The organism is Streptomyces sp. NPDC059355 (genome assembly GCF_042752335.1).
Taxonomy (GTDB): Bacteria; Actinomycetota; Actinomycetes; order Streptomycetales; family Streptomycetaceae; genus Streptomyces.
Map to the genome: position 1 here is coordinate 1 of NZ_JBHYXN010000034.1, position 91,678 is coordinate 91,678.

81 protein-coding genes and 10 pseudogenes are annotated in these 91,678 nt (G+C 70.5%); 29 read left to right on the plus strand and 62 right to left on the minus strand.

Features of this window, described 5'->3' with window-relative positions; translation table 11 throughout:
* Nucleotides 1–352: pseudogene (locus ACFXGI_RS27390) on the minus strand (hypothetical protein); the annotation flags it as partial.
* 559 nt (nt 353–911) lie between these two features.
* Here ACFXGI_RS27390 and ACFXGI_RS27395 point away from each other — a divergent pair.
* Nucleotides 912–1,304 (plus strand): hypothetical protein, encoded by a 393-nt coding sequence (locus ACFXGI_RS27395; protein WP_384711911.1) that lies wholly within the window; start codon nt 912–914, stop codon nt 1,302–1,304.
* A 75-nt stretch (nt 1,305–1,379) separates the two neighbouring features.
* On the opposite strand, the gene ACFXGI_RS27400 is transcribed toward ACFXGI_RS27395, so the two are convergent.
* The 4 genes from ACFXGI_RS27400 to ACFXGI_RS27415 form a co-directional block, all read right to left on the minus strand.
* On the minus strand, nt 1,380–1,538 hold the full coding sequence (locus ACFXGI_RS27400; protein WP_187743631.1) for a DUF6760 family protein: 159 nt from the start codon (nt 1,536–1,538) through the stop codon (nt 1,380–1,382).
* Nucleotides 1,535–2,047, minus strand: coding sequence for a hypothetical protein (locus ACFXGI_RS27405; protein WP_384711919.1), 513 nt, complete (start codon nt 2,045–2,047; stop codon nt 1,535–1,537). The genes ACFXGI_RS27400 and ACFXGI_RS27405 overlap by 4 nt, the downstream gene beginning before the upstream one ends.
* Nucleotides 2,047–2,490, minus strand: coding sequence for a phage tail protein (locus tag ACFXGI_RS27410; RefSeq protein ID WP_030862950.1), 444 nt, complete (start codon nt 2,488–2,490; stop codon nt 2,047–2,049). The genes ACFXGI_RS27405 and ACFXGI_RS27410 overlap by 1 nt, the downstream gene beginning before the upstream one ends.
* A 72-nt stretch (nt 2,491–2,562) precedes the next feature.
* On the minus strand, nt 2,563–4,167 hold the full coding sequence (locus ACFXGI_RS27415) for a phage tail sheath family protein (RefSeq protein ID WP_384711922.1): 1,605 nt from the start codon (nt 4,165–4,167) through the stop codon (nt 2,563–2,565).
* Between the two features lie 553 nt (nt 4,168–4,720).
* On the opposite strand from ACFXGI_RS27415, the gene ACFXGI_RS27420 reads away from it, so the two are divergent.
* The gene (locus tag ACFXGI_RS27420; protein ID WP_384711924.1) at nt 4,721–6,121 is read left to right on the plus strand and encodes an RICIN domain-containing protein; all 1,401 of its coding nucleotides are present in this window, start codon (nt 4,721–4,723) and stop codon (nt 6,119–6,121) included.
* Nucleotides 6,122–6,142: 21 nt separating this feature from the next.
* Here the strand turns inward: ACFXGI_RS27420 and ACFXGI_RS27425 are convergent, their stop codons facing one another.
* The 3 genes from ACFXGI_RS27425 to ACFXGI_RS27435 all read right to left on the minus strand — a co-directional run bounded on the left by ACFXGI_RS27425 (nt 6,143) and on the right by ACFXGI_RS27435 (nt 9,836).
* A complete protein-coding gene (locus ACFXGI_RS27425; protein ID WP_384711928.1) occupies nt 6,143–8,227 on the minus strand; it encodes an ATP-binding protein in 2,085 nt (694 codons plus the stop codon).
* A complete protein-coding gene (locus ACFXGI_RS27430; protein WP_384711931.1) occupies nt 8,224–8,943 on the minus strand; it encodes a DUF4255 domain-containing protein in 720 nt (239 codons plus the stop codon). Before ACFXGI_RS27430 ends, ACFXGI_RS27425 begins: the two co-directional genes overlap by 4 nt.
* A gap of 164 nt (nt 8,944–9,107) precedes the next feature.
* Nucleotides 9,108–9,836 carry a response regulator transcription factor gene (locus ACFXGI_RS27435; protein ID WP_384711934.1) on the minus strand — a complete coding sequence of 243 codons (729 nt, stop codon included), beginning with the start codon at nt 9,834–9,836 and terminating at the stop codon, nt 9,108–9,110.
* A gap of 301 nt (nt 9,837–10,137) precedes the next feature.
* Here ACFXGI_RS27435 and ACFXGI_RS27440 point away from each other — a divergent pair, with 301 nt between their 5' ends.
* Complete coding sequence (locus ACFXGI_RS27440; protein ID WP_384711937.1) at nt 10,138–13,011, plus strand: AAA family ATPase; 2,874 nt, start codon at nt 10,138–10,140, stop codon at nt 13,009–13,011.
* 158 nt (nt 13,012–13,169) lie between these two features.
* On the opposite strand, the gene ACFXGI_RS27445 is transcribed toward ACFXGI_RS27440, so the two are convergent.
* From ACFXGI_RS27445 to ACFXGI_RS27465, 5 genes and pseudogenes are all read right to left on the minus strand, one after another.
* Nucleotides 13,170–15,092: a TcdA/TcdB catalytic glycosyltransferase domain-containing protein gene (locus ACFXGI_RS27445; RefSeq protein WP_384711940.1), complete on the minus strand. Its 1,923-nt coding sequence runs from the start codon at nt 15,090–15,092 to the stop codon at nt 13,170–13,172.
* A 1,476-nt stretch (nt 15,093–16,568) separates the two neighbouring features.
* On the minus strand, nt 16,569–17,384 hold the full coding sequence (locus ACFXGI_RS27450; RefSeq protein ID WP_384711943.1) for an SAM-dependent methyltransferase: 816 nt from the start codon (nt 17,382–17,384) through the stop codon (nt 16,569–16,571).
* 146 nt (nt 17,385–17,530) lie between these two features.
* Nucleotides 17,531–17,743: a hypothetical protein gene (locus ACFXGI_RS27455; RefSeq protein ID WP_384711946.1), complete on the minus strand. Its 213-nt coding sequence runs from the start codon at nt 17,741–17,743 to the stop codon at nt 17,531–17,533.
* A gap of 413 nt (nt 17,744–18,156) precedes the next feature.
* A pseudogene (locus ACFXGI_RS27460) lies at nt 18,157–18,535 on the minus strand (transposase); the annotation flags it as partial.
* A gap of 142 nt (nt 18,536–18,677) precedes the next feature.
* On the minus strand, nt 18,678–18,962 hold the full coding sequence (locus tag ACFXGI_RS27465) for a hypothetical protein (RefSeq protein WP_384711949.1): 285 nt from the start codon (nt 18,960–18,962) through the stop codon (nt 18,678–18,680).
* A gap of 351 nt (nt 18,963–19,313) precedes the next feature.
* On the opposite strand from ACFXGI_RS27465, the gene ACFXGI_RS27470 reads away from it, so the two are divergent.
* Both ACFXGI_RS27470 and ACFXGI_RS27475 read left to right on the plus strand, forming a co-directional pair.
* On the plus strand, nt 19,314–20,114 hold the full coding sequence (locus ACFXGI_RS27470) for a DUF6585 family protein (RefSeq protein WP_384711952.1): 801 nt from the start codon (nt 19,314–19,316) through the stop codon (nt 20,112–20,114).
* Nucleotides 20,115–20,432: 318 nt separating this feature from the next.
* Nucleotides 20,433–20,585, plus strand: a complete 153-nt coding sequence (locus ACFXGI_RS27475) for a hypothetical protein (protein WP_384711955.1) — start codon at nt 20,433–20,435, stop codon at nt 20,583–20,585.
* A gap of 215 nt (nt 20,586–20,800) precedes the next feature.
* Here ACFXGI_RS27475 and ACFXGI_RS27480 read toward each other — a convergent pair whose 3' ends face one another.
* A complete protein-coding gene (locus tag ACFXGI_RS27480) occupies nt 20,801–21,040 on the minus strand; it encodes a hypothetical protein (protein WP_384711958.1) in 240 nt (79 codons plus the stop codon).
* A 494-nt stretch (nt 21,041–21,534) separates the two neighbouring features.
* On the opposite strand from ACFXGI_RS27480, the gene ACFXGI_RS27485 reads away from it, so the two are divergent.
* Nucleotides 21,535–22,545, plus strand: a complete 1,011-nt coding sequence (locus ACFXGI_RS27485) for an endonuclease/exonuclease/phosphatase family protein (protein ID WP_384712128.1) — start codon at nt 21,535–21,537, stop codon at nt 22,543–22,545.
* A 366-nt stretch (nt 22,546–22,911) separates the two neighbouring features.
* On the opposite strand, the gene ACFXGI_RS27490 is transcribed toward ACFXGI_RS27485, so the two are convergent.
* The 18 genes from ACFXGI_RS27490 to ACFXGI_RS27575 form a co-directional block, all read right to left on the minus strand.
* Nucleotides 22,912–23,652: a nucleotidyltransferase domain-containing protein gene (locus ACFXGI_RS27490; protein ID WP_384711961.1), complete on the minus strand. Its 741-nt coding sequence runs from the start codon at nt 23,650–23,652 to the stop codon at nt 22,912–22,914.
* A 450-nt stretch (nt 23,653–24,102) separates the two neighbouring features.
* A complete protein-coding gene (locus ACFXGI_RS27495) occupies nt 24,103–25,047 on the minus strand; it encodes a prenyltransferase/squalene oxidase repeat-containing protein (RefSeq protein ID WP_384711963.1) in 945 nt (314 codons plus the stop codon).
* Between the two features lie 116 nt (nt 25,048–25,163).
* Nucleotides 25,164–26,999 carry an ATP-binding cassette domain-containing protein gene (locus tag ACFXGI_RS27500; protein ID WP_384711966.1) on the minus strand — a complete coding sequence of 612 codons (1,836 nt, stop codon included), beginning with the start codon at nt 26,997–26,999 and terminating at the stop codon, nt 25,164–25,166.
* 2 nt (nt 27,000–27,001) lie between these two features.
* On the minus strand, nt 27,002–28,801 hold the full coding sequence (locus ACFXGI_RS27505) for an ABC transporter ATP-binding protein (protein WP_384711969.1): 1,800 nt from the start codon (nt 28,799–28,801) through the stop codon (nt 27,002–27,004).
* Entirely contained in the window at nt 28,794–28,913 is a 120-nt protein-coding gene (locus ACFXGI_RS27510) for an ALQxL family class IV lanthipeptide (RefSeq protein WP_384711972.1), read from the minus strand. Before ACFXGI_RS27510 ends, ACFXGI_RS27505 begins: the two co-directional genes overlap by 8 nt.
* 176 nt (nt 28,914–29,089) lie before the next feature.
* Nucleotides 29,090–29,206 carry an ALQxL family class IV lanthipeptide gene (locus tag ACFXGI_RS27515; protein ID WP_384711975.1) on the minus strand — a complete coding sequence of 39 codons (117 nt, stop codon included), beginning with the start codon at nt 29,204–29,206 and terminating at the stop codon, nt 29,090–29,092.
* Nucleotides 29,207–29,271: 65 nt separating this feature from the next.
* The gene (locus ACFXGI_RS27520; RefSeq protein ID WP_384711978.1) at nt 29,272–29,388 is read right to left on the minus strand and encodes an ALQxL family class IV lanthipeptide; all 117 of its coding nucleotides are present in this window, start codon (nt 29,386–29,388) and stop codon (nt 29,272–29,274) included.
* 65 nt (nt 29,389–29,453) lie between these two features.
* Nucleotides 29,454–29,570 carry an ALQxL family class IV lanthipeptide gene (locus tag ACFXGI_RS27525; RefSeq protein ID WP_384711981.1) on the minus strand — a complete coding sequence of 39 codons (117 nt, stop codon included), beginning with the start codon at nt 29,568–29,570 and terminating at the stop codon, nt 29,454–29,456.
* Between the two features lie 70 nt (nt 29,571–29,640).
* The gene (locus tag ACFXGI_RS27530) at nt 29,641–29,754 is read right to left on the minus strand and encodes an ALQxL family class IV lanthipeptide (RefSeq protein ID WP_384711984.1); all 114 of its coding nucleotides are present in this window, start codon (nt 29,752–29,754) and stop codon (nt 29,641–29,643) included.
* Between the two features lie 65 nt (nt 29,755–29,819).
* A complete protein-coding gene (locus ACFXGI_RS27535) occupies nt 29,820–29,936 on the minus strand; it encodes an ALQxL family class IV lanthipeptide (protein ID WP_384711987.1) in 117 nt (38 codons plus the stop codon).
* Between the two features lie 99 nt (nt 29,937–30,035).
* Nucleotides 30,036–30,158: an ALQxL family class IV lanthipeptide gene (locus tag ACFXGI_RS27540; protein WP_384711990.1), complete on the minus strand. Its 123-nt coding sequence runs from the start codon at nt 30,156–30,158 to the stop codon at nt 30,036–30,038.
* Nucleotides 30,158–32,002 carry an alpha/beta hydrolase family protein gene (locus tag ACFXGI_RS27545; RefSeq protein ID WP_384711993.1) on the minus strand — a complete coding sequence of 615 codons (1,845 nt, stop codon included), beginning with the start codon at nt 32,000–32,002 and terminating at the stop codon, nt 30,158–30,160. Before ACFXGI_RS27545 ends, ACFXGI_RS27540 begins: the two co-directional genes overlap by 1 nt.
* Nucleotides 31,999–34,899, minus strand: a complete 2,901-nt coding sequence (gene lanL, locus ACFXGI_RS27550) for a class IV lanthionine synthetase LanL (RefSeq protein WP_384711995.1) — start codon at nt 34,897–34,899, stop codon at nt 31,999–32,001. The genes ACFXGI_RS27545 and lanL overlap by 4 nt, the downstream gene beginning before the upstream one ends.
* Nucleotides 34,900–35,250: 351 nt before the next feature.
* Nucleotides 35,251–38,280: an AAA family ATPase gene (locus ACFXGI_RS27555; protein WP_384711998.1), complete on the minus strand. Its 3,030-nt coding sequence runs from the start codon at nt 38,278–38,280 to the stop codon at nt 35,251–35,253.
* A gap of 59 nt (nt 38,281–38,339) precedes the next feature.
* The gene (locus tag ACFXGI_RS27560; RefSeq protein WP_384712001.1) at nt 38,340–39,020 is read right to left on the minus strand and encodes an IS5 family transposase; all 681 of its coding nucleotides are present in this window, start codon (nt 39,018–39,020) and stop codon (nt 38,340–38,342) included.
* A 262-nt stretch (nt 39,021–39,282) separates the two neighbouring features.
* Entirely contained in the window at nt 39,283–39,633 is a 351-nt protein-coding gene (locus ACFXGI_RS27565) for a VOC family protein (RefSeq protein WP_384712004.1), read from the minus strand.
* Between the two features lie 196 nt (nt 39,634–39,829).
* Nucleotides 39,830–40,282, minus strand: coding sequence for a hypothetical protein (locus ACFXGI_RS27570; protein ID WP_384712007.1), 453 nt, complete (start codon nt 40,280–40,282; stop codon nt 39,830–39,832).
* A gap of 152 nt (nt 40,283–40,434) precedes the next feature.
* The gene (locus tag ACFXGI_RS27575) at nt 40,435–41,052 is read right to left on the minus strand and encodes a TetR/AcrR family transcriptional regulator (protein WP_384712009.1); all 618 of its coding nucleotides are present in this window, start codon (nt 41,050–41,052) and stop codon (nt 40,435–40,437) included.
* Nucleotides 41,053–41,293: 241 nt separating this feature from the next.
* Between ACFXGI_RS27575 and ACFXGI_RS27580 the strand changes: the two genes are divergently transcribed.
* The 4 genes from ACFXGI_RS27580 (at nt 41,294) to ACFXGI_RS27595 (ending at nt 43,891) form a co-directional block, all read left to right on the plus strand.
* Complete coding sequence (locus tag ACFXGI_RS27580; RefSeq protein WP_384712011.1) at nt 41,294–41,641, plus strand: hypothetical protein; 348 nt, start codon at nt 41,294–41,296, stop codon at nt 41,639–41,641.
* 165 nt (nt 41,642–41,806) lie between these two features.
* Complete coding sequence (htpX, locus tag ACFXGI_RS27585) at nt 41,807–42,721, plus strand: zinc metalloprotease HtpX (protein ID WP_384712013.1); 915 nt, start codon at nt 41,807–41,809, stop codon at nt 42,719–42,721.
* 16 nt (nt 42,722–42,737) lie between these two features.
* On the plus strand, nt 42,738–43,316 hold the full coding sequence (locus tag ACFXGI_RS27590; protein WP_384712015.1) for a hypothetical protein: 579 nt from the start codon (nt 42,738–42,740) through the stop codon (nt 43,314–43,316).
* 308 nt (nt 43,317–43,624) lie between these two features.
* Complete coding sequence (locus tag ACFXGI_RS27595) at nt 43,625–43,891, plus strand: integrase core domain-containing protein (protein ID WP_384712131.1); 267 nt, start codon at nt 43,625–43,627, stop codon at nt 43,889–43,891.
* A 6-nt stretch (nt 43,892–43,897) separates the two neighbouring features.
* On the opposite strand, the gene ACFXGI_RS27600 is transcribed toward ACFXGI_RS27595, so the two are convergent.
* The 3 genes from ACFXGI_RS27600 to ACFXGI_RS27610 all read right to left on the minus strand — a co-directional run bounded on the left by ACFXGI_RS27600 (nt 43,898) and on the right by ACFXGI_RS27610 (nt 45,661).
* Nucleotides 43,898–44,152 (minus strand): recombinase family protein, encoded by a 255-nt coding sequence (locus tag ACFXGI_RS27600; protein WP_384712018.1) that lies wholly within the window; start codon nt 44,150–44,152, stop codon nt 43,898–43,900.
* 214 nt (nt 44,153–44,366) lie between these two features.
* Nucleotides 44,367–45,239 (minus strand): PhzF family phenazine biosynthesis protein, encoded by an 873-nt coding sequence (locus ACFXGI_RS27605; RefSeq protein ID WP_384712021.1) that lies wholly within the window; start codon nt 45,237–45,239, stop codon nt 44,367–44,369.
* 110 nt (nt 45,240–45,349) lie between these two features.
* Nucleotides 45,350–45,661, minus strand: a complete 312-nt coding sequence (locus ACFXGI_RS27610; protein ID WP_384712024.1) for an EthD family reductase — start codon at nt 45,659–45,661, stop codon at nt 45,350–45,352.
* 309 nt (nt 45,662–45,970) lie between these two features.
* Between ACFXGI_RS27610 and ACFXGI_RS27615 the strand changes: the two genes are divergently transcribed.
* Complete coding sequence (locus ACFXGI_RS27615) at nt 45,971–46,267, plus strand: winged helix-turn-helix transcriptional regulator (RefSeq protein ID WP_384712027.1); 297 nt, start codon at nt 45,971–45,973, stop codon at nt 46,265–46,267.
* 96 nt (nt 46,268–46,363) lie between these two features.
* Here the strand turns inward: ACFXGI_RS27615 and ACFXGI_RS27620 are convergent.
* From ACFXGI_RS27620 to ACFXGI_RS27630, 3 genes and pseudogenes are all read right to left on the minus strand, one after another.
* Nucleotides 46,364–46,984: pseudogene (locus ACFXGI_RS27620) on the minus strand (Tn3 family transposase); the annotation flags it as partial.
* Between the two features lie 139 nt (nt 46,985–47,123).
* Nucleotides 47,124–47,771, minus strand: coding sequence for a hypothetical protein (locus ACFXGI_RS27625; RefSeq protein ID WP_384712030.1), 648 nt, complete (start codon nt 47,769–47,771; stop codon nt 47,124–47,126).
* A 36-nt stretch (nt 47,772–47,807) separates the two neighbouring features.
* Entirely contained in the window at nt 47,808–48,500 is a 693-nt protein-coding gene (locus ACFXGI_RS27630; RefSeq protein WP_384712033.1) for a GntR family transcriptional regulator, read from the minus strand.
* 149 nt (nt 48,501–48,649) lie between these two features.
* Here ACFXGI_RS27630 and ACFXGI_RS27635 point away from each other — a divergent pair.
* Nucleotides 48,650–48,823, plus strand: a pseudogene (locus ACFXGI_RS27635) (YbhB/YbcL family Raf kinase inhibitor-like protein); the annotation flags it as partial.
* Nucleotides 48,824–49,054: 231 nt separating this feature from the next.
* Nucleotides 49,055–49,951, plus strand: coding sequence for a hypothetical protein (locus ACFXGI_RS27640; RefSeq protein WP_384712134.1), 897 nt, complete (start codon nt 49,055–49,057; stop codon nt 49,949–49,951).
* A 326-nt stretch (nt 49,952–50,277) separates the two neighbouring features.
* Here the strand turns inward: ACFXGI_RS27640 and ACFXGI_RS27645 are convergent, their stop codons facing one another.
* From ACFXGI_RS27645 to ACFXGI_RS27660, 4 genes and pseudogenes are all read right to left on the minus strand, one after another.
* On the minus strand, nt 50,278–50,967 hold the full coding sequence (locus ACFXGI_RS27645) for a response regulator (RefSeq protein ID WP_384712137.1): 690 nt from the start codon (nt 50,965–50,967) through the stop codon (nt 50,278–50,280).
* Nucleotides 50,968–51,483: 516 nt separating this feature from the next.
* Nucleotides 51,484–52,194, minus strand: a pseudogene (locus ACFXGI_RS27650) (histidine kinase); the annotation flags it as partial.
* Between the two features lie 28 nt (nt 52,195–52,222).
* Complete coding sequence (locus tag ACFXGI_RS27655; protein WP_384712036.1) at nt 52,223–52,990, minus strand: CPBP family intramembrane glutamic endopeptidase; 768 nt, start codon at nt 52,988–52,990, stop codon at nt 52,223–52,225.
* A 636-nt stretch (nt 52,991–53,626) separates the two neighbouring features.
* Nucleotides 53,627–54,283, minus strand: a complete 657-nt coding sequence (locus ACFXGI_RS27660) for an MBL fold metallo-hydrolase (RefSeq protein ID WP_384712039.1) — start codon at nt 54,281–54,283, stop codon at nt 53,627–53,629.
* 206 nt (nt 54,284–54,489) lie between these two features.
* Here ACFXGI_RS27660 and ACFXGI_RS27665 point away from each other — a divergent pair, with 206 nt between their 5' ends.
* The 5 genes and pseudogenes from ACFXGI_RS27665 to ACFXGI_RS27685 all read left to right on the plus strand — a co-directional run bounded on the left by ACFXGI_RS27665 (nt 54,490) and on the right by ACFXGI_RS27685 (nt 57,892).
* Nucleotides 54,490–54,915 carry a MarR family winged helix-turn-helix transcriptional regulator gene (locus ACFXGI_RS27665; protein WP_384712041.1) on the plus strand — a complete coding sequence of 142 codons (426 nt, stop codon included), beginning with the start codon at nt 54,490–54,492 and terminating at the stop codon, nt 54,913–54,915.
* A 549-nt stretch (nt 54,916–55,464) separates the two neighbouring features.
* Nucleotides 55,465–55,576 (plus strand): annotated as a pseudogene (locus ACFXGI_RS27670) (LLM class F420-dependent oxidoreductase); the annotation flags it as partial.
* 124 nt (nt 55,577–55,700) lie between these two features.
* On the plus strand, nt 55,701–56,189 hold the full coding sequence (locus ACFXGI_RS27675; protein WP_384712044.1) for a hypothetical protein: 489 nt from the start codon (nt 55,701–55,703) through the stop codon (nt 56,187–56,189).
* 413 nt (nt 56,190–56,602) lie between these two features.
* Nucleotides 56,603–57,362 (plus strand): annotated as a pseudogene (locus ACFXGI_RS27680) (transposase).
* 26 nt (nt 57,363–57,388) lie between these two features.
* Nucleotides 57,389–57,892: a hypothetical protein gene (locus ACFXGI_RS27685; RefSeq protein ID WP_384712047.1), complete on the plus strand. Its 504-nt coding sequence runs from the start codon at nt 57,389–57,391 to the stop codon at nt 57,890–57,892.
* A 1,526-nt stretch (nt 57,893–59,418) separates the two neighbouring features.
* On the opposite strand, the gene ACFXGI_RS27690 is transcribed toward ACFXGI_RS27685, so the two are convergent.
* Both ACFXGI_RS27690 and ACFXGI_RS27695 read right to left on the minus strand, forming a co-directional pair.
* The gene (locus ACFXGI_RS27690; RefSeq protein WP_384712049.1) at nt 59,419–60,345 is read right to left on the minus strand and encodes a hypothetical protein; all 927 of its coding nucleotides are present in this window, start codon (nt 60,343–60,345) and stop codon (nt 59,419–59,421) included.
* Nucleotides 60,342–61,931, minus strand: a complete 1,590-nt coding sequence (locus ACFXGI_RS27695; RefSeq protein WP_384712052.1) for a hypothetical protein — start codon at nt 61,929–61,931, stop codon at nt 60,342–60,344. Before ACFXGI_RS27695 ends, ACFXGI_RS27690 begins: the two co-directional genes overlap by 4 nt.
* 264 nt (nt 61,932–62,195) lie before the next feature.
* Here ACFXGI_RS27695 and ACFXGI_RS27700 point away from each other — a divergent pair.
* A pseudogene (locus tag ACFXGI_RS27700) lies at nt 62,196–62,470 on the plus strand (transposase); the annotation flags it as partial.
* Between the two features lie 191 nt (nt 62,471–62,661).
* Here ACFXGI_RS27700 and ACFXGI_RS27705 read toward each other — a convergent pair.
* From ACFXGI_RS27705 to ACFXGI_RS27725, 5 genes and pseudogenes are all read right to left on the minus strand, one after another.
* A pseudogene (locus ACFXGI_RS27705) lies at nt 62,662–63,842 on the minus strand (IS3 family transposase); the annotation flags it as partial.
* A gap of 75 nt (nt 63,843–63,917) precedes the next feature.
* Nucleotides 63,918–64,127, minus strand: a complete 210-nt coding sequence (locus ACFXGI_RS27710) for a hypothetical protein (protein ID WP_384712055.1) — start codon at nt 64,125–64,127, stop codon at nt 63,918–63,920.
* 51 nt (nt 64,128–64,178) lie between these two features.
* Nucleotides 64,179–65,066, minus strand: coding sequence for a hypothetical protein (locus ACFXGI_RS27715; RefSeq protein WP_384712058.1), 888 nt, complete (start codon nt 65,064–65,066; stop codon nt 64,179–64,181).
* Nucleotides 65,067–65,138: 72 nt separating this feature from the next.
* Nucleotides 65,139–65,858 carry a transposase gene (locus ACFXGI_RS27720; protein WP_384712140.1) on the minus strand — a complete coding sequence of 240 codons (720 nt, stop codon included), beginning with the start codon at nt 65,856–65,858 and terminating at the stop codon, nt 65,139–65,141.
* A 27-nt stretch (nt 65,859–65,885) separates the two neighbouring features.
* Nucleotides 65,886–66,455, minus strand: coding sequence for a transposase (locus ACFXGI_RS27725; protein WP_384712061.1), 570 nt, complete (start codon nt 66,453–66,455; stop codon nt 65,886–65,888).
* Nucleotides 66,456–67,564: 1,109 nt separating this feature from the next.
* Here ACFXGI_RS27725 and ACFXGI_RS27730 point away from each other — a divergent pair.
* Both ACFXGI_RS27730 and ACFXGI_RS27735 read left to right on the plus strand, forming a co-directional pair.
* On the plus strand, nt 67,565–67,897 hold the full coding sequence (locus tag ACFXGI_RS27730) for a hypothetical protein (protein WP_384712064.1): 333 nt from the start codon (nt 67,565–67,567) through the stop codon (nt 67,895–67,897).
* Nucleotides 67,898–68,186: 289 nt separating this feature from the next.
* A complete protein-coding gene (locus ACFXGI_RS27735; protein ID WP_384712067.1) occupies nt 68,187–68,654 on the plus strand; it encodes a lamin tail domain-containing protein in 468 nt (155 codons plus the stop codon).
* 518 nt (nt 68,655–69,172) lie between these two features.
* On the opposite strand, the gene ACFXGI_RS27740 is transcribed toward ACFXGI_RS27735, so the two are convergent.
* Nucleotides 69,173–69,379: a hypothetical protein gene (locus ACFXGI_RS27740; protein ID WP_384712070.1), complete on the minus strand. Its 207-nt coding sequence runs from the start codon at nt 69,377–69,379 to the stop codon at nt 69,173–69,175.
* Nucleotides 69,380–69,470: 91 nt separating this feature from the next.
* On the opposite strand from ACFXGI_RS27740, the gene ACFXGI_RS27745 reads away from it, so the two are divergent.
* Nucleotides 69,471–72,242, plus strand: coding sequence for a PKD domain-containing protein (locus tag ACFXGI_RS27745; RefSeq protein WP_384712072.1), 2,772 nt, complete (start codon nt 69,471–69,473; stop codon nt 72,240–72,242).
* Between the two features lie 110 nt (nt 72,243–72,352).
* On the opposite strand, the gene ACFXGI_RS27750 is transcribed toward ACFXGI_RS27745, so the two are convergent.
* Entirely contained in the window at nt 72,353–72,583 is a 231-nt protein-coding gene (locus tag ACFXGI_RS27750) for a hypothetical protein (RefSeq protein ID WP_384712075.1), read from the minus strand.
* Between the two features lie 222 nt (nt 72,584–72,805).
* Nucleotides 72,806–73,714 (minus strand): glycoside hydrolase family 25 protein, encoded by a 909-nt coding sequence (locus ACFXGI_RS27755; RefSeq protein WP_384712078.1) that lies wholly within the window; start codon nt 73,712–73,714, stop codon nt 72,806–72,808.
* A gap of 537 nt (nt 73,715–74,251) precedes the next feature.
* Between ACFXGI_RS27755 and ACFXGI_RS27760 the strand changes: the two genes are divergently transcribed.
* Both ACFXGI_RS27760 and ACFXGI_RS27765 read left to right on the plus strand, forming a co-directional pair.
* Nucleotides 74,252–75,727, plus strand: a complete 1,476-nt coding sequence (locus ACFXGI_RS27760; RefSeq protein ID WP_384712081.1) for a hypothetical protein — start codon at nt 74,252–74,254, stop codon at nt 75,725–75,727.
* 99 nt (nt 75,728–75,826) lie between these two features.
* Nucleotides 75,827–76,147 (plus strand): hypothetical protein, encoded by a 321-nt coding sequence (locus ACFXGI_RS27765; RefSeq protein WP_384712084.1) that lies wholly within the window; start codon nt 75,827–75,829, stop codon nt 76,145–76,147.
* Nucleotides 76,148–76,398: 251 nt separating this feature from the next.
* Here ACFXGI_RS27765 and ACFXGI_RS27770 read toward each other — a convergent pair whose 3' ends face one another.
* From ACFXGI_RS27770 to ACFXGI_RS27795, 6 genes are all read right to left on the minus strand, one after another.
* Nucleotides 76,399–76,875 carry a hypothetical protein gene (locus ACFXGI_RS27770; RefSeq protein ID WP_384712087.1) on the minus strand — a complete coding sequence of 159 codons (477 nt, stop codon included), beginning with the start codon at nt 76,873–76,875 and terminating at the stop codon, nt 76,399–76,401.
* Between the two features lie 23 nt (nt 76,876–76,898).
* Nucleotides 76,899–79,478, minus strand: coding sequence for a CHAT domain-containing protein (locus ACFXGI_RS27775; RefSeq protein WP_384712090.1), 2,580 nt, complete (start codon nt 79,476–79,478; stop codon nt 76,899–76,901).
* Between the two features lie 773 nt (nt 79,479–80,251).
* Nucleotides 80,252–80,542, minus strand: a complete 291-nt coding sequence (locus ACFXGI_RS27780) for a DUF6233 domain-containing protein (protein ID WP_384712093.1) — start codon at nt 80,540–80,542, stop codon at nt 80,252–80,254.
* Between the two features lie 765 nt (nt 80,543–81,307).
* Entirely contained in the window at nt 81,308–81,568 is a 261-nt protein-coding gene (locus ACFXGI_RS27785) for a hypothetical protein (RefSeq protein ID WP_384712096.1), read from the minus strand.
* A gap of 379 nt (nt 81,569–81,947) precedes the next feature.
* Nucleotides 81,948–83,066: a fatty acid desaturase family protein gene (locus tag ACFXGI_RS27790; RefSeq protein WP_384712099.1), complete on the minus strand. Its 1,119-nt coding sequence runs from the start codon at nt 83,064–83,066 to the stop codon at nt 81,948–81,950.
* Nucleotides 83,067–83,073: 7 nt separating this feature from the next.
* Nucleotides 83,074–84,129, minus strand: coding sequence for a ferredoxin reductase (locus ACFXGI_RS27795; protein ID WP_384712102.1), 1,056 nt, complete (start codon nt 84,127–84,129; stop codon nt 83,074–83,076).
* 87 nt (nt 84,130–84,216) lie between these two features.
* Between ACFXGI_RS27795 and ACFXGI_RS27800 the strand changes: the two genes are divergently transcribed.
* Together ACFXGI_RS27800 and ACFXGI_RS27805 are read left to right on the plus strand one after the other, a co-directional pair.
* Nucleotides 84,217–85,356, plus strand: a complete 1,140-nt coding sequence (locus tag ACFXGI_RS27800) for a PucR family transcriptional regulator (protein ID WP_384712105.1) — start codon at nt 84,217–84,219, stop codon at nt 85,354–85,356.
* Between the two features lie 288 nt (nt 85,357–85,644).
* On the plus strand, nt 85,645–86,193 hold the full coding sequence (locus tag ACFXGI_RS27805) for a DUF4262 domain-containing protein (protein WP_384712108.1): 549 nt from the start codon (nt 85,645–85,647) through the stop codon (nt 86,191–86,193).
* Nucleotides 86,194–86,237: 44 nt separating this feature from the next.
* Here ACFXGI_RS27805 and ACFXGI_RS27810 read toward each other — a convergent pair whose 3' ends face one another.
* Both ACFXGI_RS27810 and ACFXGI_RS27815 read right to left on the minus strand, forming a co-directional pair.
* The gene (locus ACFXGI_RS27810; RefSeq protein ID WP_384712111.1) at nt 86,238–86,423 is read right to left on the minus strand and encodes a hypothetical protein; all 186 of its coding nucleotides are present in this window, start codon (nt 86,421–86,423) and stop codon (nt 86,238–86,240) included.
* Nucleotides 86,424–86,658: 235 nt separating this feature from the next.
* On the minus strand, nt 86,659–86,880 hold the full coding sequence (locus tag ACFXGI_RS27815; protein WP_384712113.1) for a hypothetical protein: 222 nt from the start codon (nt 86,878–86,880) through the stop codon (nt 86,659–86,661).
* A gap of 559 nt (nt 86,881–87,439) precedes the next feature.
* Here ACFXGI_RS27815 and ACFXGI_RS27820 point away from each other — a divergent pair.
* Nucleotides 87,440–88,570 (plus strand): FAD-dependent oxidoreductase, encoded by a 1,131-nt coding sequence (locus ACFXGI_RS27820; protein ID WP_384712116.1) that lies wholly within the window; start codon nt 87,440–87,442, stop codon nt 88,568–88,570.
* A gap of 55 nt (nt 88,571–88,625) precedes the next feature.
* Here the strand turns inward: ACFXGI_RS27820 and ACFXGI_RS27825 are convergent, their stop codons facing one another.
* A complete protein-coding gene (locus tag ACFXGI_RS27825) occupies nt 88,626–89,543 on the minus strand; it encodes an alpha/beta fold hydrolase (protein WP_384712119.1) in 918 nt (305 codons plus the stop codon).
* A 77-nt stretch (nt 89,544–89,620) separates the two neighbouring features.
* Between ACFXGI_RS27825 and ACFXGI_RS27830 the strand changes: the two genes are divergently transcribed.
* Both ACFXGI_RS27830 and ACFXGI_RS27835 read left to right on the plus strand, forming a co-directional pair.
* Complete coding sequence (locus tag ACFXGI_RS27830) at nt 89,621–90,343, plus strand: TetR/AcrR family transcriptional regulator (RefSeq protein WP_384712122.1); 723 nt, start codon at nt 89,621–89,623, stop codon at nt 90,341–90,343.
* Between the two features lie 193 nt (nt 90,344–90,536).
* On the plus strand, nt 90,537–91,181 hold the full coding sequence (locus ACFXGI_RS27835; protein ID WP_384712125.1) for a LysE family translocator: 645 nt from the start codon (nt 90,537–90,539) through the stop codon (nt 91,179–91,181).
* A gap of 327 nt (nt 91,182–91,508) precedes the next feature.
* Here ACFXGI_RS27835 and ACFXGI_RS27840 read toward each other — a convergent pair.
* Nucleotides 91,509–91,678 (minus strand): annotated as a pseudogene (locus tag ACFXGI_RS27840) (transposase); the annotation flags it as partial.

Consider the following 91,678-nt stretch of genomic DNA (forward strand, 5'->3'; position numbering starts at 1 on the left):
TCCCCTTGGGCTTCGCCAGGTCGCGCTGCGGGGGGCTGCCGGGTGTGTCCGTGCGCGGCGCGCTCGCGGTGGGTACCGCTCGCTGGACGGGCGTACCGATTCCGGAAGCGGCTGCCGTCACCGCCCGTGTGGGGACAGGGGTGTTGGTCGTGGGTGACCCGGCGTCGGACGGGTTCGTGGCGGCCCCCTTCGGCTTCGCGCTTTGGCGCTGCGGGGCGATGCCGGGCGTGTCCGTGCGCGGCGCCTTCGCGGGCGGCAGCGCACCCCTCACCGTGGGCGCCGGCTCGAATGCCGGTGCGCCCGACTCGCCCGGCACGTCGATATGCGGCTCGGAATCCTCGGGACGGCGCACCGCAGCTCGCTGTATCGGTGCGCCAAGCCCCGTACGCCTGGCGGCCGGAGGTCGGGGCGGGGTGTTCCCGCCCCGACCGTCCTGTGTGGACGTGGGAACCGCAGCCCGCTGTTCAGCGGCCGGTGCGGAGTTCGGGGCAGCGGAGGCGGACGGGCCGGGGCCGTCCCGGTCGGCATCCGCATCCGCAGGCAGGGACGCCGGGCGCGGTGCGGCCGGCGTGGCCGCCGGGACGGCAGGAGCGGTCCGGTGCGTCGCCGGCAGGACCCGCGGGGCGGTCGAGGGCGCAGCCGGAGCCTTGGTCAGGGGCTGCCGCGCCCGAGGCGAAGAAGACGGTGGCACGGGCCTCACCTGGACACCGCGATTCGCCGTTCCCGCCAGTGTCGACGTCAAGTCTCGTGTCGACAGGGGTGGTTGACTTCCCGTCCGCGAGGGCCGGTCGGCACGCGCACGCTGCACGGGAGGCACCGCAGGCCCCGGGGTCACGGGCACCGCCGGTACGGACGCGGCGGGCCGGGCCCCCGCGCGCATCGAGGGGATCCCGGTCGCCGCGGGGGACTGCATGCCGGTCTGGATCGCCCGGAGCGGCGCCACCGGCATGCCCGGCACAGCGGGCATGCCGGACGAACGGCCCGACGGCAGGTCCGGAGCGGGCCGTTCGAGTCCCGAGACCGGGCGGGCGAACCCGGTCGGCGTGCCCGACAGCAGGCTGCTGGCCGCCGCGGGGTCCAGGACCGCGGGGGAGGGCGCCCGCGTGAACGACGGGTCCTGCCAGGTCGTCAGTCGCCCGCCGAACCCGGTGTCCGCGACGCCCGCCGGGCCGTTGCCCGCCGTACGCCGCAGCGGCGGAAGGCCGGCCCAGGCGGCGACGGCCACTGAGGCCACGGGTGCCGCGGAGGTTGGGGGAGCCGGGGGAGCCGTGCTCCCGGTGGCCTCCGCAGCCCCCGAGCCCTGAGCCGGGGAGCCGTGGGACGCAGCGGCGCCGGCGTCGCCGCGCCGCCCCCGCAGCCGGTCCAGGAATGCCACCTGCTCAGCCCTCCGTCGCGCCGCGCGTCACGAGGGACGCGATCTGCTCGGTGTACCGGCGCCGGTCCTGGTGCTCCAGGTCCAGGATCGCGTCCAGGCCCCAGTGGAAGTGGTAGGCGACGTACGCGATCTCCTCGTGCAGCCGGTCGGTCGCGTACGTCACGATTCCCCCAGGCGGCTCCCGCCGAGTTCCACCTCGAAGGGCTCCGAGCAGTGCGGGCACTGCACGGCCGCGCGGGTGTGGCCCTCCGCGTTGATCTGGCGGTAGAAGTCCTGGAGGAACGCCAGGTCGGACGCGAACATGTTCTCCACGATCCCGTCGTGCACCATAGGGAGCGCGCCCAGCCGGGTGATGACCCGGCCGAGCAGCACCACCGAGAGGTACGCCGGGTTCTCCTGCACGCGCACGTCCCGCAGCGGGACCAGCTCGTCGCGCGCCGTGGACAGCCGCATGACACCGTCACGGTGCACGGTGCCCGCGTCGTCGACGTAGCCGCGCGGCAGCTCGAAGGGGAACTCGGTGCGCAGCGACTGCCGCGGCGCCGGGTCGGCCGGAGGGCCGGCGGGTGCGTGGTCCGTTGCGGCGGCGGGGGCCGGGTGGGGGAGATCCGCCCCCGCCGCCGCGGTCTGGGGCACCGCGGAACCCGGAGCCCTGGCAGCCGAACGCCGCATTATTCGATGACCAGTTCTTCGAACACGATGGTGACGGACTCGGTCAGCGCCGCCGCCTCGCCGGCCTTCACCGTGCTCGTCTCGATCTTGCTGCACCAGGCGTTGCGCAGGTTGTAGCGCTTCACCGGGTTGTCCTGGTAGTCCATCATGATGATGGAGGCGTTCTTGCGGGCCGTGCTCATCTGGCCGCGGATCGAGTCGTTGATCCACTGGGTGAACGACGTCGATTGGGTCATGCCGCGCACGACCGTGCACTGGCCGTTCTTCTTCACGCCCGGCAGAAGCGCCACCTCTGCACGGCCCTGCGAGCTGTTCTGCTGGTAGGTGATGACGTCCTGTTCGAGGGTGAGACCGCTGACCTCGGCGAGGTACTCGACCATCACTCCGTCGATCTGGAGGCCGAAGTTGTGTGACGTGAGGGCGTCACCCGGCTGGAGACTCATGTGTTCGCTGTCCTTCTGAAGGGAGGAGGGGCAGGGGGAGGCGACGGAGGCGGAGGCGGGCCCCGCGCCCGGTTACTCCTCCAGTTCCCCGTTGCCGCTGGAGAACTGCGCCAGCCGGAAGATCACGAACTCGGCGGGCTTGACCGGCGCGATGCCGATCTCGCAGATGACCCGGCCGAGGTCGACCGACTCCGGCGGGTTCGTCTCCTCGTCACACTTGACGTAGTACGCCTGCTCGGGGCTCTGCCCGAACAGGGCGCCGTTGCGCCACTCGTTGACCAGGAACGCGGAGACGTTGCGGCGGATGCGCGCCCAGAGGTTGTGGTCGTTCGGCTCGAACACCACCCACTGGGTGCCGATCAGGATCGACTCCTCCAGGTAGTTGAAGTACCGGCGGATGTTCAGGTAGCGCCACGCGGGGTCGGAGGAGAGGGTGCGGGCGCCCCAGATGCGGATGCCGCGGCCGGGGAAGGCCCGGATGCAGTTCACGCCGATCGGGTTGAGCAGGTCCTGCTCGCCGCGGGTGATCTGGAGCTCGAGGTCGACGGCGCCGCGGACGACCTCATTGGCAGGGGCCTTGTGCACACCGCGCTCGGAGTCGTTGCGAGCCCAGACGCCGGCGACGTGACCACTCGGCGGCACCAGGCGCGACTGCCCGGTTGCCGGGTCGAAGGACTTGATCCAGGGGTAGTACAACGCGGCGTACTTGGAGTCGTAGTTGGCCGTTTCCTGGCGCCAGACCCGGATGTCGCGGGCGTTCAGGCCGGGCGGCGGGTCGATGATCGCGACCCGGTCGCCCATCAGCTCGCAGTGCGCGATCAGCCCGAGCTGGACCGCCTTCACGGCGTCCAGGTCGATCGCGCCACGCTGGTACGCGGCCATCAGGTCGGGCACGGCGACCATGGAGATCTCGTCGACGGCCTCCAGGCCGCCGAAGCCCGTGCGGTCGGCGGAATCGCCCAGGTACTGCGCCGGGCCGGGGTGAGAGCCCTCGGTACGGCCGGCCGGGGCGCTGGGCGTCGAGGACGCGGGCGGCGGCGCCGGCAGTACCACGGTCTGGTTCTCCGGGCGGGCCGGCTGCGCGGCCGGCGCGGCCTCGGTCACGGCGATGAGCTTGGAACGCTCCTTGACCTGCGTGACGACGTAGGCACGGCTGCCCTTCTTCGCGGTCACGTCGAAGGTCTCGACCGGCTCGTCGCCGTCCTTGACGATCAGCTTGAAGCGTTCGGCGGGCCCCTCGCCCTCGGCGTCGGCGACCTCGACGGACAGCGCGCCGCCGCGGCCCTGCGCGGTGACGGCCACGGCGAAGGCACCGAGCCGGCGGGGCTCGGCGGCGGGCAGCGCGGACGGGGCGGCAGCATCGGTGACCGCGGCGGGCGCGGACGCCTGCCCCTGCCCGGCGGCGTCCTCGGCGGAGCCGCCGACGCGCACGACATACGCCGCCGAACCGCCGTTGTTGAAGAACCCGTAGACGGAGTGGGCGAGGTAGTAGCCGTCGGTGAAGTCGCCGAAGGCCGCGACGTACTGGGTCCAGTTGGTCACCAGCGTCGGCTCGTTCAGCGGGCCGGTCGACGCCAGACCGACGAAGGCGGCCACAGACGTGCCGACTCCCTCGATGGGGCGCGAACCGCTGGCCACCTCCTCGACGTAGACGCCGGGCGACAGATAGGACGGCATGCTCTGCTCTCCTCCGGTACGAGACAGGACACCCACACTGTGGCGCGCGCGTCGCGCCCGCCGGAACGTCCCCCGGTACCCGACCGGGGGCACCGCCGCTGCCCCCGCCGCTGCCCGGAGGGGCAGGCCCCGGGGCACCCGGCGACGGGCCCGGCCGCACGGGCCGGCCCGATTGCCCCGAGGTCTGCCCCCGCGGACCTGCGGGGCGGGCGGGGGCTCGGGTAAGGGCGGACGGTCAGCCGCCGGGACGAGTCGTGAGGGAGCGCCGTGCGCGCGCACGGTGAGCGGACCCGTCGTCAGCCGAATGCCGTACGGCGCGTCCAGGCCGGCCTGGACGCCCGGGGCGTGCAGATCGCCTGGCCGACGGGGGCGCCGACGCCCCGCCTCCGATACGGGCCGGGTCGGTCTCCCCCTGAAGGAAAAGCTCGTGCCGTATGCACACAAGACCGGGGAACCGCCGCCCCGGGGCGGACGCGGGGCGGGTACGTCGGGGCAACCAGGTCTGCCCCCGCGACTCCTGACCGCCGGCGGCGGCGCGGTTAGCGTGCCGGGGGTGAGCCTCTGGACTTCCCTGGAACCCGCCTCAGTCACCGTCGACCCCGGCAGCAGTGCGCGCGTGCGCCTGCGCGTGCGCAACACCGGCGACGTGGTGGACGAATACCATTTCGAGCCCGTCGGCGACGTGGCGCCCTGGACGACGGTGGAACCGGCGACCTTGCGGTTGTACCCGGGCACCACCGGTACGGTCGAGCTGACGTTCGCGCCGCCCCGGACCCCTGATGCCACGGCGGGGCCCAACCCGTACGCGGTCCGGATCACGCCGACCGAGCATCCCGACGCCGTGACCGTGCCGGAGGGGAACCTGACGATCACCCCGTTCACCGAGGTGCGCGCGGAACTCGTACCACCGACCGTCAAGGGCCGCTTCCGCGGGCGCCCGAAACTGGCGGTCGACAACCTCGGCAACACCAAGGTGACGGCATCGGTCACGGGCAGCGACAACGGAGACCACCTCACGTACGAGATCCGCCCCGGGAACGTCCAGATCGAGCCGGGGCGAGCGGCGTTCGTCGACACGACCCTGCGGTCCCGGCAGATCATCTGGTTCGGCTCGAAGGAGGAGCGGCCCTACACGCTCGCCGTGCGCCGCTCCGGCATCGAGCCGTTGGAAGTCGAGGGGACGTACGTCCAGCGCGGCTTCCTCCCCCGCTGGCTGGCCACGTTCTTCGGGCTCTTCCTGGCCATGGCCATCGCCTCAGTGATGATCTGGATCGCATACAAGCCGCAGGTCCGCAGCCAGGCCACCGAGGCGACCGAGCAGGCGGGCGCCGTCCTCCCGGCCACTCCGGCTCTCTCCCCACCGCCCCCGCCGTCGCCGTCGCCCAGCGCCGAACCCGCACCGGCGAAGTCCGACAAGCCCAAGGAGGAGGGCGGCGGGGGAGGACAGTCCCAGAAGCCCGCGGGACCGCCGCCCGTGGTGCCGGCCGAAAGGGTGCTGCTGCGCAATGCCGCCACCAGGAGGTGCGCCGAACTGCCGGGCCGCGACAAGGGCCAGATCAACATGGCGGTCCAGCAGAGCGACTGCGACGGCACCGACGGGGACAACCAGCTCTGGAACCTGGAGGTGAAGTACCCCAAGCTCGGCCCCGGCGGTAAGCCGCTCTTCCAGATCCGCAACGTCAAGGACCAGTTCTGCATGGACCTCGGTGAGTACGGCGCCCGGCCCGTGGGAACCGGCATCGGCGAGTTCCACTGCGACGGCACCACCGCGGACAACCAGCTGTGGTGGATCGACAAGCAGGACAGCGGCGACTACTGGATCCGCAACTACGCCAGCAACAGCAGGTGCCTCAACGTGAACGGCGGGGCCAGCGTCGGGGACCGGCTGAACATCTCCGACTGCACCAACACCGGCAACCAGGAGTGGAAGATCGTCCACCCCAAGAGCGACTGAGGCCTGCGGCGGCCGGCCCGGTCACCCGGGCCCGGGTGACCGGGTCACCAGCCGCCCCGCCTTGCGGTACTCGCGTCGGGCGCCCTCCAGGAGGTCGTCCGACGTCACCTCGCCGCCGCGCCCGGCGGCGCGATAGGCGGCGGTGACCACCGCGCTGCGGATGGACCCGCCCGCCAGCTCGAAGTCCCGGGCCAGCGGGGCCGCGTCGATGCCTTCGGCGGACGGCACGTGCGCCAGCCCGTGCCGCCACAGCGCGAGGCGCTGCCCGGCGTCCGGGAACGGGAAGTCGACCACCAGGTCCAGCCGCCGCGTGAACGCCTCGTCGATGTTCGCGCGCAGGTTCGTGGTCAGCAGCGCGATGCCGCCGAACGACTCCAGCCGCTGGAGCAGGTAGGCGCTCTCCAGATTGGCGTAGCGGTCGTGCGCGCCCCTGACCTCGGAGCGTTTGCCGAAGACGGCGTCGGCCTCGTCGAAGAGCAGTACCGCGTCGGTGCGGTCCGCCTCCGTGAAGATCCCCTCCAGGTTCTTCTCCGTCTCGCCGACGTACTTGTCCACGACCGAGGACAGCTGGACCACGTACAGATCGAGCCCCAGGTCGGCCGCGACGACCTCCGCCGACAGCGTCTTGCCAGTGCCCGACTCCCCGGCGAACAGGCCGACGACGCCCCGGCCGCGCCCGCCGCCCGCGCTGAGCCGCCAGTCGCCCAGCACGCGGTCGCGGTGGCGGGCCCGCAGGGCCAGTTCGCGCAGCTGCCCGAGGGGCCCTTCGGGCAGCACCAGGTCCCCCCAGTCCACGGCTGGCCGGATGCGGCGGGTACGGCTCTCCAGCCCCGAGACCGACTGGCGGCGCGCGGCGCGCCGCACATGGGCGGCGGTGACCGGACCGCCGTCGAAGGCGGCCAGTTCGCGTGCGGCCTGCGCGGCCCGCCGCACGCGGTCCCCGCCGAGGCGGTAGGGGGCCACCGTCGAGGCCAGGTCGAAGCCGGCGCCATCCGCGCCCAGCGCGGCCAGCCAGGCGGCCGTCCCACCGTCCCGGCGGGCCGGCGCGTCCAGGACCAGGGGGTCCTCGGGGCACCAGTGGGGATCGTAGGGACGGGGATCGGCCAGCAGTACGGTCACGTCCGGCGCCGCGGCGAGCGCCCGCACCAGTGGGCCGGGCCGCTCGGGCAGCGCGGGGACGACGACAGCCCGGCCGCTGAGGCGCGCCTCGCGCAGCAACTCGGCCACGTGCTCACCGGGTACGGCGCAGCACAGCGCGTCCAGGCCCGCGGCGCGCAGGGCGGTGGCGTACGCGGCCAGGCCGTCGCCCTCACGCTGTTCCCGCAGGTAGACGGTGGCGGTGCCGGACTCCAGGAGGGTCGCGAGCCTGTGGGTGAACCGCTCGGCGGCCGTGTCGGGGGGCAGCGGCTCCGGCATCGGGCGCAGCAGGCCGAGCAGTGCGGTGTCCGGCGTGTCGTCGCCGAGGAGATGCCCGATGAGTCGGTCGGGCACGCGCAGTGAGCGCGTCAGAAAGGGGCGTTCGGGATCCTCGACCTCCAGCAGACCGAGAGCCGCGAGGGGTGCGCCGGCGTGCAGCCGGGCCCGGGCCGGGGCGGAGTGCGCGGGCACCCCGCACAGGTCGAGGGCGAGGCCGACGGTGGCCCGGCGTCTGCTCACGTCGTCGTTGAGGTAGCCGTAGAGCGGCTCGAAGGTTCGGTCGACGTCGGGTGCGAGGGCGGTGAGCACGACGGCGACGTCGAGTTCGGTGAGGCCCGCCCGCGCGGCCAGCCGGGCCAGCCGGTCGGCATGGCCGGTCGCGCCATCGGTTCCGGTGCCGGCCCCGGTAGTGCTGATGGCGGCGGCGGTGCCGGATCCCGTTCCGTCGTCCGTCACCACCGGCCAGGTGTGCAGGAGGTGGCGCACCGCGCCGTCGGACAGGTACAGGCCACGCAGGGGGTCGTCGGCCGTGGGATCTCCGTCGGCCCGCCGTTCGACGAGCTCGGACACCCGCGCGCGCAGCCCGCCGAGACGGGCGAGCAGCGCGCGGGCGGGGTCGTCGACGGCATCCTGCGGTGCCCCGGTGGCCGTCGTCTCCGGACCCGGCGCCGAGACGTACGGGGCGCTCACGGCGCGTCCGGGCGGCGGGGGACCTCCTGGCGGGAAGCCGCGTTCTCGTTGGAGGCCGCGTCCTTGCGGGCGGCCCGAGCCGCCCGGGCGGCCGCCACCTGGTGGGGACGGTGCGAACGGCCCTCGGACACCGCCGGGTTGCCGTCCACACCGCTCACCCGGACCATCGCGCCCTCGGTGACGGGAGGCCCCGCGTCGTACTCCGGGAAGGCCGGGAAGGGCGCGGTCACCACCAGGTCGAGGGACGGCTTCAGCTCGCCGCCGAGCGCGGACCAGATCTCGGCGAGCGACCGCGATTCCGTCTGGATGCCCGCCACCGTCAGCGGTACGGACAGACTCAGCGCCCGCAGGGAACCCGGCAGTTCGTCCGGCGGCAGCACCTCACGGGGCAGTAGCGTCGCGAGTACGGCGGACAGCAGCCGGTGCTCGTCCTGCGGTGTCTTCGTCCACGCCGTCACCAGGTACGACAGCCGGAACCAGCGCGGCGGCTGACTCCGCCGCACGACCACATCGCGCTCGTCCCGTACCGCCACGTGGCCGCGCTGACGCCGGGCCACGTCCTCCCGGATGTCGTACAGGTAGGTGTTGACCACGGGGGCGTTGCGCCGCGCCGCCCAGTCGCGGGTCGGTGCCTCGAAGGACACCTCGATGCCCGACCCCGTCAACGCCCCGCCGCCGAGCAGGCCCTTGAGTACCTCGTCCACCTCGTGGATCACGCCTGCGCTCCCGCTCTGCCCGCACGGCCGTTCCCTCCCGGTCCGTCGTCCACCGCCGATCGTCACCCGGGCGCCTTGCGGGCCGCAGGGCCATGGGGGACGACCGCCGGGCAGTCCTCCCTGCCCCCGCGGACACGCCCCGCCGCTTTCGACTGCCCGGACGGTCAGATGTAGCCTTCCCGAAGGGCAAAAGCCACGGCGTGCGCCCGATTGCGCAGCTGAAGCCGTGTGGTGAGGCCGTGCACGACGTTCTTGACGGTCCGTTCGGAGTAGGCCAGCTTGCCCGCGATCTCGCCGGTGTCGAAGCCCTCGGAGACCAGGCGCAGTACGTCCACCTCACGGGACGTCAGCCCGAAGGCCGGCATGTCGGTCCGGCCCGCCGTACCCCGGTGCAGCGTGGCCACCTGCTGGATGAGTCGGCCGAGCAGATCGGCGGGCAGGTCACCTTCACCGCGGGACGCGGCCAGTACCGCTTGCACCAGCCGCTCGGCAGTGGCCTCGTGGCGCCAGACGATCGCGCCGACACCGCACTCCACCGCGTCCAGCAGCTCGCTCTCCCGCATCGCGCCCACCACGAGCACGGCACGCGCCCCCTCGCTGCGCACGATCCGGCGCAGCCGGACCAGAGCCGCCTCGTCGAGCGTGTCCACGACGAGCAGGGCCACCGTGCCCGGGCCGGACTCCTCGCGCAGCTCGACCTCCGGGTGTCTGCGCAACTGGCCGGCCGCGCCCTCACGGCTGATGGGGTCGGTGGCGGACACCGTCACGGGGACGCGCCGGTCCACGGAGCCGGCGGTCCGGACCGCGATGTTCCGGCCCGTGGTAGGAGAGGACATGCCGGGAGAGGACGGGCCGGGAGAGGACGTGGTCGTGGTGCGGGGTGAGCTGAGCAACCGATTCCCCTGTTCAGCGGCCCGCCGCGGAGTGCGGGCCGGTGGCGGATGAGCTTCAACCCTTCTGCGGCCGCCGCAGGGACCGCAATCGTGGAGGACCACGAGCCGTACCACGAGGCCGTGCCGGAGACCACCACGAGATCGGCCGCCCCCGCGCACGTCACCGCAGTTCACAGCGGACACCGACAGCATCGGGCAGCTCCGGGTGACCGCAGTGAGGTACGCCACTCCAGACCACGCCGGTGAGGATTCCGCCATCTCACCCGGCGTGAAAGCACACCTTCCACCACAGGAGCCGCTGATGACCGGTCCGCTGCTCGAACGCGACGTGACCCGGGCGCTGCTCGCGGCAGAGGCGGAGCGGGCCCGCTTCGGTTCAGGCCGCCTGGTGCTGCTCCAGGGAGCCTCCGGCACCGGCCGCACCTCCATGCTGGAGACCGCCGTCCGGGACGCCGAGGACCTGGGCCTGCGGGTGCTGTGGGCCCGCTGCTCGCCGGAGGACACCGGGGCGCAGTTCTCCGCGGTGCTGCAACTCCTGGGTCTGGTACGGGACTTCTCCGACCTCGCACCGGACGGCGACGACCGGGGGAGCGCGGCCCGGCTGTGGAGGCTGCTGCGTGCCTATGCGGCCGAGGGCCCGCTCCTGCTCGCGGTCGACGACGTCCATCTTGCCGATGCCGCGTCACGCCGCTGGCTGCGGGAAGCGGCCCGCCGCATCGACCGATTACCGGTGCTGCTCGTGGTGAGCGAACGCAGTCAGTACGACATCGAGGCCCGGCCCCCTGGCCTCGCGCAGTCCCTGCCTGCGTCCCTCGTCCGGACCCACACGATCGAGCCGCTCGGCGACGCGGCCGCCACGGAGCTCGTCCGGGTCGCCTTCCCGGCAGCCGGACCCCACTGGACGGCCGAATGCGTACGGGTGGGCGCCGGCAGCCCGATGCTGCTCCACGCCCTGCTCGACGACCTCGGCGGCCCGCGGGCGCCCGGCCCCGCAGCGGCGGCGGTCCCGCCTCTGCCGGACACCTGCGCCGCGCTCTATCCCGGGAGCTATCCGGCGGCGGTTTCGTGGTGGCTGAACAGTGCGGGTGCGGCGACGGCCGAGGTGGCCCGCTGCCTGGCGGCACTGGAGGAGGCCTGGCCCCGGCAGACACACGAGGCAGACGGGACGGGGGGAGCGGCAGGAAGCCGCACCGGACGCGGCACGGGCGTCCGGGTGGGCACGGACGTGGCCGGGGTACTCGCCGAAGCGGCCGGGGCGGATCCCGCACGGGCCGCCGGCTGGCTCACCGCGATGACCCGCATCGGAATCCTGCGCCCGGACCCGGCCGGCCTGCCCCGCTTCGCCCACCGGCTGCTGCGGGACGCCGTGCTGACCGGCTGGCCGACGTCACGACGCGAGGCGGCGCACCGGGTGGCGGCAGAGACGATGCTGCGACGCGGCGAACGCGCCGAGGCGGTCGCCGCCCATCTGCTGCGCACGCGGGGCGTCGGACTGCCCTGGGCACTGCGCGTGCTGCGCGACGCGGCGACGGCCGCGGTGCACGACGCCCGCCCCGGCGACGCCGCAGGCTATCTGCGCCGCGCCTTGGACGAACCGCTCTCCGACGACCGGCGCCAGCAACTGCTCACCGAGCTGGGTTCGCTGGAGTACGCCTCGGCCGACGGCGCGGTCGCCATCGCACGTCTTGCGGAGGCACAGCACCTGCCGGCCGCCCCTCGTGACCGGGTGCGCGCGGCCGTTGCCCTCGGCACGGCCCTGGTCGGCCGCGGCGAGGTCACCACGGCTCTGGAGGTACTGCGGCGCACGGAGGACAGCCTGGACGGACATCCGGGACTCACCCGGACCGTGCGGACCGCCACCGCGCTACTGGCCGACTCCGACCTCTCGACCCGTCAGGAGACCTACCGCAGGCTCTGTGAGAGCGGCGTACACGCGCCGGAACTCGTCGGCACCGCCAGCCGTGCCCTGCTGGTGCGCTACGAGGCGACGGCCGGTCTGATCTCGGCCGGCGAGGCCATGACCCGCGTACGGGCCCTGCTCGCACAGCCCTCCGACCCGCTGGCCGAGCCGTTCCTGCTGGGCACCGCGGCGGCGGTCGCCGAGTGGGCCGACGAACTCGACGAGGCCGAACGGCTCGTGGACCGCGGTCTGGTCGGCCAGCACCCAGCCCTGCTCCACCCCATGGAGCACGCGCTGCTCAACACTCGCGCCGACATCGCCGCGGCGCGCGGTGACGTCGCCCGGCTGATCGCCGTGCGCGACGACGGCGCGGCCGTCGGCGCACGCGCCCACGGCGGCCCCTCCAACCGGGACGCCCATGTGCTGATGGCACTCGTCCACACGGGGCGCTTCGTGGAGGCCGCACGGCTCGCCGACGCCTTCGACCTGAGCCGGGCCCCGGAATCATGGGAGCTGAACCGGTTCCTCTACGCGCGGGGAGTGCAACGCCTGGCCGCCGGCGATCCGGCGGGCGCGCTCCACGACTTCCTGGAGTGCGGCCGCCGCCAGACCGCCCGCGAGGTGCTCAGCCCGGTCGTCACCCCGTGGCGGACGGCGGTCGCCCAGTGCCGCCTTGCGCTCGGTGGTGGTCCGGAGGCCTTGTCCCTGGCCACCGAGGAGCTGCGGCTGGCCCGGGTGTGGAACACTCCGCGCACCGTGGGTCGCGCTCTGCGCGTCCTCGGCACGGCGACCGGCGGCCGCCGCGGACTGCACCTCGCCGAGGAGGCGGTCGAGATCCTCAGGGATGCTCCCGCCGACGCCGGCATGGAACTGGTGGAGGCCCTGATCGCCCAGGGCCGCCAGCTCCTCGCAGCCGGCGAACGGGGACAGGCCCGCGAACGGCTGCGCGAGGCGGCAGACCTGGCCGAACGCAAGGGCGGCCTGCGGCTGCTCACCCTGGCCGAGCAGGCCCTCCGGGAGGGCGGCGTGCGGGTCCCTGCCGCGGCGCGGACCGGCTCGGGGGCCCTGACCGGCAGCGAGCGCCGCATCGCCGAACTGGCGGCGGCGGGGCGGACGAACACCGAGATCGCGGACCTCCTGCACTTGGCCCGCCGCACTGTGGAGACTCATTTGACGAGCACCTACCGGAAACTGGGCATACGCCGAAGGTCGGAACTGCCCGCCACTCTGTTCCGTACCCACCCCCCGACCGTCGGTGCCCGGGAACCGTCCTGAGGGCGGCCGAGTCTCGCAGGATGCGCCCGGCCCGCAAGGGGTGAGCGCAGAGGCTGTCATCGGCCTTGGACACGGAGGGTGGACGGGAACGGCCTGCCGAGACGCGTCCGCTCACCCCCGCCCGTGGGGCTTCTTCTCGTGGGGGTGGCGACGGCGTCTCACTTCTTACCTCGCAAGGTTCGCAGGAGCGACTGTGTCCTGCTCATGCCGGGGCCGCCGTCGAGTTGGTTCTCACTCTCGGGGGTGACCCAGCCCAGCGCCTTCCAGAACTCGAGGGCCTCCGGGGGGAACAGGTGCTGGAACTCGTCCGCTTTGATGGCCATGTCGGGTGCCTTGGCGGTGCTGTGGTCCTGTTCCATGACTCCTTGATGCTGGCCGGTGTACTGCTTGAGGAACTTCTCCATGTAGCCGGGGCCCGAAATGTCGGAGGCCAGGCCCGCGAGATCCCCTTCGATGTTCTTGGAGCCGTACTTTTCCTTCAGATCGGTGAAATGTTGCGGAAGGTTCCTGAGGATTTCTTCCATGAACTCCGACCCGGGCGCCAGGATGAAGTTGTTGCCCAGAACTCCCTTGCCGTAGCGCGCAGTGGCCGCCTCGCTGAGGTCCTCGGGGGTCGGATCCTGATCCGTCTCCTCACGACCCAACGCGGTGTGCACGCTGTTCTTGTCCCTCAGCCGCGGGGCGAGAAGGGGAACTTCCTCGCTGTGCATCAGCACCTCGGGCGCCGACCTGAGCTGTACGGTGCCCGGTGCGACGTCGACGTCCATGTACACCCCGCCATATTTCTTCATCACGGTGTAGCGCAAGATGTCGGAGGCCAGATTGTGGGCGCTCTTCCTCTTGGCGTCCTTGTAGATCCGGTAATTCTCCTCGCCCGCGTTCTCCTTCACCAGCTTGTCGCTGTCGGCGCGGATCTTCAGACGGTTACCGAAGATCTTTTCGAGAGCCTTTACCCTCGAACTGCTCGCATCGGTCCACAGAGTCAGCGTCCAGTTGCTGTCCTCGGCGTTTTCCTTCCACGCGTTCAGGTTGGCCACGACGGCATCGCCGGGCTTGCCGCCCAGCCAGATGAAGTGCAGGTCCCGCGGCACTGGGACGCGGCGCGCCGATCGCGGCTTGTCAGCCCCGCCCCACACCTGCTGAACGATGTCGGCCTGAGCGGCGAAACCCCGGCCGCTCAGGCGGTTGAGCAGCAGTCGGTAGATGTCCGATCGGTCCGTGGCCGCCAAGTGGCGCACGTATCCCACGAGCCGATCGTGGTCACCCGAGTAGAGTTCGGTGTTTTCATGGTCGCGCAGTTGGAGACTCTCGCCGCGTGCCGACTCCACGGTCTCCTGTTCCCCGGGACGCTCTTCTGTCGCCGTCCCCTCTCCAGGGGCCCGCTGCACCACCGTGGCGACGTGCGGCTCTCGCGCCGGGCTCCGCCCGGTCGCGACTCGTTGCACGGACGTCGGCCCGCTCATGGGCTGCTCGTGGCTGGTGCACCCCGGGCCGTGTCGATGCCGGTCGCCGGGCAGCGGCCTGCTCCCGCGCTGGACGGGAGCAGGCTCGGCCATGGCCCGGTCGGACGCGGTTTCCGCGAAACGTTCGCCCCGGTCACGCGGATGCGAGATGGCAAGTCCGGCACCGTTGTCCGTACCCAAAGCCGGTTCCGGGTCCATGGTGTGGGCCAGCTCGTGAGCCCAGTCCTTCTTGCTCATCGCACCGCCGTCGACGATGTGCCCGCCGGCGGCGAACGCCTTGGCATCGATCAGGACAGCCGCTTTGCGCGCGACGGTCCCGTCGTGGACCTGCACGGCACTGAAGTCCGCCCCGTCGTAGCGTGTTTCCATCTCCTGCTGCAGAGACGGCTCCAGGGGATGCGACGGTGATCGCAGGGCTTCGTCCACGGCCGCCCGCTGCACTTGCGCATGGTCGACGGTCTTGTCCGGAGCGGGCCCGGCCGAAGCTCCACCTCCTGCGGAAGCGAGTCGCTGTAGATGCTTCAGCCAGTGAGAGTTCAGTCCGACAGCCTGGCCGGCGCGGGACGGCCCTGGCGCCCTCCGGCCGACTTGCCCGGCATCCTTCTCGTGCGCACGCACGCGGCACACTCCTTCGCGCAGGGGGATTCTGCCCGCCTGATTGTCCACGCTGCAGTGCAGTGGCATGAAGTCCTCACCGGTGCAGACATGTTGCCCTCGGGAACCGTACGTTCGGGCAACAGGACCACCCTCACACGTCGCGAACGCCTGGTCACCGGCCACGCGACCTCATCAGGGCCCGGCACCGTCCTCTTCGGCACGCAGCCATTTCTCCACGGCTGCGTTTCCCGCAGTGTGCTGGAGGAGTCTCAGGCGCGCCAAGGTGCCGCTCTCGGGGGCAGACCGCGCGAGCTCCCTGACCGCACCCGCCGGTTCCATGGAGATCGTGCGCCTTTGCGTCTCCGCGGCACCCTCCTGCTGGTTGCCCTCCATCCGTCCTCTCTCCGTCGATGACCCGACCGCGTTCCACCATCCACGAATTGCTATCACGAGATGTCGCCGAGCAGGACTGCGAATCGTTCGGTGCAACTCCCGAACTCGTGGCCGGACCAGCTCCGTTGTTGCATGAACCTCAACGGCATCAGGAAAGACTGGTGGCCAGGCCGCGGAAGCGGACCGCTGGCGCCGGCGTCGGGTACCGGCCGGTCTTCATGGACCGGCTCCTGGTCGCGCTGGTGCACACTCGCCACGGCGTGACCCACGATGTGCCATACCCAGTCCGTTGCCGGTGGGTGATCCGCCCGGCCGGTACCGGGGACCATGGGCCGCTACACGGGGCCGAGCCGGTCCTAACCGTCCTACTCACCAAAGGGAGGCGGCGGTCCGTACCCCTGCAGGAGGCTGCGCCACTGGGCGGGCCCGGCGGTCGAGTGCGCCTGCGGAGACGCTCAATGGGCACAGCCCTCCTACCTCGGGCCGCCGCCATCGATCAAAGTGCACAGCGTACTGGCACGTTGAAAGGCCGGCCATCGCCGTAGGCAAGCCAGTACCTGTGTCCGAGTCGCCCACGACAAGTTGGTCCGGCCGCGACGGCACATCGGGTTTGGGCGTGGTATTCCAGCCCGAGGATTACCCAGCGTTCCATGGAACGCGATGCTGAACCCAGTGCTCCAACAGCCCAAGAGGACCTGCCCGCTGACCCGGTGCGGCGCCTGCTCCGGCATCCGGGGGCTCGGCGATCGGTGGCGTTCCCGCGTCGGGACCTGACTGATGAACTGATGGCGGAGATCACTGTCCTGGGCTCCGTACAGACTCTCGCCGCGAGCTCCTCCGTGCCCTCTGGGATCAGGGCCCGCTTTGCGCAGCATCCGGCGCTGGCCGTTCGGCGTGCGCTTGCGGCGAGCGTCAGGCGCGGGCCACCGGGGCTGCTGGCCCGTCTGGCGGGGGAGCCCCGGCTGTGCCAAGGGCTCTGTGACCGCCGCGCCTCAGGAAGGAGACCACCGGCTTGCGCCTCACCGGGGTCGGCGAGCCCCAGCAGGGCGGAGCCGCGCGGATCCGGCTGATGCGGCGCCGATTCCGCGCGGCACGGCGTATGGCCTAAGGCTTGTGGGCGACGCCGCCGGCGATGCACCGCTGGGCTGAGCTCAGAGGCTCCAGCCGCGGGCCGTCAGGCCACCAGTCTGCGCACCGCACCAGGCCCGGGTCGACCATCTCCAGACCGTTGAACAGCTCCTCCAGTTCGGCCCTGGTGGAGAAGGTGCCGCTGCCCATCATGCTGTGCAGGAACATGTCCTCCATCCTCCGGGCGGTCGCGCTGTACTCGTCCTCCGGATCCAGGAAATGACTGATCGCCACGTAGGAGCCGGGCGGAAGGGCCTCGAGGTAGGCGCGCATGATGTCTTTGCGCGTGCGCGTGTCCTCGCCGTTGTAGTGGTGCAGCGTGCCCATGTGCAGCAGCGCGATCGGCTCGTCCCAGTCCAGGTGGGACCGTACGAGTTCGTTCCCGAGGAGCCTCTCCGGTTCGAAGATGTCCTCGGCGGCGATGACGGCGCTCTCGTTGCCGTCCAGTAGCGCGCGGCTGTGGGCCAGCACCAAGGGGTCGTTGTCCACGTAGACCACCCGGGCGCCCGGGTTGACGCGCTGCACCACCTGGTGGGTGTTCTCCGCGGTCGGCAGGCCCGACCCGCAGTCCAGGTACTGGGTGATGCCGGTCTGCCCGGCGAGGAAGCGGCAGACGCGGATCAAGAAGGCGCGATTCTCGACCGCCAGGTCCGCGGCCTCGGGAGCCGCCTTCTGCACGCTCCGGACCACCTCGCGGTCCACTTCGTAGTTGTCGGTGCCGTTGAGGAACGCGTCGTACACCCTGGCGATGCTGGGCTTCGTCGGATCGATATGGGTCGTTGCACTGGACATGGGGCCTCGCGGGCGGTCTCGATGGGATCGGTCGGCCAACGGACACTAGTCAGGCCGGTAGGCCGACTGGGGCATCGATCGCCGAGAACGTCCCGGATTCCACCCGATGGTGTGGCCGAACGAGTGGTAGCGGCGGCCGGTTCGGCTCAGTTCCACGCGTCGAGGGCGCCGGCCGGGGCTGGTGCGCCCCCGCGGAAGCAGTGGGCCTCGTGCCGGGGCGCGCCTACGGATGGGGTGTCAGGCCAGCCGTGTCGGGCGAGCTTGACCGCGGAGACGAGCGGGATCACGGCCAGCAGGGGGACGAGGACGAGGTCCGGGAACGCTCCCAGCAGCAGTCCGCCCAGCACTGCACCGACCATCGAGCCTGCGGCAGCCGGGTGCCCGGACGCCCATCGCCGGGTGGCCAGCTGCTGGACCCATGCGCCCCTTTCGAGGTGTGGCAGGGGGTCTTTGCTGCGCCCGTCCGGCTTCTTGCGTCTTTCGGGCCCTGGGTTTCAGTGCGTTCGTGGCGTGCGGGGGACTGCGGGCCCTCTGCGGTGAGCCGAGCGACGACGGCCGTGCCGTCCGCTGTGGGGCCGGGCTGTGGGGGCTACTTGGATTCGACTTGTCCTATCGGTCCGGGTCCGGCCGTCAGCGCCTCGCAGGCGGTCGAGCGGGTGCTGCGCGCCGGCTGACCGCGCCGGTTCCCCACTGGTCGCCCCGTGCTTCGAGGGCCTGGACGTGGGGCAGACTGGTCCAGTACACGCCGCGGTGGAGGGGTGCCGCGAGAATGTCGGGCAAGGTGACGCACAGCCTGGCCCTTGTCCGCGTGCAGCTTGGCTGGCCGTCGGCGCCGGGTACCGCGGAGGGAGCGGACGGGCGGGATGCCGCGCACAAACGGCTCCAGGCCCTGACTGTCGTGCATGTTCGCGCCGGAGATACCCAGGGCCAGCGGCGACTCGTTCCGTTCGGTGATCAGGTGGATCTTCGATCCCGCTTTGCCACGGTCGGTCGGATTCGGTCTGGTCAGTGGCCCCCCTTCCTTCGGCCCGCAGGCTGACGGAGTCGGTTGCGCACCGCGATCGGTCCAGCCCGCCTCGCGCTCCGAGTTCGTCGAGGATCACACGGTGGAGCCGGGCCCAGACCCGGTCCCGGCTCCACTGAGCGAGACGCGGGGCAGGCCTTGGAGGGGCCGCAGGCCCCCTTGGAGGCCGGTGCGCACCAGCGACCTTGATGCAGATCTCGAAGGAGTTCCGTGAAATGCCTGGTCACCGGGATGGAGGGCGCGCGGATACGGAACGACTCCGAAGGCCGTCACCCGGAAGCCACAACCTGGCCGGACGTGACTTGGGGAGGTTCAGGTAGCAGCGACGCGAGGTTGTCCCGTACGAAGTCAGCGGCCCTCTTGACCGACTCTTCGGCCCCGGTCTGGTCTTCAAAGACGCTGGTGGAGAGCATCACTCCACCGCCCGCGTCAACCCAGTAGTACGCCACGAATCCAGGCACTTGGCGGAGGAGAGGTACGAACCCCTCTTCCACTCGGCGCCCCGCCTCGGCAGGATCAGTGACCCCTTTGTACCGTCGAACCACTGCGTACATGGCTGAACTCCTCATGGATCCCAAGGGCACCTCGTGCGATACGACCTACCCCCACCGTGCGTCGCTGGCTCGCGGGAGATCCGAAAGGCACTCGTATAGGCGCATCGATGATCCAAGATGGCATCCACTGAAAGCCTCGCCGCGGCGGAAGATCACCGGGTGAATGCGGTCGTGCCGCAGGTGCCGGTCTGGCGCCGTCGGCGTGACCGGCCTCGTGACGGCCGGGACGGCCATCCCGCACGGATTGTCAACGATCGACCACGTTGCGCACGCGTATGCCCCGACAATGGCTGGTGACGGTGGCCGCAGAGGCCGACTGGCAGTCAACTGGCATAAGGCGGAGGGGAAAAGATGGCCGATCAGGCAATACCCGAAGAGTTGGGGCAGCGCGAGAGGGTCTTCCTGCCGGGACGGCAGGGCGGACCCTCCTCCGCCCGGCGGCGGAAGTCCGTCAACGTTACGGTGGGCGTGGTGACGGCAGGCTTCGCAGCGGTCACCATGGGCATGCTCCTCGCGGGCAAGCCGCTTCCGCTCGCGCTCCTGCCGCTGGTCCTCGGTGGTGCGGCCTTCGAGTGGATCCGGCGCCACAGCCTGCGGACCATCGACCAGGAGCCCTATGACGAGGTCGAGTTATACGAGAACGGCCTCCTCGGCCGGGCCGGCGGCAGGCAGCGGCACATGCTCTGGGGCGAGGTCACGGAGTACTGGGTTCGCGCCTACGAGCCACCGACGAAGGTCACCGCGGACGGGCCGGAGCCGACCCGGTCCCCCGGGACGAAGGCCGTCTTCCTGCGCGCCTCGAACAGCGACTTCGAGGTGATGCTGAGCGGGCTCGAAGCCGGCGGCGACCTCATGGCGGTGGCGGCCGAGCGGATCACCGCAGAGCTGCTGCCCGGAGCCCTGGCGCAGCTGCGCGCGGGCCGTACCGTCGCATTCGGCCCGCTCTCCCTCGACGCTGCCGGGATTCACCGTGGCGGCCGGAGCGTCGGATGGGGCGAACTGGACGCCGTCGTGGAATCGCCGGGATCGAGGATCGCCGTCCGGGACGCCACGGGGAAGGAGTCGCTGCACACCAGGGCGAGCGAACTGCCCAGCCCGGCTCTCTTCCACGCCCTGGCCCGGCAGGCACAGGCTGACCACTCCGCAGGCTGAGCCGCAGACCCGGCCGGCCGAAGCTGTCCCCCGCCCGGTCCCGACGGGAGCGGGCTGGTGGCGCACACGCTCCGACCGCGATGGCGCCGTACCCGGCGTGAACGCGGACCGGCAGCCGGCCCGCTCCGATACCGCGCTTGATCAGCCGCGCAGGAGGCCGGGGCAGCGCGTCACCAGGGCCCTCCCGCTACTGGATCGACCCGCACAGGACACGGCACAAGACGCTGTCCAGCGCACCGCGGTGTGCGCCGTCGTGCTCCGCTGTGCGCTGGCGGACGGCTGCGTCCATGCGTTCGGCTTCCGGGTGGTGTTTTCGGCGTGGCGCTGCCGCTGCTGCACGCGCTCGTGCGGTACCGCTGGATACTGGAGAAGGAGGCGGTCCTGGGCGGCGTGGGCACGGCCGTGGCCGTGGGTCTGGGCATCGCCGCAGCGGCGGGCATGTTCACCGCCAGCACCCGCGTCCATGACTGATCAACCCTGCTGCCCGGTGGCTGTTCCAGAACTCTGGAGCGGCCCCGGCCTGGCTACCACGCCCAGCGCGGTGAACGCGGCGAGCTGGGCGCCCGGCCCGGCCTCAAGCAGTCAGTTCAAAGCGCGCCTGGCGTGCCACGGTCCCGGGGCGGTGGGCTGTGACGGGGGAGCATCGCGGGATGACCACTCATCATCCTGTCGAGCGGGACGGCCGGTCAGGCCTCCCCGCGCAGGCGTCGGGCGATGTCGATGTCGTCCTGCAGCGCGCTGAATCGAGGGTACGGCTCGCGGGTGGGGTCAAGGACGCAGACGTGGAGCTTGTCGCCGGTATGGGGCGGCGCCGCGTTCTCGTCCCACCACGACGGGTGTTTCACCTGGTCGATGAACCCGAATACGTCTTCATACCCGTCCACTCCGACTTTCGACCCGAAGGGTGCGACAGCGACGGTCGTCACGTCAAGTTCCTCGTGCTGACGGAATCTCAACTTGGTCCTCCAAAAATCTTGACCCAGCTGCGGTTCAACGTTGGTTCGTTGAACCGGTCGAGTTTCTCAACGGTTATCTCGAACTCGATTCGGGGCGCGCCGCCGGGTCCGCATGCTCGCCGAACTCATCCAGGAGTTCGTACTGGGCGTGGGATCGGGGAGGTGGGAGCTTGCGCCGTCGAAAGCTCTCTCTGGCCGCGGGAGAGTTGCACCAGCATCTCGTGTGCGAAGTGGGTCTCTCGGAGGGCGGCCTGCCTGCGTTGTGCGGCTTCAGCCGTTGTCGGCATCGAAGTAGAAGGTGTCGGGGTGGTCGCCAGCGGTGACCTGCAGCTGGCCCGCGACGCTCGGCCTGGCGCCGTTCAGCTCGCACAAATGAGTGATTGGTTCGTAAGTTTGAGGAACCTCGGTCGATGGGACCGTATCTATCCCCCCGTAAGCATGCCAACCGGTGTAGGGGTGGACTGATGGTGCAAACCGACGAGGCGCAGCGAGTGACGGTCCCGGAGTCGATACCGGGGTCGATGCGGCGGAAGTCGTGGCGGGTGGGGGCCTGGCGGCGTGGCCGGATCATCGCGGGGCTGGCGGTGCTCGCAGCTCTCCCCCTCGCGCTGCACGGCCTGCTGCCCAACCCCGGCAATCTGGCCGGGCTGCTGGAGACCTTCCTGCCCTGGTGCGGCCTGGTTGTCCCGGTGTTGCTGGTGCCCGCGCTGTGGCGGCGTTCGGCCACCGCGCTGGTTGCGCTGCTGGTCCCCACTGTCGTCTGGCTTGCCATGTTCGGCGGGATGCTCGGCGACCGGAGTACCGGCAAGGGCGATCTCACCGTCGTCACGCACAATGTGGCCGCTGCCAACACCGATGTGGCGGGCACGGTGAAGATGCTGATCGACTCCGGCGCCGACCTCATCGCACTGGAGGAGCTGGAACCGAAGCTGCTGCCCGAGTACGAGCGGGGCTTGGCCGCCGTGTACCCGCACCATGTGGCCGGCATCAGCGCCGATGGGCTTTGGTCGAAGTACCCGGTCACCGGCAGCGCGATAGCGAAGGGCCCGGGCGGCGAGGGCAACGGAACGGTATTCCGGTCGGTGATGGCCGCTCCGAAGGGAGAGATCGCGGTCTATGTCGGGCATCTGGACTCGGTCCGAGTCTCCTTCGGTAACGGGTTCGGCGCGGAACTGCGGGACGGCAGCATCGCCGCGGCGAGCGCGGCGCTCAGGGCCGAGCCGCTGGAACGGGTGCTGTTGATGGGTGACCTGAACGGCAGTCTGGCGGACCGCGCCTTCGCGCCGATCGCCGAGCAGATGACGTCCGCCCACGAGGCTGCCGGCTCCGGATTCGGCTTCACCTGGCCGACCGCCTTCCCGGCAGTAAGGATCGACCACATCCTGAGCAAGGGCCGACTGACCCCGACCGATTCCTGGGTGCTGCCCGCAGACGGCAGCGACCACCGCGCGGTGGCAGCGTCCTACCGGTACTGAGCCACCCGCCCTGCTTGTGGTCCGCCGGGATGACGGGGAGGCCTTGGCGGGCCGGGTGGGGGCGGGGTGGACGGTGACGCATCCGGAGGCCGCGAGCAGTGCGGCGAGGGAGCAGGGGTATGGACCAGCGGCGCATGCCGTCGCCGGGCCGAAGCGGGCTGCTCTGGCCGACCCTGGAAGAGGGCAAAGCCGTGAGGGAGGCCTCACGATGCTCAGGCCGCCGGTCGAGCCGATGCTGGCGCAGGCCGCCGAGGCCTCGCCCGGCCTGGCCGCGCTGCGGGCGGGGGTGGCGTACGAGGGGAAGTTTGGGACGGGGTTGTCCGTTGTCCGTTTGTCCGTTGTCGGGTGCGGTGCTGGCACACTGTGTCAGCGCGCTGCGGCCACCGAGTCGGTGGTGCCGTGCCAGGTCCTGCGGTATCCCTCGCGGAGAGGGCCGCCGACGAGGTCGAGCACCTTCAACGCTGCGCTGATCAGTGCTGCGGGGTCGCCTGACCCGCACAAGTGGCGGTGTCCTTCGAGGAGGGCGGCTCCGCGCTGTGGGTCGGCTTCCAACAGGCGGCGGGGCAACCACTTCCCGCCGCCGATCCACGCGTGATGGTGGTCGCAGAGCAGGTCGGCGGCGGCATTGACCACGTACCCGGCAACGGTCAGACGCTCGATGGGGTCACTGGCGTCAGTGAGGTCGTCCAGGGCGTCCGTCAGACCGTAGCGTTTTGTATCGACGGTCTCCGGTTCCAGTGCAGGCGGACCTGCACGAAGGTCCGCTTCGGCCAGGGCGCGAAGGCGGCCGGCCTCGCCATTGGCATCGACCAGAACGAGACCGGAGGCATACATGTTCTGAAGGACCGCCCGCCGTGCGGCGATGTCTGCGGCGAAGAGCTCCAGGAGACCGGTTCGGGTGTGGACGAAGAGTTCAACGACCCGTTCCTCGAATCGGATCGTTTCCCGGTAGGTCACGCCGGCATCGTCGATGAGCACCGCGATGTCCAGGTCGCTGCTGGCAGTGGCGCGTCCGGTAGCCGTGGAGCCGGCGAGGATCACGGAGAGCGCATCGGGAAAGCGGCTGCGGACGAGACGTCGCGCCTGGTCGATGGGGTCTGCATACATGAGGGGCAGCGTGCCAGGATCCTTGACCAGAGGCGAGTCGATTCCGCACGGCGTGGTCCGAGTGACTCGATGCCGAAGCGACGGACTGTTCAACAGCGCATCACAGAAGTTCGACGGGCACCGGATGCGCCCGGACGCCTCCTGTCTGGTGTGAAGGCGATCGCGGTCGGCGGGGGAGTCGTTCTTGCCGCGGCCGAGTGCACGTTGGTGCGGGGCTGGACCGGTGGGCGTGTGTGTTCAGTGAGAGGTGGGGGTGTCGGGGTAGCGGCCGGATTCGGCGAGCCAGGCGAGTTGGGTGCCGGGCATGGCGCAGATGGCGCCGGCGGTGTGTGTGATGGTGCCGCGCAGGGGGGCGGGCCATGCTCGGATCGTTTGGTCGAGTTCGGTGCGCAGGACGGGGCTGGTGCGCGGTGGCGTGGGGCCAGGGTGCGATGCCGTGTTCCGTAGGGTTCATCGGCCTGCTCCGGTGCCGTCCTGGGCCGGCAGCAGCGCGTCGCGCAGTCCGCGGGCGGGGAGGGCGTGGACGTGGGTGGCGGTGACGGTGAGGAAGGGCCTGGGCCCGTACATCACGGGCAGGTCGCTCCAGGTGCCGTCGTGGGTCTGGGTGTCGATGAGGAAACGGACCGCCTGTTCCAGAGCCGTATCGGGGACAATGTGCCCGCCGGCGGTCAGGGCCGAGAGGGCCAGGCCCGTTGCCGTGGGGCTGGAGTACGGTTCACCCGGTATGCGGGGCCAGCCGCCCTCGGCCCGCTGTGTTGCCAGAAGTTCGACCAGCGCGGCGCGACGGGCGGCGGGGGAGGCGACGGCAGGGCCCATCTTCGCCGCACTGTAAGCGGGCGGGATGTACCAGTCGGATTCCCGGCGGCCCTGTGCGCCCAGTTCGGCCAGCCAGCGATAGGCCGGACCGAGGTCGATCCCGGGCAGAGCGACCGCGCTGACGCCCGCGACCATGTGGGCGACGACATCGGGTACGGGGGTGTCGTCACTGGACTGCCAGGTGGTCCACAGTCCTTGGGGCGTCTGATGGGCGCGGGCATAGCCGGCAGCGGCAGCGCTGACACGGCCGATCCACGGGGTGCCGGCCAGGGCGAGGAGGGTGTTGCCCGTGGTGTCGTTGTCGGTATCGAGCGGGGCCGTGCAGCTCCAGCCGCCGTCCCCATTTTGAGCCGAAACCAGGAACTCCATCGCACCGGCCGGCGCGCCCGTCTCGAAACCGGGGTGGCCGCGAAACGCGCGCACCATCAGGCCTGTGTCCCACACCTCGCTGATCGGGAAGCGCCACGTGCCGTCCATCTGCTGGCTCGCCAGCAGATGGTCACGACAGCGCCGGGTGACCGCAAGGCCGGGGGCGACACGGGTCTGCGCCAGGTGCGGGATCCCGGTGACCAACGGCATGCCGTAGAAGGAACCGTCCGCCGGCTCAGGGACGGCCGGTCCCACGACGTCGCCGTTCAACCGGCAGACCAATCTTGATCTTGAACGGTTCGTACGCCGGCCTCGGCCGGCCCGACTCACCCGCGCCCTGCCACCTCCTGCTCACGGGCGTCGAGGCCGGCCGGCGTCGTGCCCGCCCAGTGGCCGACGAGCTCTGCGTAATGGGGGCTGCGTACGAGGAGTTCGGCATGGGTGCCCAAGGCCGTCCGGTCGCCGTCGAGCAGCAGGACCCGGCGGGCCCGGGTGGCCGAGACGAGCCGGTGGGCGATGACGACGAGGGTACCGGGGCGCGCGGCGAAGGCGGCCTCCGCCCGCTCCTCGGCAACCGGGTCCAGGTGGCAGGTCGCCTCGTCGAGGACCACCACGGGGGCGGCGCACGCATGGACCCGGGCCAGAGCGAACAACTGCCTCTCTCCGCTGGAGAGTTCGGTGGCCGGAGAGCGCAGTCGGGCATCGAGCCCGCCGAGCCGGTCGATCACCCGGGTCAGCCCGACCGCCGCGGCGGAGCGCTCCAGCCGGGCCGGTCCGGCATCGGGGGCCAGATAGGCCAGGTTGGCGGCGACCGTGCCGGGGAAGACGTACGCCTCCTGCGGGACGAGGGCGAACAGCCGGCAGCGCAGTGCCTCATCGAGGTCCGTCACCGGGCGGCCGTCGAGGCCCACCGTGCCGGAGGTCGGGGGGATGATCCCGGCGAGCAGCGCCGCGAGGGTGGACTTGCCGATGCCGCTCGGGCCGACGACGGCGAGGTGGTCGCCGAACGGGACGTCCAGGCTGAGCCGGCGCAGCACGGGCTCGGCGTGCGGACCGTACGCGAAGTCGAGATCCCGCACCGAAAGGTCCGGGGCGGCCCCACGCCACCGGGCCGCCGGCACCGCCTCCGGTGGTGCGGAGGACCGGGACGCCCCGGAAGGCCGGTCCGCCGCGGCCTGTTGGGCAGAGGGTTCCGGCACCGTGGCCGCCTCGGCCAGCCGGTGGAGCACCACGCCCAGCTGGCTCCAGTACCCGGAAACCGCGCCGGCCAGCATCTGCAGGGCCGGGAGCAGGTGGGCCGCCACATAGGTGGCCGCGCCGACCACGGCCCCGGGGCTGACCGACCCGTGCGCCACCAAGCCGGGTCCGGCCAGCAGCAGGAGCAGCAGCGGCAGTTGTCCGCCGAGCAGGACCACGGGAACGCGTAGCGAAGCCGCCAGCCCGACGGCGACCTGAGCCTTGGCGGCCCCGGCCACTTCCTGTTCCACGAGCGAAGCGGCGTGCGGCTCGGCCGCCAGCGCCGTGATGTCGCGGGATGCGCCGAGCGCCGCCCCGGCGTGGCCCGCGACCTTCTCCTCGGCGAGGACGAGCAGCCGGCGGCGCGCCGTCAGCCGGCGCATCGACCAGAGGAACACCGTCAACGCCGGGACCAGAGGGGCCAGTACGAGAACGGCGAGCAGCGGGTCGAGCGCGGCCAGTCCGATCACGGCGGCGAGCAGCGACACGCTCAGCGGCCGGGCGGTCCGCAGCAGTGTCCCGGTCAGGTTGCGGACGGTGTCCACCTGGCCGTTCAGTTGGGCGACGGCCGCTGAGCCGCCGCCGCGCCCGCCGGTGGTGGCCCGCTCCAGCACTCCGCGCACCACACGGCGCACCAAGGTGTCCCGCAGGCTCTCGACGACCTCGGACAGGGGGGTGAACAGGGCGCGCTCGGCGGCCGCCCGGGCGAGGAACAACCCGGCCAGCAGGGCGATCCAGGCCAGGCCGACGCTCGTCCGGCCGGCCAGGAACCCGCGGTCGAGGGCGGCCGCGGTCACCCAGCCGGAGGCCAGCGCGGGGGCGGCCTCCAGGGCCGACCAGCCGGCGATCCGCCGCAGCGGTCCCCCGCCGCCGCGCAGCCCGTCGGCGAGCAGTCGCGCTGCGGGGGCGCTGAGTCCGAAGTCCATCCTCATCGGTGTTCGACGCGACACCGCTCCTCCTCCTTCTTCGTGGGATCCCGGTCGGCGAGGGGTCCGGGCGCGCCGGCCGGGCCGAAGACCGCCCGGTACTCGGGGTTCGCCCAGAGTCGGCCGTGCGGGCCGAAGGCCCGGATCCGGCCGCCGTCGAGCCATGCGACGAGGTCGCAGCGGGCGGCGGTGGCGGCGCGGTGGGCCACCACGAGCCTGGTGCGGCCGGCCAGCAGCTCGGTGACGGAGCGGCTGACCTCGGCTTCGGTCGCGGTGTCCAGGCCCGAGGTGGCGTCGTCCAGGACGTGCACCAGCGCCGGACGGATCAACGCCCTTGCAAGGCCGAGCCGTTGGCGTTCGCCGCCGGACATCGGGGTCTCGTCCAGCGGGGTGTCGTAGCCGTCCGGGAGCCGTCGCACGAACCGGTCGGCCTGTGCGGCTCGGGCGGCGTGGACCACGTCCTCGCGGCTGATGCCGGGGCGGCCGAAGGAGATCGCCTCGTGGACCGTTCGCCCGTACAGCTCCGGTCGTTCGAAGGCGTGCACGACCAGGGTGCGGAGCCGGTCCAGGGGCAGGTCGCGCACCGGGACGCCGCCGATCGAGATCTCTCCCTCGTCGGGGTCGGTGAGCCGGCCGAGCAGGCCGGCGAGCACGCTCTTGCCCGCGCCGGTACGGCCGACCAGGGCGACGGCGGCGCCGGCGGGCAGGTCCAGATCCAGCTGGTCCAGCACGGGTTCACCGGCGCGGCGGACGGTGACGGCCCGCAGCCGTACGGCGCCGTCCGTGGGCATGGAGCCTGCCGTGCCCCCGGCGGGCGGCTCGTGCCGGAACACCGCGTCGAGCCGGCGGGCACCGGCCCGGGCCTGGGCGATCCCGAGCAGGACGTCGATCTGGTCGACCATGCCGGAGGCCAAGGCCAGGTATCCGGAGACGGCCAGCAGGCCCGCCGCGCTGAGCCGTCCGTCCGCCACCGCGAGGCCGGCCACCGCCAGGACCAGCACGTCCGTGAGCGGCAACAGGAGTCCCAGGCGCCACACGACGTCCCGCTCGGTGCGCCACATCGCACGTCCGGCGGCGGAGAGTTCGGGCAGCGGTTCGAGGACGCGGTCGGTCTCCGTGGCGAGGGTGCCCGCGGCCCGGATGGTGCGCACGCCGGTGAGCGCGGCCACCAGCCCGTCGGCGATGCGGGACTGGGCCCCGAGGTAGTTCTCCTGGGCCCGGCCCGCCTCCTTCATGAAGCGCTGGGCGATCAGTACTGTCAACGGCATGGCCAGGGTGAAGGCCAGCCCGGCCTGCCAGTTCGTCCACCAGAGGGCGGCCAGGGCCGCCACCGAGCCCAGGAGCGAGATCGCGCTCTCGGCGGCACGGGCGGGCAGGCCCGCGGCCATCGGCGCCGACTGCACGACCTGGGTGACCGCGTCACCCACCGCGTGCGGTGACCGGGGGCCCAGCGAGAGGAGGTGGCGGATCGTCAGCATGCGAAGCCGGTGGGTGCCGGTGGCGTTCGCGGACGCGGCCAGCGGTCCGGCGGCCGCCTCGCAGAGCCCGCCGACGGCCAGCACCACCGCCAGGAGGGCGGCCGGGCCGCGGACGCCGGTGCCGTCGAGCACGGCGCCGACCGCGGTGGCGAGGAGGGCCGGCAGGGCGATGCCGACCGAGATCCGGACCGCCAGGAGGAAGGCCAGGGCGACCAGCCGCAGCCGTACGGGTGCCAGGGCGTCGCGGACCGGCCGCCGGGCCGGGGCAGTGCGTTCCCCGGGCCCGGCGGCCGGTGCGGGGGCGCCGGTGCGGTGCTCAGTCACCGGTGGAGCCGGTCGTCGCCGGGCACGAGATGCGGCAGGTCTGGGCGCAGCGCTCGTGGGCCGACAGGTGCGGCGTGGGCAGGAGCTGCAGGGCGTCGGGGTCGATCTCCATGGCGGTTCTCCTCTCGGGGAGTTGACGGCCGCCGGACTGCCCCCGCGTGCGGGGCAGCCCGGCGGCGGGACTGCGGTGGGCAAGGCCCGGCCGGGTCGGCGTGCCGCACCCGGCGGCCGCGGCGGTCGCGGCCGCCGATCCGGCTCCCGGTTGCGCCCGGGCCCTCCCGCCGGCCGCTAGGCGCCGGTGATGCCGCAGGTGTTCGGGCAGGAGATGCGGCAGGAGTAGCCGCAGACGCCGGCCTGCTCCTCTTCGGCGGGCAGCTGCTGCAGGGCGTCGAGGTCGAGTTCCATGACGGTGTTCCTCTCTGAAAGGGGGTGTGGTCGGCGGGTTCGCCGTCCGTGGGGTGGTGCGGGACTTACGCGCCGGTGGCGGTGCAGGTGGCCTTGCAGCTGACCTTGCAGGAGATGCGGCAGATGGTCGTCTGCTCCTCCTCGGTGGGCAGCTGCTGCAGGGCGTCCAGGTCGAGCTCCATGACGGTGTTCCTCTCCGAAGGGGGCTCCGGTCGGCGGGTTCGCCGTCCGCGTGGTCGTGCGGGACTTACGCGCCGGTGATGCCGCAGGTGTTCTTGCAGGAGACCCGGCAGGAGTAGCCGCAGATGCCGGCCTGCTCCTCTTCGGCGGGCAGCTGCTGCAGGGCGTCGAGGTCGAGTTCCATGGTTGATCTCCTTCTTCCTTCAAGGGGTCGGATGGGGTGCCGCGGGGAGGTCCGGTTCACCGGACCGCCGTCACGACGCGTCGGGCTGGGTGTAAGGGCAGGTCACCTTGCAGGTGTGGCCGCAGACGCCGGCCTGCTGCTCCTCGGCGGGCAGCTGCTGCAGGGCGTCGAGGTCGAGTTCCATGACGGTGTTCCTTTCCGAACGGGGCTGTGGTCGGCGGGTTCGCCGTCCGTGGGGTGGTGCGGGACCTACGCGCCGGTGGCGGTGCAGGTGATGTCGCAGCTGACCTTGCAGGAGATGCGGCAGATGGTCGTCTGCTCCTCCTCTGCGGGAAGCTGCTGCAGCGCGTCGAGATCGAGCTCCATGGGTGATCACCTCCTTCCAGGGGGTGGCGGGGTGCGGGGGTGTCCCGGGGGAGGGGCGCCGCGGGGACGGGACGCCGGGTCCGCTTCAGCGGACCTGCCTCACGCCTCGGTGGTCTCCCCGGTTCCGGTTCCCATCCTCGAAACGCAGCAGGTGTAGCGGCAGACGCCGGCCTGCTCCTCCTCGGCGGGAAGCTGCTGCAGGGCGTCGAGATCGAGCTCCATCACTGATCACCTCCCTTCGTGTCCGGTGGTGCCGGTACGGACCCGGGCGGGGCGGGACGGCCCTGCCCGGTGAGGAACCGCACGACCGATGCGACGACCGGATCGGCGGTTCCGGTCCCGAGCACGGCGTGGCCGCGGTCGGGAAGTTCGAGGTAGTGGAAGTCGGTGCCGGGGCGGCGGCCGAGGGACGTCAGCCGTGCCGCCAGCGCCCGTGAGTGGCCGACCGGCACCGAGTCGTCGCGGGCGCCGTGGACGAGCAGCAGCGGCGCCGCCAGGGCGGGAGCCAACCGTTCCACGTCCCGCGGACCGAGCCGGTCCCGTACGGGGGTCAGCCCGTCCAGTCGCTCGACCATGCCGCGGACCTGCGCCGAGCCATCGGCGTGCAGCCGGGGACCGGACAGGAACGGCGCCACGGCCGCACAGGCCGTCCAGCCGTCGGGCTCGGCCGCCGCTGCCAGCACGGCCAGGAAGGCGCCGTAGCTGACCCCGTACAGAGCCGGCCGGTCGCGCTCCGCACCGCGCTCGCGGATCAGGAAGCGTCCGACGGCGGTGACGTCGGCCAGGTCGGGACCGCCCCACGCCCCGCTGATGGCCAGCGTGTGGGCGGCACCGTAGCCGGTGCTGCCGCGCGGGTTCAGCGCGACCACCGCCGGGCCGGCCGCGGCCAGCGCTTGCAGGAACGGGTCGAAGCCCAGGGTCCAGCGGCTGTTGGGGCCACCGTGCAGGGCCAGCACGACCTGCCGGGCGGTGCGCCAGTCGGGCCCGTACAGCACGGCCTCGACGGGGCCGTCCGCGCCGGGGAAGGTCTCCAGGCGGGCCGGCTGGTGGCCGGGCCGCGCCGGTTCGGGAAGTTCGAGGGCGGTACCGGCGGGTGGCACCCAGCCGAAGGTGCGCGGCCGGCCCGGGTCGGAGTGCGGCAGCCACAGCCCGTGCTCGGTCCACGCCGCGAACGGCAGCAGGTCTCCTGGCGGCATGTCGATCTGACGGGCGGTGCCCGAGAACGGGTCGAGAACGGTGAGGAACGACCTGGCCCCGGACGTGGTGAGCAGGGCCAGCCGGTCGCCGTCCGGGTCCAGGGCGAGCGGGTGGACGGTGCCGGGGAGACCGGTGTCGCCGTGGACCGCGCGCAGCGGCGCGTCACTGTCCAGGTCCGCCAGCGCGAGCCGGTTGCCCTCGGGGGTCAGCCGGGCGAGCAGGACCCGTCCCGCGGCCGCGGCCAGCACGTGGGCCGGCCCGCCGTGCGCCGTCAGGTCCCGGAGCCCGCCGTCGCGGAGGTCGAGCACGACCGGCCGTGGGACGTCGTCGAGCAGTCGGGTGAACAGCACCCGGTGGCCGAGCACGGTCCCGCCGAGCAGCGTGCCGGCCACCCGGGCCGCCACCTCGAACCGGGGCCGGTCCCCGCGCACCGAGTGGACGAGCGTATCGCGCGCCGCGCCGCCGCTCACCCCGAGGGCCAGGAGGCCGGACCCTTCGGGCGCCGGGAGCAGCCGCAGCGGACGCCCGCCCGGCACGGAGACGGTGTCCCGGTGCCCGTCGGCGGTCAGCCGGGCCAGCGACTGCGCACCGCCCCGCCCGTGCCAGGAGGCCAGCACGTTCGTGCCGTCGAGGGGGAGCAGCTGGGTCCAGGCGGGGTCGCTGCCCAGTTCCGTGCGCAGGTCGAGACGGGGACCGGCCGGACCCAGGCGCCAGCCCTCGGCGAAGTGGCGCCCGTCGGTGCCGGTGGCCACACACGCGGCCCGCAGGCCGTCGGCCGAGAACCGGAAGCTGCTGCGGACCGTCACCTCCGCATCGGTCGGCGCGGACCGGCGGCCGTCCGCAGGCAGGACCGCGGTACGGGCGCTCACGGCCGCACCTGCGTACAGTCGGCCGGCCCACCCTGGGGGAACACCGGTCCGTCGGCCATCCACGGCCGCGGACCGCCGTGCCGCAGCCGGAGCAGGAAGGCGACGACGCCGCTCAGACCGACGTTCCAGTCGGCGGTGACCTCCGTCCCGCTTTCGTCCGCGATGAGCAGGCGGCCGTCCCGGACGGCGTGCCGGGCGTACAGCGACGCGGCCAGCTCCTGCGCCCAGTCCCGGTACGGTCCGCCGACGGCGTCGGCGAGGTCGAGCAGGAACTCGCCGTTGCCGGCCAGGCCGTGGCAGGCCGCGGTCGGCGAGGTCCACCGCGCGCCGCGGACCGCGACCGCGGCCTCCTCGGCGGCACGCAGATGGGCGGGGTCCCGGGTGTCCTGCCAGAGCCGGACGAGGAACGTACCGACACCGGACGCCCCGCTGCACCAGTGGTACAGCATCCCGCTGCCGGGGGCGTCGTCGCGGTCGGTGCGCCAGCGGGCCCCCCACGGGCCTCGTTCGGCCTCCGCGACGAGGGTGTTGCCGGCGTCGACGGCGGCATCCAGGTACTTCCGCTCGCCGGTGGCCCGGGCGGCGGCCAGCAGGGTGTACCCGACACCGGCGACGCCGTGGGCGAAGCCGAGGTGCCGGATGCCCGCGAGGGCCGAGTCAAAGTCCTTGGGGACCGGCCAGTACACCCGGTCGCCGTCGTACTCGGCGACGGCCAGCAGGTCGTCCGCCGCCTCGGCCGCCCGTCGGCGGAACTCCTCGCGCCCGGTGGCGTGCCACAGGTGGAGCTGGGTGAGCGCACTGCCGGCGGTGCCGTGGCAGACGTCCGGGTTGGGCCAGCGGACGGGGAGGGCGAGGGCCAACCCGGCCGCGCGTTCGGCCAGTTCCGGGTCGTCGAGGCGGCGGGCGGCGTCGTGCAGCGCCCAGGCGGTGCCGGCGCGGCCGAAGTAGAGCCCGGGCAGCAGCGTCGACACGTCGGTGCGGCGCCGGTCGAGCCAGCCGGCCACCTGCGACAGGGCGGCGCGCAGCCCGTCGCGGTCCCCGGCGGGGCCGGCGTGGGTGTCCGCGAGGGTCAGCAGGCCGAGCACGCCGGCGGCGCCGTGCTGCACGTTGCAGGCGTCGGAGCTGCTGCCGAATCCGGTACTGGGCCACAGGCGCGGGGCGTCGTCGCCCGGCTCCGGGAGGGTGGCCAGCAGATGGGCCAGGCCGTCGTCGACCAGACGCTGCTGGAGCTCGGGGCCGAGCCGGTCGGCGGGGAGGTACCGGTCGGCGGGGAGGCAGCGGTCCGCGCCGCCGCCGGGCGAACCAGCCGCCTGGAGCCGGTCGTTGGCGGAGCCGACCTCCGGCAGCGCCGCCATGGGGGTGTCGGCGTCGAGCCCGTCCAGGAACTCGCCCAGCCGGGCGAGGCTCCAACGTGCTCCCGGCTCCTCATGGGTCAGGCCGAGCACGGCCGGCGCCAGCAGGCGGGCGGCCCGGTTGCGCTCCCCGCTCATCGTGAGCAGCCCGGTGAGCTGCAGCCGGGGTGAGGACGGTTCGGGCCGGCTCCTGGGGAACGCGGGCGCGGCGCCCACGGCCAGGTAGAAGAGGACCGCGCCGAGGGAGTAGAGGTCCGACTCCGGGCCGGGCACCGGGCCGAACCGCGGCCCGTGGACCGCTTCGGGCGCGGCGAACCCGTCGGTGTAGCCGCGGGTGGCCCACTGCCCGGGCCGGACCGCCAGCTCAGGGTCGATCAGCAGCAGCCCGCCGTCGGGCCCCACGATGATGTTGTTCGGGGTGAAGTCCCGGTAGACCATCCCGCGGTCCTGTACCTGGGCCAGCAGCGCGCCGAGCCGGCGGGCCGTCTCCACCACCCGTGCCGGTTCGAGGCCCGCCGTGCGGTCGGTGCGGTCCAGCTCGTCCTGCACCCACTGGGCGAGGGTGCTCCCGGGCAGGTACTCCTGGACGAGGAAGGTGTGGCCGTCCAGGTCGAACAGCTCCACGTGCCCGGCGGCGATCCCGTCGAGCTCCGTCAGTACGGCGGACTCGCGGCGCAGCGCGTCGCGGGCGTCCTCGCCGGTCACCCGGGTGCCGACGTGCGCCCGGGCCTGCTTGACCACGACTTCCGCTCCGGTCCGGTGGTCGAGCGCCCGGTAGATGCCGCCCCGGGCCGAGTGCCGGATCGCCTCACGGATCTCGTACCGGCCGGCGAGCAGGACCGGCCCCGGCGTCCTGGGGGCCGACGGGGCGGCCGGCGACTGCGCGGGGAAGGGCGACACGGCCCAGGCCGGCGGGCAGAACCACGGCTTGCGCAGGTCCTCCGTGGTGGTGCCGTCCGGGGCCTGGACCCGCAGCTGGTGGCTGCCGTCGTTCGTCAGCACCGGCACCCCGCCGTACACGCCGTAGCGGTAGTGCACCAGGCTGCCCGGGCGCAGCCGGCGGTCGGAGAGGATGGCCGGGCCGGGCAGTCCGGCGGTGGCCTCGTCCAGGGCGGCGGCGAGCCGGCGCAGCTGTTCGTCGTCCGACGGGTAGCAGGTGACGATCTTGCCGCACTGGGCGCGGTCGTAGCGGTCCGAGGTCATCTCCTCGACCACCGCGATGTTCTTGGCGAACTTGAAGCCGCAGCCGGCCGCGACCAGGACGGTCGCCGCGCGGTGCACCACCTCGGGCGCCGACAGCCGGGTCGCGGAAAGGTGCAGCTTCCAGCCCTGGATCCGCTCGTCCCGCTCGGGCGGCATCACCCGGCACCAGACGTCGTCCTCGGTGACCGTCCAGTCGTGTGCACCGTGCTCGGCGAGGACCGCCCGTGCCAGGCCCTGCAGACGGAATCCGTCCGCCGTGCCGGCCGTTGCGCCCTTCTCGCCCGACCCTTCGACCTGCTGCACCAGCTGTCTCCCGTCCGTCTGCTCCACCGGCCGCGTCACCGCGTCACCGCGTCACCGCGTCCGCCGGCCGGCGAGGCATACCTCGCCCCGGCACGTCGGTGGGTGGGGGGCCGTGTTCCCCGGCGTCTGCCGGGCACAGGAGGGACGCTAATGCGGTGGGTGGGCGCCACAGATCGTGGATTCCCGCAGGGCGAACCCGTATTGGGCAGGCCGCGGGGAGACTGCGGGAAACCACGACACGTACGTACGGGGTCCCCGGCAACGTCCGTACGAGGGACCGCGAAACGGGTCGGCCCCGGGGCGCTCCCGCAGTGCTGCGGAAGGCTCCGGGGCCGGTGAACAAGCGTGCCGCACCGTGTGCGGCGGTCCCAGGGCTGCTGCCTGATCAGGTCAGACGGAGTCCAGCGCCCGGGCGAGCGCCCCGCGCCGGGCGATGCCCAACTTGCCGTAGACGCGCGTCAGATGCGTCTCCACGGTGCGGACGCTGACGAACAGCCGGGCGGCGATCTTCTGGTTGGTGAGCCCTTCGAGGACCAGGTCCGCGATCTCGCGCTCCCGGGCGGACAGGACGGAGTCCGCCGGGCCGGCGGCTCGCAGGAGGGACGGCGCGCGGTCCGCGGGGCGTTCCTCCCCGCCACGTCCCGCGGGGCCGGGCCCGTAGCCGTCCGGGCCGCCCGAGGACGGGGAGTGCGGAGAGGGCGGGGAGTACGAGGGGGACGGTGCGAGCGGGTGCGAGCCGCGCAGCTCCGCCGCCGTGCTGCGCAGCGCGTGCGCGCCGGCCCGTTCGAACTGCTCCTCCGCAGCGCGGACCGCCCGGGCGAACGCCTCCTCGCGCCCCAGGCTCCTGGCGGAGCGTGCCGCGACCAGGTGCGCCAGCCCGGCCTTGACGGGCCACCCCGCCGCAGCCAGCTGGTCGCCCGCCCGGTTCGCGAGCTGCGTAGCCCGCTCGTGCTCGGCGCGGACGGCCGCCAGCCGGGCGTCGGCGAGCAGCGCGATCGCGCCGCAGACCGCGAGCCCTGGCACCGGGACGCGATTCGCATGCGCGGCGTGCCGGGCGATCGCCTCGGCGTCCCCCGTCCGGGCCCAGAACTCGGCCGCGAGATCGTGGCCGTGGACGCACATCGGATCGGACCGCTCCCCGTCCGGGGACACGAGCAGCCGTACCCCCTCCGCCGGCGGCAGCGGACGTCCCAGGGCCATCCCGGCCTCGGCGCGTACGTGCCGGATGAAGCCCGCCCACAACCACGTCTCCGGCTCCGGGCAGCCTTCCAGGAGAGCCAGCGCCGGCCCGGCGGCCTCGGGGCCGGCGCCGTACAGGATTGCCCGCAGCCGCAGGCCCGCGGCCGGCGCGAGCATCTCCGTCGTGCCGAGCGACCTGGCCAGCTCCAGTGCGGTGTCCGCCGCCGCCAGGGCGTCCTCCATCGGCCCGGACGCGGTCAGCAGCGATGCCCGGACGACGTGCAGTTCGGGGAGCATGTAGCGGTGCCGGTGGGCTTCCGCGAGTGCGAGGGCCTCCTCGACCCGGCGCGCGCACTGGTTCGGCCGCTCCAGCAGGATCTCCGCCCAGCACAGGTCGGGCAGACCGCCGAGGAGCCTCAGCCGTTCGCTCCCGGTGAGGCAGTCGGCGCTGCGCTCGGCCGAGTCGAGCGCGTCGACGGCGCCCGGCACGTCCCCCTGGACGATCAGGCTGAGGCTTCTGAGGGCATCGGCGGCCGCCGCGAGTTCCGGGCGGTCCGACGGGATGTCGAGGGTGTCCAGTCGGCCCCGACATCGCGCCCACTGACCGTTCATCATGTCGCGTCTGGCCAGGCTGATTTCGGTTTCCACCGAGGCGCCGGGCCGGGTGTGCGCGGCCTCCTGCGCCCGGGCCGCCTGGTCTGCCGTACGCGACCACCGGCGCGGGGCCGTGCCCGGTTCCGCCGGGGTGTCGTCGCAGGTGCCGACCTCGTTCAGCAGTCGGTACGCGCGGTCCCCCCGGCCGCGCAGCCGCTCGCCCAGCGCGAGGAGGTCCGCTGCGGCCGTCGAGCCACCGCTCTGGCCGGAGAGCAGCGGTCGCAGCATCTCGGCGGCTTCGTCGAGCCGGCCGGTGACCGTGAGGGCCCGGCCCAACAGCAGCGTGGCCCGCGGGAGCTGGACACGGTCAGCCCGGTCGGCGAGCACCCGCAGCACGGTGCGCAGCCGCCGGATGCTGGTCTCGGGCGCCTGGTGCAACTCCGCCCGGGCGATGTCGACGAGCCGGGCCAGCTCGTCCCCGGACGCCGTGCGGGCCAGGTGCTCGACGTGCGCGGCCCAGGCGCCGGGCGCGGCGCCGCGCCGGTCGAGTTGGGCGGCGGCCCGCCGGTGCGCCTCGACGCGCCAGGCGGGGCTCGCCAGACGGTAGCCGACGGAGCCCAGCAGCGGCCTGCCGAACCGGTACCACCCGGCACTTCCCACCACGCAGCCGTGGTCGGCCAGCTCGTCGAGGGCGATGCCGACCTGGCGCTCCGGCAGCACGGCCACCTCCGCGACGAGCGCCGCGTCGAACTCCGCACCGGCGACGGCTGCGGCCTGCAGCACCGCCCGGGCGCCGGCCGGCAGGCTGTCGAACTCGCCGAGCAGGTCGGGGTCCGGGTACCAGCCGTCGAGGAGGCCCACCGGGCGGGGGTCCCCCGAGACCAGCTCGCCCGCCAGCTCGTCGGCCCGGTCGGCCGGGAGGGCGGCCGTCAGGGAATGTAAGGCGCGCAGCTGGCGGGGGTTGCCGCGGCCCGCCGCGACGAGCTGGCGCTCCCGGGCGGGCGGGGCTCCTGGCACGAGCAGGGCGGCGTCGGCGGGGGCCAGCGGGCCGAGCGCGATCCGCAGCGCGGCGGTGTCCCCGAGGGCACGCGCCAGCCACGGCGGGCAGCCCCCCGTGCGGTGCGCCAGCACGAGGCCGAGGCGCTGGTCGGCCGGCCCGCGCAAGACGTGTTCGAGCAGTCGCAGGGACTCCTCGTCGGCCCACTGGAGGTCGTCCAGGACGAGGAGCACCGGTGTGCGGTCGGCGTTCTCCAACAGGGCGTCCCGCAGGCGGCGGTGCCTGCGGTGGAGCTGGGAGGCCCCCGGGGCCGGCTGGTCGGCGAACTCCTCCAGCAGGTCCAACGCCGGTGTGTGGTAGAGGGCGTGCATCAGCAGCCCGTACGGCACCTCGGTGTCGGCCGGCGTGGCCACCCCCCGCAGCACCTCGCGCCCCGCCGCCGCGGACCGCTCGACCAGTGCCCCGAGCAGCCGGGTCTTGCCGATGCCGGCCGTGCCCTCGACCACCGCGACCTTGCTTGTCCGACGCTCTTCGGTCAACAGCCGGGTGAGCCGGTCCAGTTCGCCGTCCCGCCCGATCAGCGGCCCCTTCGGCGTGCCTGCCGCGCCCGCAACCGTCACCGCATCCGTCACCGCTCGAAACACCGGCATCTCCCCTGATGTCGCGGGCACGGTGCCGACCGCCCAACAAGACGAGCGACACCAGACCTTCACGTCACGCCCGTACGTCCCCCCGAACTGAAGCTGATCATCGCTCCCGTCGCCCCTCCTGTCGAGTGGGGAATCAACCGCCTGTCGGTCGAGGCCGAGGGGCCGGTCGCGGCCTTCTCGTAGCGGGTGGCGATGGCGCGGAAGCCTTCGAGTTGGTTGAAGCAGCGTTCGACGGTGTTGCGGCGGCGGTAGATCTCGAGGTCGAAACCCGCGGGCCGGCCGCCTCGTCGACCGCGGTTGCGGCGGTGCTGCTTCTGGTCGTTCTTCTCCGGGATGGTGTGTCCGATGCCGCGTCGTCGCAGGTAGGCGCGGAATCCGCGTGATCTGTAGGCCTTGTCGGCGATCACGTGGTTCGGTCGGCAGCGGGGTCGTCCCTGGCCGGTGCGGGGTACTCGGATGCGTTCGAGCAAAGGCTGTGCGCAGACGCCGTCGTGTCGTTGCCCCGGGGTGAGCGGTAGGGCCGGCGGCCGGCCGCGGCCGTCGCAGACGAGGTGGATTTTGGTGGTCAGGCCTCCTCGGGATCGGCCGAGGGCGTGATCGTCCGGTTCGTCCGTCCGATGCTTCCCCCTTTGCGGCCGGTGGCGGCGGAGTGCTGGTGGGTGCGGACGATGGTGGAGTCGATCTGGACAGTCCGGATCTTGTAGACCATTCCGTTGACGACCCGGCAGCGGAGCCAGCAACTCTTATTCGGAGTCGGTCAGTTCATGGCGGTGAATCACGACACCGTGATCGACCATCGAACGATGATTTGAAGACGGACCCTAGTCCCCCCGCTTTCCTCGCCGTCGACGATGAAGCCGGGATGCCGTCAGGGCACCCCGGCTTCATCGCGTCCTGCGCCTACGGGGGGGCCGGCTCGGGTCGGGCAGTGGCTCCCGGGCCGTTCGGAGCAACTCCTCGTCGACCGCCGTGCGGCGTACGCCGACCGTGCCACGACCGCGGCTACAGGTCGTACGCGGTCGGATGTAGAGGCTCGTACAGCCCCAGTTCACCGCCGCCGGGCAGCCGGAAGGTGATGAGCCTGCCCCATCGCTGCTCACTGAGCGGCGCCGTGAACTCCACGCCCTGCTCTGCCAGCCCGGCAACGGTCGCCTCGACGTCGTCGCACATGAAGTAGAGCTCGTGCTTCTGGTCCGCGTCCGTCGGATGGACAGCGACCTCGGCGGGCGGCAACTGGATGATGAGCCAGCCGCCGCCGGCATCGACGCTCTTCGCGCCGAGAATGTCCCGCAGGAAGGCGCGGTCCGCTTCTGCATCGCGGCTGTGGAGGATGACGTGCGCTCCGTTGATCACGTCTCGCGACTCTACGTCCCGGCGTCCCGAAGACCGGGCGGAACACACCGTCCGCGTCGCACGGGAGCAAAGGGTGCCGGCGCTCTCGCGTCGGTGGCGAAGGCCGGCCACCCCTCCGAGACGCAGTCCTGGGGATGTTCTCCTCGCTCGTCAGCGGGGGAGGAGGAACCCGGTCCCAGTGATGGGCGACGTACGCTCACTTCTTGCAGGGGAACGTCACCTGTTCGCTGCGGACGCTCTTCTTCTGGTCCGGCAGGTGGAGCGTGACGTATCCAGTCACCGCCTTGGCGTTTCTGGGCGCCGGCATGTCCACGACCTGAAGGACGACTTTGGTGGAGGTGCTCGCGCCGAAGGCGAGGGATCCCGGGGAGACCCGGGTGCGGCTGGTGTTCACGGTCCAGTGGTAGCGGACGGTGCCCGGGCCGGTCGCCGTGATCTTTCCGTCGAAGGCCATGGCCACGGGAGTGCCGTTGCACTCGACGGTCTCGCCCGCCTTCAGCAGGGTGACCACTTCGACTTTGGTGACCTTCACGGCCTGCTTGACCCCGCTCGGCCCGTCGGTTGCGGCCTGCGCCGCGTGGCCGGGGGCGAGGGCCACCGAGGAGGCGAGGAGCGGGGCTGCGAAGAGCATGAGGTGTCGACGCCGCATGGTGCTGCCTTCCGGATGAGGAAAGCCCCCGATCTCGGTCCCAGGATATCGGCAGCCCGCCAGGGCGGCCCGGCAGCCCGAGTTCGCCCCGGTCGAGGTTTCAGCATCACGGCGCCGCCGCCCGGCGTGCGAGCGCGCTCATACCAGGTCGGTCAGGCGTTCCGTGCGGAGCGGGAGCCCAGACCCCCCATGAGCCCGTTGACCGAGGTGTCCACGATGTTCGGGGCATGGGCGGAGGGGATCATGCCCGTACTGAGCAGAACGGCGAGTCCGTGGACGGTCGCGAAGACGAGACGGGCCGCGTCCTGTGCGCCCAGCCCGTCGGCGAGCTCGCCCGCACGGTGGGCTTCCTCGATCACCGCGTAGGGGACGGCGTACGCGGCACGTGCGGCACCTGGGGCCCCGAGGGTCTCCGCGCCGTGCTTGCTCGCGTACATGAGCTCCACGAGCGGCATCCGCCCCTGCGCGTAAGCGATGTAGGTGCGGGCGATCGCCCGGAGCCTGTCCTCGAACGACGGTCCGGCAGCGGAGATCGCCTCCGCCAGACGCAGCGCGAGGGTGTCGAACCCGCGCTGCGCCAGCGCGTCGAGCAGCGCCGCCCGGTCGGGGAAGTGCCGCCGTGGCGCGGTGTGGCTGACTCCGAGCCCCCGGGAGAGCTCGCGCAGGGACAGGGCGCCGACGCCGTTCTCGATGACCGAGCGCTCCGCCTCCTCCAGTAGAGCCGTCCTCAGATTGCCGTGGTGATAGCCGCGCTCCTGCATACCGGCCATGATACCCAAATGTTGCCAATGGAAACTATGTGTCCATTGGTAACATCTAGGGATGTTGTCAGCCTGGAACCATGGGCGCAACGAAGAGCACCCCCTGGACCGCCGCCGCCGCCGACCTCCCCTCCCTGGCCGGCCGGACCTTCGTCGTCACCGGGGCCACCAGCGGCCTGGGCGCCGTCACCGCGAGGGAGCTGGCACGTGCCGGAGCGCACGTGGTCCTCGCCCGTCCGCGACCGGCGTCATGGCCATCCCCGAGGCGCGCACCGTCGACGGGTTCGAGATGCAATTCGGCACCAACCACCTGGGGCCCTTCGCCCTGACGATCCTGCTGCTCCCGCACATCACCGACAGGATCGTCACGGTCGCCTCCAACGCCCACCGCAGAGCGGGCGTGGACGTCGACTTCGACGACATCAACTCCGAGCACGGGTACAGCCCCGGGCGCGCCTACGAGCAGTCGAAGTCGGCCAACCTGCTCTTCACGCGCGAGCTCCGGCGCCGTCCGGCCGCGGCCGGGCCGCCGGTCACTGCGCACGCCGTCCACCCCGGCTACGCGACCACCCCGACTCCGGGCCGCGGAGACCGGTGAATACGCGCGGCGTCGCACGCCGTGCCGATCCGGGCGCATCCGTCACTCCGCGTGACGGAATCGAGGTGTCCGGTGCCCGGGGTGACGTCGGACTGCCGGTCAGGGGCGGGATCCGGGACAATGGAGGAGGGGCGTCCGAGCGGGCACGGTTCCGAGGTGATGGCGGTGCGCAATCGTTTCCGGCCCGACCGGCAGCTGACCGCACGCATGGCGGTGACGATGTTCCTGCTGGGGCTGTTGTACGTGGCGTTCATCGCCGCGCTGATCGTACTGCTGAAGTCCACGGTGCTGGTGCTCGTCATCGCTGCCGCACTGCTGGGTGCGCAGTACTGGTACTCGGACCGGATCGCCCTCTACGCCATGCACGGCCGGCTCGTCACCCCCGAGGAGCAGCCCGAACTGCACGGCGCCATCGACCGGCTCTGCGCCACCGCCGACATGCCCAAGCCGCGGGTCGCCGTCTCGCACATGGACCTGCCCAATGCGTTCGCCACCGGCCGCAACGCCGAGCACGCCGTGGTGTGCGTCACCTCCGGGCTGCAGCGCCGCCTGACCGCCGAGGAGCTCGAAGGCGTCCTCGCACATGAGTTGTCCCACGTCGCGCACCGGGACGTCACGGTGATCACCATCGCCTCTTTTCTGGGCGTGATCGCCGGGCTCACCGTCAGGTTCGCGTTCTACTCGCAGCTGTTCGGAGGTCGGGGGCGCGACCAGAACACCGCTGTCGCCTTCATGGCCGTGATGGCCGTATCCGCTCTCGTCTATGCGATCAGCTTCCTGCTGATCCGTACCCTGTCCCGCTACCGCGAGCTGGCAGCCGACCGCGCCGGCGCCATGCTCACGGGCAAGCCCTCCGCCCTCGCCTCCGCGCTGACCAAGGTCAGCGGGGACATCGCCCGCATCCCGACCGAGGACCTTCGCACCGCGCAGGCGTTCAACGCGTTCTTCTTCACCCCCGCCCGAGGCCCCGGCACGGTGATCGTCAATCTGTTCGCCACCCACCCCACCTTGGAACGCCGGCTCGACGCCCTCGCCGCGATCGCCGCCGAGCTCGGAGGGCCGGGCGGCGAGGCGCCGTGAGAGGGAGCTGAATTCCATGGGGCTATGGGATGCGCTGCTCGGACGGTCGAAGCCGGTCGAGCCCGACCTCGACCAGCTCTTCGCTCTGCCCTCGGCCACCCTCACCCTCCAGGCGGCCATCGACTTCACTCCGACCGGAGCAGGATCGGTCTGCTTCGCGTCCGTCGAAGGAGGGGCCTTCACGCAAGTCCGGCAGGAGGTGGGGGCCCTGCTCGACGCCGACTCGGAACGGTCCCGTGCACCAGTGGAGTTCAGCCATGACGCATACGGCTACTCATGGATGCTTTCCCGCCGGGCCGCCGACGACCTGCCCGCACTGGTGGCTGACCTGCACGCCGTGAACACCGCGTTGCAGGACAGCGGTTTCGGACCACAACTCCTCTGCTCCCTCGTCTCGTTCCGTGACCCGGAGCTACGTCCGCTCGCCTTGGTCTACCTCTACAAGCGGGGCACCTTCTATCCCTTCGCACCGCTCCCCGGACAGATGCGCGACATCCCCCTCGAACTCCAGGCCAGGGCCGTGATCAAGGGCGATCTGCGTATCGAGGAGGACTTGGGCCGCTGGTTCCCGCTCTGGGGAGCGCCCGGCCTGTGAAGGACGGACGGTGTCTGCGGCCCGGTCCGTGGCGTGATCGCGCTCGTCGCCCAAGCCGGACCGTACCTGCACAGTGCCCCCCGGCCGGACGGCCCGGGGCCGGCAGCGGCGGAGACGAGCCGACGGCGGTACGGCAGGCAGGCGGCCGACCGGCTGCTGCTGGTACGACGCCATGGTCGACGTGGTCGTGCCGGCGAGGCACCGGCGCACCTGCGCTCCCGGCCCGGCGCCGTCAGGCATCGCCGTTCGGCGGGGCAGGCCTGACACGGCCGAGGCCCCGGACAGGGACGCGGTCCGGAAGTGACTTGGTGGGGGCTCAGGCGGCGAGGGCTCACCGACCAGAGCCCGGGTCGCCGGCAGGCGCCGAGACTGAGCGCACCTCAGGTGCTTTCAAGAGGGAGACCCTCCAGGGCAGGAAGGGCTGGTCGGACGAGCGCGAGGCGCGACTCGACGCCTTCCGCTGGCTGACCCGATACAACACCCGACGCCGGCATTCCCGTCTCGGTCAGCGGTCCCCGATCGCCTACGAGAACGCCCTCCAACCAGGAGCGACTACCCTGACCCAAGCCGCATAGACGTGATCAACATCCGGGGTTGCACGCGAGCTTCAGCGCCTTCTCCAACTCGGGGCGGACCTTGTCGCTGGAGATCTTCTCGGAGAAGACCCGCTTGCAGTGCGCGGCCGAGAGGGCGTCGAACTGGGACTGAAGCTCCTGCTGGGCGGTGGAGCAGCGGGCGTATCCGATCCGGATAGCGGCCGCGGCCGGCGCCTGCTCGGCGGGCTCGATGCGCGGGCCAGGCACCCGGGGCCGGCCCGGGCCGCGGTCGTCGGCCACGGCGACATCGAGCTCTTCGCGGAGCGCGGGAACGAGGATGAAGCGGGTGGTGTGGTACTTCGTCGCGGTCTTGCCGCCACGGGTGCGGCAAGGACTTCCGGCCGGAGCATCGCATTTGAGCAGTCGTGGCGTTCTACCGCATTCGCAGCCTGATCGATGGTGAGATCCACGCGATCACCCTCTTGGAACCGATTCGCAGAACCCGCAGAGATGGCTATTTGTGAGGGTCCCGGACCACCGCTAACCCGCCGACCCGGGTCGTGATGCCCGCCGGCCCGCGTCGGGCCGAAGCGAGCACGCTGGCCGGTCGACCGAGGGTGTCACCCTGCTCCACCTCGATCGCAACCGTCTGAGCCCCTGTCGTGTCGAGCAGGTGGGCGGCCAGGCAGCCGGTGCTGTTGGCGTTGGCGACGTCCTCGTCGACACCGATCGCCGGCGCGAACATCCGCGCCGCACCCGGTCGGTCACCCACCGGCGGTACGTACACGAAACAGCCGAGGAGCCCGTACCGCTGGCACGCCGCTGTCAGCCTGCCGAGGTGTGGGCAGACTCGGAGCAGCGCCGACCGGTCGTGGACCGGTACCAGCATGCGTGGTGCGCCGGGCGCGGCGATCCGTGGCGCGTCGGTCGGATGCAGGTCATCCGCGGTGAGCCCGAGCGCGGCGACGATCGCGGCGCGCTCGTCCGGTGCCGGGTGACGCAGCGCGACGAGGCCCTGGTCGAACCACACCTCTATGCCGGCGGGGCGGCGGATCGCGACGGTGTCGAACGTGCGCCCGCCGGTGTGTTGGCGGTCGTTCAGCTCGCCCAGCGCGGTGCGGGTCAACCGGACGGCCTGCGCGGCAACGGTGCCGTGGCCGCAGCCGGACAGTTCGGCGGTGGCGGTGAAGAACCGGACCGGCCAGCCGCCGTCCGGCGTCCGCCCCGGGCCGAGGAACGCCGCGTGCGAGGTGCCGGCCGCAGCAGCGACCGCACGCCGGTCCGCGTCCGTCGCTGCCGGGTCGTCGTCGGTGACGGCCGTGGGGCTACCGCCCCGGCCGTCGCGCCGCACGCATGCATCGACCACCGTGACATCCGGCCAGGACATCGGCCCTCCCCTGACGCTCACCGAACCGGCAACCGCGAACGGCGCTCCGCCGAGAGCCGGACCTGGCCGCAACGGCCGACCGAACGCGTCCCGGAGCGTACCGTCCTGCCTCAGCCGGTGCCGTCCTGCACCGGATAGTGGATGACGACCGCACCGCCGGTGGCGTAGTTGGCGACATCGGCGGCCACCCGCTGGCCGTGCGGCGACGCCCGCGCCGCGGCCATGGCGGCGGCGTCAGCGAAGTCGCCTTCGAAGACCGCGAAATACGGTGCTTCTCCCTCGGTCGTCGCCACGTCGAAGCTGTAGCGCCACGCAAGCAGGCCGGGCCAATTCATGACCAGCGGAAGGTGGTTGGTCACGTAGTAGTCGCGGAAGTGGTCAGGGTCGGAGGGCTCGGAATACAGGACCACCAACTTATGCATGACGACCTCCGTCCAGATCAGGGGCGGCGGGCTTGGCATGCGTTCGGCGAGGGAGGCCAGCGCCGCAACGGTGCCGTGACCGCACGCGGGCAGTTCGCCCGGGCATCATGCGCGCGAGCAGCGCACCTGCCTGCTCGGTGTACGGCGCTTCCAGCAGGGCCATCCGCGACATCGGCTCTCCCCTTGAGGGTGTTTCGAAATCAGAAACGCGAGGAATGCTAGTGTTTCGAATAACGAAACGCAAGGAGGGTCATGCCGACACCGCGCCCAGGAACACCGGTTCGTGGATCGACTACCGGCCGTCCGATCATGGCCGCGATGGATCTCTTCGGCCGTCGGTGGGCGCTGCGCATTCTCTGGGAGCTGCGGGCGGGCCCGCTCGGTGCGCGTGAGCTGCTGACACGGTGCGCAGGTCTGTCATCCAGTGTTCTCTACCAGCGGCTTCGCGAACTCACGTCAAGCGGGATCATCGCCGCTTCAGCCGATGGCTACGAACTCACCGGGCTGGGGACAGCACTCGGTCACGCCCTCCGACCGCTCGACGAATGGGCGATCACCTGGGCGCAGGCGCAGGCGCAGGCGCAGAACGATCAGAATCCTGTGTAGGCATGAAGTTCACGGGCTCTTCGATCGTTTCTGGGCGCGGAGGGCCTGGGCCCCGGGTTCCGCTGTGCCGCAGCGCGGAAAGCCGGGACACGGGGCTCACGCGGCCTGTGAGAAGCCTTCGGTCGCCAGGTCGGCGCCGCCCAGCGGGGTGAAGTCGATGTCCAGGCGCGGGTCGTAGGCGGCCGGTTCATCGCCGAGCTCGTGGGTGGAGTACTCGCCAAAGCGACGGATGTGCTCGGTCAGGTACGGCGAGACCTGCGACAGGTCCTCCGGATCGATGCCCATCCCTTCGGCCTGCAGCTGACGCACGATCTCGGCGATGTCTAGCGCGTTATGGAAGATCATCGCGTTCGAGAGCAGCGCGTTGAACTTCGCCGTCCTCTCCTGCTCGATGGGATCGTTGTCGGCGATCACGCCGCCGTTGCCGAAGCCGACCCACGACGAGAACCGGTTGAACGACTCGACCTTGTTCGTCGCCGCGGTCACCCGCCTACGCAGCGGCGCGTCCGTCAGGTAGCGCAGCAGCAGCGTGGACGAGATCGCGCCCTCCCGTACGGAGACGGCCACCTTCATCAGGTGACGGAACTGCGACTCGATCAGGTCCCAGTCGATGACGTTCTTGCCGCTCTCGCCGAACAGGGCGTCGATGTTCACGTACTCGGTACTGCGGGTGGGCCGGTAGAAGGTCAGGTCCTTCCAGTTGCGGATCCGCGGGACTAGGTCGAAGCTGCTTCTCCATCGCGTTGCCGAACGAGGCCATCGCCGACGTCGTCAACGCGCACGCCGAGCTCGACATCTCCCAGGCGTGGGGCGACCTCCACCGTCGCCGCCGACGGCACCCACATGGACACCTACCTCAACAACCTCCTGGCACGTACCGGCCGAAAGGGTCCTTCAGCTTCGGCTCGGCGCCGGAGGCCGGCCCGAAGCGCCGCCACCATTCCACCCAGTACGCCGTCCGCGAGGCGATCCCCAGCAGCGTGCGCTCCGGCATCCGTGCCTCGATCGCCTCCTCCAGCCGCTTCGCCGACGGCGTCTGTCCGTCCGCGCGGTGGCGCTTCAGTGACGGGATCCCGGTCTCCGGGGCGATGATCAGGCCCTCGTCGTCGGGGTAGTCGGCGTCCGCACCGGCCGCCGCGGCGGTCAGCCTGTCCTGCGGCTGCCGCCGGAAGCTCGCCGCGTCGTACGACATCTCCTCGCCGGGCTCGACCAGGCCGACCTCGACCAGGAAGGCGGGCAGTTTCGCCTCCACCACATCCATGGGGAGGAGCTGGTCGTTCCGGTCGGCGTGCTCCTCGGAGCCGGCCACCGCCACATCCCCGGTCCGCAGCGCTTCGGCCAGGGCGTGGAAGACCGTCGCCTCGAAGTGCCGCCGCACGAAGCGGCCGGGCCGGTTCTTGTCCCGGATCGCCTTCTGCCAGTTCTTCACCGACGCTGACCGACGGGCTCTGTCCCCGTTGTCCTGGACCCACGTGAACCCCTGCGGCCGGTTCGAGCCGGACATGAATGCCCACCTCGACCTCGCTGTTGTGGCGTAAGCCTAGGTGGTCTGACCTGAATCGTCGGTCAGGGCAGCCGCGGTCAAGGTGAGGTGCTGGGCCAGGAGCGCGGCTGCCGTGTCGGCGTCGCGGGCCAGCGCCGCCTCCTCTAGCCTGCGGTGTTCCTCGGCGCCGTCCCGGTCGGGGTTGCGGTGCGCCGACCAGCGCCGGGCCAGCTCACTCGCGGTCCACAACCGGTCGAAGGTCTCCAGCAGTGCGCTGTTGTCACACCCCTCCAGCAAGGTGCGGTGGAAGGCCCTGTGAGCCTCGGCCCAAGCGCTTGTGTAGTACTCGCTCTCCTGCGGCACGTACGCCGGAGTGCGCATCAGACGATGGTGGGCGGCCCGCACGCGGGCCTCCCAGTCGACGTCGCCGCGCTCGATGGACATGCGCAGTACGACCGGTTCGATGGTCCTGCGGGCTTCCGTGATCTCCTGCCAGCGGCGGTCGGAGAAGGACGGGACCGCGAAACCGCGGTTGGGTAGCCGGTCGGCGAGCCCCTCGCCGACCACCCGTACGAGCGCCTCGCGCACCACGGCCAAGCTCACGCCCTGCTCCTTGGCAAGATCCTGCGGCTTGAGGGGGGCGCCGGGGGCGTGGTCCCCGCGCATGATCGCGTCTCGCAGGTGTGCGTAGACCTGCTCGGAAAGCATCTGCTTACCCGGCGGGGTGGAGGAGTGCGCCGTCTGAGTCATGAGCCGATCCTAGACGATCCACTAGATAATCGATTATCTGTGTTACTGTCGATTTAATAGCTGATGAGGACGCCCTCGTCCAGAAAGGAACGACGCCGTGCCTGCCCGGCGGGAAGGACACATGCCCGCAGCTGCCCTGGAGCGGGGATGTGGACGGCACCAAGAGCTATGGCGTCACCGTCTACGACCCCGACGACCCCACCGGGTCCGGGTTCGGGTTCTGGTACTGGGCGGTCGCCGATGTCCTCGCCACAGTCGCTGAGCTCCCCGAGGGCGCCGGCGGCACCGGCTCAGAACTGCCTGAGAGTGCCTACCAGTTGCCCAACGAGGCCCGCGTGGCCCACTGCATGGGCGCCACCCCGCCCGCCGGGCACGGCCCGCACCTTCACCGTGGTGCACCCCCTCGACATCCCCGCCGCAGGCGTCCCGGCCGATGCCACACCGGCCGTCCTCGGCTTGACCATGGCGGGTCACACCCTCGGACACGCCGTGTTGATCGCCAGCCGAAACACCCGCCTGACAGCGCCGACCGACTCCCCGGAGACACCACCACCATGCACCTCGACGACCTTCCCCACTCTGCGCTCCTCGGCGACGGCCCGATGGACCTGAACGCCGTCCGTGACGTCAGCCGCGCCGTCAGCGCCGCCCACCTGTTCATCTACCTTGCCCCCGAGAGCGCGGAGGAGGCCGCCGGGCTCGGCGTGACCGACCGCGGGCCGGCGTATCTGGCCTTCCGGTCGGCCGCGATGGGCGCGGTTCCGTGGCAAGTCACGCTCGCGGCCTTCTACAACTTCAGCCCGCGGGCAGTGCGGGCCATGGCGGGCGTGTGGGACGCCGCGCCGCCTGAGCGGTGGCAGGCTGCCCGTTTCCTGGCCGCCGGTCGGGCGATGCGGCGCGTCAACGTACATCTCACGGATGACCACCTTGCCGAGGCGCGCTTGCTGATCGACCCGGTCGTCGCCGGCGCCGACTACGCCGGCAAGGTGCTGGCCGCCGCGAACGCCTCGGTCGCGCTTCCATCCGATCCTCTTGTCGCACTGTGGCAGCAGATCACGGTGGCGCGCGAGTGGCGCGGCGACGCCCATCTCGTCGTACTCGCCGACAACGGCCTCGGTCCATGCGACTGCCTCGTCCTGCACACGGCAACCGGCCTCCTCCCGGAAGCTCTTGCGCGAGCGACCCGTCAATGGGACGACGAGGAGTGGAGCGCAGCGACGGCACGCCTCGTCGCGCGCGGCTGGCTCGACTCCCACGGCGTGGCAACCGACGCCGGCAGTGCGGCACGCGAGCGCATCGAAGTGGAAACGGACGAGCACTGCGCCGCGCTATGGGCGCCGATCGGCACCGCGGGTACCCGCCGCTTTGCCTCGCTCATCGCGCCGATCACCAGTGCGTTCACCGCGGCGGGAACGTTCCAGGCCGTTCATGGACGGTCTGATCTCGCATAAGCGGTGCTTCGCGCGAGCAAGATCAATCACGCGCTCCCGGACCCCGCCCATGATCCCTGCACGGTCAGGCGGACCGGCCGTGCCCTGCCGTCGTTAGCGTGATCCGAAGAGGGAGCGCGGGGAGGCGGAACTCGAAGGGCGGGCGTGCGGAAATGGCGTCCGGGCGGTCGGCGCGCGGACGAACGGGGCCGTGGCGTGGCGCCGCTGGCTCATGGGTGCTGTTTCGGGCCGCCGGCCGGACGGACCCCACCCGGGCCTCGCCGTCGGGCCCTGGAGCTGTCTGGCCCCGGGACCGGCCTGGCTCCGGGCGGGTCGAGGGTGTTCGATCAGGCCGTGCCGGACACCAGTCCGGCGCGGTGGGCGAGGACGACTACCTGGACCCGGTCACGCAGGCCGAGTTTGACCAGGATGCGCGAGACGTAGGTTTTGATTGTTTCCGGGGCGATGAAGAGGGCTTCGGCGATCTCCGCGTTCGAAAGGCCCTCGGCCACCTGTTGGAACACTTCCAGCTCGCGCGGGGTCAGTGCCTTGACGATCGTTTGGCGTTCGGGGCGGGTGGGGCGGATGTGCTCGGCGAAGTGGCCGATGAGGTGGCGGGTGACGGCGGGAGCGAGCAGGGCCTCGCCCCGGGCCACCGTCCGGATCCCGTTGACCAGTTGGGCCGGTGGTGCGTCCTTGAGGAGGAAGCCGCTGGCTCCGGCCTTCAGGGCGTCGTACACGTACGCGTCGACGTTGAAGGTGGTGACGACCAGCACCTTCGGCGGAGTTTCGGCATCGGGGCCAGCCAGTTGCCGGGTGGCCTGGATGCCGTCGAGCAGGGGCATGCGGATGTCCATCACGACCACGTCGGGGCACAGCCGGCGTGCGGCCTGGACCGCCTCGTGCCCGTTCTCGGCCTCGCCGACGACCTCCATGTCGGGTTGCGCGGAGAAGATGGTGACGTAGCCGGTGCGCACAAGTGCCTGGTCGTCACAGACGAGTACACGGATCGGCGGCTGCGCGTCGCTCTCGCTCACGGGGCTACTCCTGGACGGGCTTGGTGGGAATCGTGGCGCGGACCTCGAACCCGCCCTCGGGCCGGGGACCGGCCTCAAGTTCACCATCGAGCATCCGCACCCGTGCACGCAGCCCGGCAAGACCCCGCCCGCCCCGCGAACCCGGCACCTGCATGACCGGTAGGTCGGCCGGGGGCTGTCGGATCCGCCGGTGACCACCGTGATCTCGAGCTGCTCCCCGCCATGGCGGGCCGAGACCCGGGTCGGCTGCCCGGCCGCGTACTTCATAGCGTTGGTGAGTGCCTCCTGCACCACCCGGTAGGCGGCCAGCTCCACGTCCACCGACTGCGGCTGCCGCTCGCCCTGCTCGCTGAACTCGACCGGCTGGCCGGACCTGCGGGCCTGCTCGATGAGGTCCGCCACCCGTCCCAGCGCCGGGGCCCGGTCCGCACGCGACGGATCGACGCTCTCGCCGGTCGCCTCCAGCACGCCGAGGAGGTAGCGCAGCTCCGTCAGCGCCCGCCGTCCGGTGTCGCTGACGGCCACAAGTCCTTCACCGGCCTGCTCCGGCGCGGAGGTGATCAGGAACTGTGCCGCATCGGCCTGGACCACCATGGCCGTCACGTGGTGGGTGACCACGTCGTGCAGTTCGCGGGCGATCCGCGCCCGCTCGGTCGCCGTGGCCACCTCGGCGGCCAGCCGCCGCTGCTCCGCTTCCTGTGCCCTGCGCATCCGCACGCTGCTCCCTACCAGCCAGATCGCGGCCAGAGTCAGATAGAAGGCGGCATAGTCCGCGATGCCCTGCGGTGAGCCCAGACGGTGCAGCACCAGAGCCAGGGCGATGTAGCCCGCACTCGACGCGGCCGCCAGGCGCCGGCGGAGGCGGACCTGGTGGGCCCCGGCCGAGTACAGCGCGCCGTACAGTCCCAGGCTGCCGAACGTCGTCGCGAAACCCAGAGCCTGATGCGCGGCGAACGCGACTGCGACCACGGCCAGCGTGGCGGCGGGCCACCGACGGCGGGCTGCCAGCGGCAGCGCCTGGGCCAGGGTCAGCCCGATACCCAGCGCGTCCACCGGCCGCTGGGGCAGATCACCGATCTGCGAGCCGATGTTCGACAGGGTCGGCGTGAAGGCGAGCAGCGCGAGCACCGCGGCCACAAGGCCGTCCTGGAAGGAGGCGCCCCGCTCCCTCCACCGGTCGAGCGGCGCCTGGAGCCGCGGGGAGCTCCAGGGCGCCTGACGGGACATCACTTCCGTATCCTCCGGTCGGCCGGTCTCAATGCCGGGCCCGCCGCCGGGGCGGCAGGCCGCCGCCTCGACGGGCCAGGACAAGCATCGGAACGGTGATCAGCACACTGAGGAGCACGGGCACGACCGACGCCTCCAGACCGAAGATACCCCCGGTCAGCGCCGCCGAGCCATGGGCCTCGGCGGTGAACAGCCCCTCCGGGGCATGCCCGGATACCGCAACACCGGCCAGCTGCTGAACGGTGTTCCACGCGAAGTGCAGACCCGCGACGAACCAGATGCTGCGCCTCCACATGTACGCGGCACCCAGCATCACACCCGCCTGCAAAGCGATCGCCAGCGCACTCCACAGGTTCGCCCCCGCCCCGCCCAGGTGGGCGGCCCCGAAGGACACCGCGGTGACCGCGATCGCGATTCCGCGCCCCCACCGCTGCTCCAGGGCCTGCAAGAACAGACCCCGGAACATCAGCTGCTCAGTGACCGCGGTACCGATCTGCACCATCACCGCGGACCACACCACCGACATGAAGCCGCTGCCCGCCCAGGAGAACGAATACCCCCCGAACAACGTGATCAACAAAAGCGCCGCCAGGATGAACCCCAGACCGATCCCCCCGCCGAGCAGCGCCTCACGCGCCGCCCCTGACCGGGCTATCTCCGGCGTGGCACGTCCCGCGATCCGGCGCATCACCAGTGCGTACACGGCCACCGCGGCGGCCGCGCCCAGCACCGGCACCGGACCCGGCCCCGTGGCCGTCAGGCTCGCGACCAGAGCGACTCCTACCAGCGCGGTCACCGACCAGCCGAGCGGCGAGCGCAGGATCCGGCCGAAACGGCCGCCCCGGCCGGCCGGCCCCGTGCCCGGACCGGCGTCCGCTTCGTGCCCGTACTTGGCAGTCGATGGCGTGCTCATGATGGCCTCCCCTGTGGCGGTGGTCGCACCAGCGGCGACCTGGCAACCACGCTAGAAACCGACCGGCATCCGCGAATCACCCTCGGAGGGACAGCCCGTGTAGCTCTCACGGGGGATGCGCACATCCCGCCCGACCACTCCCAGCCCCCACCGCCACGCAACGCAGCCGCGACACGCACAGCAGCGGGAACCCTACGAGGGCCAGGCCCCACGGCCGTAGCGGGTGGAAGCCCTTCGCGCGCGGACGCTGTACTACCTGAACGTCGATTCCAAGGCTGGGCTGCAGCCAGCTCGGTAAGAGCCTGCCTGATCGCGTTCGCGATCTTTCTCAGCTCATGCACCCGCGCTGCGGTACCACATCCTGAGCGGGCAGCCTGCCAGACAGCGAACACCGGCTCGATCAAGGCCTGCCGGGCGTCTGAGACGTTACTGCGACACGCGCGCCGGGCTGCCATGCCCCCGACAGTGACCACGGACGCGCGTGGTCACAAGAGCATCCCCACATACCAACTAGCGGGATCAGATGCTCTCTTGCAGCTGGACGGTGGTGCCGGGCTCGAGGCGCTCGATCGGGGTGCCGGTCAGGCCCTTCTCGCCGAGGAGATTGGCGGTGGAGTGCTGGCCGAGGTCGCTGAGCATGAGTTCGTGGATCTGGATGATGCGCTCGGGCTTGACGGTGCGGACGTAGTCGGCGGCTTCGCCGAGCTTTGTCCATGGGCCGCTGGTCGGCAACAGGAGGGTGTGTATGGGGGCGTCGGGCGCGAAGTAGGCGTCGCCGGGGTGGTAGACGGCTCCGTTGTCGAGGAGGTAGCCGACGTTGTCGGGGCACGGGATGTCGGCGTGGATCAGCGCGTGGCGGTGGCCGTGGACGGTGGCGGTGATGGAACCGACGCCGAAGGTGTCGCCCGCGGCGACGGCGTGGACGCGGCCATCGTGGCTGCCGAGGGTGGCTGCGACCGTGGCCGTGCCGTAGACCTGCAGCCCGGGCTGGGCTTCGAGAGCGGCGGCGACGAGCTTTTCGTCGAAGTGGTTGAAGTGTTCGTGGGTGATCAGGACGGCATGAGCCTGGGCGACGGCTTCTGCCGCGTCCGGGGTGAGGGTGCCGGGGTCGATGACCAGGCGGGTGCCGTCCTTCTCGAGTGTGATGCAGGCATGGGAGTGCTTGGTGAGCTTCACCGAGGGTCCTTTCCGAGCCGACCGAATATCTACAGCCAAACTGTACAACATGGTTGTAGATGCGGCGCCGTGAGCGTCGGCTGTGACTTGACTCCGGCGCTCCCGCCCTTCGCTACGGCGGGGCCGGTGGACGCTCCTGTGGCGCCAAGGCAAACAATGTAGTGAAGGTGTACAGTTTGGTTGATGAGTGTGGGTAAGCTGGCATCATGGACGAGAATCAGCTGGCTGAAGAACTCCGCCTGACCATCGGACGGCTCGTACGCACTGTGCGCACTGCCGACACGATGCCGCCCGGCGAGGCCGCCGTCCTGGGCTACCTGGACCGCAGCGGCCCGCTGACCACCGCCGATATCGCACAACAGCGGGGAGTCAGCCACCAGTCGGCTGCCAAGGCGGTCAAAGAACTCCTGGCTCAGGGCCTTGTACATGCCCAGGCGCACCCCAGCGACGGGCGAAAGCTGTTGCTCCACCTCACGCCGACGGGAAGCGGCCGTCTGGCCGAGGAACGCCGAAGGCGTGCGGACTGGCTCGGCACCGCGATCAACGATGTCCTCAGTTCCGATGAACGAAAGACGCTTGAGGCGGCGCTGCCTCTGCTATCACGCCTGACCACACACTTGAATGGCAAGTAGCCCAGGGACTGTCGTTTGGGTCATCGCGCGCTGTGCATTGCGAAGTTGCAGGTCACGAGTCTGGTGTGCGCGATGTCCGGGACAGTGCCGGACAGCCCCGGATTCCAACTGGAGAAGGGGTACCACCCGTCGCCAACGGGGACGTGCATCTCCTGGATCCGCTGGCCCCGACCTTACGTCGTGATCAAAGACAACCGGTATGAGGTCGAACTGGCTGTAGCCGACAGTCCGGTCAGCGCGCTGTCCCGCGCGTGGTGCGCTACTCGATCAACAGGGGTGTCGTAGATGTAGACCCGGCGGTGTGGGCTGCCGCGAGGGAGCGGGCTGTGCACCCCCGGCCTGTACGCCGACGCGCTTACGGGTGGCGCCCTCGTCGGCCACCTGACGGAGGCCCGTACGACCGGCTGCTGTGCACCTTCAGCGTGCGCTCCATCCCACGGGCCTGGGCCGAACAAGTACGGCCCGGCAGGGTGATCGTCACCCCCCTACGGTACGCGGCACAGCAGCCGCGCCGCCGCCCGCCTCACCCTCCAAGCCCGCCGGGGAACTGCGCCAGACGAGCCACTCCAAGGCCCGCGCACCCTGATCGGCGGCGCTCCCGGCCCGAGGCTCTCCACGGCGGTGGCCGACCGCGCCGACAGGCCGGCTCCCCATCGGCGGCGTCTTGGACGAGTACGCCCGGTACCTGTGACGAACCGGTGACGCCGACGGCGCCGTCCGTGTCTCCCTTCCTGGTAATTTGGCACACTCTTTCGATCAATTCGTGCTCCACTGGGGGACTTCTCGTGCACAACAACCTGCGTCACAGCCTCATCGCCACCGCCGGCATCGCGGCCGCCCTGGCCCTCACGGCATGCGGCAGCGACTCCGGCAGCGACAAGGCCGCCACCTCGAAGGACCCGAAGCCGGCCGCGACGCCGAGCAGTCCGTCGGCCGCGTCCAGCTCCGGTGTCGGTACCGACGCCAAGGGCGGCAGTGTGGAGGGCGGCTGGATCTCGATGGCGAATCCGTCGAAGCCCGTTGTCCTGACCGTCAAGGGCAAGACCGCCGTGGTCGTCGAGGGCGCTTCCGGCCTGACCTGCCAGGGCACCACCGACGGCAAGTCCTTCGACCTCAAGTGCCCGGCGGGCGCACTGCACGCGAAGGGCCAGGTCGCCTCCGTGGGCGCGGCCGAACTGAAGGTCACCTGGCAGGAAGTCGGGACCGAGACCTACCAGAAGAGCGAGCCGGGCAAGCTTCCCACGGGCCTCCCCACCGTCATCCCGAAGCCCTGACTCATTCCGTACGGTCCCGCGCCTCGGGCGGTCGGGACCGTACGGTGGCGGTGTGCAGCCCACAGGGGGACGAGGGGGCATACCGATGCCGGAGCGGCACGCGACCTACGCGGTCAGAGTCTTCGCCGCGGACCCCGCCTCGTGACCGGATGGTGGCACGCCCTGCCGGCCGAGACCCGGGCCGAGGCCGACAGGTGCGTCCTCAGGGGCTGCCGCCAGGCCACGGTGTGCGCCTCCAGCTCGGCGACCACGTGCCCGAGGTTCCTCGGCGGCGTCCGCAGGCAGTGATCTGGGTCGTTGACGCGTCGTTTGAGAGGGTGGTATGTGACGTGATGTCGTGTCTGCCGTCACCGGATCGTGTGGGGTCGCAGCATTCGCGCTGACCAGATGGCCCGGCCGCGCTGGAGTCTCCCGTGAGCGACCGCCAGCCATACAAGAGCGACTTATCCGACGAGCGGTGGGCGCTGATCGAGCCTGTGATCACTGTCTGGAAGGCTCAGCACCGCTCGGTCAGTGGCCACGAGGGCGACCATGAGATGCGGGAGATTGTCAACGCCCTGCTGTACCAGTCCCGCACCGGCTGCCAGCGGGACTCCCTGCCCCACGACCTGCCGCCCGCCGGCGCGGGAGAAGAGGGGCCGATCAGCCGACCCCAGCCTGGTGGTGCTCGACACCCAGAGCGTGCGCGCCGCCGCCGGAGTCCCGGCGGAGACTACCGGACGGGATGCGAACAAGAAGGTGCCGGGACGCAAGCGGGGACCGGCAGTTGATGTGCTGGGCCTGGTGATCGCGGTGGTGGTGCTGGCCGCCTCCGCCCAAGACAACGCCGTCGGCACCGCGCTGCTGGACAGGGTGGTCGCCGACACCGAGCCGGGCGCCGTGAAGAAGGCCCTGGTGGAACAGGGGTTCAAGAGCGCCGTCAAGGACCACGGTGCGAAGGTGGGCATCGAGGTCGAAGTGGTGAAGCGCAACCCCGGCGATGCCGGGTTCGCTCCGCAGTCCGGGAGATGGGTGGTGGAGCAGACGAACGGGGTCTTGATGCTGCACCGCAGACTGGTGCGCGACTACGAGCATCAGCCCGCCTCAGCCGAGTCGAGGGTGTACTGGGCCATAAGCGACCGGATGTCGAGGATGCTGACCGGGACCTCCGCCCTCACCTGGCGCGGCGCATGACCGGCGGGGAGCCAACCTTGGGGGCGGTGCTGGTACGGCTGGAGGAGCGGGAGATCGACGCCCAGGCCGAGGCGGCCCGGGAGAAGATCGCAGAGCTGAACGCGCTGCTGGACGGGTTCGACAGGGCCGCCGAGGAGATCCGGATCACCCACAAGACGCTGCTGGAGCTGCCCGATCCGGGGCCGCCCGTGCCGCCGGCCGCGAAGCTGCCGGACCGTCCGGCCTACTCGCAGATCGCTGCGGTGTCCGCCGCAGCCGACGCACCGTTGCGGGCACGGGCGGTGTGCGAGGCGATGGATGTGGAGATCGTGCCCAACAACGTCAACAACGTCCGCCTGAAGGCTGGAGCCACCGTCACCGCCGCTTCCGCCGTTTCCGCCCCAAGGCGTCGGGTGAGCGGAAGCACTCTGACGAGAGCTTCGCTGCCAGCCAGACGTTCACCGTCTCGCCTGGCGGAAAGTCTGTGCGTTCCTCTTCTGGCGGTCGCATCGGACCGATCACCGTTACGGGCCGGGGCCTGTTCTCCGTAGGTTCTGTGGTTTGCATCGGCCCTGCAGCGTCCTCGGCACAGGCAGCCGCTGCCCTAAAGGTAGGAACGACTGCAGCGCAAGCGGCGGTGCGGAGAGGTGCCCCCCGGAGGTGGTGAAGGCAGAGGCCAGAGCAGCGACAGAAGCCGCGGGGAAACGCCTCGGCACTTCGCAACCGGTCATAATCAAAATCATCAAGCAAATTAACCAGCAGCGGCAATGGTTACTTGGCAGTTGGGCGGCGGGGCGACGGAGTTCTGCGGATCTCAGATGATCTTGTCTTGTGCCTGATGCCCTGCGGGAACGTGTAGCCCCGCTACTGCCTCCTCGGTTGCCGCGACGTCGATGATATTCGGCGCGTAGCCGGAGATGACCGTTCGGCTTTGCGTGAGATCGTGTACGTCTTGCGCACGGGTTTGAACTGGGAGGACGCGCCGACCGAGACGATCGGTCGCAGTGGGGACAGATGCCGGCGGCGCCCGCAGGACTGCACCGCGGGGCGGACCTGAATGGGTCAACTGCAACAACACGCCAGCTGTCGCCATCAGCGGCGAGCGGATGGAAAGCGTCTTCCTGATCGCAGGCGGCAAGTAAGCCGGATCAGGTCTCGCAGATACTGACCCAGGCAATCAAGAGGGGCGTTTGCGGACTGGTGGCCTGGACTGGGCGGACTGGTTGCCGGCCTGCTGATTATGTGGTGACCGCGCCGGGCGGGATGTCGGGGGGCGGTGTTCCTCCTGCCGGTGCAGCTCAGCGTGTTCGGCGTGCCCAAGCCGTCGGTCACTCCGACCAACTTGCTGTACAACGTGATCGCGGGCCCGGCGCGCTGTGGCGCTACCACCGCGGCGGAGGCTGGCCCGGCCAAGTCGTCGACCGGGCCTTCGAGCGCTACGACGCCCGCTCGGTCCATGATGCCCTCACCGTCACCGCCGCAGACCTCTTGGCTCACCCCGTCACGCCGGGCGCTGCCGCGGTCGCAAAAACCGCCGACTTCGCCGCCGCGGCCGCACCTCTGGCCAACTGGCGCGACCACTTCGCCGGAAGATTTCCCGCCACCCGGACTACGCGGCAAAGAAGTCCCGGGGCGCGCATCTCTGCGCGATCGCCGACGGCGAGGTCGTGCCCGAAGGGGGTTAGCCCGAAGCCGTCTTCGGCCTGGACGAGTTCGTGTCGCTCCTCCTCCAGCCCCACCCCGGCCGGCAACGGACCGAAGGTGGCGGCTGGCACAAGGATCCTGACCGGGAGCGGCCGGCCCCGCCGACGGGCGGCCTACACCCGACCGCACGGGGTCCGGCACCTGTTCGCCTTCGACTTTGCACGGACCAGCTCTACGAGCACGTCAAGCAGACCAGGACCAGGTCGAAGTATCTGGACCTCTCCCGCTACCTGCGCTCACTGCCCCGATCGACGTGCCCATTGCGAGCGTCTGTGACAACTACTCACTGCACCTGACGACGAAGCGATGTCAGCGGGTCGCGACGTGGGCAGCGGCGAACGACGTCGAGATCGCCTATACCCGAACCAGAGGATCAGAAGGACGGGCAGTTGTACTGCGTCTCCAGGGGTACCGTGACGCAGTATGTACTGCCCGCCGCCGATTGCGGGACGGCGAAGGCGGCGGTGCGCGAGAGGGGCATCACGACGCTGCCGAGCTTCCGGACGAGGGTCGCCTGGTCGCTCGCCCCGGCAGCCAGGCTGTAGAGCCCGATGGGAATCGTGTCTCCCTGCTTGAAACCGTCGACGACCAGTTGACGCTTGTTTTCACCGCGCAGTCGTGCCCGTTCCGGGTTCGTCGGTACGGCAACCGACTGCCTGTACGAGGCGCTGGTGCTGCCCTGGGTGGCGCTGATGGTGAAGTGGCCCGGAGCCGCCAGGCTTTCACGGGCGGCGGACTGCGGGACGAAGTCCCAGGTTTCACTTTGCATCACGCCGCCGATGTCGTACACCCGCAGCGGCGCACCGTTGAAAAGTGACTCCGGAGGCTCGTACCGGTCGAAGGTAAGCTCGCCTGCGGTGGGCTGCGCGGTGGTGGTGTAGCTATGGCGACCGTCAGAGACGGTGACGGTGACCGCTCGCTCGGCCGTGAATCCGTGCAGGCACAGGGCGTTCTCGCGATTGAACACGAGGTTGCTGGGGCCCTGGATTGTGCTCATCCATACGGCGGGCGAGGTGGCGAACTCCGCAGGCAGAGAGGACAGATCCCGCTTACATTCGGGGGCGTCTCCGTCACCTGCCGCGAGGTTTCTGAACTTCCTTTGCAGTTTCGGGCCCTTGCCCGGGTTGGGTCTGAGTGCGTCTGCGGCCTCTCGGCTCTCCGCTGTGCTTCGTGTTGTCGTGTTCGTTTGACGTGTGGCGTCCTGGGCCGCCGAGCCGCATCCAGCGGCGGCGATGGACAGCAGCACCAGACATCCGGCTAGTTGTCGACGCTTCATCAGCGCTTCCTTCCATGTGCTCATCGTGGGATCGCAGACCCGCACTGCGCGCGGGCCTGGTCCCTCTGCTGGTCGAGGTACTTGCGGTCCGCCTCGTAGTCCTGTCGGCTCGCGGCGCTGGTGCGGAAGGCGTTACGCAGTTGGTCGAGAGAATCCCGCGCGGCCTGGTCTCCGGTGACCAGATCACACCGAGCGAAGGCCCAGGCGGCCAGCCATCCCAGCCACTGGGCGCGCACGGCGAAATGGCTCTCCAGCGCGAGTGCCTCCCGAATGCCGGAGATCGCGGCCTCCAGGTGCCCTCGGTCCGCCTCGCGCTGGGCGGTGATGGAGGCGGCTAGCGCCTTCAGTTCGCGAACGCCTACACCGGGCCCTGCGGCTCGGACCCGCCGAACAACGGCATCGATGGTGCCGTCGTCGCTGGTGAGGCCCGCATTGATCCGGCAATACTCCACCTGGGCCAGGTTGACCGCGGCTTTGAGGCGGCCCAGCGTGGTGAAGTTCGCGTCGGAGGTCAGCCGCCGGAGGGTGGAGGTGACGCCGGCGATGTCCGAGTCACGCAGGGCTCCGGGAGCGCAGTCCGTCGCTGTCACTGCACGCAGATAAATGTTGCCGGCCAGGCTGAGCTGTGCCCGGAGCCGGATGGGAGAGTCCGCCGGGATGGCCCGGTAGTCGGCGCCGGCGGCCTCCAGAACGGAATGCGAAGCCGCCTGCCCGTTGACAGTGGTCTGTTCCAGAGCGTGGCCCCGGAACAGGTGGACAAGGTCCGAGGTAACGAATCCGGTGCCGGAGTCCAGGTCCGACGTTCCTTTGCCGGGCAGCAGCCGGGCGAAGCCGGCTACGGCTTCGGTGGTACGGCCCGAGTGCCAGGCGTCTAGGGCGGAGGTGAACTGGGCAAGACCGCGGGCTTGCCGGACCAGCTCGGCCACCAGGTCGCCCCGGCTGTGGGCAAGGCCGAGGCTCTGGTCCGCGGGGACCGGTGCGCTGGTGTACCAGCCGGCGAGTTCGGGGGCGTCGCGCACCTGGTCGGCGCGGACATACACCGCCGGGCGCACGTTGATCTGCCCGCCGGAACCGGGGGTGACGATGCCGCCGACGAGGATGGTGGCGTTGGACTGGCCGACGAACTTTCGGGTGCGGCTGTCGAGGCGGCCGTGATCGCTTTGGAGCAGTTCGGTCAGCGGAAGCTCGTACTGCGTTGCGTAGTCGTGCACGACTGTGCCTCTGGGAAGGGCCTTGCCCAGGGCCTGGGCAAAGGTCGAGGAGACATCGTCCAAAAGCTGCTGGTCTTGCCCGGAGCCACGGTCCTTGAAGCCGACCACGGCCACGTCCTGCGGACCGGTCAGCCGGTGCAGCGGGGGCGGTGGGGCCTGGAAGCGCAGGAGCACCACGACCCCGCCAGCAAAGACAAAGCCGATCACGACCGCGTACGTGGCGCGCTGCCACCGAGGCACCTCGGCCAGTTTGTCCCGCAGAAGCTGGGTCACGGACCCCAGAAAACCGGTGAAGCCGACCAGGACGCCGATGAGGGTCGCTGCCCGGCCGGGTTTTGCGCCCAAGACGTTGGCCAGGCTGAGAGATGCCGCCAGAGCCAAGCTGATACCGGCCGCCACCACCCAGATCCTTGTGCCGCCCTGGGTGTGATTTGTGGTCCTTGGTGTATTTTCTTCCATCCGCTCGCATATTACGGGCGCTGACTGTTGATAGCCCGTAGGCGCTGCGGTCATCACCAGGAGGGTTCTCTGAGTGTGCTCCGGAATCAGAGAGGCCGGAACGCGCGCCTTGAGTGCACTTCCGGCGGGCTTGGGCTGAGCTGAGGCTTCCCCGAGGTGTAGGGAGAGGTGACAGCAGGTCAGATGGGCCTCACGAGAGGAACCCTGCCGGAGCGGTTCAGCCCGTGGCAGACCGTCCACGGACGCTTCGCCCGGTGGGCTGCCGACGGCACCCTCGACCGTCTCCTGGCCGCCGCCCAGACTGTGGGTGAAGTGGACTGGCTGGTCGCGATCGACTCAACAATGGTGCGGGCCCATCAGCACACCGCCGCCAAAGGGGGCTCGACGAACGGGCCCTCGGACGCTCCCGCGGCGGGCTGACCAGCAAGATTCACCTCGCCTGCGACGGACGCGGCCGGCCGCTGGCCTTCGTGCTGACCGCGATCACCCTCGCCAGCACCCTCATCTGGCTCGACTAGTGATTCGACAAGACGCTGCCTAAGGGCTGTCCCGCAACGGACTTGGAGGGGCAGGGCGGCTTGAGCTCGGCGGTGCTCGTGTGGGGCGGATATTTGGAATGGCCAGTGAACGGGCCTTGACGCCGAATCCCGGACACGGGTTGTGCGACTTCGGTCAACGTAGTTGAGGCTGTTGACTCGTAGGCGATTGGGTTGCGTTGTCCGAGGCGGGAGTGGCGTCGCCGGGTGTTGTATCGGTTGAGCCAGTGGAATGCGCTGATGCGAGCCTCGCGCTCGCTGGGCCAGCTCTTTCTGCCCTGGAGTGCTTCGCGTTTGAAGGTCCTGTTGAAGGACTCCGCGGCGGCGTTGTCCGCGCTGGACCCGATCGCTCCCATGCTCTGGCGCATGCCTGCTGACCGGCAGGCTTCGGCGAATGCCCGGCTCGTGTACCGGGCTCCGTGATCGGTGTGCATGATCGCGCCGGCGAGGCTGCCGCGGGTCCGCTGGGCGGCGGCGAGCGCGTGGGTGACGAGTTCGGTTCGCATGTGATCGGCGAGTGCCCAGCCGGCCAGGCGGCGTGAGGCGAGGTCGACGACGGTCGCGAGGCAGCAGAACTTCGCGCCGTCCACGGGCAGACAGGTGATGTCGCCGACGTATTTAGTGTTCACCTCGGGCGCGGTGAAGTCGTGGTCGATCAGGTCGGGGACCTTTGCCGCTGCCTGATCCGGGACGGTGGTGCGGTGCCTGCGACGCAGCCGCAGGCCCTCCAGACCGGTGCTCTGCATGATGCGGGCGATCCGCTTGTGGTTGACGTGCCCGCCGGCCTCGCGGCGTTCGGCGGTGATCCTGGGAACGCCGTAGGTGTCGTCCGACTCTCGGTGCACGGCCCGTATTCAGGACGCGAGCCGGGCATCGGCTTCGAGGCGTGCAGCCCGGTCCGCGGCCGTCGAACGCCAGTAGTAGAAGCTGGAGCGGGCGACGCCCAGAGTGGCACAGAGCCGCTTCACGCCGTGGCGGCGCTGGTGGTCGGCGACGAACTGGAAGCGGTTCACCAGCGCGTCTCCCCGGCGAAATGTTCTGCCGCTTTCCGCGGGATCTCGCGTTTCTCCTCGAGCTCGCGGATCTTCTGGCGCAGAGCGGCGTTCTCCGCCTCCAGCGGAACCGGCGGCTCGGCGGGGACCCCGGTCCGGTGCCTGCGCGGCCGGCTCGCGCCAGCTGCCCTGATCCAGTTGCGCAACGTCTCGGGATTGACCCCCAGATCGGCGGCGATCTGCTTGATCGTCGCTCCCGGCTGCGACTGGTACAGCGCGACCGCGTCCGCCTTGAACTGGGGCGGATAGTTCTTCATGACCACGAGATGTCCGTTCTCAGATCCTCAGGATCCAGTGTCTCGTGTGTCCGGGATCAGGGGTCAAGGCCCCCTGTTCAGTCACCTGTCGTCGTCCGAGGGCGGTGGGCGGTCCTCGCGATCGGCTTCATCCAGTTCGCGCATGCGGCGCTCGACGCCTTCTTTCAGACTCTCCTCCTCCGACGGATCTTCGTCCGCCTGGGCCGGGCCCGCCGAACCGGGCTCGGGCCGACGGAACTTCTGACGCAGTTTGCCCGCGCGATCCTTGCGCTGCTGAGCGTCATCGCTCACGACGACCTCCCTGACGGCGCAGCCGACGGCCATGTGCGGTTTCGGCCACCCTCACTTCCCCGCCCCCTTCCCTTTGCTCTTCGCCTTCCAGGCCTTCGCGGCGGGGTTCGAGGCCTTCAGGCTCTCGATCTGGACACGCCACCCTTCGGCCCGGGCGCCGGTGGACTCCTTGGCCCGCGCCGTAAGTGCCTTCGCGGCGCTGTAAGACTTGGAGGCCGGACCGCTGGCGGCGAGGCGGCTGACCGTCTTGGTCTTGGCGTCAATGGCCGCGCGGAGGCTGCCGCTGCCGGTCAGGCTCCCCAAGCTGCGGAACGTCGGTTCGTTACCCTTGAACCAGGTCTGTTGCCACCACTCGTCCGAGACCGGCTCGCGCCAGCTGATATATCCGCCGCGCAACACCTGCCGGGGCTTCTTGATGTGACCACCGAAGCTGTAGCGGGCACCCTCGACAGGGACCGGGTCATAGAATCTTGGCGTGAAGAAATCCGAGACGAGCATGCCGTTGATGGTGTAGCCGAACTCCTCGGCCTCTGAGGGGTCGGAGACCTCCACCAGAAACTCCACCATGCCCTGGTCCGGGTGGGGAGACTTGCCGGCCACGAGACGATTCCCGAACGGGTCGGCGCACATCTCCAGCATCTCGTGGCTCGCTGTCAACGACCAGCTCGCGCCGAACTCGATCAGGGAGAACGGCTGCCCGTTCTCATCCGTGTGGAACCCGGCCGCGTCGGGGACGTCGTCGACCACGATCAGCGGCCAGTACCCGACGGGAACGTCCTCAAGTTTGTCGAAGGCGTCTACGGTTGCGTTGACGTCCCAGATGGGCCCGAAATCGCGGGTCGCCTGCTTCTGCAGGGCAGCGGCCACCCGGGTGAGCTGCGAGGGGCTGATCTGATTGGTTCGAGTCTCTGACACGAGGGCGAGCTGGACGATCAACATGGACGTTTGCTGCCTTTCCCTGAGACAACGGCGACTGCCAGACGCCACGAGCTTCACCGAGAGGCAGCCAGATCATGCGCCCGTGCGTCCAGAAGTGTGCGTATGCCAGTCGAACGATGGACACCCATCCACCAGCTGCCGCTGCGTGCCGCCCTGTGCCACCAACTGCAGAATCATTCCCGTCAGCAACGCGCAGCCGCTGCCCTTTGCGTCCTCATGCCGACCACGGCCGCGTAGCGGATCCCTCCGCAGTCGGCCGTGCAGGCGACGGCACGATGGGCCCCCTGCCAGGACGGCAACGCCCGCAGACGAGCCGCCCACGACAGTATCAGCCTCAGTCCATCCGGCTTGGCCCCGGCTTCTGCTCGGCCCAGCTGGGCGCGTCCAGTCCTGCGATGAGCTGACGCGAACGGTTCGACCATGCCTGGGCGGATTGAACAGCTGCCTGGAGATCGCGCGCTGCAGGCAGCGCTGTGCGTCCCGGGAGGTTTTGCCCTCTCCGATCCTGCGCGCGACGTACGACTTCGTGGCGGGGTCAAGGCGCATACGGATCAGGGTGATGGTGTACATGGCCCGGTTGAGCTGCCGGTCTCCGCTGCGGTTGAGGTGGTGCCGGTTGGTGAGTCCGGAAGATGCAGGGATCGGAGAGACGCCTGCGAACGAGGCGAAGGCGGCTTCCGAGCGGAACCTCCCCTGATGAGACCAGCTGACCAGGACCTCACCAGCGTCAGGATCTCCTGTTCGAGATCTTTTGCTTCCGCTTGCAGGCCCTGGATACGTTGGGCAGTGGATCGAAGGGCCCGTGCTGTCATCCGGTGTTCAAGGTCCTGGGTGGGGCGGTCGCGGAGCTGGGCGCAGCGGGTGACCTGGGCTGGGCGCTTGAGTTTCCGCAGTTCGGCGCGGAGGTTTGTCCGGGGCGGAGACGATCAGGGCCTTGAGCTGGTTGATCACCGCAGTGGAGGAAAGGACTGCACCCTGGCGGGTGGCGAGAAGGACGCGCAGTGCCTCGCGTTCGCCGCGGAGTCGGGGCTGTATCAGATGCTCGGTGGCCAGGGCCTCCTTCGCGGCCTGGATGACGTCGGGCATGTCAGTCTTGCGTTCGCCGCGGTTGGCTGCCCGCTTGGGCTGGCAGACCTCGACGACCTGCTCGCCGGCCTGGTCAAGGAAGGAAGCGAGGCCGGCGCCGCCGATGCCTTCCAGGGTCCAGCAGCGGCGGCCGGGGATGTGCTGGCGGGCGAAGTCCAGCAGGCGCCGGTAACCGCGGGCGTTCGCAGGGGCATCAGTGCTGGCCAGGACAGCGCAGATGGGGCTGACGGCCGCTGCCGCGAGGGTGTCTCGGTGGGTATCGACGCCGATGAGGCCATCGACTTGTTCTGCCAGGATGGCCACGTGGTCGTTCTCCTTGCTGGGCGGACGGCTGTCGTCGGCGTCGGCCTGGATGGAGTCACCCCGTGGCGGAACTGTGATGAGTCACGCCGCAAGGCGGTCAAGCTGCTGATCAAGCCAACGGGTGGGCCAGGTCGACGCCGATGTCCGGCAGACATCTCGGGCGCACGGCAGCCCTTGACGGAGCGCCAGTTATGTTTCGAGTCATGCCGGATCATCGGCGTCGAGCCTGGCAGCAACCCATCCCGGGCCGCAGAAGAAGTCTCACAGTTATGTTTTTCGCGGTCCTGCAATGGAGCCGCTGGCCTCCGTGCCCGGTATGGCTGTGTCCCCTCTGTTGAACTGATGACCTAGGGGGTGGTGTCGCCGGGCTTGGGAGGTGCCGTCGGAGACGCTGATGAGAGACCCAGCCACCTGGCTTCGTTCATGTTCAGCAGCAGCGTTTGTCGATGATTTTCGGTTCTGGTCCAGGTTTTGTGAAGCGGTGACGCTCAGTGTTGGTGAACGCCTGATCACCGCCGTCCTCGTCGCGGTGGCGGCCGGGAAGCTCGCCCGGCTCGACGGCGCCAGCTACCCCGCCGCGATCTCTGATTCGGACCCGCACGGCCCCGGCTTCGGGATCGGGGTGAGGGAACTGGGATTCCTGGCCTCGATCGGTGCACTGCTGGAGAAACGACATGCCGGCCGGTGGCCGCTGAGCACCACAGTCCCGGCTCCCACTGCCTGCCGGGCATCACCGGGAACGCCGAGACCGGCTCCAGCTCCTCGAACGCGGCGATCACCGCCCCATCCACCCACTGCTGCCGCACGGCCTGCCCGCCGAAGGCGGCGAACGACACCTCGAACCCGGACCTCATCAGCGTGCTACTCGTCGGGTTGGCAAGGGCGTGGCTCTTTGGTGGGTTGGTCAGTTGATCGGATGTGTCTGTCCGCTTAAAACACGCTCTTGCGGCTCGGCGACCTGACGGGGCAATCGGGCTCCTGCAGCGCTCTGGAGATCTCCGGGCTTCCTCGGCCGAGCCCGTTCGTTTGTTGGTACTCCGTGCGGCCGCATGGAGTACCAACGCGACAGGACCTGACACGGTCCCGGTCCGGGGCTGCGGAGGTCGGGAGTGGAGGTAGTCGTTGAGATAGCTGCGCGCTGCTGCTTCGCTCGCGCCGAGGGCGGCCGCCACGTCTTTGAGCGGCACGTCGCCGGCGTCGAGTTCGTACGCGGCGTCCTGGCCGGTCTGGGCGACGACGTGTTTCAGGTCGGCGAGGGCCTTCAACGCGACCAGCGGCTCGCGGGCGGCCAGGAGCCCGTGGCCCCCGGCGGACGAAGACGCGTTACCCAGGGCATCGGCCTGCCACAGACCATGACACGTGTGCGAATTACGGGCTTGCATGCGAAGAATTCCACAGAACGGTTGTTACTCGGTCAACTGGTCCGGTCAGGTGATGCGTGACGGAGTGCGCCGCGTGGTGCGCCGGAGCGCATCATTCCGGATTGCGGTTGGTGGTGCGGGTGGGTGTAGCGGTCAGTGAATGTCAGGGTCACGCCTGGCTGGTATGTGTGTGGTGTGCAGGTGAGTGTGACGGAAATTTCCGGTTTCGGTAACCGGCTCCGGTGAGGGCTGTAGTCGGTCGTGTGTCGGGTCGAGAGTGGGGTCCTCGGCTCATCCGGGCCGGGAATCCGCACCGCCCTTACCGGCCTGCTTCGGCTGGTGGGGCGCTGTTCTTGAGGGAGCATCACCCATGTCGTCTGTTTCTTCCTCCGTCCGTCGTATCGCCGCCACCGTCCTGGCCGCCGGGGTCGTGGTCGGCGCGGCCGCGCTGCCGGCCGCCGCACAGGACCACGGCCAGCGTCAGCACCCCCGGGTGGAGATCAGCCGGGTCCAGGCAGACAGCCCCGGACGCGACGACCGTTCGAACCGCTCCCTGAACAACGAGTGGGTGGAGATCACCAACACCACCCGCGACGGCATCAACCTCCGCGGCTGGACCCTGCGCGACGCGGACGGCAACCGCTACCGCTTCGACAGCGTCCGCCTGGCCGGTCGTGCCACGATCCGCATCCACACCGGCAACGGCCGCGACACCCGCACCGACCTGTTCCAGAACAGCCGCGACTACATCTGGGGCAACCAGGCCGACACCGCGACGCTGCGCGATGACCGCGGGCGCACCGTCGACACCGAGTCCTGGGGCCGGCGCCACCACTGATTCTTGCGGGCCGGTAGCCGGGGGCCGCCTGGACGGCGGGCGGCCCCCGGCGCTCGGCCCGCACAGACGAGGAGCTGGCGACTGGCCGGCGCGCCCGTATATCGGGCAGGCGCTCGGCCCGGGGCCTGACCACAGGCCGCGGGGAGCGACACGGTGCTGACGGCCAGGCAGCATTGCCGGGTCGGTTTCCCTGCCTCGCCGACGAGTTTGTCTCCGGCTTGGACTGAGGCTCACAGGAGGCGTGAGCGCCGCGGCGTCTGCCCGCGGCCAGGGCCGGGCCCGGTCGGGCGTGTGGTGTCGGACCGGGGTGATCCGGGTGTCGCGTGTGAGGGAGCAGCGCTGGTGAAGGGGGTGATGGCGCGTAGGCGCCGCCGGGTGGGATGCAGTGTGCTGGCGGGGTCGGTGCTCGGCGTGGCCGGGTGGTGGGCGGGCTGGGCCGGGTACGGGACCGCGGGCACGGTGTTGGGGGTTACGGCTGGGGTGGCGGTGCTGGCCGGTGCCTGGCGTACGGGCGGCCATCACTTGTCGTGGGCCGAGGAACCGCCGTCGGACGTCGCCGCGCTGCCACCGGATGCCGCTGCGCTGCCGCCGGGGGAGGAGACGGACGGGGACCGGGAGCGGTAGCTGCCGCTGTTGTAGGCGGGCGGCGACGGGTCGGACCGGGTGGAGGAGTTGTCGGAGCCGCTGCGGCTGGTGGAGATGTCCGCCGGATCAGCTTTGAGCATGTTCAATTTTCCGGTGACAAAGGCGGTTGAGCAGGAGATCATGAACGGAGACTCTCTGGACTCTCCCTTTCTCCGAAGGAGCCCCGCCCCGGTGCGCCCTGCTCGTATGACGGTCCTGCTCGCCGCAGGCCTCGCCACCCTCCTCGGCCTACCGGCGGGCAGCGCAGCCGCCGACCCCCCGAACTACCTGTACGTGAACAACACCGCCAACTCAGGTTGCAGCGACACGGGAACGGGAACGCAGGACGTCCCGTACTGCTCGATATCGGCGGCAGCCAAGGTGGTCCAGCCGGGACAGACCGTGCGGATTGCTCCGGGCCTCTCCTACAACGAGGCCGTCACGATCAACCGCTCCGGAGACCCGGGCAAACCGATCACCTTCAGCGTCGAAACGCGTGAGGGCGCACCCGGGTGGATGGATCTGAACCGGCCCCTGGCCATCAGCGGAGCCTCCCACCTCGTGCTCCGCGGGTGGGGTACGAAGAAGGGCGTCAAGGTCAGCCGTTCCGACGACGTCCTACTCGAGCGGCTCTCCGGTGGTGACACCGAGGGCTCCCTCGTGGTCGGCGATCGGAGTACGGACGTGCGGGTCATCCGAAGCGGCCTGTCGCAGGCCCGGATCGAGGGCGGCTCCCAGCGCACCGTGCTCAGCCGCAACCTGTTCGGGTTCGGCGCCGTATCTGGCCCGGCGATCACCGTCGTGGATGCTCCGGGCACCGTCGTCACCAACAACACCGTCATCGGGGAGTGCGGGCCGATCGTCTCCGTGGCCGGCGGTTCGACCGGTTCCGCCCTCTTCAACAACGTGCTCGAGAGTGTGGTCGTCAGCGGGTGCAGGGCCCCCAAGGAGCCACAGGGCGGCATTTCCGTGTCGCAGACCGCGGCGGAGGACACCCGGGCGGACTACAACCTGATCACCGGTACGCCCGGGCGCACGATGATCCCCTACAACTGGTCCGGCACGGGATACCCGACGCTGGCTGAGTACCAGGCCGCCACCGGCCAGGGCGCTCACGACATCGTGACCCCGTCGCGCGACGGCGTCGGTCTGATCGAAGGTTCGCCCACCATCGACTCAGCTGACGCGACGGCGCCCGGCGCGCTGCCCACCGACCGGTACGGGCAACCGGCCGAGGACGACGCGCGCGTTCCCAACACGGGCAGGGACGGCGGCTATCTCGACCGAGGCGCTTACGAGTTCGGGGACGTCCTGAGCGCCCTGGAGCCGATGGAGCTGGACCAGACCTGGGCGCCGGCGGGCACACAGGTGACGGTGAAGGCGGCGACGAACAGCCGCTGGCCCACAGCGCTCGTCTACACCGTGGACTTCGGCGACGGAACGGCCCCCGTGACCACACGGCAGGGTGCCGCCGACCGAATGACAGCCGCCCACGTCTACACCTCGCCGTGCGAATGCGTGGTCAAGGTGACAGCGGTCAACGGCATCGGGACGAGGGTCTCGGCTTCCCGGCCGACGCGGGTGGGACCGGCCGGACCGCTGACCGCCGCCTTCACCGCCACGCCCGTCCTGCTGCCCTCGGACGCCCCGGCGGCCGACATCGCCCCGTTCACCTTCTCCGTCGACCCGTCAACCACCGCGGCGCCGTGGCAGGTATCGGGCGTGGACGTGGACTTCGGCGACGGCGCCTCCCAGCACATCGACGACCTCCACCCGGTCCGGCACACGTACCGCACGTCCGGTGACTACGAGGTGGGCGTCACCGTCACGGACGTCAAAGGCGCCAGGTCCACCTCCCGCCGGAGCGTGAAGGTCGACTACGCGCCGTCCGGTTACGTGGCCGTCGAGCCCTTCCGCCTCCTGGACACCCGCACCGCCCACACCCAGCTCCGGGGCGGCGAGCCCCTGGCCGTGCAACTGCCGGCGGGCACCGCCGTACCGGGGCACGAGCTGTCGTCGGGGATGACTGCGGCCGTACTGAACGTGACCGTCACCGACTCCACCGAGGAAGCCCACCTCACCGTGTGGCCGGCGGGTCAGCCTCGCCCGGCAAGCTCGAACGTGAACGTCGTCGCGGGCGGCACCTCAGCCAATACGGTCACCGTCCCCGTCGGTACCGAGGGCAGGGTACTGGCGCAACTCAACTCCGGCAGCGCCTCGCTCGTCATGGACTTCGTCGGCTACTACCAGCCCAACGCCGGTGAAGGCTTCACCCCCTTGACACCGACCCGCCTCCGGGACACCCGCGCCACCGGTGTTCCCCTTGCCGAAAGCATCTTCTTCACCGTCAAAGTCGCGGGTCTCGCCGGCATCCCGGCCGACGCCACCGCCGTCGCGCTCAACCTGACCAGCACGGGCGCCACCAGCAACTCTCACATCGCCGTCTACCCGGACCCGGCGCATCGAGCCGCCACCTCGAACCTCAACCCGGAGCCGGGCAAGGACAAGTCAAACCAGGTGATCGTCCCCGTGGGTCCGCAGGGCATCGTCGCGCTCCACATCAACACCGGATCCACCCATGTGATCCTCGACGCGGTCGGCTACTACGGCAAGGACGGCAAGGCCCTCTTCACGCCGACCCTTCCGCGCCGCCTGGCCGACACCCGCAGCACCGGCAAGGTGGCCCCCGGTACCGCCACCACAGTCTCCGGCCTGCCGGCGGACGCCGTAGGCGCGGTCCTCAACGTCACCGCAACCGATGCCACGGCCCCGACCTTCCTGACCGCGTACGGATACGGCGCCACGCGTCCCGAGGCGAGCAGTCTCAACACCCGCCCCGGCGCGACCGTGCCGAACCACGTCACCACCCCGGTCGGCGAGGGCGGCCGCGTCAGTATCTGGAACAGTCATGGCGGCTCCACCCATGTGATCACCGACGTGCTCGGCTACTTCACCAAGAGGTGAGCACGCCCAGGATCCGAGCGTCGGACCGGTCGGACAAACGGGTGTCGATCGCTGGCGTCTGAAGCGGGTAGCGGTTCACGGGGTCGGCCCACGAGCCGCTGAGGCTCCGGTCAGGGCAACGTGTGCCCTGACCGGCCGCAGCGGCCCTGTGATCGCAGCCCTCGCCTCCGCGACGCGGAGAAGGCCCCCCGCCCCACTTCCGCACCGGGGAGTTCTTCCGGGTGGTCGGCGTGCAGGAAGCCGATCTCGAGAGCGGCGCAGGCGGCGGTCAGCTGCTTGGCCAGCTGCTGGTCCGGCCTGCTGCCGCGGTCTTCGGGCAGGTGTACCGGTCGCCAGGTCATCTCGTGCAGGAGACTGCTCGGGTCGAGCGGGGTGAGGGAGACCGCGGCGTCCAGGAGCGTGGCTCAGGACACGGCACCGCCAAGCCGCGGCCGAGCGTCATCCGGGCCGTCATCTCCTCGTCACCGCGGTGGAGTTCCGCGGCCTGGCAGTCGAGGCCGATGCCGTCGGTCCCAAGACCGGACAGCAGCTCCTCGACCGGTGTGCTGACCGGGGTATGCCTCTCAGCCGGTCGGGGTGGGGGTGCTGGTCACGTGGATGTCCACGTTGATGACGGCGTCGGCGATGGCCTGCCGTACCGCGGCGACCACGGTGTCGGTGTCGACACCGTGTTGCTGGCCGAGTTGGGCGGCGAGTGCGGTCACTGCTGCCTGTGTCGCGGCGATTTGTCGTGCGACGGCGTCGGTCTGGTTGTTGTGGACCTTGTCCATCCAGGCCATGACCGCGCCCATGTCGACGGGGAGGCCGGTGGCGGCGTTGGTTTCGGTGTGACGCCAGACGGCGGTCGCGACGGCGTCGAGGTCGGCCTGGGACAGGGGCATGTCGTCCTCCGGGGATCCGAGAGCCCAGGTGCGAAGATCCTGGCGGCTGGGCAGGGGGCAGTAGTCCTTGTCGACGGGGTTGTCGTCGTACTGGTGGAACATCCATCCGGCCTTGATCCCGGGGTCGTCCGCGCGGCGGCCCGCGGTGGCGATCCACAGGAAGTCGCCGCAGTAGCTGGTCGTGTCGACGTTCTTCCAGTAGTCGGCGTTGCAGTACATGCCGACCCGGTGACCCGGCATTCGACCCTTCACGTAGCGGAGCCAGTCCTCCTTGTAGGCCCGTTGGCGGGCCTTGGAGACACCGGCGTTGGCGTTGTCGTAGCCCTCCCAGTCGAGGACCAGGATGTCGCCGGGCTGCCAGGCCGCCTGGTCGAGGAAGAAGTCGGCTTCGCGCTCCGGGTCGTTTGCCATGTGGGGGTAGTGGTAGGCGCCCCAGACCAGGCCGTGGCGTTTGGCGTGGTCGCGCTGGCGGACCCACCTCGGATTCGTGTAGCCGAGGCCCTCCGTGATCTTCGTGAAGACGAAGTCGAGTCCGGCGAGGCTCGGTTCGTCGCTCTGGTAGGACGCCCAGTCCTGTCCGTAGATGCCCATGAGGCGTTGCCCTTCTTGCCGCGGATGGCTCGCCGGCCCCGGCCCGGCAGCCGGTGCTTCAGCGCAGGCCGGGTATTCCAGGTCGGGGAGGGTGACGCCGCCGCCTCGGGCGAGGGGCCAGGACTGGTCGGCGGCGGTGAGGTATGCGGAACGATCGGTGCCACAAGAGGTTCCCCAGCGGCTCGTCGGCCGATACGTGCCTGAGTCGAAGAATCGATTCCGCTTGATGAACCGGCGCTCGGTGGCCGCCGACGTCCCCGGGGCCGGCCCGCCACGGGCCGCCCGGCGCCGGCCTGTTCGACGACCCGGCCCAGGTTCCCTCCCGCACCCTTCGCGTCGAGGGGAGCTCCGGGCCGACGGCCGGAGGGAACCGGACATGTTCGGAACACCCTTGCGGTGGCATGGCCACGTCAATTCATTCATGACATTCTGAGCGGCCCCTCAGGCTGCGTCCGACAGGCGTCGCCGTGTATGCCCCGGAGGCATGTGTCCATGTCCGCATCGCGAAGAAGTGATTCACCACCAGGAAGAACCGCGTTGAACGGCCTCCTCGTCCTGGCAGCGACGCTCGCCATGATGTGGCTGCCCGCCGCCGTGCAGGCGCGTGCCTACGGCCTCGCTGCGGCGGAACAGGTCCGCCTCGACTCGTGGATGGGGGACCTGGCCCCGCGCCTCGCCGATACTCCGCTCAACCGGATTGCGATGCCCGGCAGTCACGACGCCGGGTCCTGGAGCATCACCGCGCGGTCGGGGCAATGCCGTACCGGCTACATCTACGACCTGGCCAGGACCTTCCCGCAGTTGGCCGCGAGCGTCTCCAGGACCCAGCGCGTGTCCATCGCCGAGCAGCTCGCGAACGGGTCCCGCTACGTCGACCTGCGCTTGTGCAAGCAGGACGGCCAGTGGTTCACGTACCACGGAGCCCCGCTCGGTGCCCCGTTCTTCGAACCGGACGGGGAAGCCGAGCAGATCGGCCGGTGGATCACGGCGCACCCTGCGGAGATCGTCGTCGTCGGCCTGTCCGTTTCCGCCCCCGCGGCGGAACTGCCCGCGGCCACCACGGAGGCGTACGACCGCTTCGCTGCCGCCGCCGGCACGGCGAGGATCGCCTCCCAGCAGCAGTTCTCCCCGACGTCGACCTACGGCAGCCTCGTCGCCGCGGGCAAGAACGTGATCCTGCTGGACGACTCGGGACTGGCCGACCGGGCGCTGGCCTGGAATGCCACCGCCACCTCCTCCGGCCGCGGCAGCTACCCCGCCGACAGCCCGCCGGTCGGCAACTACCTCAGAGACTTCGCCGACCCCCGGGCTCTGTTCGCGGAGACCATCGCACGCGACCGGGCAGCGTTGGCCAGGAACCCGGGGGAGGACGCCGGGAAGTTCTTCGTCTTGGCCGGAATCGTCCAGCCGGACACCCTCCTCGGCCTGGCAGGCCTACAGCAGAGCTTCACGGCGCTGCCCGACTCGATGACGTGCGCCTCGGGTTCCTTCTACGACCCCCGCAACGCAGGGGAGTGCTGGAGCTGTCCGGCCGAATACGTAAGGAACGTCACCCCCGTCACCCAAGGCGACGCCTGCTGGCTGCCCAGCCGCGCGGTCAGTACCTCCGCGACATACGTGCGCAACGAAGCCTGGGCGTGGAACTGCCCCTCCGGTACCTTCTGGGACCCCCGCATGGACTCCTTCCCCTGGCAGGGGCAGTGCTGGTCCTGCCCGCCCGATTACCTGCGCAACGTCACTCCCGTCACCAGTGCGAACGCTTGCTGGCGCATGACCCCCATCCGCCAGGCCCCGGCGTCCTTCCGCGGTCCTTCCGGGATCACCCGAACGTTCCTCCTGGACCGTGCGGCCTCCTACAACGCGCTCCTGCATCAGCAGCTCATCGGCCCCTGGAACGTACCTGACCTGCGAAAGAACCTGAACATAGTCGCCGTGGACGACGTCACCGGAGCACCGGACGGCCTTCAGCCCGCAGACCTGGCCCGCGCGATCATCGCCTACAACACGGCATGACACCTGCCCAGGTGCCCCTGGACGGCTTCCGCGGGGAACGCCCGGGGGCACCGGCCGCCGCCGGAGGCGACCACGCGGCGCCGTGAGCAGCGCGCGTGGGTGACCGCGGGACGAGGCACCGGCGCGGCCGAAATGCCCATGAAGACGGCCGCGGCCGACAACGCCGCGACGGCCGTCCGCTACATCCATGGCGCATCGAGCCTGTCGCGGCGGCCGCAGCCGCAGGCTCCGGAGAGGAACGCCGGCGAGGTGGAGAGCAACACGATGCGGGCACGCACACTCTGCGCGACCAGCGCCGCGGCACTGCTGCTCGCACTGTCCCCGGTGTCCCCGGTCACACCCGCCGCCGGGGCCCAGCCGGCAGCGCACGGGGCGGCACACACATCCCCCGCACTTCAGAACATCTCCTCGCGAGGATGATCAGCTACAACAACTTGCAGCATCGCTCCTGGGCCACGGTCCCTTCGGCCTGGTGGCTGGATCCGCGCCCAAGGGTCTGCTATTCACTGGCTGATGATCCTGTGATGGGCCCGAGATCATGGCTTTGACCAGAACCGCCAGGATGGCAGCGAACCACGTCCGCCGGTTCGGGCCGGGTCTCGGGTTCGTTGAAGCAGCACTCCGGGCCGTGCTTGGGTGAATGTCCCGCATGGTGCCATGGCTGCGGAGTTTCAGAAGGGGGCAGTCCAGCCGCTGTCGGACGTCCAGGTCAGGTAGCGGGCTTCCCCGCCGTCGCGGTCGGGGTCGACCTGCCACAGCGCCTCGCACGCCTCCGGCGGGAGGGCGGCAGGGATCTCCACCGTCACCTCCGTTTCGGGATCCTCCACGACCAGCGTGATCTCACGGTCTGCGCGTGTGAGGCGCAGCTGCTGGAGCCATCCGTGGAGTCGTCGGCCAGCGGTGGCGGCGGACTCGACACTTGCCTCGGCCGCCATTTCGCCGAGCTTCGACACATATCCGTCCCCGAACTTGACCAGCAGGTAGGTCAGCGGGATCCCGATGGACAGGCTCCACGACGACACGTCCCTGCGCTGGTTTCCGTGCACCGACACCTCGGCGTCGAGGCCGAGATCAGCGAAGAGGGAACGGAGCGCCGTTCGGTCGGTCTCGGTGACCGGGGTCTCGGTCCTGACCTCAAGGATGCTCACGCCGTCAGTGCCCTTCGTCGGATTCATGGGTGGCTTTCATGAGTGCTGTTCGGCAGCTCGGTGACCATCAGTCCGGCCCAGTCGACCGGGCTTGCCCGGGGGAGCGACCGGTAGACGGATTTCACCGCGTTGTTGATACGCGCGGTGAATCGGCCGGACGGGGCGATGTCGCCGTACACGGACTTGAGGATCTTCGCCGTCGATTCGTCGGGAAGGTCCCACGCCCCGGCGGCGAGCGCGGAACAGCCGGTCGCCAGCGCGGTGGCGATCAATCCGGTCGGGTCGGAACCCGCGTCGGAACCGGAACTGCAGGCAGCGGCGACGAAGAACGGCGGGAGCGGGAGCCCGAGCAGGTCCGCGCAGACCAGAGGGCGCCCACCCGCGAACTGGAACTTGTACGCGAGCCCCTCTCCGCTGCCGTGGGTGGAGAGCACGAGAACGTCGGGCGAGGTCTGCTCCAGGGCCGGGGCCAGTTCCTCCGCCCGGTGGATCAGGGTGAGCTCCACCGCCCCGGCGGCCGCGAGATCGCTGAGTGCCTCCAATTCCTGCATGCTGCCCGGCAGTTCCGGGTTGAAGTAGGCGACGACGCGGGTCGTGGCAGCCGGATCGCGCGGAGCGGAGACCGCCCTCCTGTGCAGGAGCAGACGGAGCAGCGGAAGCCGGTTCACCGCGGCGTGGTCGGCCACGACGGTGCCGGCCGAGAGGGGAAGCGCCGCGACCGGCAGCGCCCGGAGGGTGTGGTCGGCGACGACGTTCAGCTCGCGCACCGAGGTGTTCGTCAGCAGCCAGTCGCGCAGCGGGACGGGGATCAGCTGCGCGGCGACCCCGTCGCGGATCTGATCCCAGCGGGAACTGAACCTTCTGTCGTTGGACATGACCGAGTGCAGGATGCGGGTCTTCTTGACGGAGAGCTCGAAGCGACGAACGCCCGGAGCGGACCCGGGAATCGACCAGGTGACGACTCCGGACAGGCCCTCCGAGTCGTCGTCGGTGGCAGTGACCGACAGGATCGCGGCGGTACCCGAAGCGGCGACGAGGGCCTCGGCGTCCAACGGGACGGGCACGTAGAGGCGGGAGAACTCGCCGGACACCATCTGGCCCAGCTCGGCCTGCAGTTCCCCGAGGCGCTTCTCCCAGTAGGACAGAGGAGGCCCGAACGATCCTGTCTCCGCGGTGGACGAGGCCGGTCGCTCGACGCACAGGACGCGCAGCCGGTCGATCTGGGCGAGGAGTTCGGAGAGTTGGGGGTCGAGAGTGCCGGAGGTCTGTCTCAGCAGTGCGGCGAGGGTGTCCTCCCGCGCCGCCTCGGAGGCTTCCAGTGCCGCCTGCCCGGCCTGACGGACCCCCTGCCCGGCCGCGATCACCGCCATGTCGAGGAAGCGCTGGTGGTAGTTCTTCTGGGCGGACAGCAGGCGCTGCCGGTGGCCCGTCGTGCCGGTCCGCCCACTGGCGAGAACGAGGTGACGGACCGCGTCGCGGATCAGTGCCACGGCTTCCTCGTGACGGCCCAGAGCGCTGCAGACCTCCGCGTCGAGTGCCAGCAGCTCCAGCCGGGCCATCGGCGCGTCCACTCCCCGTACTCCGTCCAGGCCGGCCCGTACCGCCTGCCGGGCGGCCTCGAACCGTCCGCTCGAAAAGAGGGCTGTGCCCAGGACCGCCTGGGCGTCCGCCGTGATCACGGGATCGGCGGACGCCAGGTCCGCCGCGGCCCGCGCGCACTCGGCGGCGCGTTCGGCGCGCCCCGACACCAGGTGGGCGCGGCCCAGCATGCCGAGGGCCTCCGCCCTGGCCGTGGCGGCCTCCGGGACCCTCGCGGCCAACTCGCAAGCCTGTTCGAGGTTGTCGATCGCCTCGTCCACCGATCCGGCGAGCGCCTGGCCCTTGGCGTACTCCGTGGCCGCCCGCAGGACCAACGTCATGATCGCGATGGGGTGGGTGCTGCTGAAATCCGTCTCCGGGAAGTAGCGGAAGAACGCTTCCAGGCAGTCATGTGCGTCGTCGTACTCGTCGAGGAGCAGTTGAATGGAGGCGCGGGCGACGAGGGCGCCGAGGAGCACCGGGCCGTCCTTACGGCGCCGCGAAGAATCGATGACGTCGGCGCATGTCGCCAAGGCCTTGCTGACGTCGCCTCGCCAGTGTTCCAGAGTGGCCAGGTTGAGCCGGGACTGGTCGATGCGGTGGTACGCCTGATCGGCGAACAGGCCGCCGAGGCCGCTGATCAGCTCGGACACCGCGCTGATGGCCTCGGAGTACGCGCGTGCGGCCTCGTCCACCAGTTGTTCGGAGACCAGGCCCGAGGCCTCCACCATGCGAGCTTCCCACGTGATCAGGGCACGTTCTTCCGAGCCGATACGCGGTAACTCGCTCAGCGCGCGGTCCAGCGGCTCACGCCACCCGGGGTTCCGCAGCGCCTGGCAGGCCCTGGCCTGCAACGTCCACGCGAGCGCGGCACGGTTGGCGCGACCGACGGAGCTCGCCAGTTCCGCCGCCTCCCCGGCGACCTCGCCCGCACGCTCGTACTGCTGGCCGTCATAGAGCGCGGAGGCGTGGGAGATGGCCCGATGCAGGGTGCGGGCAGTGGTCATCCGCTTGATCAGTGACACGATCCCCCCGTTGCGCCCTCTTGCGAACTGGACCGAATCTACTGCAGCTTGTGGGGCTCTCGCTGACAAATCACCCACAACCTCGACTGCCTCGACCACACGGCGGCGACCTCGCGCAACGCACCGCGGGCCGCCGCCACGTAACTCGACCAGCCGTCCGCGTGGTCGGGGGCTGATCATCTGACGGCCTCGAACGGTGCCCCGAACGTGATCGCCCGCACGGGGAATGCCGGGACCTGAACACGGCCTTCGCCTGATCCTGTGCCCCGACCAAAGAGGCACTTGACCAGCCATGACCCGCACAACGACACCGCCGTGACCGTCTGGCTCGGTGCGCTTCGACGCCCCGCAGGCCAGGTAGGTTCGCTCGCCCGCTCCACTGCAGAGCCACTGCTGCCGACGGCCATCTGACGCGGGCGCCGCAGGCACCGACAGCATCGCGCGCAGCACCTACGCGTCGTGCTGGCTGAGGGGCCTGGCCATGCTGAGACAGGGCCAGGCCCCGGGCTTTCCGTCTGGCTGCGTCACTGCTCGCCGGTGTCCGTAGTCCACACTGCCGGTCCGCCGCCGCGCCACTCGATGAGCAGCTCGTCGTTCGGGCGGACATCGTCTGGGTCCAGGCTGCACGGCGCAGGAATTCTGGTAGGTCACAGAGGCTGGTGGCGCGGCCGAGGATCTCCCCGTCGGCGCGGACGCGGCGCCCGCCCTGGGCGTCCGTGGGGTAGATGATGATGCACAGGTCAGGGGTCTTCCTTCACCGTGCCCCTGGCCATTCACTCCGGCATCCCGAGGGCTGTGTCGAGCCGGAAGTCCGGGCAGGCGGGTATCCGCTCGGCCAATGCCCGGCGCGCCTGCCCGGTGCTGATGGGAGTGCAGCGCTTTCGGCTGTCCCAGCAGTCCCCGGCATGGATGCTGACCGGCAGTCGGCCCGCCCCGATGCCGCGCTGGATCAGCCGCGCGGGCGGCTCGGCCGGTGGCCTGCGCTGCGAGCCGAGGGCCTCGCGTTCTTCTGCCGCGTTCAGCCCTCGCTCGGCGCGGACGAGCTTGCCGCTTAGGTGCGTCACCCCGGTCCGCAGGCGCGGCAGGCCAGGCGGGAGCTCGGACACCTCTCAGCCCCCGCACTGCGCCTGCGGACAGATAGCGCAGGCAGAGCGCCGCCAGCGCCATGCCTCGGGGGGAGGCCAGGAGTTCGGGCGGAGCGGGGGTCTCCGCCAGCTCCAGCAGGCGCCCGCCCCAGTGGGCCCACGGCAGGCCCGCGGCGTCCAGCGCCCCCGTGTCCACACCTCCGGCAACCCCCGCGACCCCCAGAAGGGGCTGCTCGTTGTCGGCCCCCCGCAACCCGCTCTCGGCGAACTGGACGATGGACGCCCATGTACCCGTCGTTCCGTAGGCCCTCAGACCTTCCCGTACGACGAGGTCGCTTTCGCCGAGCACATTCACGGGGGACCCCGCCAGGAGGATGATCGCATCATGCCAGCGCTTCCACGCGAGGTAGGAGACGACGCGCACCCCGTCGCCGTCCAGCGCGTGGTCACCGGTGAAGGAGTACAGGCCGTGGGCCCAGACGGTGTGGTCCCGGTAGTAACCGGACGTGCCCAGCACGCCGACCTCCGGCAGCGGCTCGCTCATCTCCCGCTTCTCCAGCCTGCGCCGTACCTTGTTCGCGCGCCGGTGGAGCTCGGTCTGCGCCCTGGGGGCCGGGGCGAGCTCGACCCCGCCGAATCCGGGGATCTCGGCGCTCACCCTCCCGGTGACGGGCAGTCTGCGGAACAACGCCTCCTCGAGACCGTCGATCTTGGTCCTGGAGATGTACGCGTACTGCCGGATCGTCACACTTCCCCCTCGTCCGCACTCTGCCCCAGCCGCCTGCGCAGAGACTCCGCCAGTGCCGGACGGCCCGACTCGTCATCGGGCCGCAGCAGCGCCGCCGTCACCGGGGGGTCGAACCGCGGGACCCCCGCAGCCAGTTCCCGCACCCGTGCCGACGCCTCCTCGATCCGATCCTGGTAGGCGGCGATTCCCCGTACCGCGAACCAGTTCCCCGGGACATAGTCCTCCACCGTTTCCTCCGGATCCCTGGCCACGTCCATGAGCCCCCTGGCTCGTACGCCGCCGTCCCGTACGGGTCGCAGACGCAGAGCTACCCCTGCACGCAGACGGGGGGCAAAGCTCAGACCGAAGGGGACGACGCCAAAGCCGAGTACGACAAGGGCTTCCAGTTCGCCTTCCAGTAGATCAAGGCGAGCTGCCAGGCCACCCAACCCAGGACCACCGGGGAGGTCGACCCGAACTGGCAGAAGGGCTACGACAAGGGTGCCGAACTGGCGGCCAACACCTTCTGCAAGGGCCAAAGCGGCAACCCCAAGGCCGGCAATTGAGCGCCGACGGGATTGGAGCACCAGGGCTTCACCTCCCGCCAGGAGCTGGAGGGCCTGATGGCTGTGATGGCCCCTGAACCCATACCGGGAATCAGGCTGCGACGAGCTCCTGCTCGCGGTCCGACCTTTTGACCTTGGGCTTCTTGTTCGGCAGTGAGAGCCGGAAGACCTTGTGCCAGGCGGAGAACACCTGCTTGGGGAGCGGCCCGGTGACGTACTCCAGCTCATACTTTTCGAACAGCTCGCGCACCTTCACCGCGACCTCGGCGTACCGGTTGCTCGGCAGGTCCGGGAACAGGTGGTGCTCGATCTGGTGCGACAGGTTGCCGGTCATGAAGTGCATGGCCCTGCTGCCGCTGATGTTCGCCGAGCCCATCATCTGGCGCAGGTACCACTGGCCGCGCGTTTCATCCTTGATCGACCGGCGCTCGAAGACCTGTACGCCCTCGGGGAAGTGCCCGCACATGATCACCGAGTGGGACCAGATGTTGCGGACCAGGTTCGCGGTGAACGTAGCGGCGAGCGTGGGCAGGAACGACGGGCCCGACAGCAGCGGGTGGATCACGTAGTCCTTGAGCACCTGCTTGCGGATCTTGCGGCCCACGGCCCTGGCCCGCGCGCGGAACTCCGGGTCCTTGCGGCGGCGCTTGTGCAGGTTCTTGCCGAGCTCCAGGTCGTATGCTGCGATGCCGTACTCGAAGAAGCAGGCGTTGATGAAGTTCCACAGCGGCTGGCCGAGGTGGAACGGGTGCCACTTCTGGTCCTCGTCGACGCGCATGATGCCGTAGCCGAGGTCGTTGTCCTTGCCGATCACGTTGGTGTAGGTGTGGTGCAGCTCGTTGTGCGAGTGCTTCCACTGCTCGGACGGCGAGACGTGGTCCCACTCCCAGGTGGTGGAGTGGATCTTCGGGTCCCGCATCCAGTCCCACTGGCCGTGCAGGATGTTGTGGCCGATCTCCATGTTGTCCATGATCTTCGCCACGGACAGCCCGGCGGTGCCGAGCAGCCACGCGGGCGGGAAGATCGAGAACAGCAGCACGCCCCTGCTGACCAGCTCGAGCTTGCGCTGCGCCGAGATGACCTTGCGGATGTAGGCGGCGTCCTTCTCGCCGCGTCCGGCGATCACCTCCTCGCGGATCGCGTCCAGCTCGCGGCCAAGCTCCTCGATCTGCTCCGCGGTCAGGTGGGCGGTGGGGTCGATGGCGGTCAAGGTGCTCCTACCGTTCGATGTCGCAGGGGCCCGCCGCGGCGGACACGCAGGTCTGGATGAGGACGCCCGGCTCGGCCTCGGTGATTTCGCCGGTGCGCAGGTCTCGGACGGCGCCTGCCTTGAGCGGCGTGATGCAGCCGAAGCAGATGCCCATGCGGCACCCGGAGGGCATGAGCACGCCGGCCTCCTCGCCGATGTCCAGCAACGGGGTGGCGCCGTCCGCGTCGACGGTCTTGCCGGTGGCGCTGAACGTGACCTCGCCGCCATCGCCGGCGACGACGATGTTGGGGCGGAAGCGTTCGGTATGCAGGCGCTCTTGTACGCCGTGCTCGGTCCAGTGCTCTTCGGCGGCGTCGAGCAGGCCCGCGGGCCCGCAAGCCCAGGTCTCGCGCTCGGCCCAGTCGGGCACGAGTTCGTCGAGACGGGCGATGTCGAGCATGCCGTCCGTGTCGGTGTGCACCTCGGTGAGCCGCAGCTTCTTGTCCGCGACGAGGTCGTGCAGTTCCTTGCGGAAGATCACGTCTTGCGGCTGTGGCGCGCAGTGGACCATGACGACGTCGTCGATCTCGATGTCGCGCAGCATGCCCATCACGGGCGTGATGCCGCTGCCGGCCGTCAAGTAGAGCACCTTGGCGGGCTTGGCCTGCGGCAGCACGAAGTCACCGGTCGGATGGTCGAGTCGGACCAGCGTGCCCGGTTTCGCCCTGCGGACCAGGTGGTTGCTGACCTTGCCGTCCGGGATCGCCTTCACGGTGATCGTGACGCGGCCGTCCTGGCGGTTTGTCGGCGAGGTGAGGGAGTAGGCACGCCACAGGCGCACCCCGTCGACGTCGACCCCGATCCGCACGTACTGACCGGCCGTGTGGCCGCGCCAGCCTCGCCCCGGCCTGATCACGATCGTGGCGGCGTCACCCGTCTCGGGGTGCACGGCCTCGATGCGCCCACGCAGGTCGGCGCCCGCACGCAGCGGGCTGACCAGGTCGAGGTAGTCCGACGGCAGCAGCGGCGTCGTGACCATCTCCAGCAGTTTCCACGCCCTGCTGCGGAGGGCTGCACTCGTCATGACTCCAGCTTGCTGCGCCTCAAGGCGTAAAGTCCTGACCGCAGGACGTAAATCTGATCGGCAGAATTGTTCGCAGGGAATGAAACCGTGAGCCATGCAATCCGGAGGGCCAGCGAACTGGCCCTGGATGAGACGACGGTCACAGCGCTTCGGGCGGCGCTGAAGACCACCGCCGACGAGGTCGTCCAGGCGATCATCGACGAGGTCCCTCCCTACGCCAACGCGCTTTCGGGCCGCATGGGCGCCACCATCCGCCGAGCCGTCCGCACCGCCCTGGGGCACTACCTGGATCTCGCGAGCGGGACCGCCGCAGGCGGCGACGGCGATGACGCGGCTTACGAGCTGGGCCGCGGCGAAGTGCGCGACGGCCGTTCGATGGACGCCCTGCTCAGCGCCTACCGCGTCGGCGCCCGCGTGGCCTGGCGATGCCTGGCAGCGGGCGCTGTACCCGCAGGTCTGCCCGCCGCCGAGGTCGCCAAGTTCGCCGAGCTGACCTTCGCCTACATCGACGAGCTCTCCGCCGCGAGCGCCGCGGGCCACGCCGACGAACTGGCCGCCCGGGGCAGGGCCCACGAGCGCCACCTGGAACACCTGGCCCGCGACCTCCTCGCCGGCGCGAGCTCGGACGTGCTGCTGGCCTCTGTTCAACGTGCCGGGTGGCAGCCGCCGACTTTGCTGACCGCGGTCCTGCTGCCCGCCGCCCAGGCCCGGCCTGCCTACCGCACGCTCGACCCGAGCACCCTCGTCCTAGACGATCTGCCGGACGCCACCGGTGTGCTGCTCGTCCCCGATGCCGACCGGCCACACCTCTTGCGGCAGTTGACCGACCGCATCGCCGTGGTCGGCCCGGCCCGGCCATGGACCCGTGCGTCCGCCTCGTACGCACGCGCCGTACGCGCGCGCTCCCTCTCCTCCGATATTCGCGACACCGAGGACCACCTGCCCGAGCTGGTGCTGAGCGCTGACGCGGACGCGTTCGCAGACCTGCGTGCCCGAGCCCTCGCACCCTTGCGGGCCTTGCCTGTCGCGACGGCACGGCGGCTGGAGGAGACGTTGCGGGCGTGGCTGCTGCACCAGGGCAGGCGGGACGAGGTGGCGGCGGCGTTGTTCGTCCATCCCCAGACGGTCCGGTACCGGATGTCGCAGCTGCGGGGGCTGTTTCCGGATCTCGCATCGCCACAGCGGGTCCTTGAACTGACGCTGGCGGTCGGTCTTCGGGTCAGCTGACGCGTACCTCGATTTCTCCCTGCCCGCGTCCACGAGCAGTCCGGGAATCGTGCCTCGTCCTCAGTGCCATCAGCTGCCTCATGCGGCCCGGGGAGCTGTATCGGCCAGCTGAGACCGGGTTGATGTGAAGAGCAGCAAAGGCCTCGGGAAGCCGGGCTTTGCAGGCGAGTTCCAAGTTCTGGCACAGATCTTGGGGACCGGTCGCAGAGGGTGACAGTGTCGTTCGATTGAAGGGGTGATCACGAGCCCGGCCGTCCGGCTCGAACACTCACCTCGTAGCCTCCGCCTATGACTGCTGATCCGTTCCAGTGCCGCTGCGTCCTCTGCCATGACTACGGTGACCGGGACGAAGCGGACGGCATGGATCTGACGATCATCGAGAACGTGCAGTGGCACGGATGGCACGTCGTGATGGTTCCCGAGGACGACATCGGTCCTGGATTCGCCTACACGATCGGCCTCGCGCACACTCACAGCGGACCTGAGCTCGCCATGTTCGGACTCGATATCCACGTCATGCACCGCATTCTCAACAGGCTCGGAGAGAAGTCCGCCGCGGGCGCAGTACTGGCTGACGGCCAGAGACATCCTGACGTTGTCGACAGTCACCAAGTCGCGCTCAGGCAGGTCGATCTGCGCTGGTACCGGACCTTCTTCGGACAGGCCATCGGGTTCTACCGACGACCTCCTTTCCCTGTGCTGCAAGTTGCGTGGCCCGATGCGCATGACCGATTTCACTGGGACGAACAGGCTGAGGTCAAGCATCGGGGGTCACAGCCTCAGTTGTGGCTGCCACCGAGTGAGCACCCGGTCGGGATCTGGACGACCGAGCTCTGACCCCGTGCCGGTATGCGACGGAGCAACACCATCGCCAGAAGAGGCTACTGGAGCAAGATCATTTTGCGGAGCAGTTCAAATCCGGCTCGACCGTAGAGCTGCCGCTTGATCTTCTTGATGCGGTTCACGGCTTCCTCGATGCTGCCGGAGCTCCAGTCCAGGGTGAGCCCGGCTGTCACCGCGCCGAGATCCCGGAGCAGGTGAAGCGCGAAGCCAGTGAGGCCTGGCAACTGGCTGGCGTCGACTGCGTCGATCCAGGCAGGCAGCGTGGAGCCGAGGCGGCCGGTGAGTATCTCGCCGAAGTCGCGGAATGTCCGGCGGCCTTGTCCAGTTCGGGGCAGCAGGCCAGGACATCCTTGTTGAGCCGTGTGGTGAACCGTGCGTGTGGGGCGGCGAGCCGCGAGAACGGCTTGGCGAACGTCCGGCGCGGGCAGTCCGTCGCTCCGCAGATGAATCGCCGGACCGTCAGCCGGGACAAGAGCCCTGCTCAGCGAGTGGAAGGTCCTCCGGCTTGCGCTGGTCGTGGACTCGGTCCGAGAAGCGGCCGCAGTCCGGACACTCGGCGCCGGCCGCGCGGCCTCTTGCCACCACCTCGACCGTGCCGAACGCGGCCGTAACCGCCTCGACATCCACATCATCGATCCCCTCGAACACCAGCGAGTCCCAGAACGGTGCATCGGTCTGCATGACCAGCACCATCACCGCCCACAACCGACCGCAGCAGCGGCCAGCAGGCACCTGAGGGAGCGTCACTTCCAACTGTCGGACGACAAGGCGTACGCGGTCTCACGTGGACCCGACTCCTCGCAATCGAACATCGGGGTAACGCTCTGCGACGACTCCCCAAGATCTGTGCCAGAACCGAGTTGCGACGTCGTTTCGACACGAGGTTGAGAGTCGCAAGATCGCGCGAGTAGCCGATGTACGTGAGAACGGGAGGCACCCCTCGCTCATGCATCCCTGATCATGAAATGGCTGGCGCGCTGCATTTGTCGGGCCGTTCGTTGCACACGGTGCACGCCTGGCTTCGCTGTGCGGGGAGCGATGAGAGAAAGCGTGCATGAGCACGATCGACGCGGGCGCCGAGCGGAAGCCGGTAGCGGCTGGGTGTCGGGACTGATGCACGGTGTCGGTCGTCTATCGGTGGCTGCGGTTTCGATGTCGGTGGCTTGTCGGCGGGGTTCGGCAGCGTGTGAGAGGCGGCCGGCCGGAGCACACCGGGCGGCCCCGATCCTAAGGAGCCACCATGCACGTACCCGTCACGATCATCGGCGCAGGACTCGGCGGGCTCATCCTGGCCCGCGTCCTTCACGTCCACGGAATCCCGGTCACGGTCTACGAGGCGGAGTCCTCTCCGACGGTGCGAACGCAGGGCGGAATGCTCGACATCCACGATTACAACGGGCAGCTCGCCCTTAAGTCGGCTGGCCTGATGGACGAGTTCCACGCCATCGTCATGAAGGGCCGCCAGGCGCTGCGGGTCCTCGACCGGGACGGGACCGTCCTGCTCGACAAGGCCGACGACGGAACGGGCGGCCGCCCCGAGGTGCAGCGCGGCGATTTACGACGGATGCTGCTCGACTCGCTCCCGGCCGGCACCGTCCGGTGGGGCCACAAGGTCAGCAGCACCCGCGCACTCGGCAAGGGCCGCCACGAGGTGACGTTCGCCGACGGCAGCACCGTCGAAACCCGCCTGCTGGTCGGCGCGGACGGCGCATGGTCACGGGTCCGGCCGCTGCTCACCACCGCCACACCCGAGTACGCCGGCACGTCGTCCGTCGAGACGTACCTCTTCGATGCCGACAGCCGTCACCCTGCCGCCGCGCAGGCGGTCGGCGGCGGGATGCTGATGGCGCCCTCGCCGGGCAAGGAGATCTTCGCTCACCGGGAAAGCGGCGACACCCTACACACCTACGTGGTGCTGGCCAGGCCACAGGACTGGTTCGCCGCAATCGACTTCACCGATCCCGCCGCGGCCACCGCGCGCATCGCGCGGGAATTCGACGGCTGGGTACCGGAACTCACCGCCCTGATCACCGACGGCGACACCGCGCCGGTCTGGCGCCCCCAGTACGCCCTGCCCGCCGGGCACCGGTGGGACCGCGTGCCGGGGGTGACCCTGATCGGCGACGCCGCCCACCTCGCGCCCCCGAACGGGGACGGTGCCAACCTCGCCATGCTCGACGGTGCCGAACTCGGCCAGGCCCTTGCCGCGCACCCCGACGACATCGAGGCCGCGCTCACCGAGTACGAGCAGGCCATGTTCCCCCGCAGCGCCGACGCCGCCACTTTTGAAGGTGGCGCCGTTGTAGGGATCGACTCCGAGCACAACACGGCCCAGGGCCTGATCAACATGATCACCGAGAAGGACCAATGAGCCGCACAGGACCTGATCCGATGCTCTCCGTCCCGGCCTCGCCCAAGCCCACCTCTTAGCTGCCCGCCGCCACGTCGGCCAATGCCCGGATCTCGCCGGCGATGGTGTGCCAGACCGGTTCGGGCAGTTCGTGACCGACCTCCAGCAGCAGCAGCTTGCGGGCGTTGGGGATCCGGGACGCGATCGCTGTCGCGGCAGCGGGCTTGATCAGGGGGTCGTCCGCGCCGTGCAGGACCAGTGTCGGCCGCTGGATGCCGCTGATCGGCCCGCTGTGCCACTGGGCGCCGATCTGGCGGCTCTGCGCCTGCTGGTCGTGCACGCCCGCGTCGGCGGCGCGCTCGGCGGCTTCCCTTGCGGCGTGCTCGTCGAAGGTGCGGGCCGGCGAGGCGAGGAGCCGGGAGACCTCGACACTGGCGGCGATCGCGCCCTCCCGGGTATCGGGGAACTTCAGCTTGGCGAACTTCGCGAGGGTCCCCATCCGGATGAAGCGCATGGTCTTCAGGCCCGCGACATCGCCGGGAACCGCGGACATGGTCGTCACGGTCCGCACCCGGTGCGGGTGTCTCAGGGCCACGCGCTGGGCGATGGCGCCGCCGAGAGAGACGCCCAGCAGATGCGCGGATTCCCAGCCCAGCGCGTCCATGACGGCGATCGCGTCGTCCGCCATGTCCTCGGCCGTGTAGGTCTCGCCGCGCTTGCGGAACAGCGCGGAGAGGGGGTTCCTGGGTGCAACGGGCGGCAGGTGGGTCGACTCGCCTCCGTCGCGCTGGTCGTAGCGGGCGACGGCGAAGCCCGCCTCGGCGAGCAGGTGGCACAGGCCGTCCGGGATCCAGAGCCGGTTGACGCCGAGACCGGTCATCAGCAGCAGCGGCTCCCCGTCCGTCCCCTCGGTGAGCCGGTCGTACGCGAGCTCGACCTGCCCGTTCTCGGCGAAGCGGATCGGGGTCCACGGGTGCGCGGCGGACTCGGACATGACTGCCTCCCCATAAACTGCGATCGATGTTCGCAGTTTTAGTATAGGGGGTGCCCGCAGGCAGCGGCACGAAGTGGATGAGAGCAGGTGCACGAGTGGCCCAGGAGCCGGTAATCGTCTGGACCCGGCCGGAGCGCGGCGCACGCGGGCCCGCCGCCGTGCACACCCGCGCGGAGTTGGCCGAGGTTGCGGTCCGGCTGGCGGACCGGGGCGGCCTCGCGGCCGTGTCCATGCGCCAGGTCGGCGCGGAGCTGGGCACCGGCCAGGCGTCGCTGTACCGCTACCTCGGCTCCCGCGACGACCTCCTCGACCTGATGACGGACGCGGTCGCGGGCGAGATCGGCCTGGACGTCCCGCTCACCGGTGACCCGGTCGAGGATCTGTTCGCCCTCGCAGTCCGGGCGAAGGACACGCGGCTGCGGCACCCCTGGCTCGTCGACGTACCCCCGGAGCCGCTCCGGATCGGCCCGAACGGGATGGACTTCCTGGAGTACGCACTCCGGGCGCTCGCCCCCGCCGGGCTGCCCGGCCGGACCGGCATGGAGATCGTCGCCCTGCTGAACGCCCTGACCGAGCAGTTCTCCCGCGCCGAGTTGCAGACCGACCGCGGACTCACCGGCCGCCAGGGGGCGCAGGCCGCGTACATCGGCGAGACGGCGGCCCAGGGCGGGCACCCGCACGTCGCAGCGGCCCTGGCTGAGCAGTCGGAAGCGGACCCGGCGCAGGACGAGCAGCTGCGGTTCGAGCGGATCATGCGGCGGGCACTCACCGGCCTCATCACGCAGGGGGCCGGCGCCTGAGCTTGTCCTGCCTTCCAAGCGTGGCTTCGTCCTCGGCGTGGGCGACTGCCGCCGGGGCGCTTGAAAACAGCGAGCGGCAGGGCCTTACTCTGCTGACGGCAAGACAGGCGCTGTTGATGCGACGCGGCTGTCCGTTGCAAGGCGGTGGCCCGGTTCGCATCATGTTCCTGACGAACGACCAGGAGGTTGACCGGTGATCACTCTGACCGCAGTCGCAGGAGTGGCCCTGGTCGAACTGGGCATGGCCCTGACTCCAGGACCGAACATGATTCACCTCGCCTCTCGCGCGATCACCCAAGGCCGCAGGGCGGGCCTGGTCAGCCTCTGTGGGACCGCCGTGGGATTCGTGTGCTATCTGCTGGCATCGGCTGCGGGCCTGTCGGCATTGTTCGCTGCCGTGCCGGTGGCGTTCATACTGGTCAAACTTGCCGGCGCCGCCTACTTGGCCTACCTCGCGTGGGGCATGCTCAAGCCCGGTGGCAGCTCGCCCTTCGTCCCGGCCCAGGACCTGCCTCCGGTCGCTGACGCCCGTCTGTTCTCGATGGGGCTGCTGACGAACCTGCTCAACCCCAAGATCGCTCTTATGTATGCCGCCCTGCTGCCCCAGTTCTTGGACTCGCAGGCAGGTCCGGCCTGGGGTCAACTGCTCCAGCTCGGTGGGGTGCAGATCATCGTGGGTATCTCGGTGAACGCTCTGATCATGTTGGGCGCAGCTCGGGTGTCGGGATTCCTGACCGCCCGCCCTCGTGCCATGACTGCCCAGCGGTTCACGGCGGGTGGCTTGCTCGGCGCCTTCGCGATGCACACCGCGCTGTCCCGTACCCCTGTCTCGGCCTGAACCCGGCCCATGTCGCCGTGATGCCCGACTAGGGCCCGTTGCGAAAGTGGATCGTCGCCCCGCAGCCGCGCGTTGCGGGGCGACTCCCTCGCGAGCGTTCTCCCTCGGCTGACGGCTCAACGTACCTGGGAGGCGTGACGATCGCACATGGGCCAGATGAGGTCGGCGGGAGCGGCTTTGGGCTGGAGCTGCCAGGGGGCGAGAGATTGGGGCCCGTACGCTGGTCGCGAATCGGGCAGTCTCTAGGGCAGCAGCCTGTCCGGCCACACCCGGGACCACCTCGACGCAGTCGCTGCCGAACTCAACAGCAGGCGATGGTCCGCTCGACAACTGAGTGACGTCGTTACGGTTCCCGCCGGTCAGCGACACGGCAGGCGGGATGCCCCGGCCGTCGACGATCAGGTGGTGCTTGCTGCCCGGCCGAGCGCGGTCGACCGGGCTGGGACCGCTTTTGGGCCCCGTCGAGCGGCCCTGACGTGGGAGGAGTCGATCACCGC

Excerpts from the sequence above, each read along its gene's own strand:
- ACFXGI_RS27395 (WP_384711911.1), top strand. The coding sequence starts at position 912 with ATGCCGGTCTGGATCGCCCGGAGCGGCGCCACCGGCATGCCCGGCACA.
- ACFXGI_RS27405 (WP_384711919.1), bottom strand. The coding sequence starts at position 2,047 with ATGCGGCGTTCGGCTGCCAGGGCTCCGGGTTCCGCGGTGCCCCAGACC.
- ACFXGI_RS27410 (WP_030862950.1), bottom strand. The coding sequence starts at position 2,490 with ATGAGTCTCCAGCCGGGTGACGCCCTCACGTCACACAACTTCGGCCTC.
- ACFXGI_RS27415 (WP_384711922.1), bottom strand. The coding sequence starts at position 4,167 with ATGCCGTCCTATCTGTCGCCCGGCGTCTACGTCGAGGAGGTGGCCAGC.
- ACFXGI_RS27440 (WP_384711937.1), top strand. The coding sequence starts at position 10,138 with ATGACCGGTCCGCTGCTCGAACGCGACGTGACCCGGGCGCTGCTCGCG.
- ACFXGI_RS27450 (WP_384711943.1), bottom strand. The coding sequence starts at position 17,384 with ATGTCCAGTGCAACGACCCATATCGATCCGACGAAGCCCAGCATCGCC.
- ACFXGI_RS27455 (WP_384711946.1), bottom strand. The coding sequence starts at position 17,743 with ATGGTCGGTGCAGTGCTGGGCGGACTGCTGCTGGGAGCGTTCCCGGAC.
- ACFXGI_RS27465 (WP_384711949.1), bottom strand. The coding sequence starts at position 18,962 with ATGTACGCAGTGGTTCGACGGTACAAAGGGGTCACTGATCCTGCCGAG.
- ACFXGI_RS27470 (WP_384711952.1), top strand. The coding sequence starts at position 19,314 with ATGGCCGATCAGGCAATACCCGAAGAGTTGGGGCAGCGCGAGAGGGTC.
- ACFXGI_RS27485 (WP_384712128.1), top strand. The coding sequence starts at position 21,535 with ATGGTGCAAACCGACGAGGCGCAGCGAGTGACGGTCCCGGAGTCGATA.
- ACFXGI_RS27490 (WP_384711961.1), bottom strand. The coding sequence starts at position 23,652 with ATGTATGCAGACCCCATCGACCAGGCGCGACGTCTCGTCCGCAGCCGC.
- ACFXGI_RS27495 (WP_384711963.1), bottom strand. The coding sequence starts at position 25,047 with ATGCCGTTGGTCACCGGGATCCCGCACCTGGCGCAGACCCGTGTCGCC.
- ACFXGI_RS27500 (WP_384711966.1), bottom strand. The coding sequence starts at position 26,999 with ATGGACTTCGGACTCAGCGCCCCCGCAGCGCGACTGCTCGCCGACGGG.
- ACFXGI_RS27510 (WP_384711972.1), bottom strand. The coding sequence starts at position 28,913 with ATGGAGATCGACCCCGACGCCCTGCAGCTCCTGCCCACGCCGCACCTG.
- ACFXGI_RS27515 (WP_384711975.1), bottom strand. The coding sequence starts at position 29,206 with ATGGAACTCGACCTCGACGCCCTGCAGCAGCTGCCCGCCGAAGAGGAG.
- ACFXGI_RS27520 (WP_384711978.1), bottom strand. The coding sequence starts at position 29,388 with ATGGAGCTCGACCTGGACGCCCTGCAGCAGCTGCCCACCGAGGAGGAG.
- ACFXGI_RS27525 (WP_384711981.1), bottom strand. The coding sequence starts at position 29,570 with ATGGAACTCGACCTCGACGCCCTGCAGCAGCTGCCCGCCGAAGAGGAG.
- ACFXGI_RS27530 (WP_384711984.1), bottom strand. The coding sequence starts at position 29,754 with ATGGAACTCGACCTCGACGCCCTGCAGCAGCTGCCCGCCGAGGAGCAG.
- ACFXGI_RS27535 (WP_384711987.1), bottom strand. The coding sequence starts at position 29,936 with ATGGAGCTCGATCTCGACGCGCTGCAGCAGCTTCCCGCAGAGGAGGAG.
- ACFXGI_RS27540 (WP_384711990.1), bottom strand. The coding sequence starts at position 30,158 with ATGGAGCTCGATCTCGACGCCCTGCAGCAGCTTCCCGCCGAGGAGGAG.
- ACFXGI_RS27555 (WP_384711998.1), bottom strand. The coding sequence starts at position 38,280 with ATGCCGGTGTTTCGAGCGGTGACGGATGCGGTGACGGTTGCGGGCGCG.
- ACFXGI_RS27570 (WP_384712007.1), bottom strand. The coding sequence starts at position 40,282 with ATGCGGCGTCGACACCTCATGCTCTTCGCAGCCCCGCTCCTCGCCTCC.
- ACFXGI_RS27575 (WP_384712009.1), bottom strand. The coding sequence starts at position 41,052 with ATGGCCGGTATGCAGGAGCGCGGCTATCACCACGGCAATCTGAGGACG.
- ACFXGI_RS27580 (WP_384712011.1), top strand. The coding sequence starts at position 41,294 with ATGGCCATCCCCGAGGCGCGCACCGTCGACGGGTTCGAGATGCAATTC.
- ACFXGI_RS27590 (WP_384712015.1), top strand. The coding sequence starts at position 42,738 with ATGGGGCTATGGGATGCGCTGCTCGGACGGTCGAAGCCGGTCGAGCCC.
- ACFXGI_RS27605 (WP_384712021.1), bottom strand. The coding sequence starts at position 45,239 with ATGTCCTGGCCGGATGTCACGGTGGTCGATGCATGCGTGCGGCGCGAC.
- ACFXGI_RS27610 (WP_384712024.1), bottom strand. The coding sequence starts at position 45,661 with ATGCATAAGTTGGTGGTCCTGTATTCCGAGCCCTCCGACCCTGACCAC.
- ACFXGI_RS27615 (WP_384712027.1), top strand. The coding sequence starts at position 45,971 with ATGGCCGCGATGGATCTCTTCGGCCGTCGGTGGGCGCTGCGCATTCTC.
- ACFXGI_RS27625 (WP_384712030.1), bottom strand. The coding sequence starts at position 47,771 with ATGTCCGGCTCGAACCGGCCGCAGGGGTTCACGTGGGTCCAGGACAAC.
- ACFXGI_RS27630 (WP_384712033.1), bottom strand. The coding sequence starts at position 48,500 with ATGACTCAGACGGCGCACTCCTCCACCCCGCCGGGTAAGCAGATGCTT.
- ACFXGI_RS27640 (WP_384712134.1), top strand. The coding sequence starts at position 49,055 with ATGCACCTCGACGACCTTCCCCACTCTGCGCTCCTCGGCGACGGCCCG.
- ACFXGI_RS27665 (WP_384712041.1), top strand. The coding sequence starts at position 54,490 with ATGGACGAGAATCAGCTGGCTGAAGAACTCCGCCTGACCATCGGACGG.
- ACFXGI_RS27690 (WP_384712049.1), bottom strand. The coding sequence starts at position 60,345 with ATGAGCACATGGAAGGAAGCGCTGATGAAGCGTCGACAACTAGCCGGA.
- ACFXGI_RS27715 (WP_384712058.1), bottom strand. The coding sequence starts at position 65,066 with ATGTTGATCGTCCAGCTCGCCCTCGTGTCAGAGACTCGAACCAATCAG.
- ACFXGI_RS27735 (WP_384712067.1), top strand. The coding sequence starts at position 68,187 with ATGTCGTCTGTTTCTTCCTCCGTCCGTCGTATCGCCGCCACCGTCCTG.
- ACFXGI_RS27740 (WP_384712070.1), bottom strand. The coding sequence starts at position 69,379 with ATGCTCAAAGCTGATCCGGCGGACATCTCCACCAGCCGCAGCGGCTCC.
- ACFXGI_RS27750 (WP_384712075.1), bottom strand. The coding sequence starts at position 72,583 with ATGACCTGGCGACCGGTACACCTGCCCGAAGACCGCGGCAGCAGGCCG.
- ACFXGI_RS27755 (WP_384712078.1), bottom strand. The coding sequence starts at position 73,714 with ATGGGCATCTACGGACAGGACTGGGCGTCCTACCAGAGCGACGAACCG.
- ACFXGI_RS27785 (WP_384712096.1), bottom strand. The coding sequence starts at position 81,568 with ATGGACGTGGCCAGGGATCCGGAGGAAACGGTGGAGGACTATGTCCCG.
- ACFXGI_RS27795 (WP_384712102.1), bottom strand. The coding sequence starts at position 84,129 with ATGACGAGTGCAGCCCTCCGCAGCAGGGCGTGGAAACTGCTGGAGATG.
- ACFXGI_RS27805 (WP_384712108.1), top strand. The coding sequence starts at position 85,645 with ATGACTGCTGATCCGTTCCAGTGCCGCTGCGTCCTCTGCCATGACTAC.
- ACFXGI_RS27815 (WP_384712113.1), bottom strand. The coding sequence starts at position 86,880 with ATGCAGACCGATGCACCGTTCTGGGACTCGCTGGTGTTCGAGGGGATC.
- ACFXGI_RS27820 (WP_384712116.1), top strand. The coding sequence starts at position 87,440 with ATGCACGTACCCGTCACGATCATCGGCGCAGGACTCGGCGGGCTCATC.
- ACFXGI_RS27825 (WP_384712119.1), bottom strand. The coding sequence starts at position 89,543 with ATGTCCGAGTCCGCCGCGCACCCGTGGACCCCGATCCGCTTCGCCGAG.
- ACFXGI_RS27830 (WP_384712122.1), top strand. The coding sequence starts at position 89,621 with ATGAGAGCAGGTGCACGAGTGGCCCAGGAGCCGGTAATCGTCTGGACC.